Origin of the sequence: Enterobacter chengduensis (assembly GCF_001984825.2) — a bacterium.
GTDB classification, from domain to species: domain Bacteria; phylum Pseudomonadota; class Gammaproteobacteria; order Enterobacterales; family Enterobacteriaceae; genus Enterobacter; species Enterobacter chengduensis.
Window position 1 is genome coordinate 802621 of record NZ_CP043318.1, and the last position, 115343, is coordinate 917963.

97 protein-coding genes, 2 pseudogenes and 1 riboswitch (2 of these 100 only partly in view) are annotated in these 115343 nt (G+C 56.6%); of the genes and pseudogenes, 58 read left to right on the forward strand and 41 right to left on the reverse strand.

Annotated features, from left to right (window positions below; all coding sequences use genetic code 11):
• From thrA to FY206_RS03950, 4 genes are all read left to right on the forward strand, one after another.
• Positions 1-242: the end of a bifunctional aspartate kinase/homoserine dehydrogenase I gene (gene thrA, locus FY206_RS03935; RefSeq protein WP_032644008.1), read on the forward strand. 2221 nt of this gene lie to the left of the window's left edge; only the last 242 of its 2463 coding nucleotides appear in the window; its start codon lies off the left edge, out of view; the stop codon is at positions 240-242.
• A 1-nt stretch (position 243) separates the two neighbouring features.
• Positions 244-1173 carry a homoserine kinase gene (gene thrB / locus FY206_RS03940; RefSeq protein ID WP_032644009.1) on the forward strand — a complete coding sequence of 310 codons (930 nt, stop codon included), beginning with the start codon at positions 244-246 and terminating at the stop codon, positions 1171-1173.
• 3 nt (positions 1174-1176) lie between these two features.
• Positions 1177-2463 carry a threonine synthase gene (thrC, locus tag FY206_RS03945; protein WP_032644010.1) on the forward strand — a complete coding sequence of 429 codons (1287 nt, stop codon included), beginning with the start codon at positions 1177-1179 and terminating at the stop codon, positions 2461-2463.
• A gap of 245 nt (positions 2464-2708) precedes the next feature.
• A complete protein-coding gene (locus FY206_RS03950) occupies positions 2709-3005 on the forward strand; it encodes a DUF2502 domain-containing protein (RefSeq protein WP_032644011.1) in 297 nt (98 codons plus the stop codon).
• Between the two features lie 32 nt (positions 3006-3037).
• Here the strand turns inward: FY206_RS03950 and yaaA are convergent, their stop codons facing one another.
• Both yaaA and FY206_RS03960 read right to left on the reverse strand, forming a co-directional pair.
• Entirely contained in the window at positions 3038-3811 is a 774-nt protein-coding gene (gene yaaA, locus FY206_RS03955; protein WP_032644012.1) for a peroxide stress protein YaaA, read from the reverse strand.
• A gap of 66 nt (positions 3812-3877) precedes the next feature.
• On the reverse strand, positions 3878-5308 hold the full coding sequence (locus FY206_RS03960) for an alanine/glycine:cation symporter family protein (RefSeq protein WP_077064151.1): 1431 nt from the start codon (positions 5306-5308) through the stop codon (positions 3878-3880).
• 262 nt (positions 5309-5570) lie between these two features.
• On the opposite strand from FY206_RS03960, the gene tal reads away from it, so the two are divergent.
• The 3 genes from tal to FY206_RS03975 all read left to right on the forward strand — a co-directional run bounded on the left by tal (position 5571) and on the right by FY206_RS03975 (position 8667).
• A complete protein-coding gene (gene tal, locus FY206_RS03965; RefSeq protein ID WP_032644014.1) occupies positions 5571-6524 on the forward strand; it encodes a transaldolase in 954 nt (317 codons plus the stop codon).
• Positions 6525-6634: 110 nt separating this feature from the next.
• Positions 6635-7222 carry a molybdopterin adenylyltransferase gene (gene mog / locus FY206_RS03970; protein WP_032644015.1) on the forward strand — a complete coding sequence of 196 codons (588 nt, stop codon included), beginning with the start codon at positions 6635-6637 and terminating at the stop codon, positions 7220-7222.
• A gap of 122 nt (positions 7223-7344) precedes the next feature.
• Positions 7345-8667, forward strand: a complete 1323-nt coding sequence (locus FY206_RS03975; protein ID WP_032644016.1) for an MFS transporter — start codon at positions 7345-7347, stop codon at positions 8665-8667.
• Here FY206_RS03975 and satP read toward each other — a convergent pair.
• Positions 8644-9210, reverse strand: coding sequence for an acetate uptake transporter (gene satP, locus FY206_RS03980; RefSeq protein WP_032644017.1), 567 nt, complete (start codon positions 9208-9210; stop codon positions 8644-8646). The genes FY206_RS03975 and satP overlap by 24 nt on opposite strands.
• Positions 9211-9506: 296 nt before the next feature.
• On the opposite strand from satP, the gene dnaK reads away from it, so the two are divergent.
• The 4 genes from dnaK (at position 9507) to nhaR (ending at position 14959) form a co-directional block, all read left to right on the forward strand.
• On the forward strand, positions 9507-11420 hold the full coding sequence (gene dnaK / locus FY206_RS03985; protein ID WP_023310346.1) for a molecular chaperone DnaK: 1914 nt from the start codon (positions 9507-9509) through the stop codon (positions 11418-11420).
• A gap of 87 nt (positions 11421-11507) precedes the next feature.
• On the forward strand, positions 11508-12653 hold the full coding sequence (gene dnaJ, locus FY206_RS03990) for a molecular chaperone DnaJ (protein ID WP_023310347.1): 1146 nt from the start codon (positions 11508-11510) through the stop codon (positions 12651-12653).
• A 172-nt stretch (positions 12654-12825) separates the two neighbouring features.
• Positions 12826-14001 (forward strand): Na+/H+ antiporter NhaA, encoded by a 1176-nt coding sequence (gene nhaA, locus FY206_RS03995; protein ID WP_032644019.1) that lies wholly within the window; start codon positions 12826-12828, stop codon positions 13999-14001.
• A 58-nt stretch (positions 14002-14059) separates the two neighbouring features.
• Complete coding sequence (gene nhaR / locus FY206_RS04000) at positions 14060-14959, forward strand: transcriptional activator NhaR (protein ID WP_032644020.1); 900 nt, start codon at positions 14060-14062, stop codon at positions 14957-14959.
• A gap of 57 nt (positions 14960-15016) precedes the next feature.
• Here the strand turns inward: nhaR and rpsT are convergent, their stop codons facing one another.
• Positions 15017-15280, reverse strand: a complete 264-nt coding sequence (gene rpsT, locus FY206_RS04005) for a 30S ribosomal protein S20 (protein ID WP_003856458.1) — start codon at positions 15278-15280, stop codon at positions 15017-15019.
• Positions 15281-15381: 101 nt separating this feature from the next.
• On the opposite strand from rpsT, the pseudogene FY206_RS25515 reads away from it, so the two are divergent.
• The 7 genes and pseudogenes from FY206_RS25515 (at position 15382) to dapB (ending at position 22444) form a co-directional block, all read left to right on the forward strand.
• Positions 15382-15600, forward strand: a pseudogene (locus tag FY206_RS25515) (DUF2575 domain-containing protein).
• A 7-nt stretch (positions 15601-15607) separates the two neighbouring features.
• The gene (gene ribF / locus FY206_RS04015) at positions 15608-16534 is read left to right on the forward strand and encodes a bifunctional riboflavin kinase/FAD synthetase (RefSeq protein WP_032644021.1); all 927 of its coding nucleotides are present in this window, start codon (positions 15608-15610) and stop codon (positions 16532-16534) included.
• A 45-nt stretch (positions 16535-16579) separates the two neighbouring features.
• Entirely contained in the window at positions 16580-19396 is a 2817-nt protein-coding gene (gene ileS / locus FY206_RS04020; RefSeq protein WP_032644022.1) for an isoleucine--tRNA ligase, read from the forward strand.
• A complete protein-coding gene (gene lspA / locus FY206_RS04025) occupies positions 19396-19896 on the forward strand; it encodes a signal peptidase II (protein ID WP_032644023.1) in 501 nt (166 codons plus the stop codon). Before ileS ends, lspA begins: the two co-directional genes overlap by 1 nt.
• 118 nt (positions 19897-20014) lie before the next feature.
• Positions 20015-20464 (forward strand): FKBP-type peptidyl-prolyl cis-trans isomerase, encoded by a 450-nt coding sequence (gene fkpB, locus FY206_RS04030; protein WP_003856450.1) that lies wholly within the window; start codon positions 20015-20017, stop codon positions 20462-20464.
• Between the two features lies 1 nt (position 20465).
• Entirely contained in the window at positions 20466-21416 is a 951-nt protein-coding gene (gene ispH, locus FY206_RS04035) for a 4-hydroxy-3-methylbut-2-enyl diphosphate reductase (protein ID WP_032644024.1), read from the forward strand.
• 206 nt (positions 21417-21622) lie between these two features.
• On the forward strand, positions 21623-22444 hold the full coding sequence (dapB, locus tag FY206_RS04040; protein WP_032644025.1) for a 4-hydroxy-tetrahydrodipicolinate reductase: 822 nt from the start codon (positions 21623-21625) through the stop codon (positions 22442-22444).
• Between the two features lie 114 nt (positions 22445-22558).
• Here the strand turns inward: dapB and FY206_RS25260 are convergent, their stop codons facing one another.
• The gene (locus tag FY206_RS25260; RefSeq protein WP_154231974.1) at positions 22559-22717 is read right to left on the reverse strand and encodes a hypothetical protein; all 159 of its coding nucleotides are present in this window, start codon (positions 22715-22717) and stop codon (positions 22559-22561) included.
• A 181-nt stretch (positions 22718-22898) separates the two neighbouring features.
• Between FY206_RS25260 and carA the strand changes: the two genes are divergently transcribed.
• From carA to FY206_RS04055, 3 genes are all read left to right on the forward strand, one after another.
• On the forward strand, positions 22899-24047 hold the full coding sequence (gene carA, locus FY206_RS04045; RefSeq protein ID WP_032644026.1) for a glutamine-hydrolyzing carbamoyl-phosphate synthase small subunit: 1149 nt from the start codon (positions 22899-22901) through the stop codon (positions 24045-24047).
• An 18-nt stretch (positions 24048-24065) separates the two neighbouring features.
• Positions 24066-27290: a carbamoyl-phosphate synthase large subunit gene (carB, locus tag FY206_RS04050; protein ID WP_077064152.1), complete on the forward strand. Its 3225-nt coding sequence runs from the start codon at positions 24066-24068 to the stop codon at positions 27288-27290.
• Positions 27291-27429: 139 nt separating this feature from the next.
• Entirely contained in the window at positions 27430-27663 is a 234-nt protein-coding gene (locus FY206_RS04055; RefSeq protein ID WP_003856439.1) for a YgdI/YgdR family lipoprotein, read from the forward strand.
• 48 nt (positions 27664-27711) lie between these two features.
• Here the strand turns inward: FY206_RS04055 and FY206_RS04060 are convergent, their stop codons facing one another.
• Positions 27712-30606 carry an autotransporter family protein gene (locus tag FY206_RS04060; protein WP_080500332.1) on the reverse strand — a complete coding sequence of 965 codons (2895 nt, stop codon included), beginning with the start codon at positions 30604-30606 and terminating at the stop codon, positions 27712-27714.
• Positions 30607-30971: 365 nt separating this feature from the next.
• Here FY206_RS04060 and kefF point away from each other — a divergent pair, with 365 nt between their 5' ends.
• The 3 genes from kefF (at position 30972) to folA (ending at position 33954) form a co-directional block, all read left to right on the forward strand.
• Positions 30972-31502, forward strand: a complete 531-nt coding sequence (kefF, locus tag FY206_RS04065; protein WP_032644028.1) for a glutathione-regulated potassium-efflux system oxidoreductase KefF — start codon at positions 30972-30974, stop codon at positions 31500-31502.
• Positions 31495-33360, forward strand: a complete 1866-nt coding sequence (gene kefC, locus FY206_RS04070; protein ID WP_032644029.1) for a glutathione-regulated potassium-efflux system protein KefC — start codon at positions 31495-31497, stop codon at positions 33358-33360. Before kefF ends, kefC begins: the two co-directional genes overlap by 8 nt.
• 114 nt (positions 33361-33474) lie before the next feature.
• Complete coding sequence (gene folA, locus FY206_RS04075) at positions 33475-33954, forward strand: type 3 dihydrofolate reductase (protein ID WP_008502023.1); 480 nt, start codon at positions 33475-33477, stop codon at positions 33952-33954.
• A gap of 70 nt (positions 33955-34024) precedes the next feature.
• Here folA and apaH read toward each other — a convergent pair whose 3' ends face one another.
• Genes apaH through lptD form a run of 6 tightly spaced genes read right to left on the reverse strand, consistent with a single transcriptional unit; the run spans position 34025 to position 40754 of the window.
• Positions 34025-34873 carry a bis(5'-nucleosyl)-tetraphosphatase (symmetrical) ApaH gene (gene apaH / locus FY206_RS04080; RefSeq protein ID WP_032644030.1) on the reverse strand — a complete coding sequence of 283 codons (849 nt, stop codon included), beginning with the start codon at positions 34871-34873 and terminating at the stop codon, positions 34025-34027.
• 4 nt (positions 34874-34877) lie between these two features.
• A complete protein-coding gene (gene apaG, locus FY206_RS04085) occupies positions 34878-35255 on the reverse strand; it encodes a Co2+/Mg2+ efflux protein ApaG (protein ID WP_032644031.1) in 378 nt (125 codons plus the stop codon).
• Positions 35256-35258: 3 nt separating this feature from the next.
• The gene (rsmA, locus tag FY206_RS04090; RefSeq protein ID WP_032644032.1) at positions 35259-36080 is read right to left on the reverse strand and encodes a 16S rRNA (adenine(1518)-N(6)/adenine(1519)-N(6))-dimethyltransferase RsmA; all 822 of its coding nucleotides are present in this window, start codon (positions 36078-36080) and stop codon (positions 35259-35261) included.
• Positions 36077-37063 carry a 4-hydroxythreonine-4-phosphate dehydrogenase PdxA gene (gene pdxA, locus FY206_RS04095; protein WP_032644033.1) on the reverse strand — a complete coding sequence of 329 codons (987 nt, stop codon included), beginning with the start codon at positions 37061-37063 and terminating at the stop codon, positions 36077-36079. Before pdxA ends, rsmA begins: the two co-directional genes overlap by 4 nt.
• The gene (gene surA, locus FY206_RS04100; protein WP_032644034.1) at positions 37063-38349 is read right to left on the reverse strand and encodes a peptidylprolyl isomerase SurA; all 1287 of its coding nucleotides are present in this window, start codon (positions 38347-38349) and stop codon (positions 37063-37065) included. Before surA ends, pdxA begins: the two co-directional genes overlap by 1 nt.
• Before the next feature lie 53 nt (positions 38350-38402).
• Positions 38403-40754 carry an LPS assembly protein LptD gene (gene lptD / locus FY206_RS04105; RefSeq protein WP_032644035.1) on the reverse strand — a complete coding sequence of 784 codons (2352 nt, stop codon included), beginning with the start codon at positions 40752-40754 and terminating at the stop codon, positions 38403-38405.
• Between the two features lie 239 nt (positions 40755-40993).
• Between lptD and djlA the strand changes: the two genes are divergently transcribed.
• The gene (gene djlA, locus FY206_RS04110) at positions 40994-41809 is read left to right on the forward strand and encodes a co-chaperone DjlA (protein ID WP_032644036.1); all 816 of its coding nucleotides are present in this window, start codon (positions 40994-40996) and stop codon (positions 41807-41809) included.
• Positions 41810-41852: 43 nt separating this feature from the next.
• On the opposite strand, the gene FY206_RS04115 is transcribed toward djlA, so the two are convergent.
• From FY206_RS04115 to polB, 4 genes are all read right to left on the reverse strand, one after another.
• A complete protein-coding gene (locus FY206_RS04115; RefSeq protein ID WP_032644037.1) occupies positions 41853-45323 on the reverse strand; it encodes an autotransporter outer membrane beta-barrel domain-containing protein in 3471 nt (1156 codons plus the stop codon).
• 308 nt (positions 45324-45631) lie between these two features.
• Positions 45632-46291 carry a bifunctional tRNA pseudouridine(32) synthase/23S rRNA pseudouridine(746) synthase RluA gene (rluA, locus tag FY206_RS04120; RefSeq protein WP_032644038.1) on the reverse strand — a complete coding sequence of 220 codons (660 nt, stop codon included), beginning with the start codon at positions 46289-46291 and terminating at the stop codon, positions 45632-45634.
• 12 nt (positions 46292-46303) lie between these two features.
• A complete protein-coding gene (rapA, locus tag FY206_RS04125) occupies positions 46304-49210 on the reverse strand; it encodes an RNA polymerase-associated protein RapA (RefSeq protein ID WP_032644039.1) in 2907 nt (968 codons plus the stop codon).
• Between the two features lie 128 nt (positions 49211-49338).
• On the reverse strand, positions 49339-51696 hold the full coding sequence (gene polB, locus FY206_RS04130; protein WP_032644040.1) for a DNA polymerase II: 2358 nt from the start codon (positions 51694-51696) through the stop codon (positions 49339-49341).
• A 253-nt stretch (positions 51697-51949) separates the two neighbouring features.
• Here polB and FY206_RS04135 point away from each other — a divergent pair, with 253 nt between their 5' ends.
• The gene (locus FY206_RS04135; protein ID WP_032644041.1) at positions 51950-53092 is read left to right on the forward strand and encodes an IS481 family transposase; all 1143 of its coding nucleotides are present in this window, start codon (positions 51950-51952) and stop codon (positions 53090-53092) included.
• 82 nt (positions 53093-53174) lie between these two features.
• On the opposite strand, the gene araD is transcribed toward FY206_RS04135, so the two are convergent.
• From araD to araB, 3 genes are all read right to left on the reverse strand, one after another.
• Positions 53175-53870: an L-ribulose-5-phosphate 4-epimerase gene (gene araD, locus FY206_RS04140; RefSeq protein WP_032644042.1), complete on the reverse strand. Its 696-nt coding sequence runs from the start codon at positions 53868-53870 to the stop codon at positions 53175-53177.
• A gap of 87 nt (positions 53871-53957) precedes the next feature.
• Complete coding sequence (gene araA / locus FY206_RS04145; protein WP_023310371.1) at positions 53958-55460, reverse strand: L-arabinose isomerase; 1503 nt, start codon at positions 55458-55460, stop codon at positions 53958-53960.
• Between the two features lie 10 nt (positions 55461-55470).
• On the reverse strand, positions 55471-57180 hold the full coding sequence (araB, locus tag FY206_RS04150) for a ribulokinase (protein WP_032644043.1): 1710 nt from the start codon (positions 57178-57180) through the stop codon (positions 55471-55473).
• Between the two features lie 337 nt (positions 57181-57517).
• On the opposite strand from araB, the gene araC reads away from it, so the two are divergent.
• Complete coding sequence (gene araC, locus FY206_RS04155) at positions 57518-58363, forward strand: arabinose operon transcriptional regulator AraC (protein WP_014882516.1); 846 nt, start codon at positions 57518-57520, stop codon at positions 58361-58363.
• Between the two features lie 128 nt (positions 58364-58491).
• The gene (locus FY206_RS04160; protein WP_032644044.1) at positions 58492-59259 is read left to right on the forward strand and encodes a DedA family protein; all 768 of its coding nucleotides are present in this window, start codon (positions 58492-58494) and stop codon (positions 59257-59259) included.
• Between the two features lie 137 nt (positions 59260-59396).
• Here FY206_RS04160 and thiQ read toward each other — a convergent pair whose 3' ends face one another.
• The 4 genes from thiQ to sgrR form a co-directional block, all read right to left on the reverse strand.
• Entirely contained in the window at positions 59397-60098 is a 702-nt protein-coding gene (thiQ, locus tag FY206_RS04165; protein WP_032644045.1) for a thiamine ABC transporter ATP-binding protein ThiQ, read from the reverse strand.
• Positions 60082-61692 (reverse strand): thiamine/thiamine pyrophosphate ABC transporter permease ThiP, encoded by a 1611-nt coding sequence (thiP, locus tag FY206_RS04170; RefSeq protein WP_032644046.1) that lies wholly within the window; start codon positions 61690-61692, stop codon positions 60082-60084. Before thiP ends, thiQ begins: the two co-directional genes overlap by 17 nt.
• Entirely contained in the window at positions 61668-62651 is a 984-nt protein-coding gene (gene thiB, locus FY206_RS04175; protein WP_032644047.1) for a thiamine ABC transporter substrate binding subunit, read from the reverse strand. The genes thiP and thiB overlap by 25 nt, the downstream gene beginning before the upstream one ends.
• A 31-nt stretch (positions 62652-62682) precedes the next feature.
• A riboswitch (TPP riboswitch) is annotated at positions 62683-62783 on the reverse strand.
• Between the two features lie 36 nt (positions 62784-62819).
• Positions 62820-64475, reverse strand: coding sequence for an HTH-type transcriptional regulator SgrR (gene sgrR / locus FY206_RS04180; RefSeq protein WP_032644048.1), 1656 nt, complete (start codon positions 64473-64475; stop codon positions 62820-62822).
• A gap of 88 nt (positions 64476-64563) precedes the next feature.
• Here sgrR and sgrT point away from each other — a divergent pair, with 88 nt between their 5' ends.
• Both sgrT and FY206_RS04190 read left to right on the forward strand, forming a co-directional pair.
• On the forward strand, positions 64564-64716 hold the full coding sequence (gene sgrT, locus FY206_RS04185) for a glucose uptake inhibitor SgrT (protein WP_032644049.1): 153 nt from the start codon (positions 64564-64566) through the stop codon (positions 64714-64716).
• A gap of 120 nt (positions 64717-64836) precedes the next feature.
• Entirely contained in the window at positions 64837-66015 is a 1179-nt protein-coding gene (locus FY206_RS04190) for a sugar efflux transporter (RefSeq protein WP_032644050.1), read from the forward strand.
• Positions 66016-66062: 47 nt separating this feature from the next.
• On the opposite strand, the gene FY206_RS04195 is transcribed toward FY206_RS04190, so the two are convergent.
• The 7 genes from FY206_RS04195 to leuL form a co-directional block, all read right to left on the reverse strand.
• Entirely contained in the window at positions 66063-66644 is a 582-nt protein-coding gene (locus FY206_RS04195; protein WP_032644051.1) for a cytochrome b/b6 domain-containing protein, read from the reverse strand.
• A gap of 106 nt (positions 66645-66750) precedes the next feature.
• Positions 66751-67641 carry a cation diffusion facilitator family transporter gene (locus FY206_RS04200; RefSeq protein ID WP_032644052.1) on the reverse strand — a complete coding sequence of 297 codons (891 nt, stop codon included), beginning with the start codon at positions 67639-67641 and terminating at the stop codon, positions 66751-66753.
• A 161-nt stretch (positions 67642-67802) separates the two neighbouring features.
• Positions 67803-68408: a 3-isopropylmalate dehydratase small subunit gene (gene leuD / locus FY206_RS04205; RefSeq protein WP_032644053.1), complete on the reverse strand. Its 606-nt coding sequence runs from the start codon at positions 68406-68408 to the stop codon at positions 67803-67805.
• Between the two features lie 10 nt (positions 68409-68418).
• Positions 68419-69819, reverse strand: a complete 1401-nt coding sequence (leuC, locus tag FY206_RS04210; protein WP_032644054.1) for a 3-isopropylmalate dehydratase large subunit — start codon at positions 69817-69819, stop codon at positions 68419-68421.
• A 2-nt stretch (positions 69820-69821) separates the two neighbouring features.
• Positions 69822-70913, reverse strand: coding sequence for a 3-isopropylmalate dehydrogenase (leuB, locus tag FY206_RS04215; RefSeq protein WP_032644055.1), 1092 nt, complete (start codon positions 70911-70913; stop codon positions 69822-69824).
• Positions 70913-72484, reverse strand: a complete 1572-nt coding sequence (gene leuA, locus FY206_RS04220) for a 2-isopropylmalate synthase (protein WP_032644056.1) — start codon at positions 72482-72484, stop codon at positions 70913-70915. The genes leuB and leuA overlap by 1 nt, the downstream gene beginning before the upstream one ends.
• Positions 72485-72575: 91 nt before the next feature.
• A complete protein-coding gene (leuL, locus tag FY206_RS25795; RefSeq protein ID WP_071530973.1) occupies positions 72576-72662 on the reverse strand; it encodes a leu operon leader peptide in 87 nt (28 codons plus the stop codon).
• 588 nt (positions 72663-73250) lie between these two features.
• On the opposite strand from leuL, the gene leuO reads away from it, so the two are divergent.
• The 23 genes from leuO (at position 73251) to mutT (ending at position 100443) form a co-directional block, all read left to right on the forward strand.
• Positions 73251-74213: a transcriptional regulator LeuO gene (gene leuO / locus FY206_RS04230; RefSeq protein ID WP_279238172.1), complete on the forward strand. Its 963-nt coding sequence runs from the start codon at positions 73251-73253 to the stop codon at positions 74211-74213.
• A 380-nt stretch (positions 74214-74593) separates the two neighbouring features.
• Positions 74594-76318, forward strand: coding sequence for an acetolactate synthase 3 large subunit (gene ilvI / locus FY206_RS04235; RefSeq protein WP_032644058.1), 1725 nt, complete (start codon positions 74594-74596; stop codon positions 76316-76318).
• Position 76319: 1 nt separating this feature from the next.
• Positions 76320-76811 carry an acetolactate synthase small subunit gene (ilvN, locus tag FY206_RS04240; RefSeq protein WP_023334498.1) on the forward strand — a complete coding sequence of 164 codons (492 nt, stop codon included), beginning with the start codon at positions 76320-76322 and terminating at the stop codon, positions 76809-76811.
• A 179-nt stretch (positions 76812-76990) separates the two neighbouring features.
• Positions 76991-77998 (forward strand): catabolite repressor/activator, encoded by a 1008-nt coding sequence (cra, locus tag FY206_RS04245; protein ID WP_032644059.1) that lies wholly within the window; start codon positions 76991-76993, stop codon positions 77996-77998.
• A gap of 599 nt (positions 77999-78597) precedes the next feature.
• The gene (mraZ, locus tag FY206_RS04250; protein WP_032642561.1) at positions 78598-79056 is read left to right on the forward strand and encodes a division/cell wall cluster transcriptional repressor MraZ; all 459 of its coding nucleotides are present in this window, start codon (positions 78598-78600) and stop codon (positions 79054-79056) included.
• A 2-nt stretch (positions 79057-79058) separates the two neighbouring features.
• The gene (gene rsmH / locus FY206_RS04255; RefSeq protein WP_021240527.1) at positions 79059-80000 is read left to right on the forward strand and encodes a 16S rRNA (cytosine(1402)-N(4))-methyltransferase RsmH; all 942 of its coding nucleotides are present in this window, start codon (positions 79059-79061) and stop codon (positions 79998-80000) included.
• Positions 79997-80362: a cell division protein FtsL gene (ftsL, locus tag FY206_RS04260; protein ID WP_008501989.1), complete on the forward strand. Its 366-nt coding sequence runs from the start codon at positions 79997-79999 to the stop codon at positions 80360-80362. The genes rsmH and ftsL overlap by 4 nt, the downstream gene beginning before the upstream one ends.
• Positions 80363-80377: 15 nt before the next feature.
• A complete protein-coding gene (locus FY206_RS04265) occupies positions 80378-82144 on the forward strand; it encodes a peptidoglycan glycosyltransferase FtsI (RefSeq protein ID WP_032644060.1) in 1767 nt (588 codons plus the stop codon).
• The gene (gene murE / locus FY206_RS04270) at positions 82131-83618 is read left to right on the forward strand and encodes a UDP-N-acetylmuramoyl-L-alanyl-D-glutamate--2,6-diaminopimelate ligase (protein ID WP_032644061.1); all 1488 of its coding nucleotides are present in this window, start codon (positions 82131-82133) and stop codon (positions 83616-83618) included. The genes FY206_RS04265 and murE overlap by 14 nt, the downstream gene beginning before the upstream one ends.
• The gene (murF, locus tag FY206_RS04275) at positions 83615-84973 is read left to right on the forward strand and encodes a UDP-N-acetylmuramoyl-tripeptide--D-alanyl-D-alanine ligase (RefSeq protein ID WP_032644062.1); all 1359 of its coding nucleotides are present in this window, start codon (positions 83615-83617) and stop codon (positions 84971-84973) included. The genes murE and murF overlap by 4 nt, the downstream gene beginning before the upstream one ends.
• Positions 84967-86049, forward strand: a complete 1083-nt coding sequence (mraY, locus tag FY206_RS04280; protein ID WP_008501985.1) for a phospho-N-acetylmuramoyl-pentapeptide-transferase — start codon at positions 84967-84969, stop codon at positions 86047-86049. Before murF ends, mraY begins: the two co-directional genes overlap by 7 nt.
• Positions 86050-86051: 2 nt before the next feature.
• Positions 86052-87368 carry a UDP-N-acetylmuramoyl-L-alanine--D-glutamate ligase gene (gene murD / locus FY206_RS04285; protein ID WP_032644063.1) on the forward strand — a complete coding sequence of 439 codons (1317 nt, stop codon included), beginning with the start codon at positions 86052-86054 and terminating at the stop codon, positions 87366-87368.
• Positions 87368-88612, forward strand: coding sequence for a cell division protein FtsW (gene ftsW, locus FY206_RS04290; RefSeq protein ID WP_032644064.1), 1245 nt, complete (start codon positions 87368-87370; stop codon positions 88610-88612). The genes murD and ftsW overlap by 1 nt, the downstream gene beginning before the upstream one ends.
• On the forward strand, positions 88609-89673 hold the full coding sequence (gene murG / locus FY206_RS04295; protein ID WP_032644065.1) for an undecaprenyldiphospho-muramoylpentapeptide beta-N-acetylglucosaminyltransferase: 1065 nt from the start codon (positions 88609-88611) through the stop codon (positions 89671-89673). The genes ftsW and murG overlap by 4 nt, the downstream gene beginning before the upstream one ends.
• Before the next feature lie 56 nt (positions 89674-89729).
• Positions 89730-91205: a UDP-N-acetylmuramate--L-alanine ligase gene (gene murC, locus FY206_RS04300; protein WP_032644066.1), complete on the forward strand. Its 1476-nt coding sequence runs from the start codon at positions 89730-89732 to the stop codon at positions 91203-91205.
• Positions 91198-92118, forward strand: a complete 921-nt coding sequence (locus FY206_RS04305) for a D-alanine--D-alanine ligase (RefSeq protein ID WP_077064279.1) — start codon at positions 91198-91200, stop codon at positions 92116-92118. Before murC ends, FY206_RS04305 begins: the two co-directional genes overlap by 8 nt.
• A 1-nt stretch (position 92119) precedes the next feature.
• Complete coding sequence (gene ftsQ / locus FY206_RS04310) at positions 92120-92962, forward strand: cell division protein FtsQ (RefSeq protein WP_032644068.1); 843 nt, start codon at positions 92120-92122, stop codon at positions 92960-92962.
• Positions 92959-94215 (forward strand): cell division protein FtsA, encoded by a 1257-nt coding sequence (gene ftsA, locus FY206_RS04315; protein ID WP_023334508.1) that lies wholly within the window; start codon positions 92959-92961, stop codon positions 94213-94215. The genes ftsQ and ftsA overlap by 4 nt, the downstream gene beginning before the upstream one ends.
• Positions 94216-94278: 63 nt before the next feature.
• On the forward strand, positions 94279-95430 hold the full coding sequence (gene ftsZ, locus FY206_RS04320; RefSeq protein ID WP_008501978.1) for a cell division protein FtsZ: 1152 nt from the start codon (positions 94279-94281) through the stop codon (positions 95428-95430).
• 101 nt (positions 95431-95531) lie between these two features.
• Complete coding sequence (lpxC, locus tag FY206_RS04325; RefSeq protein WP_010426966.1) at positions 95532-96449, forward strand: UDP-3-O-acyl-N-acetylglucosamine deacetylase; 918 nt, start codon at positions 95532-95534, stop codon at positions 96447-96449.
• A 276-nt stretch (positions 96450-96725) separates the two neighbouring features.
• The gene (gene secM, locus FY206_RS04330; RefSeq protein WP_032644171.1) at positions 96726-97229 is read left to right on the forward strand and encodes a secA translation cis-regulator SecM; all 504 of its coding nucleotides are present in this window, start codon (positions 96726-96728) and stop codon (positions 97227-97229) included.
• Between the two features lie 58 nt (positions 97230-97287).
• Complete coding sequence (gene secA / locus FY206_RS04335) at positions 97288-99993, forward strand: preprotein translocase subunit SecA (RefSeq protein WP_077064278.1); 2706 nt, start codon at positions 97288-97290, stop codon at positions 99991-99993.
• A 57-nt stretch (positions 99994-100050) separates the two neighbouring features.
• A complete protein-coding gene (mutT, locus tag FY206_RS04340; RefSeq protein ID WP_032644070.1) occupies positions 100051-100443 on the forward strand; it encodes an 8-oxo-dGTP diphosphatase MutT in 393 nt (130 codons plus the stop codon).
• Between the two features lie 33 nt (positions 100444-100476).
• On the opposite strand, the gene yacG is transcribed toward mutT, so the two are convergent.
• The 3 genes from yacG to coaE are packed head-to-tail and all read right to left on the reverse strand — an operon-like array spanning position 100477 to position 102044.
• Entirely contained in the window at positions 100477-100671 is a 195-nt protein-coding gene (yacG, locus tag FY206_RS04345; RefSeq protein WP_032644071.1) for a DNA gyrase inhibitor YacG, read from the reverse strand.
• 9 nt (positions 100672-100680) lie between these two features.
• Positions 100681-101424, reverse strand: a complete 744-nt coding sequence (gene zapD, locus FY206_RS04350; protein WP_032644072.1) for a cell division protein ZapD — start codon at positions 101422-101424, stop codon at positions 100681-100683.
• Entirely contained in the window at positions 101424-102044 is a 621-nt protein-coding gene (gene coaE / locus FY206_RS04355; protein ID WP_032644073.1) for a dephospho-CoA kinase, read from the reverse strand. The genes zapD and coaE overlap by 1 nt, the downstream gene beginning before the upstream one ends.
• Before the next feature lie 228 nt (positions 102045-102272).
• Here coaE and FY206_RS04360 point away from each other — a divergent pair, with 228 nt between their 5' ends.
• A complete protein-coding gene (locus tag FY206_RS04360; protein WP_032644074.1) occupies positions 102273-103316 on the forward strand; it encodes a GMP reductase in 1044 nt (347 codons plus the stop codon).
• Positions 103317-103358: 42 nt separating this feature from the next.
• On the opposite strand, the gene hofC is transcribed toward FY206_RS04360, so the two are convergent.
• From hofC to nadC, 4 genes and pseudogenes are all read right to left on the reverse strand, one after another.
• The gene (hofC, locus tag FY206_RS04365; RefSeq protein WP_032644075.1) at positions 103359-104543 is read right to left on the reverse strand and encodes a protein transport protein HofC; all 1185 of its coding nucleotides are present in this window, start codon (positions 104541-104543) and stop codon (positions 103359-103361) included.
• Positions 104533-105914 (reverse strand): annotated as a pseudogene (gene gspE, locus FY206_RS04370) (type II secretion system protein GspE). The gene hofC and the pseudogene gspE overlap by 11 nt, the downstream one beginning before the upstream one ends.
• A 10-nt stretch (positions 105915-105924) precedes the next feature.
• Positions 105925-106362, reverse strand: a complete 438-nt coding sequence (gene ppdD / locus FY206_RS04375; RefSeq protein WP_032644076.1) for a prepilin peptidase-dependent pilin — start codon at positions 106360-106362, stop codon at positions 105925-105927.
• Between the two features lie 174 nt (positions 106363-106536).
• On the reverse strand, positions 106537-107430 hold the full coding sequence (gene nadC, locus FY206_RS04380; protein WP_032644077.1) for a carboxylating nicotinate-nucleotide diphosphorylase: 894 nt from the start codon (positions 107428-107430) through the stop codon (positions 106537-106539).
• Positions 107431-107517: 87 nt separating this feature from the next.
• Here nadC and ampD point away from each other — a divergent pair, with 87 nt between their 5' ends.
• Together ampD and ampE are read left to right on the forward strand one after the other, a co-directional pair.
• Positions 107518-108069, forward strand: coding sequence for a 1,6-anhydro-N-acetylmuramyl-L-alanine amidase AmpD (ampD, locus tag FY206_RS04385; protein WP_032644078.1), 552 nt, complete (start codon positions 107518-107520; stop codon positions 108067-108069).
• 9 nt (positions 108070-108078) lie between these two features.
• The gene (gene ampE / locus FY206_RS04390) at positions 108079-108933 is read left to right on the forward strand and encodes a beta-lactamase regulator AmpE (protein WP_032644079.1); all 855 of its coding nucleotides are present in this window, start codon (positions 108079-108081) and stop codon (positions 108931-108933) included.
• 18 nt (positions 108934-108951) lie between these two features.
• Here the strand turns inward: ampE and FY206_RS04395 are convergent, their stop codons facing one another.
• The 4 genes from FY206_RS04395 to FY206_RS04410 form a co-directional block, all read right to left on the reverse strand.
• Positions 108952-109902 carry a glycoside hydrolase family 43 protein gene (locus tag FY206_RS04395; protein WP_032644080.1) on the reverse strand — a complete coding sequence of 317 codons (951 nt, stop codon included), beginning with the start codon at positions 109900-109902 and terminating at the stop codon, positions 108952-108954.
• 10 nt (positions 109903-109912) lie between these two features.
• Positions 109913-111310, reverse strand: a complete 1398-nt coding sequence (locus FY206_RS04400) for a glycoside-pentoside-hexuronide (GPH):cation symporter (protein ID WP_077064277.1) — start codon at positions 111308-111310, stop codon at positions 109913-109915.
• Positions 111311-111474: 164 nt separating this feature from the next.
• Positions 111475-112845, reverse strand: a complete 1371-nt coding sequence (gene aroP, locus FY206_RS04405) for an aromatic amino acid transporter AroP (protein ID WP_032644082.1) — start codon at positions 112843-112845, stop codon at positions 111475-111477.
• 46 nt (positions 112846-112891) lie between these two features.
• Positions 112892-113119, reverse strand: a complete 228-nt coding sequence (locus FY206_RS04410) for a hypothetical protein (RefSeq protein ID WP_080283038.1) — start codon at positions 113117-113119, stop codon at positions 112892-112894.
• 263 nt (positions 113120-113382) lie between these two features.
• On the opposite strand from FY206_RS04410, the gene pdhR reads away from it, so the two are divergent.
• A complete protein-coding gene (pdhR, locus tag FY206_RS04415) occupies positions 113383-114147 on the forward strand; it encodes a pyruvate dehydrogenase complex transcriptional repressor PdhR (protein WP_014882565.1) in 765 nt (254 codons plus the stop codon).
• A gap of 123 nt (positions 114148-114270) precedes the next feature.
• On the forward strand, positions 114271-115343 hold the 5' portion of the coding sequence (gene aceE / locus FY206_RS04420) for a pyruvate dehydrogenase (acetyl-transferring), homodimeric type (protein WP_032644083.1). 1591 nt of this gene lie beyond the right edge of the window; 1073 of the gene's 2664 nt are visible here — the first part of the coding sequence; the start codon lies at positions 114271-114273; its stop codon lies beyond the right edge, outside the window.

Here is a 115343-nt window from a genome sequence, read left to right on the forward strand (position 1 = left end):
AGGTATTGCGCTATGTTGGCAACATTGAAGAAGATGGCGTGTGCCGGGTGAAGATTGCTGAAGTGGACGGCAACGACCCGCTGTACAAAGTCAAAAACGGCGAAAACGCCCTCGCGTTTTACAGCCACTATTATCAGCCACTGCCGCTGGTGCTTCGCGGCTATGGCGCAGGGAACGATGTTACGGCGGCGGGTGTGTTTGCCGATCTGCTGCGTACCCTGTCATGGAAGTTAGGAGTTTAACATGGTCAAAGTTTATGCCCCGGCTTCCAGCGCGAATATGAGCGTCGGATTTGACGTGCTGGGCGCGGCGGTGACGCCGGTGGATGGTTCGCTGCTGGGCGATACGGTGACGGTGGAAGCGGCAGACAGCTTCAGCCTGAATAACGTGGGCCGGTTCGCCAGCAAGCTGCCGACGGAGCCGCGCGAGAATATCGTCTATCAGTGCTGGGAACGCTTCTGTCAGGAGATCGGTAAAAACGTGCCGGTTGCTATGACGCTGGAAAAAAGTATGCCGATTGGCTCGGGCCTGGGCTCCAGCGCCTGTTCCGTGGTCGCCGCGCTGGTGGCGATGAACGAGCACTGCGGCAAGCCGCTGAACAATAACCGGCTGCTGGGGTTAATGGGCGAGCTGGAAGGGCGCATTTCAGGCAGCATTCACTATGACAACGTGGCGCCGTGCTTCCTCGGCGGTATGCAGCTGATGATCGAAGAAAATGGCATCATCAGCCAGCAGGTGCCAGGGTTTGATGAGTGGCTGTGGGTGCTGGCCTATCCGGGCATTAAGGTGTCTACCGCGGAAGCGCGTGCGATCCTGCCCGCGCAGTATCGTCGTCAGGACTGTATCGCCCACGGGCGTCATCTGGCGGGCTTTATCCACGCCTGCTACACCCGTCAGCCGCAGCTGGCGGCCAAACTGATGAAGGACGTCATTGCCGAGCCGTACCGCACGAAGCTGCTGCCTGGCTTTAACGAGGCGCGGCAGGCATCAATGGATATCGGCGCGCAGGCGTGCGGCATTTCCGGCTCTGGCCCGACGCTGTTCGCCCTTTGCGACAAGCCTGAAACCGCGCAGCGCGTGGCGGACTGGCTCTCTAAACACTACCTGCAAAATCAGGAAGGCTTTGTTCATATTTGCCGTCTGGACACGGCTGGCGCACGAGTACTGGGATAATTAATGAAACTCTACAACCTTAAAGATCATAACGAGCAGGTCAGCTTCGCGCAGGCGGTGACTCAGGGACTGGGCAAAAATCAGGGGCTGTTTTTCCCGCACGACCTGCCGGAATTCCAGCTGACCGAGATTGATGAGCTGCTGAAGCAGGACTTTGTCACGCGAAGCACCAAAATTCTCTCCGCGTTTATCGGTGATGAAATCCCGCAGGAGCTGCTGGAAGAGCGCGTGCGCGCGGCGTTTGCGTTCCCGGCGCCGGTTCAGCAGGTTGAGCCTGACGTTGGCTGCCTGGAGCTGTTCCACGGCCCGACCCTGGCGTTTAAAGACTTCGGCGGCCGCTTTATGGCGCAGATGCTGACCCACATCAGCGGTGATAAACCGGTGACCATCCTGACCGCGACCTCCGGGGATACCGGCGCGGCGGTGGCACACGCGTTCTACGGCCTGAAAAACGTCCGCGTGGTGATCCTCTATCCGAAAGGCAAAATCAGCCCGCTGCAGGAGAAACTGTTCTGCACCCTCGGCGGCAACATTGAAACCGTGGCAATTGACGGCGATTTCGATGCCTGCCAGGCGCTGGTCAAGCAGGCCTTCGACGACGAAGAGCTGAAGGTGGCCCTGGGGCTGAACTCCGCCAACTCCATCAACATCAGCCGTCTGCTGGCGCAGATCTGCTACTACTTCGAAGCGGTGGCGCAGCTGCCGCAGGACGCGCGCAACCAGCTGGTGATCTCCGTGCCGAGCGGTAACTTCGGCGATCTGACGGCGGGCCTGCTGGCGAAGTCCCTGGGGCTGCCGGTGAAGCGCTTTATCGCCGCCACCAACGCCAACGACACCGTGCCGCGCTTCCTCAAAGACGGGAAGTGGGCGCCGAACGCCACGCAGGCGACGCTCTCCAACGCGATGGACGTGTCCCAGCCAAACAACTGGCCGCGCGTGGAAGAGCTGTTCCGCCGTAAGATCTGGCGTCTGGGTGACCTGGGCTACGCTGCGGTGACGGATGAGACCACCAAAGCGACGATGCGCGAGCTGAAGGCGGTGGGGTATACCTCTGAGCCTCACGCGGCGATTGCCTACCGCGCGCTGCGCGACCAGCTTAACCCGGGTGAATATGGCCTGTTCCTCGGCACCGCGCATCCGGCGAAGTTCAAGGAGAGCGTGGAAGCGATCCTCGGCGAAACGCTGCCGCTGCCGAAAGAGCTGGCCGAGCGTGCCGACCTGCCGCTGCTGTCTCATGAGCTGCCGGCAGACTTTGCCGCGCTGCGTAAGCTGATGATGACCCGCGCGTGATGTTTTGTCGGGTGGCGGCTACGCCTTACCCGACCTACAACGGCTCAGAACGTAGGCCGGGTAAGCGAAGCGCCACCCGGCTTTTTTGTGAAGAAATTAAGGAGAAAAATAGCAGGGAAAAAGCAGAAATTCCCAATAAATGCGGTCACTTAGCGTTTAGGATTGCAGAGAATAACATCCCCCGTACCCCTCGCGTAATCTCCTTACATCGGCCCACGTTGGGCAACGTTAATAAGGAGTCACCGATGTCTACACTGAAACCTGTGCTGATTGCGCTTTCACTGATGCTGGTCGCTCCCATGGCGGTTCAGGCATCTGAAATCACCCTCGTCCCTGCGGTCAAACTGCAGATTGGCGACCGGGACAATAGCGGGCACTACTGGGACGGCGGTCGCTGGCGCGACCATGACTGGTGGAAGGCGCATTATGACTGGCGCGATAACCACTGGCGTCCACACGATGAGCATCGCGATCGTGACCACCATCATGACGATCGTCACCATGACGATCCTCGTCCGGGCCCGGACTGGAAACATCACTAATGCAAAACCCCGCCAGCAGGCGGGGTTTGTTTTTACTGCTCGTGGCGCTTAAACACCAGCTCACCTTTCCCTGACGACGCTTCGTCAAAGAAATAGCCTTCGCTGTTAAATCCGGTCAGCTGCTCCGGCTTCGTCAGGCGGTTCTGGATGATGTAGCGGCTCATCAGGCCGCGCGCTTTCTTGGCGTAGAAGCTGATCACCTTGAACTTACCGTTCTTCTCGTCGAGGAACACCGGCTTGACGATCTCCGCATCCAGCTTTTTCGGCTTCACCGACCTGTAGTATTCATCGGACGCCAGGTTAATCACCACGTTATCGCCCTGGGCGCGCAGCGCCGCGTTGAGCTTGTCGGTGATAATATCGCCCCAGAAATGGTACAGGTCTTTGCCTTTGGTATTCTCCAGGCGAATGCCCATCTCCAGACGGTACGGCTGCATCAGATCCAGCGGGCGCAGTACGCCGTACAGACCCGACAGCATGCGCAGATGCTGCTGGGCAAAATCGAAATCGGCTTCGCTAAAATCTTCCGCCTGCAGGCCGGTGTAGACATCGCCTTTAAACGCCAGAATCGCCTGGCGAGCGTTAGACGGGGTGAAATCCGGATGCCATTCGTGGAATCGGGTCGCGTTAAGATCGGCCAGCTTGTCGCTGATGCTCATCAGCGAGGCGATTTGCGGCGCGGAGAGCCTGCGCGCTTCGCGGATCAGCTGTTGCGAGTGGTCCAGCAGTTCAGGCTGGGTATAGCGCTCGGTGGCGAGCGGGCTCTGGTAGTCGAGCGTTTTTGCAGGTGAAATCAGAATCAGCATATCCAGTCCTTGCAGGAAATTTAGAGCGACTTTAGCAAAAAATCGCCCTGGATTGATCGATAGCTGTTATTGCCGGGGCAAATCATCCCACGTGCCGGGGGCAAGCTGCGCGTTAATATCGGGATAGCGGGCGGGATTAAAGACCGGCGGAACGCCGAGCTTCCGCTGACGAAGATAGTCTCTGGCAATCAGGTTAACCACGGGGGAGAGCAGCAGGATCGTCGTAAGGTTAGTGATCGCCATCAGCGCCATAATGATATCGGCCAGCTGCCAGACCAGCGGCATACTGAGCAAGGAACCGGCTATTACCATCAGTATGACCCCCAGGCGCAGCGTCCCGATGGCGGCGCGTGAGTCGAGCTTCAGGAAAAAAAGGTTATTTTCAGCGTAGAGGTAGTTCACCACAATCGAACTGAAGGCAAACAAGGTCAGGATGAGCGAGACAAATCCTGCTCCCCAGCCGCCCGTCAGGTTCACCAGCGCCTGCTGTAGAAGCTGTATCCCGGCGGTTCCTGACGCATGCGGCACGGGGCCAGCCAGCAGCAAAATCATGGCGCTGGCGGAACAGATGATGATGGTATCGGTAAAGACGCCAATCATCTGCACAATGCCCTGTGCGGCCGGGTGCGGCGGCCAGGAAGCGGCGGCGGCGGCCGCGTTAGGGGTTGACCCCATACCGGCTTCATTGGAGAACATGCCGCGCTGGAAACCCGCCATCAGCGCCTGGCTGAAGGTGTAGCCCAGCGCCCCGGAGGCCGCCTCGCGCCAGCCAAAGGCGCTTTTGACGATGGTTGCCATTACGCCCGGCATCAGGTCGATATGCAGTGCGGCGACGAACAGGCTCGCGACAACCCAGAGCAGCGCCATAATGGGAACCAGCCACTGCATCAGGCGGGCGACGCCCCTGAGACCGGCAGAAATGGTGAGCAGAACGACGAGAGCTAAAACGAGACCGGCGAGCCATTCCGGGCAGGAAAAGGCATAGCGCAGGGCATGGGCGACAGAGTTCGCCTGGACGGTATTAAAAATAAGGCCGTACGCGAGCAGTAAAAAAAGCGAGAACAGGACGCCCATCCAGCGCATCCCCAGACCACGCGCCATGTACCAGGCCGGGCCGCCGCGAAACTGTCCGCTTTTATCCTTCTCTTTGTAGAGTTGCGCGAGCGAACTTTCGGCAAAGGAGGTGGCCATTCCAAGTAGCGCCGTTACCCACATCCAGAAGACCGCGCCTGGCCCGCCCGCGCTGATGGCGAGGGCAACGCCCGCCAGATTGCCGCTGCCGAGGCGTGCCGCCAGGCTGGTGCAAAGGGCCTGGAATGACGTTAATCCGCCCGGCTGGGGCGTAACGCTGTTTTTCAGACTTCTGCCAAACTTGCGGATATAGCGAAACTGGATAAACCCGCTGCGTAGCGTAAACCAGATACCTGCTCCCAGAAGCAGGTAGATCATTATCGAACCCCAGAGGACTTCGTTAATAAAGAAAAAGAAATCAGGCATTAACGTCCCTCTTGTTGATGCCAACGTGAATATGTAAGCGCTACCACTGATTGAGCATGCTGTTGCTTAGCAGCCTGTTAATATTACGAGTTTATCATACTCTGCCTAAGCGCACTGTCTGCGGTTGCGCTACCCCTCCGTCGTGTTATCATCAGGGCAGACCGGTTACATCCCCCTAACAAGTAAACCTGTCATTTTTCCGCTGCAGGCATGCTGTCGGTAGCGTGAATTATCCAGGGCACGTTAAAAGAGAAACACTATCATGACGGATAAATTGACCTCCCTTCGTCAGTTCACCACTGTCGTAGCTGACACCGGAGATATCGCGGCAATGAAGCTGTACCAGCCGCAGGATGCCACAACCAACCCTTCTCTGATCCTTAACGCCGCACAGATCCCTGAGTATCGCAAACTGATTGACGACGCAGTGACCTGGGCGAAAGCGCAGAGCAACGACCGCGCGCAGCAGATTGTGGATGCCACCGACAAGCTGGCCGTGAACATCGGTCTGGAAATCCTGAAGCTGGTTCCTGGCCGTATTTCTACCGAAGTGGATGCGCGTCTCTCCTACGACACCGAAGCGTCTATCGCGAAAGCGAAACGTCTGATCAAAATGTACAACGACGCGGGCATCAGCAACGACCGTATCCTGATCAAGCTGGCCTCCACCTGGCAGGGTATTCGCGCGGCCGAGCAGCTGGAAAAAGACGGTATCAACTGTAACCTGACCCTGCTGTTCTCCTTCGCGCAGGCGCGTGCATGTGCAGAAGCGGGCGTATACCTGATTTCTCCGTTCGTGGGCCGTATTCTGGACTGGTACAAAGCCAACACCGATAAGAAAGAGTACGCACCGGCTGAAGATCCAGGCGTGGTTTCTGTGACTGAAATCTACGAATACTACAAACAGCACGGCTATGAGACCGTGGTGATGGGCGCAAGCTTCCGTAACGTCGGTGAAATCATCGAGCTGGCTGGCTGTGACCGCCTGACCATCGCGCCTGCGCTGCTGAAAGAGCTGGCAGAGAGCGAAGGGACTATCGAGCGTAAGCTGTCCTACACCGGTGAAGTGAAAGCGCGCCCAGAGCGCATCACGGAATCCGAGTTCCTGTGGCAGCATAACCAGGATCCAATGGCAGTAGACAAACTGGCGGACGGTATCCGCAAGTTTGCTGTTGACCAGGGCAAACTGGAAAAAATGATCGGCGACCTGCTGTAATCATTCCGCGTGACCGGGCGTCCGGTCACGCGACTGCTTTCCCACCCTGTCTGAATCCCCTCTCTGCGTGTATCATTCCCTTTAATCAGTACTCTTTGAATGGAATGAATATGAATACCTTACGCATCGGCCTAGTGTCGATTTCTGACCGCGCCTCCAGCGGCGTTTACCAGGATAAAGGCATCCCCGCTCTGGAAGAGTGGCTTAGCAGCGCGCTGACCTCCCCGTTTGAGATCCAGACGCGCCTGATCCCTGACGAACAGCCGATCATCGAGCAGACGCTTTGCGAGCTGGTGGATGAGATGAGCTGCCACCTTGTGCTGACGACGGGCGGAACCGGCCCCGCGCGCCGCGACGTGACGCCGGACGCGACGCTGGCTATCGCCGACCGCGAAATGCCGGGCTTCGGTGAACAGATGCGCCAAATCAGTCTACACTTTGTCCCGACGGCGATTCTTTCCCGCCAGGTGGGGGTGATCCGCAAGCAGGCGTTGATTCTCAACCTGCCGGGCCAGCCGAAGTCGATCAAAGAGACCCTGGAAGGCCTGAAGGGGGAGGATGGCAGCGTCATCGTTCACGGCATCTTTGCAAGCGTACCGTATTGTATACAGCTGCTTGACGGTCCTTATGTCGAAACCGATGAGAACGTGGTAGCAGCTTTTCGTCCTAAAAACGCTCGTCGCGAAACAATCTCCTGAAATTAATCAATATGTGACATTAGCTGAAGCGGCGATAGCGTGGTAACGCTTTTACGGTATAGTAATTTTTTCTTTACGATTACTGTAAAAATAAATCCACAATAAACGCATAATGGTTCGCTATGTCACATAACACCCGACCTCTGAATCGTCAGGACTACAAAACCCTTACGCTCGCGGCCCTGGGCGGCGCGCTGGAGTTTTACGACTTTATCATCTTCGTCTTCTTCGCCGCCGTGGTGGGGGAGCTCTTCTTCCCGGCGGATATCCCGGAGTGGCTGCGTCAGGTGCAAACCTTCGGCATTTTTGCTGCCGGGTATCTGGCGCGTCCGCTGGGCGGCATCATCATGGCCCACTTTGGCGATCTGGTCGGGCGTAAGAAGATGTTTACCCTCAGTATCCTGCTGATGGCCGTGCCGACGCTGGCCATTGGTCTGCTGCCCACCTATGCCTCAATGGGCATTCTCGCGCCGCTGCTGCTGTTGCTGATGCGCGTCCTGCAGGGGGCGGCGATTGGCGGTGAAGTGCCGGGCGCGTGGGTGTTTGTCGCGGAGCATGTTCCGGCGCGCCGCATTGGTATCGCCTGCGGAACCTTAACCGCGGGGCTGACCGTCGGGATCCTGCTCGGTTCGGTGGTCGCAACGATTGTGAACACCAGCATGACGCAGCAGGCCGTACACGACTGGGGCTGGCGGATCCCGTTCCTGCTGGGCGGGGCGTTTGGTCTGGTCGCGATGTACCTGCGCCGCTGGCTGCAGGAGACGCCGATTTTCCTTGAGATGCAGCAGCGCAAGGCGCTGGCGCAGGAGCTGCCGGTGAAGGCGGTGGTGGTGCGCCATAAAAAAGCGGTGGTGGTGTCGATGCTGCTCACCTGGCTACTCTCGGCGGGCATCGTGGTGGTGATATTGATGTCCCCGGTATGGCTGCAAAAGCAGTACGGTTTCGCCCCTGCCGTGACGCTACAGGCGAACAGCATTGCGACAATCATGCTCTGCTTTGGCTGTCTGGCCGCCGGGCTGGCGGCGGATCGTTTCGGTGCCAGCGTCACCTTTATTGTCGGCAGCCTGCTGCTGGCCGCATCAAGCTGGGCGTTTTACCATCTTGCAGGCAGCCATCCTGAACAGCTGTTCCTGCTGTACGGCACGGTGGGGCTGTGCGTGGGCGTAGTGGGTGCTGTGCCTTACGTCATGGTGCGAGCTTTCCCGCCCGAGGTACGCTTCACCGGGATCTCATTTTCCTACAACGTGTCGTATGCCATTTTCGGTGGGCTGACGCCGATTGCGGTGACGGTGCTGATGGGCGTGTCTCCCATGGCGCCGGCCTGGTACGTGCTGGCGCTCTCGCTGTTGGGGCTGGGATTAGGAGTTTGGTTGGGGCAGATGCGGGGATGTCGTGCCCGCGAGGCGGACACGACAGAGGGATCAGTGTTTTTCACCAATCGGTAAAACGGTGCGCTCAAACTGCTCGTTCAGCACTTCACCCATTGCGAGGTAGATAGCGCTCGCGCCGCACACCAGACCAATCCAGCCTGCTACGTGAACGATGCCTTCGTTATCCACAAGGTGACCGATCGCCAGGAGGGCGAACAGTACGGTCAGGCTCAGGAAAACGAACTGCAGCATGCGGTTACCTTTCAGGGTGCCGAAGAACATGAACAGGGTGAAGACGCCCCACAGGCCCAGGTAAACGCCCAGGAAGTGGGCGTTTGCCGCGTCTGCCATGCCCATTTTAGGCAGCAGCAGAATGGCAACCAGGGTCAGCCAGAAAGAACCGTAAGAGGTGAAGGCGGTTAAGCCGAAGGTGTTGCCTTTCTTATATTCCAGCAGGCCCGCGAAGATTTGCGCGATACCGCCGTAAAAAATGCCCATCGCCAGGATGATGCCATCCATCGGGAACATCCCGATATTGTGCAGGTTCAGCAGGATAGTGGTCATGCCAAAACCCATCAGGCCCAGCGGAGCCGGATTAGCCAACTTAGTGTTGCCCATAAGTCCTCAAAAAAATCATCATTAATATGGTGAAATGGTTAAACCCGCGTCAGTTCTCCCTGACGGGGCGCGGCATCATAATGGGCGCAATTGATGGCGTCTATGATCTCATCAGGGTGAAATTAAAATTTTTTTTATGCTTCCCCCTTGATGGATGCCGCCGCGACCCCATCTTGTAGTCAACCGCAGTGTGTGGACCTGAAAAAAATCAAATCTGGGCAGTTGAAAAAGCACGTTCTGCCCTTATTACAGGTACACAACCACATGTTGACTGAATTTTTAGTGGAGACGTTTAGATGGGTAAAATTATTGGTATCGACCTGGGTACGACCAACTCTTGTGTAGCGATTATGGATGGCACTACTGCACGCGTGCTGGAGAACGCCGAGGGCGATCGCACCACGCCTTCTATCATTGCTTATACCCAGGATGGTGAAACTCTGGTTGGTCAGCCGGCTAAACGTCAGGCAGTGACAAACCCGCAAAACACCCTGTTTGCGATTAAACGCCTGATCGGTCGCCGCTTCCAGGACGAAGAAGTTCAGCGTGACGTTTCTATCATGCCTTACAAAATCATCGCGGCAGATAACGGCGATGCATGGCTTGATGTGAAAGGCACCAAAACTGCACCACCGCAGATCTCTGCTGAAGTGCTGAAAAAAATGAAGAAAACCGCTGAAGATTACCTGGGTGAGCCGGTAACTGAGGCTGTTATCACCGTTCCTGCATACTTCAACGATGCTCAGCGTCAGGCAACCAAAGATGCTGGCCGTATTGCAGGTCTGGAAGTGAAACGTATCATCAACGAACCAACCGCAGCTGCGCTGGCTTACGGTCTGGATAAAGAAGTCGGCAACCGTACTATCGCGGTTTACGACCTCGGTGGTGGTACCTTCGATATCTCTATTATCGAAATCGACGAAGTTGACGGCGAAAAAACCTTCGAAGTTCTGGCAACCAACGGTGATACCCACCTGGGTGGTGAAGACTTCGATACCCGTCTGATCAACTACCTCGTTGACGAGTTCAAGAAAGATCAGGGCATTGACCTGCGTAACGACCCGCTGGCCATGCAGCGCCTGAAAGAAGCCGCTGAGAAAGCGAAGATCGAGCTGTCTTCCGCTCAGCAGACCGACGTGAACCTGCCGTACATCACCGCAGACGCGACCGGTCCTAAACACATGAACATCAAAGTGACCCGTGCGAAACTGGAAAGCCTGGTCGAAGACCTGGTGAACCGTTCTATCGAGCCGCTGAAAGTTGCTCTGCAGGACGCTGGCCTGTCCGTATCCGATATCCAGGACGTTATCCTGGTCGGTGGTCAGACCCGTATGCCAATGGTTCAGAAGAAAGTGGCTGAGTTCTTTGGTAAAGAGCCACGTAAAGACGTTAACCCGGACGAAGCGGTGGCAATCGGTGCTGCGGTTCAGGGTGGCGTACTGACCGGTGAAGTGAAAGACGTACTGCTGCTGGACGTTACCCCGCTGTCTCTGGGTATCGAAACCATGGGCGGTGTGATGACTGCGCTCATCAACAAAAACACCACCATCCCAACGAAGCACAGCCAGGTGTTCTCTACCGCTGAAGACAACCAGTCTGCGGTAACCATCCATGTGATTCAGGGTGAGCGTAAGCGTGCGGCGGATAACAAATCTCTGGGTCAGTTCAACCTGGACGGTATTAACCCGGCACCGCGCGGCATGCCGCAGATCGAAGTCACCTTCGACATCGATGCTGACGGTATCCTGCACGTGTCTGCGAAAGATAAAAACAGCGGTAAAGAGCAGAAGATCACCATCAAGGCATCTTCTGGCCTGAACGAAGCGGAAATCGAAAAAATGGTTCGCGATGCCGAAGCTAACGCGGAATCCGACCGTAAGTTCGAAGAGCTGGTTCAGACCCGTAACCAGGGCGACCATCTGCTGCACAGCACCCGTAAGCAGGTTGAAGAAGCCGGCGATAAGCTGCCAGCGGAAGACAAAACTGCAATCGAAGCTGCACTGAGCGCGCTGGAATCCTCACTGAAAGGTGAAGATAAAGCGGACATCGAAGCGAAGATGCAGGAGCTGGCACAGGCTTCCCAGAAGCTGATGGAAATCGCTCAGCAGCAGCACGCTCAGCAGCAGGCGGGCGCTGACGCTTCGGCGAACAACGCGAAAGACGACGACGTTGTCGACGCTGAGTTCGAAGAAGTTAAAGATAAAAAATAATCGCCCTGATGCAGGGTAATTAATCGGCACGGGCGTAGGAGAACTCTCCACGCCCGTGCTCGCATGTTAAGGGGCTTAAAAAAACCAATGGCAAAGCAAGACTATTACGAGATTTTAGGCGTTCCGAAAACTGCGGAAGAGCGTGAAATCAAAAAGGCGTATAAGCGCCTGGCCATGAAATTCCACCCGGACCGTAATCAGGGTGACAAAGAGGCTGAAGCCAAATTTAAAGAGATCAAAGAAGCCTACGAAGTCCTGACCGATGCACAAAAGCGTGCGGCCTATGACCAGTACGGTCACGCGGCCTTTGAACAGGGCGGCATGGGCGGCGGTGGATTCGGTGGCGGCGGCTTCGGCGGCGGCGCTGACTTCAGCGATATCTTTGGCGATGTATTTGGCGACATCTTCGGCGGCGGCCGTGGCCGTCAGCGCGCGGCGCGCGGCGCGGACCTGCGCTACAACATGGAGCTGACGCTGGAAGAGGCCGTTCGCGGCGTCACCAAAGAGATCCGTATCCCGACGCTGGAAGAGTGTGACGTTTGCCACGGCAGCGGCGCGAAAGCGGGTACGCAGCCTCAGACCTGTCCAACCTGCCACGGTTCGGGCCAGGTACAGATGCGTCAGGGCTTCTTTGCGGTACAGCAGGCCTGTCCACACTGTCACGGACGCGGTACGCTGATTAAAGATCCGTGCACCAAATGCCACGGCCACGGTCGCGTTGAGAAAACCAAGACTCTGTCCGTTAAAATCCCGGCAGGCGTCGATACGGGCGACCGCATCCGTCTGGCGGGTGAGGGCGAAGCAGGGGAGCACGGCGCACCGGCTGGCGACCTGTACGTTCAGGTGCAGGTGAAACAGCACGCTATCTTCGAGCGCGAAGGGAACAACCTGTACTGTGAAGTGCCGATCAACTTCGCGATGGCGGCACTGGGCGGCGAAATCGAAGTCCCGACGCTGGACGGTCGCGTGAACCTGAAAGTGCCAGGCGAAACCCAGACCGGCAAGCTGTTCCGCATGCGCGGGAAAGGCGTTAAATCCGTTCGCGGCGGTGCGCAGGGCGACCTGCTGTGCCGCGTCGTGGTTGAAACCCCGGTTGGCCTGAACGACAAGCAGAAGCAGCTGCTGAAAGAGCTGCAGGAGAGCTTTGGCGGCCCGACGGGTGAGAAAAACAGCCCGCGCTCCAAAAGCTTCTTCGATGGCGTCAAAAAATTCTTCGATGATTTGACCCGTTAATCTGTTCGCAGGTTTTTATTCGCCAAGGCCCGGAAGCAATTCCGGGCCTTTTCTATTTATGGGTATTGCTCGGTAAAACTGAATCTATACTCAATATTAATCTGTTTTTGCCGAGTTATATGGCTTGGTATTATGGTTTTATCGAGGTATTGTTGTAACAGAGAGAATCAAAGTGAAATTACTACACCGTTTTTTTAGCAGTGAGGCGTCCGGCGGCGCGATCCTGATTATTGCCGCTGCGGCCGCGATGGTGCTGGCTAACCTTGGCAGTACGCAGGGGATCTACCATGCATTTCTGGAAACGCCCGTTGAGCTGAAGGTCGGGGCGCTTGAAATTAACAAGAACATGCTGCTGTGGATCAACGATGCGCTGATGGCGGTGTTCTTCCTGCTCGTCGGGCTTGAGGTTAAGCGCGAGCTGGTGCTGGGCTCGCTTGCCAGCCGCCAGCGCGCGGCGTTTCCGGTGATTGCCGCGCTTGGGGGCATGGTGGTGCCGGCGCTGCTCTTCCTGGCGTTCACCTGGCAGGATCCGATCGCCCGTCACGGCTGGGCGATCCCGGCGGCGACGGATATCGCCTTTGCGCTCGGGGTGTTGGCACTACTGGGAAGCCGCGTGCCGGTGGCCCTGAAAATCTTCCTGATGGCGCTGGCGATCATCGATGACCTGGGCGCCATTGTGATTATCGCGCTGTTCTACACCAGCGATCTGTCGATCCTGTCCCTGAGCGTGGCCGCCGGGGCGATTGCGGTGCTGGTGCTGCTGAACATCTTCAACGTTCGCCGCATCGGTATCTATATCCTGGTGGGGATGGTGCTGTGGACGGCGGTGCTGAAATCGGGCGTCCACGCAACGCTCGCCGGCGTGATCGTCGGCTTCTTCGTGCCGCTTAAGCCGCAGGACGGCAAGTCGCCCGCTAAACAGCTGGAGCATGTGCTGCACCCGTGGGTCGCCTTTATGATCCTGCCGCTGTTTGCGTTTGCCAACGCGGGCGTTTCCCTCGGCGGCGTGACGCTGGACGGGCTGACGTCCGTGCTGCCGCTGGGCATTATCGCCGGGCTGTTTATCGGCAAGCCGCTGGGGATTAGCCTCTTCTGCTGGCTGGCAACGAAGCTGAAGCTGGCGTCATTGCCGCACGGCACCACCTTTAAGCAGATTATGGCCGTCGGCGTGCTGTGCGGTATTGGGTTTACGATGTCGATCTTTATCTCGACGCTGGCGTTTGGCGCACATGCACCTGAGCTTATCGTCTGGGCTAAACTCGGCATTCTCATTGGCTCAGTGCTGGCTGCGGTAATCGGCTACACCTTGTTGAAGACGAAACTGTCCGGACAGGCCGTCCAGGCATAACGGAACTCCGGGAGGAGGCGCTCCTCCTCCCGATACAGACTCAGGGAGAGAAGACGCGATGTCTCATTTGAATTACAACCATCTGTACTACTTCTGGCACGTCTATAAACAGGGCTCGGTGGTGGGGGCGGCAGAGGCGCTTTACCTGACGCCGCAAACCATTACCGGCCAAATCAAGGCGCTGGAAGAACGCCTGCAGGGCAAGCTCTTCAAGCGTAAGGGGCGTGGGATTGAACCAACCGAACTCGGGGAACTGGTTTTTCGCTACGCGGACAAGATGTTCACGCTGAGTCAGGAGATGCTCGACATCGTCAACTACCGCAAAGAGTCTAACCTGCTCTTTGACGTCGGCGTGGCGGATGCGCTGTCGAAACGGCTGGTCAGCGGCGTGCTGGATGCGGCGGTAGTGGAAGATGAACAAATCCACCTGCGCTGCTTTGAATCTACCCATGAGATGCTGCTGGAACAGCTAAGCCAGCACAAGCTGGACATGATTATCTCGGACTGCCCCATCGATTCCACCCAGCAGGAAGGGCTGTTCTCGGTGAAGATTGGCGAATGCGGGGTCAGCTTCTGGTGTATTAACCCGCCGCCTGAGAAGCCGTTCCCTGCGTGCCTTGAAGAGCGCCGTCTGCTGGTGCCGGGAAGACGCTCCATGCTCGGACGCAAGCTGCTGAACTGGTTTAACTCCCAGGGGCTAAAGGTAGAAATCCTCGGTGAGTTCGACGATGCGGCGCTGATGAAAGCCTTTGGCGAAGCGCATAATGCGATCTTCGTTGCGCCGACGCTGTACGCGCACGATCTCTATTCGGACGACAGGATTACGGAGATAGGCCGAGTGGATAACGTGATGGAGGAGTACCACGCCATATTTGCCGAACGGATGATTCAGCACCCGGCGGTGCAGCGAATCTGTAACCGTGACTACTCGGCGCTGTTTACGCCACCGGCAATCTGAAGGCATAAAAAAACCCGCGTTAAGCGGGTTCTTTAAACAAGCAACAACAAATAGCGATTAAGCCAGTTTGTTGATCTGCGCGGTCAGGTTTGCTTTATGACGCGCTGCTTTGTTTTTGTGGATCAGACCTTTAGCAGCCTGACGATCCACGATTGGTTGCATTTCGTTAAATGCGTTCTGCGCTGCAGCTTTGTCGCCTGCTTCGATTGCTGCGTATACTTTCTTGATGAAAGTACGCATCATAGAGCGACGGCTTGCGTTGTGCTTACGAGCCTTTTCAGACTGAACGGCACGTTTCTTAGCTGATTTGATATTAGCCAAGTCCAACTCCCAAATATGTTCTATGTGGACAATTCAAAGGCCGAGGAATATGCCCTCTTTGCCTTCTTTTGTCAATGGATTTGTGCAAATAAGCGCCGTTAATGAGCGACGCTACGTTACGTAGTGATGGCGCAGGATTCTACCAGCTTGTCTTTCGTGAATACAGCCTTTCGGCATAAAAATCGCAGTTCACGAGCAGATTTTTTCGCTGCGAAAGGTCAGCCTGATGAAATCATTACGGCTTTCTCTTTTGCGCGAACAATCGCCGGTTAACCTTAACCGCTGTACAAGGTATACTTTGGCGATTTTCACTGTTTTGAGCCAGACATGAAGCTGATACGCGGCATACATAATCTCAGCAGCGCACCGCACGGGTGCGTGCTGACCATTGGTAATTTCGACGGCGTGCATCGTGGTCATCAGGCGCTGTTGCAGGGATTGCGTAAAGAAGGGGAGGCTCGTGGTCTGCCCGTTGTAGTGATGATTTTCGAACCGCAGCCGCTGGAGCTGTTCGCGGGCGATAAATCTCCCGCCCGTCTTACACGCCTGCGCGAGAAATTGCGCTATCTGGCAGAGTCCGGGGTGGACTATGTATTGTGCGTACGGTTCGATCGTCGCTTTGCCGCGCTGACAGCACAAAATTTCGTCAGCGACCTGCTGGTTAAGCGTCTTGGCGTGCAGTTTCTTGCCGTGGGCGATGATTTCCGCTTTGGCGCTGGTCGTCAGGGCGATTTCTTGCTATTACAGAAGGCTGGTCTGGAGTACGGATTTGACGTCACCAGCGCGATGACCTTCTGCGAAGGCGGCGTGCGCGTCAGCAGCACGGCGGTTCGTCGGGCACTGGCCGATGACGAACTGGATACGGCGGAAACCCTGCTGGGGCATCCGTTCACTATCTCTGGCCGCGTGGTCCATGGCGATGCGCTGGGCCGCACGATAGGCTTCCCGACGGCGAATATACCGCTGCGCCGTCAGGTTTCCCCGGTTAAAGGGGTTTATGCGGTGGAAGTGGCTGGACTGGGCGATAAACCGTTTTACGGCGTCGCCAACATTGGCACGCGTCCGACCGTCGCCGGTGTGCGTCAACAGTTAGAAGTGCACCTGCTGGACGTTGTAATGGACCTGTATGGTCGCCATATAGATGTGATACTGCGTAAAAAAATACGCAACGAGCAGCGATTTGGTTCGCTGGATGAACTGAAAGCGCAAATTGCGCGAGATGAATTGACGGCCCGCGAGTTTTTTGGGCTTTGAACCCGGCTTAACTGCCTACGTGATAAATACGGAACCGAGAATCTGATGAGTGACTATAAATCAACCCTGAATTTGCCGGAAACAGGGTTCCCGATGCGCGGCGATCTCGCCAAGCGCGAACCGGGAATGCTGGCGCGTTGGACCGATGATGACCTGTACGGCATCATTCGTGCAGCCAAAAAAGGCAAAAAAACCTTCATTCTGCATGATGGCCCTCCATATGCGAATGGCAGCATTCATATTGGTCACTCGGTTAACAAGATTCTGAAAGACATTATCGTGAAGTCCAAAGGCCTCACGGGATATGACTCGCCTTACGTTCCGGGCTGGGACTGCCACGGTCTGCCTATCGAGCTGAAAGTGGAGCAAGAGTTCGGCAAGCCGGGTGAAAAGTTCACCGCCGCTGAGTTCCGTGCGAAGTGCCGCGAATACGCCGCGACGCAGGTTGACGGTCAGCGCGCTGACTTCATTCGTCTGGGCGTGCTGGGCGACTGGTCGCACCCGTACCTGACCATGGACTTCAAAACCGAAGCCAACATCATCCGTGCGCTGGGTAAAATCATCGGTAACGGCCACCTGCATAAAGGCGCGAAGCCAGTGCACTGGTGCGTGGACTGCCGCTCTGCGCTGGCGGAAGCGGAAGTCGAGTATTACGACAAAACCTCTCCTTCTATCGACGTGGCCTTCCACGCGGTGGATCAGGATGCGGTGAAAGCCAAGTTTGGCGTGTCGTCCGTTAATGGCCCAATCTCGCTGGTGATCTGGACCACTACGCCGTGGACCCTGCCAGCTAACCGCGCGATCTCCCTGTCCGGTGAGTTTGAATATGCGCTGGTGCAGGTTGACGGTCAGGCGCTGATTCTGGCAAAAGATCTGGTTGAAAGCGTGCTGAAGCGCGCGCATATCGCCGACTACACCGTGCTGGGCACCGTGAAAGGTGACGCGCTGGAGCTGATGCGCTTCAAGCACCCGTTCCTGGACTTCGACGTTCCGGCGATCCTGGGCGACCACGTGACGCTGGAAGCGGGTACCGGTGCGGTACATACCGCCGGTGGCCACGGTCCTGACGACTACAACATCAGCCTGAAGTACGGTCTGGAAATCGCTAACCCGGTTGGTCCGGACGGCTCGTATCTGCCCGGCACCTACCCGGCGCTGGACGGCATCAACGTCTTCAAAGCGAACGACATCATCGTCGACATGCTGCGCACCAGCGGCGCGCTGCTGCACGTTGAAAAAATGCAGCACAGCTATCCGTGCTGCTGGCGTCATAAGACCCCAATCATTTTCCGTGCGACCCCGCAGTGGTTCGTCAGCATGGATCAGAAAGGCCTGCGCGAGCAGTCTCTGAAAGAGATCAAAGGCGTGCAGTGGATCCCGGACTGGGGCCAGGCGCGTATCGAATCCATGGTGGCTAACCGTCCTGACTGGTGTATCTCCCGTCAGCGTACCTGGGGCGTGCCAATGTCTCTGTTCGTGCATAAAGAGACGCAGGAGCTGCACCCGAACACCCTGGAACTGATGGAAGAAGTGGCGAAGCGCGTCGAAGTTGACGGCATTCAGGCGTGGTGGGATCTCGACGCCCGCGACATTCTGGGCGCTGACGCAGACAGCTACGAGAAAGTCCCTGATACCCTGGACGTGTGGTTCGACTCCGGGTCTACCCACTCCTCCGTGGTTGACGTGCGTCCGGAGTTTGCCGGTCACGCTGCCGATATGTATCTGGAAGGGTCTGACCAACACCGCGGCTGGTTCATGTCATCGCTGATGATCTCCACCGCCATGAAGGGTAAAGCGCCTTACCGTCAGGTTCTGACTCACGGCTTCACCGTGGATGGTCAGGGTCGTAAGATGTCCAAATCTATCGGTAACACCGTTTCTCCGCAGGACGTGATGAACAAGCTGGGCGCAGACATTCTGCGTCTGTGGGTGGCATCCACCGACTATACCGGCGAAATGGCGGTGTCTGACGAGATCCTGAAGCGCGCTGCCGACAGCTATCGTCGTATCCGTAACACCGCGCGCTTCCTGCTGGCGAACCTGAACGGGTTCGATCCGGCAAAAGACATGGTGAAACCGGAAGAGATGGTCGTTCTGGATCGCTGGGCGGTAGGCTGCGCGAAAGCGGCGCAGGACGATATCCTGAAAGCCTATGAGTCTTACGACTTCCACGAAGTGGTGCAGCGCCTGATGCGCTTCTGCTCCATCGAGATGGGCTCGTTCTACCTCGACATCATCAAAGACCGCCAGTACACCGCGAAGGCGGACAGCGTGGCGCGTCGCAGCTGCCAGACCGCGCTGTTCCACATCGCAGAAGCGCTGGTACGCTGGATGGCGCCGATCATGTCCTTCACCGCGGATGAGATCTGGGGCTACCTGCCGGGCGACCGCGAGAAGTATGTCTTCACGGGCGAGTGGTACGAGGGTCTGTTCGATCTCTCCAGCACCGAAGCGATGAACGATGCCTTCTGGGACGAGCTGCTGAAAGTGCGTGGCGAAGTGAACAAGGTTATCGAGCAGGCGCGTGCAGACAAGAAGGTCGGTGGCTCTCTGGAAGCGGCAGTGACCCTTTACGCCGAACCTGAGCTGGCGGCGAAGCTGACGGCGCTGGGCGATGAATTACGATTTGTCCTGTTGACCTCCGGTGCGAAAGTTGCGGATTATGCCGAGGCCTCTGCTGATGCTCAGCAGAGCGAACTGCTCAAAGGACTGAAAGTCGCGCTGAGCAAAGCCGACGGTGAGAAATGCCCGCGCTGCTGGCATTTCACGACCGACGTCGGCCAGGTGGCGGAACACGCAGACATCTGCGGACGCTGTGTAAGCAACGTCGCCGGTGACGGCGAAAAACGTAAGTTTGCCTGATGAGTAAAACTCTCTGTTCAACAGGACTGCGCTGGCTGTGGCTGGTTGTGGTGGTGCTGATTATCGATCTGGGCAGCAAGTTCCTGATCCTCCAGAATTTCGCTCTGGGGGAGACGGTTCCGCTGTTCCCGTCGCTTAACCTGCACTATGCGCGTAACTACGGCGCAGCGTTTAGTTTCCTTGCCGACAGCGGTGGCTGGCAGCGCTGGTTCTTCGCGGGTATCGCCATCGGTATCTGCGTGATCCTGGCCGTGCTGATGTACCGCTCGAAGGCCACGCAAAAGCTAAATAACATCGCCTACGCGCTGATCATTGGCGGTGCGCTGGGCAACCTGTTTGACCGCCTGTGGCACGGCTTTGTGGTCGATATGATCGACTTTTACGTCGGCGACTGGCACTTCGCGACCTTTAACCTCGCCGATAGCGCCATTTGCATCGGTGCGGCGTTAATCGTGCTGGAAGGCTTCTTGCCTAAACCGGCCGCGAAAGAGCAGGCGTAAGCATGAATGCCGGGTGGCGCTGCGCTTACCCGGCCTACAAAATTTGTGGCCTCCTGTATGCCCGGTAAGCAAAGCGCCACCGGGCAAACAGGCACCCCAAAACAAGCGAGCAATTTGCATGTCTAAATCCGTACAGAGCAACAGCGCGGTTCTCGTTCACTTCACGCTGAAGCTGGATGATGGCTCCACGGCTGAATCCACCCGCAATAACGGTAAACCGGCCCTGTTTCGTCTTGGCGATACCTCCCTGTCTGAAGGTCTTGAGCAGCAGCTTCTGGGTCTGAAAGAGGGTGAGAAAAAAGCCTTTTCGCTGGAGCCGGATGCCGCGTTTGGCGTGCCAAGCCCGGACCTGATCCAGTATTTCTCGCGCCGTGAATTCATGGACGCGGGTGAGCCGGAAATCGGGGCGATTATGCTCTTTACCGCTATGGACGGCAGCGAAATGCCTGGCGTGATCCGCGAAATTAACGGTGACTCCATTACCGTTGATTTCAACCATCCGCTTGCCGGGCGTACCGTTCATTTTGATGTTGAAGTGCTGGAAATCGATCCGGCACTGGAGGCCTGAAATGCAGATCCTGTTGGCTAACCCGCGCGGCTTCTGCGCCGGTGTAGACCGCGCTATCAGCATTGTTGAAAACGCGCTGGAGATCTACGGCGCGCCGATTTACGTGCGTCACGAAGTGGTGCACAACCGCTACGTGGTTGACAGCCTGCGCGAGCGCGGCGCTATCTTTATTGAGCAGATTAGCGAAGTGCCGGACGGTGCGATCCTGATCTTCTCCGCGCACGGCGTCTCGCAGGCGGTGCGTAACGAAGCGAAAAGCCGCGATCTGACCGTATTCGATGCCACCTGTCCGCTGGTGACTAAGGTGCATATGGAAGTGGCGCGCGCCAGCCGCCGTGGTGAAGAGTCGATTCTGATTGGTCACGCGGGTCACCCGGAAGTCGAAGGTACGATGGGCCAGTACAGCAACCCGGAAGGAGGCATGTACCTGGTGGAGTCGCCGGAAGATGTCCTGACGCTGAACGTCAAAAACGAAGCCCGTCTGTCGTTTATGACCCAGACAACGCTCTCCGTCGACGATACCTCTGACGTGATTGACGCCCTGCGTCAGCGCTTCCCGAAGATCGTCGGGCCGCGTAAAGACGATATCTGCTACGCCACCACCAACCGTCAGGAAGCGGTGCGCGCGCTGGCTGAACGGGCGGATGTGGTGCTGGTGGTCGGCTCTAAGAACTCCTCCAACTCCAACCGTCTGGCCGAACTGGCGCAGCGCATGGGTAAAGCGGCGTTTCTGATCGACGACGCGACGGATATTCAGGAAGCGTGGGTGAAAAGTGCGGCCTGCGTCGGCGTAACGGCCGGAGCTTCCGCGCCGGATATTCTGGTACAGAACGTCATTTCCCGTCTGCAGGAGCTGGGCGGTGGCGAAGCGGTGCCGCTGGAAGGACGCGAAGAGAACATCGTCTTTGAAGTGCCGAAAGAGCTGCGCATCGACGCCCGCGAAGTGGAATAACCCCTTATCTGATGAAAGGCCAGCATCTCATGTGCTGGCCTTTTTTTTTGCCCCGAACTTTATCGTGACGACAAAATCATGTCTTTTACTGATATTTAAGTCGGTTTCACGTTAAATTCTAATTATCGGTGTTTTCAGTTGGCAGCCTTTGCGAAGGCTGGTTAATCTGAAAACGATTTACATCATTTTAACGTAAGAGAATAACTATGCATGATGCACAGATCCGTGTCGCCATTGCGGGCGCGGGTGGACGTATGGGCCGTCAGCTGATTCAGGCGGCACTTCAGATGGATGGCGTGGCGCTTGGCGCGGCGCTGGAGCGTGAAGGCTCGTCGCTTCTGGGCACCGATGCCGGTGAGCTGGCGGGCGCAGGCCACACGGGCGTTACCGTACAAAGCAGCCTGGAGGCGGTTAAGGATGACTTCGATGTCTTCATCGATTTTACCCGCCCGGAAGGAACGCTCGCGCATCTGGCGTTATGTCGCCAGCACGGCAAGGGGATGGTGATCGGCACCACAGGTTTTGACGAAGCGGGTAAGCAGGCCATCCAGGATGCATCGAAAGAGATTGCGATTGTCTTCGCGGCAAACTTTAGCGTAGGCGTTAACGTCATGCTGAAGCTGCTGGAGAAGGCTGCGAAGGTGATGGGCAACTACACCGACATTGAGATTGTTGAAGCGCACCACCGTTACAAAGTCGATGCGCCATCAGGCACGGCGCTGGCGATGGGCGAAGCGATTGCTCATGCACTCGATAAAGACTTAAAGGACTGCGCGGTCTACACCCGCGAAGGTCACACCGGCGAACGCGTCCCGGGCACCATCGGTTTCGCAACCGTACGTGCGGGTGACATCGTCGGCGAACACACCGCGATGTTCGCCGATATTGGCGAACGCGTTGAAATTACGCATAAAGCGTCCAGCCGAATGACGTTTGCTAACGGTGCCGTACGTTCCGCTCTGTGGCTAAAAGAGAAGAAAAACGGTCTTTTTGATATGCGAGATGTGCTCGATCTCAACAATTTGTAAGCATTATTACCCATCGTGATGTGGTTATTGCAGTCGTAATTGTTTGATTGCATAGGGTAATATTTTATTGCCCTTTTATTTTATCTGTTTTATTAATTTTTTGATTTAAATGCATTAAAAGTAGATGTATTCCTCTTGATTTGCGTTGCTGAAATGTAAATTTTGACCATTTGGTCCACTTTTAGATACCGTGCCGCCTCTTTTTTTATTAAACCCGACGCGCAAGCGTTTTCCGCAGTGATTTACCTGATCTTTTTGTCGCTTAAGCTGCATTCCGCTCTCCAGGCCTGCAAAAGACTAAACAAAATATCCGTTTTAAGTTGACTTTTACCCACCAAATCTCCAGAATGCCGCCGTTTGCCAAAAATCCGCTGGCAACACATTTGCATTGATTCATGACATGGTTATGAATTAATATGCAAATAAAGTGAGTGAATATTCTCTGGAGGGTGTTTTGATTAAGTCAGCGCTATTGGTTCTGGAAGACGGAACCCAGTTTATCGGTCGGGCCATAGGGGCAACGGGTTCGGCGGTTGGGGAAGTCGTTTTCAATACTTCAATGACCGGTTATCAAGAAATCCTCACTGATCCTTCCTATTCTCGCCAAATCGTTACTCTTACTTATCCTCATATCGGCAATGTCGGCACCAATGCGGCTGACGAAGAGTCCTCTCAGGTACATGCGCAAGGCCTGGTCATTCGCGACCTGCCGCTGATTGCCAGCAACTTCCGCAGCACCGAAGACCTCTCTTCCTACCTGAAGCGCCATAACATCGTGGCGATTGCCGATATCGATACCCGTAAGTTAACGCGTCTGCTGCGCGAGAAGGGTGCACAAAACGGCTGCATCATCGCGGGTGATAACCTCGATGCGGCCCTGGCGCTGGAAAAAGCGAAAGCCTTCCCGGGCCTGAACGGCATGGACCTGGCGAAAGAAGTGACAACCGCTGAAGCCTACAGCTGGACGCAGGGTAGCTGGACGCTGGAAGGCGACCTGCCGGAAGCGAAACCAGAGAGCGAGCTGCCGTTCCACGTGGTGGCCTACGATTTTGGCGCCAAGCGCAACATCCTGCGCATGCTGGTTGACCGCGGCTGCCGCCTGACGATTGTGCCGGCGCAAACGTCCGCCGAAGACGTGCTGAAGATGAATCCGGACGGTATTTTCCTGTCCAACGGTCCTGGCGACCCGGCGCCGTGCGATTACGCCATCGCCGCCATCAAGTCCTTCCTGGAAACCGACATTCCGGTATTCGGCATCTGCCTCGGCCATCAGCTGCTGGCGCTGGCGAGCGGTGCAAACACCGTCAAGATGAAGTTCGGCCACCACGGTGGCAACCACCCGGTGAAAGACATTGATAACAACACGGTGATGATCACCGCGCAGAACCACGGCTTTGCCGTCGATGAAGCGTCAATGCCGGCTAACCTGCGCGTGACGCACAAATCGCTGTTCGATGGCACCCTGCAGGGTATCCACCGTACCGATAAGCCAGCGTTCAGCTTCCAGGGCCACCCGGAAGCCAGCCCGGGCCCGCACGACGCCGCGCCGCTGTTCGATCACTTCATCGAACTTATCGAGCAATACCGTAAGACCGCTAAATAATCAGGAGCCGAGAAGACAATGCCAAAACGTACAGACATAAAAAGCATCCTGATCCTTGGCGCTGGCCCGATCGTCATCGGCCAGGCCTGCGAATTCGACTACTCCGGCGCCCAGGCCTGTAAAGCCCTGCGTGAAGAGGGTTACCGCGTTATCCTGGTCAACTCTAACCCGGCAACTATCATGACCGACCCGGAAATGGCTGATGCGACCTACATCGAGCCGATTCACTGGGAAGTGGTACGCAAAATCATCGAGAAAGAGCGTCCGGACGCGGTGCTGCCGACCATGGGCGGCCAGACGGCGCTCAACTGCGCGCTGGAGCTGGAGCGTCAGGGCGTGCTGGAAGAGTTCGGCGTGACCATGATTGGCGCGACCGCCGACGCGATTGATAAAGCAGAAGACCGTCGCCGCTTCGACGTGGCGATGAAGAAAATCGGCCTCGACACCGCGCGCTCCGGCATCGCACACAACATGGAAGAGGCACTTGCCGTTGCGGCTGAAGTGGGCTATCCGTGCATCATCCGTCCATCGTTCACCATGGGCGGCACCGGCGGCGGTATCGCCTACAACCGCGAAGAGTTCGAAGAGATTTGCGAACGCGGTCTGGATCTTTCTCCAACCAAAGAGTTGCTGATTGATGAGTCGCTGATTGGCTGGAAAGAGTATGAGATGGAGGTGGTGCGTGATAAAAACGACAACTGCATCATCGTCTGCTCCATCGAAAACTTCGATGCGATGGGTATCCACACCGGCGACTCCATCACCGTTGCGCCAGCCCAGACTCTGACCGACAAAGAGTACCAAATCATGCGTAACGCCTCGATGGCGGTACTGCGTGAAATCGGCGTGGAAACCGGCGGCTCAAACGTGCAGTTCTCGGTGAACCCGAAAACCGGCCGTTTGATTGTTATCGAAATGAACCCGCGCGTGTCCCGTTCCTCCGCGCTGGCCTCGAAAGCGACCGGCTTCCCGATTGCCAAAGTGGCGGCCAAGCTGGCAGTGGGTTATACCCTCGACGAGCTGATGAACGACATTACCGGTGGCCGCACGCCAGCCTCCTTCGAGCCGTCCATTGACTACGTTGTGACCAAAATTCCACGCTTTAACTTCGAGAAGTTCGCGGGCGCGAACGACCGTCTGACCACCCAGATGAAATCGGTCGGCGAAGTGATGGCGATTGGCCGCACGCAGCAGGAATCCCTGCAGAAAGCGCTGCGCGGCCTCGAAGTGGGCGCCACCGGCTTTGACCCGAAAGTGAGCCTGGACGACCCGGAAGCGCTGACCAAAATCCGCCGCGAGCTGAAAGACGCGGGCGCAGAGCGTATCTGGTACATCGCCGATGCCTTCCGTGCGGGCCTGTCCGTCGACGGCGTGTTCAACCTGACCAACATTGACCGCTGGTTCCTGGTGCAGATTGAAGAGCTGGTGCGTCTGGAAGAGAAAGTGGCTGAGCTGGGCATCAACGGCCTGGACGCTGACTTCCTGCGTATGCTCAAGCGTAAAGGCTTCGCCGATGCGCGTCTGGCCAAGCTGGCGGGCGTGCGCGAAGCGGAGATCCGCAAGCTGCGCGATCAGTATGACCTGCACCCGGTCTACAAGCGCGTGGACACCTGTGCGGCAGAATTTGCGACCGACACCGCATACATGTACTCCACTTATGAAGACGAGTGCGAAGCGAACCCGTCCATCGACCGCGACAAGATCATGGTGCTGGGCGGCGGTCCAAACCGTATCGGCCAGGGCATCGAGTTCGACTACTGCTGCGTACACGCCTCGCTGGCGCTGCGTGAAGACGGTTACGAGACCATCATGGTCAACTGTAACCCGGAGACCGTCTCAACCGATTACGACACCTCTGACCGTCTCTACTTCGAGCCGGTGACCCTGGAAGACGTGCTGGAAATCGTGCGCATCGAGAAGCCAAAAGGCGTTATCGTGCAGTACGGCGGCCAGACTCCGCTGAAGCTGGCGCGCGCGCTGGAAGCGGCAGGCGTACCGGTTATCGGCACCAGTCCCGACGCGATTGACCGCGCCGAAGACCGCGAGCGTTTCCAGCAGGCGGTTGACCGTCTGAAGCTGAAACAGCCGGCGAACGCCACGGTGACGGCTATTGAACAGGCCGTTGAGAAAGCGAAAGAGATTGGCTACCCGCTGGTGGTGCGTCCTTCCTACGTCCTGGGCGGCCGCGCGATGGAAATCGTGTATGACGAAGCCGACCTGCGTCGCTACTTCCAGACGGCGGTGAGCGTGTCCAACGATGCGCCGGTGCTGCTCGACCGTTTCCTCGACGACGCGGTGGAAGTGGACGTTGACGCCATCTGCGACGGCGAAATGGTGCTGATTGGCGGCATCATGGAGCACATCGAGCAGGCGGGCGTGCACTCCGGCGACTCCGCCTGTTCTCTGCCAGCGTACACGCTGAGCCAGGAGATTCAGGACGTGATGCGCCAGCAGGTGCAGAAGCTGGCCTTCGAGCTGCAGGTTCGCGGCCTGATGAACGTCCAGTTCGCGGTGAAAGACAACGAAGTCTACCTGATTGAAGTCAACCCGCGTGCGGCACGTACCGTACCGTTCGTCTCTAAAGCCACCGGCGTACCGCTGGCGAAAGTGGCGGCGCGCGTGATGGCGGGCCAGACGCTGGCGCAGCAGGGCGTGACCAAAGAGATCATTCCGCCGTACTATTCGGTGAAAGAGGTGGTGCTGCCGTTCAACAAATTCCCGGGCGTTGACCCGCTGTTAGGGCCAGAAATGCGCTCTACCGGGGAAGTGATGGGCGTGGGCCGCACCTTCGCCGAAGCGTTCGCGAAGGCGCAACTGGGCAGTAGCTCCACCATGAGAAAATCAGGCCGTGCGCTGCTCTCCGTTCGTGAAGGCGACAAAGAGCGCGTGGTTGACCTGGCCGCCAAGCTGCTGAAACAGGGCTTCGAGCTGGACGCGACCCACGGTACCGCGATTGTGCTGGGTGAAGCCGGTATCAACCCGCGTCTGGTGAACAAGGTGCATGAAGGTCGTCCGCACATTCAGGACCGTATCAAGAATTGCGAATATACCTACATCATAAACACTACCGCAGGCCGCCAGGCGATTGAAGACTCCAAGCTGATTCGCCGCAGCGCGCTGCAGTATAAAGTGCACTACGACACCACCCTGAACGGCGGTTTCGCAACGGCCATGGCGCTGAACGCGGATGCCACCGAGAAGGTGATTTCAGTGCAGGAAATGCACGCGCAGATTAGCAAGTAAGTTTAAATGCCCGGTGCCGTTCGGTTGCCGGGCATTCTCTCCATCTTCAGAACCTTCTGGTTTTTCATCCGCTTTCAGTCAGTTAGCCTAAAATGGTTAGGTCGATAACGAAATTCAACTGAGAGCAGGGGAAAACACCATGCAAAATAAATTACTGATCGCTTCCGTTCTGGCTGCTACCGCAATGTTTACCGTGGCGGGCTGTTCGTCTAATCAGGCCGTAAAAACCACCGATGGCAAAACCATCGTCACCGACGGGAAACCGCAGGTGGATGACGATACCGGGCTGGTGTCGTACAAAAACGCCGAAACCGGTCAAACCGAGCAGATCAACCGTGACCAGGTGAAATCCATGGGCGAGCTGGATAACTAATAAAAAAAGCCGTGGCGTTTGCCACGGCTTTTGCTCTTTCAGGAACGGTTACCAGCGGTGGTTCAGCAGGATATGGCCGCCATAGGCAGCATAGCTGTTTTCGCCCCACTCGCCGCTGGCGCGCAGGGAGATCGTCGTGGTTTCATTCAGGTTGCCGGTAACGCCCAACTCTAACTGTCCACGATCTTCCGGCGTATCGTTGCTGACGGTCTCGCCGTTAAACGCCAGATCGTTTTGACCCGCACCCTTCAGCCAGTTCACGGCAACGTGCGGCTGCCAGGCTTTCACGTCTTTCTGCTGGAAGTAGCTTGATTTGACGCCCAGACGACCAAACAAACCGTCGTTGTCCAGCGTTGTCACCCGCACGCCGTCGCGATCGGTGTGGTTTTCCTGATCCAGATAGCTGTAGATGATCTGTGCCTGCGGTTCGATCTTCCAGGTGCGCTCTTTCTCTGAGTCAATCACCCACGCATGACCCACTTCAACAGATGCGGCAAAACCGGTGCTGTCGTAGTCTTCATCGTTGCGATTGCTGGTCACTTTATTGTTGTACCAGCTGTATGCGGCCCAGGTATCAACATAGCTGCCCAGACGCAGCTTCTGATCTTCCTGCCAGGTTGCATACAGGCCGACGTTAAAGCCATCCACTTTGCCCTGCGCGTTGCGGACGTTGTGTTTTGCATCAGAGTGGGTCTTCGCCTGACCTGCCCCGAACATGCCACCCGCACGCAGAATACCGTTGTCCATCGGCTTGCTCATGAAGTCGCTGCCGACCTGAAGGACGGTGGTGGTGGTGTCATAGCTGACTCTGTCGCCGCCAGCATTGTTTTCATGGTAGCGACCTTTGACGTACATCCAGGTATTGAGGTCTTCTTCATTACGGAAGGTGATCTGATCGCGGTCGTCACGCTTGTGGAGGAACATGCTCTGCGCGGCAAGGTAGTTGCCTAAGTAAGCGCCGACCTCAGGAGCCATGACCTCAGGACCGCTGTTGCTGCCATTGTCGCCGTTGTCGGTGTTACCGCCGTTGTCGGTGTTGCCGCCGTTGTCGGTGTTACCGCCGTTGTCGGTGTTGCCGCCATTGTCGGTGTTGCCGCCATTGTCGGTGTTATCGCCGTCGTCGGTATTATCGCCATCATCGGTATTATCAGAAGGTTCATCAGAAGGCGTAGCCTTTGATTCCAGGTACCAGTTGCCGTTGTTGTGCTGATAGAGATTATATTCCCACGCACCGGCAACCACCGGTTTGGCAAGGGTCAACTGGGCTTCGGAGCTGCCGCCAACGCTGACAATTTCCATGCCGTTAACGGTTTGCGCACCCAGACCGCCAATGTTGCTAACGCTAACGCTGGACTGACCAAAGCTGCTGCCGGTAATGGTGAGATGATCGGTTGGCGAGTTATCTTCACCCAGGGTGCTGCTCATCACGATCTGACTGCCCGCAGAGCCGGTATAGTCGCCGTTAATGGTGAAATTGTTGCCTACGCTGTTATTGGCTGCACTGAGTAAAAGATTGCCACTGTTGGTGACGTTGCCATTGACCGTATCGATACCTGAAACGCTCAGCGTATCGTTACCCTGAATCGCATTCCATGCAGCCAGCGTACCACCCGTGAGGATGTTGATATTGTTGTTTACTTCGCCAGCAGTGGCAAACTGAGCGCCATCGTTAATTGTGATGGTTGCGTTGCTTCCCTTGGCACCCAGGACTGAACCTGAAGCCACCAGAGTCGTGCCGCTATGCAGAACGGTATCACCCGTGTAGGTGTTCTTGCCTTTTAGCGTCAGGGTGTTGGAATCCACTTTTTCAACATTGCCACTACCGGTAATGCCGGTAGCGAACGCGGTATTACTGCCCTGATTAAAAATAAGGGTGCCATTGTTGGTCAGGCCCCCGCTCAGCGTTGCGGTTTTCGTGCCATCGCCAAGCTGGAGAGACGCATCTTTGGCAACGAGGGTAGTACCGGCATTCGCGACGGTACCAGAAAGGACTAAATCACCGCTGTTGACCTGAAGCGAATTGCCGGAACCAATAATGTCGATATCACCTGAGAGCGCCCAGCTTTCCCCGTCCATATTCAAAGAAGCAAAGCCATCGTCTTCCGTTAAGCCAACAAAATTGCTGTCTTCTATGCCGGTACCTGCCAGAGTGATTGTATTTCCTGTAGAGACGCTAGAAATTACATCGCCAGTCAGTGAAGAACCCGTGTTAAGCACCAGCGTATTATTTTTGCTGCTGGCAAACATGATTGCCGTGCTGCCACCGCCAATCGAACCGGTGTTGGTGATATCGACTTTCGCCGTATCCATTACCTTAATACCGTTCTGCGCGCCCTGTACGGTTCCGGTATTGGTGATTTTGGTGTTACCATCGCTCAGGTTAATACCATCATTCTCTGTGCCGGTAAGCGTGCCTTCGTTATTTACCGCAACGCCGACGCGTGAATTCAGGCCTGTTTTACCTTTAATAACCCCGGTGGCGCCATTAGTAATATTTACCGCTGAAGATTCTTGACTGACATAAATGCCATTGTCGAAGGCGGTAATATTTCCGTTGTTGATAATATCCCCTTGCATTGACGCGATGTTAACGGCCGTAGAGTCGGTAGAGGAGATGGTCGCGCCTTCCTCATTATTCAGGGTCACGCGTTGCGCGGAGGTATTAATATCCAGGCCTTTACCTGTGCCAGAAATGTTTCCATTGTTAGTCACTGTGGTGACGCTGAATCCTGAAACAGAAACTGCGCTCTCACTTCCCGAGGACGAGATGGTGACATCTTTATTAATGGTATACTGGGTGTCGGTGGAAAATTCTTGTGGGACAGAGGTGGATTCATCAATGGTTCCAGCGAAGGCTACAACTGGTGTGAATATAAGTAAGGCAGGAAATATCTTTCCAAGTGTTCTTGTGGTTTTGTTTAATATGAATTTTTTGTTGCGCATGTACACATCCATTTGAGAAGAAGTGACGCTAATTAATGATATGGAATAACCCTTTGGGCTTTTTGCAAGAATGGGCTCAAGACTAAGAGCATAAAATTATTATTTTTTCAAGGCGTTATGTATAGGTTGATTTATTAAAAAATGATTTTAGTCTTTCTTAATTGATCTTTAATTAATATATTTCGATCTTAATCATTCATTTAATATATTGTCTGCAAACCGTCGTTTTAACGCCTGCTATACCCCTCCGGGACAATGATTGCCAATTGTTGCGTTTTACCTTTGCAAGGCTTTTCGGCCCTTTCACCGGACGGGTTAACTGTCTACACTCACTGCTACAAGAAGAGAAGAAGACAGGCCATTTGATGATACTCATAATTTACGCGCACCCTTATCCGCAGCACTCGCACGCGAATAAGCGGATGCTTGAGCAGGTAAGGACGCTTGATAACGTAGAGATACGCTCCCTCTATCAACTTTATCCCGATTTTAATATTGATATCGCCGCCGAACAGGAGGCGCTTTCCCGTGCCGATCTGATTGTCTGGCAGCATCCCATGCAGTGGTACAGCACGCCCGCGCTGCTGAAGCTGTGGATTGATAAAGTCTTCTCCCACGGCTGGGCGTATGGCCACAACGGCAATGCGCTAAAAGGGAAAAGCCTGTTGTGGGCGGTCACCACCGGTGGAGGCGAAAGCCACTTTGATATCGGTTCTTTCCCGGGCTTTGACGTCCTGGCACAGCCGTTGCAGGCGACCGCGCTCTATTGTGGGCTGAACTGGCTCCCGCCTTTTGCCATGCACTGCACGTTTGTTTGCGACGATGAAACGCTGCAGGCGCAGGCTCGGCATTATAAACAACGCTTACTTGAGTGGCAGGAGGCGCACCATGGATAGCCATACGCTGATACAGGCGCTGATTTACCTCGGCGCGGCGGCGCTGATTGTGCCCGTGGCGGTGCGTCTGGGGCTGGGCTCCGTTCTCGGCTACCTGATTGCGGGGTGCGTGATTGGGCCGTGGGGCTTCCGGCTGGTCACCGATGCCGAGGCGATTCTCCATTTCGCTGAAATCGGCGTGGTGCTGATGCTCTTTGTGATTGGTCTGGAGCTCGACCCGCAGCGGTTATGGAAGCTTCGCGCCTCGGTATTTGGCGGTGGGGCGCTGCAGATGGTGGCCTGCGGCCTGCTGCTGGGCGGGTTCTGCATCCTGTTGGGTATGGACTGGAAGGTGGCAGAGCTCATCGGCATGACGCTGGCGCTCTCCTCAACGGCTATTGCCATGCAGGCGATGAACGAGCGAAATCTGACGGTATCCCAGATGGGGCGCAGCGCGTTCTCGGTGCTGCTGTTCCAGGACATTGCCGCTATTCCGCTGGTGGCGATGATCCCGCTGCTGGCGGCCAGCGGTTCCTCCACCACGCTGGGCGCTTTCGCGCTGTCGGCACTGAAAGTGGCGGGCGCGCTGGCGCTGGTGGTGGTGCTTGGCCGCTACGTGACCCGCCCGCTGCTGCGGTTTGTTGCCCGCTCTGGCCTGCGCGAAGTGTTCAGCGCCGTGGCGCTGTTCCTGGTGTTTGGCTTCGGCCTGCTGCTGGAGGAAGCCGGGCTGTCGATGGCGATGGGGGCATTCCTTGCAGGCGTTCTGCTGGCGAGCTCTGAATACCGTCACGCGCTGGAAAGCGATATCGAGCCGTTCAAAGGCCTGCTGCTGGGGCTGTTTTTCATCGGCGTGGGGATGTCCGTCGACTTCGGCACGCTGGTGACGCATCCGCTGCGGATTGTCATCCTGCTCGTCGGCTTCCTGGTCATTAAAATGGCGATGCTGTGGCTGATTGCGCGCCCGCTGAAGGTGCCGAACAGGCAGCGAAGCTGGTTTGCGGTTCTGCTGGGGCAGGGAAGCGAATTTGCGTTCGTGGTCTTTGGCGCGGCGCAAATGGCAAACGTCCTCGATCCCGAGTGGGCGAAAGCGCTGACGCTGGCGGTCGCGCTGTCGATGGCGGCGACGCCCGTCCTGCTGGTGGTGCTGACGCGTCTGGAAAAATCGGGCAGCGAGCAGGAGCGCGAAGCCGATGAGATTGACGAAGAGCAGCCGCGCGTGATCATTGCCGGATTTGGCCGCTACGGGCAGATCGTAGGCCGTCTGCTGCTGTCCAGCGGGGTGAAGATGGTCATCCTCGATCACGATCCCGACCATGTTGATACCCTGCGTAAATTCGATATGAAGGTGTTTTACGGCGATGCGACCCGCGTCGACCTGCTGGAATCCGCCGGGGCGGCGAAAGCCGAGGTGCTGATCAACGCCATTGACGATCCGGAGACCAGCCTGCAGATGGTGGAAATGGCGAAAGAGCATTTCCCGGATCTGACCATCATCTCCCGCGCGCGCGATGTGGATCACTATATCCGCCTCAGGCAGGCGGGCGTCGAATCCCCCGAGCGTGAAACCTTCGAAGGCGCGCTGAAGTCTGGCCGCATGGCGCTGGAAAACCTGGGGCTGGGCGCGTACGAAGCGCGCGAACGGGCAGACCTGTTCCGCCGCTTTAATACCGAGATGGTGGAAGAGATGGCGGCGATGGCGGGCAGTACGGCCACCGAGCGTGCGGCGGTGTTTAAACGCACCAGCGCGATGCTGACGGAGATCATCAATGAGGATCGCAATCACCTGTCGCTGATCCAGCGGCACGGCTGGCAGGGCACGGAAGAGGGCAAGCATACCGGGGATCCTTCTGACGAGCCGGAGAGTAAACCTTCCGCGTGAAGCGGAGTTGCCAGCAATATTAAAAAATTTCTGTATCTTTACTCTGCCGCCAGTCGACGAAAGATTAAGCTTTCCGTATAGTGGCGGCAATTTTTTGCATCCGGGAAATTTTCAATGATCAGTCTGATTGCAGCGCTGGCGGTAGACCGCGTTATCGGTATGGAAAATGCCATGCCGTGGAACCTGCCTGCCGATCTCGCATGGTTTAAACGTACAACGTTAAACAAGCCGGTAGTGATGGGCCGCCTGACCTGGGAGTCGATTGGTCGTCCATTGCCGGGCCGTAAGAATATCGTTATCAGTAGCCAGCCGGGCACTGACGATCGCGTCGAATGGGTGAAATCGGTAGACGAGGCGATTGCTGCATGCGGCAATGCTGAAGAGATCATGGTGATTGGCGGTGGGCGCGTGTACGAGCAGTTCCTGCCAAAAGCGCAGAAGCTGTATCTGACCCACATTGATGCCGAAGTGGAAGGGGATACCCATTTCCCGGACTACGATCCGGACGAGTGGGAATCGGTATTCAGCGAATTCCACGACGCGGATGCGCAGAACTCTCACAGCTACTGCTTCGAGATTCTGGAACGTCGTTAAGTGATATACCCCTCTCCCCAGAGGGGCGAGGGGACCGTTCGGTGCGGTCTTTTGGGGGGAGGGGCAACAGTCAGGAGGCAACGGCCTCGTTTTCTCCTGAGTCAAGCTGTCGGTTGGACGGCTGCACAAAGTACGCTTTATCTTCCCAGCGTAAGCAGGTTAACTCTCCGCCCCAGCAGCATCCGGTATCCAGACCGTAAATCCCTTCCGGTGTTCCTTTTCCTTCCAGTGCCGCCCAGTGGCCAAATACCACGCTGTACTCGCTGGTCACCGGCCCCGGAATGGCAAACCACGGTTTCAGCGGAGCGGGCGCGCTTTCCGGCGTCTCTTTGGAATACATGTCCAGCTGTCCGTTCGGGAAGCAGAAACGCATGCGGGTGAAGGCGTTGGTGATAAAGCGCAGACGGGCAAGACCGCTAAGCTCCTCGCTCCAGTGGTTTGGCATATCGCCGTACATGGCATCAAGGAAGAAAGGATACGAGTCGCTCGCCAGCACCGCCTCAACGTCACGCGCGCAGGTTTTCGCCGTCTCAAGATCCCATTGTGGGGTGATCCCGGCATGCGCCATGACCAGCTTTTTCTCTTCGTCGACCTGCAGCAGGGGCTGACGGCGCAGCCAGTTAAGCAGATCGTCCGCGTCCGGCGCATCAAGCAGCGGGGTGAGGCGATCTTTGGGTTTGTTGCGGCTGATCCCGGCGAACACCGCCAGCAGATGCAGATCGTGATTGCCCAGCACCATGCGCACGCTGTCGCCCAGCGATTTGACGAAACGCAACACGTCAAGAGAGCCGGGGCCACGCGCGACTAAATCGCCCGTCAGCCAGAGCGTGTCTTGTTCTGGCGTAAAGTCGACCTGTTTTAACAATGCGATCAGTTCATCGTAGCAGCCGTGAACGTCGCCAATCAGATATGTAGACATTAGATTAATGAATGAGTGTGGTTACGGCGAGACGGAACACGGGAATGGCAACGCGGAAGCCATTGCCATCGACGTCGACCATTTCATAATGGCCTTGCATGGTACCCATCGGCGTTTCAATTACCGCACCGCTGGTGTACTGGTACTCTTCGCCAGGGGCGATGTGGGGCTGTTCACCGACCACACCTTCGCCCTGAACTTCGATTTCGCGACCATTGCCGTTGGTGATAAGCCAGTAGCGCCCGCGCAGCTGCACGGGCGTCCGCCCCAGATTGCGAATGGTCACGGTGTAAGCGAAGACAAAGCGTTCTTCGTCCGGAGAGGACTGTGATTCAACATAGACGCTTTGTACATGGACACAGACGCGGGGCGAATCAATCATGGCTTAACTCTCCTTCGACGGCGCATTATCGCTGATGTAATTAGCCAGCTTGCAGTACTGCTCTACGGAAATGTTCTCCGCACGCATTGCCGGGTCGATCCCAAGTTCAGCTAATACCTCAACGGTAAATGAATTGCTCAGGCTGTTACGGATCGTTTTACGGCGCTGGTTAAAGGCCTCTGTGGTAATGCGGCTGAGCACGCGCAGATCTTTAACCGGATACGGTTTCGTTTTGTGCGGCACAAGGCGCACAACCGCTGAATCCACTTTCGGTGGTGGTGTGAACGCTGACGGCGGTACTTCGAGTACCGGGATCACGTTGCAGTAATATTGCGCCATCACGCTTAAACGACCATACGCTTTACTGTTCGGGCCTGCAACCAGACGGTTAACAACCTCTTTTTGCAACATGAAGTGCATGTCGGCAATGGCATCAGTATAGCTAAACAGGTGGAACATGAGCGGCGTGGAGATGTTGTACGGCAGGTTGCCGAATACGCGCAGCGGCTGACCCATTTTTTCCGACAGTTCGCCAAAGTTCATGGTCATGGCGTCCTGCTGATAGATAGTCAGCTTCGGCCCGAGGAACGGGTGCGTTTGCAGGCGTGCGGCCAGATCGCGGTCCAGTTCGATGACGGTCAGCTGGTCGAGGCGTTCGCCGACCGGCTCGGTCAGCGCGGCAAGGCCCGGGCCGATTTCGACCATCGCCTGACCTTTTTGCGGATTAATAGCCGAGACAATGCTTTCGATCACGAACTGATCGTTAAGGAAGTTTTGCCCGAAACGTTTACGGGCTAAGTGGCCCTGATGGACTCGATTAGTCATTGAGTATTAACAATCATTTTGATGGCGAGATTAAGCGCCGTAATAAAACTGCCGACATCCGCTTTCCCCTGGCCTGCCAGATCCAGCGCAGTACCGTGGTCAACGGACGTTCGAATAAAGGGTAAACCGAGGGTGATATTCACGCCGCGGCCAAAGCCCTGGTATTTTAGCACGGGCAGGCCCTGATCGTGGTACATCGCGAGCACGGCGTCGGCATTATCCAGGTATTTCGGCTGGAAAAGGGTATCCGCAGGCAGCGGCCCGCTGAGATTCATCCCCTTCGCCCGCATTTCGTTGAGTACCGGAATGATCGTGTCGATCTCTTCGGTGCCCATGTGCCCGCCTTCCCCGGCGTGTGGATTGAGGCCACATACCAGCACGTGCGGCTGCGGGATGCCAAATTTTGTCTGCAGGTCGTGGTGCAAAATCCCGATGATCTCGCGCAGGAGTTCAGGGGTGATCGCATCAGGAATGGCTTTGATCGGCAGATGGGTGGTCACCAGCGCAACGCGCATCGCCTCTGTTGCCAGCATCATCACCACTTTCGGGCTACGCGAACGCTCTTCGAAAAATTCCGTATGCCCGGTAAACGGTATGCCTGCTTCGTTGATAACGCCTTTGTGAACCGGGCCGGTGATCAGGGCGGCAAATTCGCCCTTCAGGCAGCCGTCGCAGGCGCGCGCAAGGGTTTCAACGACATAGTGACCGTTTTCCGTGCTGAGCTGGCCCGGAATAACCGGCGTACGAAGGGGAACGGAGAGAAGGGTGAGCGTACCGGCTTGCTGCGGTGCAGGCTGTTGACCTTCAACGTAGGGGATGAGCGTTAAAGGCAGACCGAGCAATGCTGCCCGGTCCTGTAACAGTGTTGCATCGGCACAGACAACCAGCTCTACCGGCCAGCTGCGCTGGGCGAGCTGGACAACGAGGTCAGGCCCAATCCCGGCGGGTTCGCCGGGCGTGATAACAACACGATGCTGTTTCATTAGTTGCTCAGAATTTTCACGTAGGCACTGGCGCGTTGTTCCTGCATCCAGGTAGCTGCTTCTTCAGAGAACTTACGGTTGAACAGCATGCGGTAGGCTCTGTCTTTCTGTGCCGCATCCGTTTTATCCACGTTACGGGTGTCCATCAGCTCGATCAGATGCCAGCCAAATGAAGAGTGAACCGGCGCGCTGATCTGGCCTTTGTTCAGCTTCATCAACGCGTCGCGGAAGGCAGGATCGTAGATATCCGCAGCTGCCCAGCCCAGATCGCCGCCCTGGTTAGCAGAGCCGGGATCCTGAGAGAACTCTTTTGCTGCTTTATCAAATGAGGTTTTACTGCTCTTAATGTCCGCTGCAATCTGTTCCAGCTTCGCACGCGCCTGATCGTCAGTCATGATCGGTGACGGTTTCAGAAGAATGTGGCGAGCATGAACTTCGGTGACGGAAATATTTTGGCTCTGGCCGCGCAGATCGTTCACTTTCAGAATGTGGAAGCCCACGCCTGAACGAATAGGACCAACGATATCTCCTTTCTTCGCCGTGCTCAGCGCCTGGGCAAAGATGGATGGCAGCTCCTGAATACGTCCCCAGCCCATCTGGCCGCCTTTCAGCGCCTGTTGGTCTGCGGAGTAAGTGATGGCCAGCTTGCCAAAGTCGCCGCCGTTACGCGCCTGTTCGACAATCGAACGCGCCTGGCTTTCTGCTTCCGCGGCCTGATCGGACGTTGGGTTCTCTGGCAGTGGGATCAGAATGTGGCTCAGGTTCAGCTCTGTGCTCGCATCGTTCTGGTTACCCACCTGTTTTGCCAGCGCGTCCACTTCCTGAGGCAGGATGGTGACGCGGCGACGCACTTCGTTGTTACGCACTTCCGAAATCAGCATCTCTTTACGGATCTGGTTACGGTAGGTGGCGTAGCTGATGCCGTCATAGGCCAGACGGCTGCGCATCTGATCTAAAGACATATTGTTCTGCTTCGCGATGTTAGCGATCGCCTGATCGAGCTGCTCGTCAGTGACCTTCACGCCCATTTTTTGCCCCATCTGCAGAACGATCTGATCCATGATCAGACGCTCCAGGATCTGGTGGCGCAGCGTGGCGTCATCAGGAAGCTGTTGACCGGCTTCGCCCGAATTGAGCTTCACCGATTTCATCAGACCGTCAACGTCACTTTCAAGCACGACGCCGTTGTTAACCACAGCAGCGACTTTATCAACAACCTGGGGGGCCGCGAAGCTGGTATTCGCAACCATAGCGACACCGAGCAGCAGCGTTTTCCAGTTCTTCATACTTTTTCCATTTCAATTAACCGCAAAGCGGATTACGTTGCAAATCAAGCACATTACAAGGCGCTACTGTACGGCAGAATATTCGAGCGCAGCATTTTCTGCGTACCCAGACCGTAGTTGGAACTCAGGCCGCGTAACTCGAAGTTAAAGCCAATCACGTTATCGTATTTGCTCTGATTGTTTTCAGTGTTCCAGCCGTTAAGCTTACGTTCGTAACCGACACGCAGCGCGTAACAGCAGGAGTTATATTGCAGACCTACCATCTGGTCAGCAGGTTTATTGACGTTAGTATCGAAGTAGTACGCACCTACGATTGACCAACGGTCGGCGATTGGCCAACTCGCTGCGCCACCCACCTGTGAGATACCGTCTTTATACTGCTCTGCAGTACCGTAGTTCGGTAACGTCGCCTGAATATATTCCGGGCTGGCATAACGATAGGTCAACTGCACCATACGATCTTCATCCCGGCGATACTCAATAGCTGCCGTACTGTTGGCGATATTGTCGAGACGGGTGTCATATTGCACGCCGCCGCGCAGGCCCCAACGATCGGTCATACGCCAGTAGGTGTCGCCAGCCCAAATCAGCGAGCCCGTCTTGTTATCTTTCTCCCACTTAATATTGTCATCGCCCGTGCGAGACTCGGTGAAGTAGTAGATTTGACCAACAGAAACGTTAAAACGTTCAACGGCGGCATCATCATATACGCGCGTTGTGACACCGGTCGTTAACTGGTTAGCGGAGGCGATGCGGTCAAGGCCGCCGTAGGTACGGTCACGGAACAGGCCGCTGTAGTCAGATTGCAGTAAAGAGGAGTCATAGTTGTTGATGTTGCTCTGGTCGCGATAAGGCACGTACAGGTACTGCATACGTGGCTCCAGCGTCTGAGTATAACCATCTGCCAACAAGGCCATATCACGCTCAAAGATCAGCTTGCCGTCCATTTTGAACTGCGGAAGCGTGCGGTTTACGGATTCTTCCAGGTGAGCATTGTTAGTTGCGTTGTAATTATCGATATTTTTTTGCTGATAGTGCGTCGCCATCAGCTTGGCTTCGGTATCCAGGCTTGCCCAATCGTTGGACCACGGCAGATTGATCGTCGGCTCAAGGTGAACACGCGTGGCTTCAGGCATGTCCGAATCCGTGTTAACGAAATGCACGGCCTGAGCGTACACATGGGTGTCAAATGGACCCACATCATTCTGATACCAATTAACATCCAGCTGGGGCTCAGCGCCGTAGGTAGGCGTGGCCTGGTCAGAAAATACCTGGAACTGCTTGGTCGAGACGGTTGCGTCAAAGTTCTGCACCGCATAGCCTACGCTGAATTTCTGCGTGGCATAGCCATCCGTACTTGAGCCGTATTTCGAAGAGAAGTCGTTAAAATAAGACGAATCGCTAACTTTGGTGTAGTCAACATTAAAGCGCCACACCTGATCCATCACCCCGGCATGCTGCCAGTAGTATAACCAGCGGTGCTTATCGCCCTCGGTCGGATGCTCGTCCTGGAAGACTTTATCCGACGGCAGATAATCCAGCTCCATCAGACCTGCACCAGCCTGAGTCAGATAGCGGAACTCGTTCTCCCACATGACGTTGCCGCGCTTGTGGATATAGTGCGGCGTGATCGTCGCATCCATGTTGGGCGCGATGTTCCAGTAATACGGCAGGTAGAACTCAAAGTAGTTCGTGGTGCTGTATTTGGCATTGGGGATCAGGAAGCCCGAGCGGCGTTTGTCACCTACGGGAAGCTGCAGATAAGGGCTGTAGAATACCGGTACCGGGCCCAGCTTAAAGCGCGCGTTCCAGATCTCCGCGACCTGTTCTTCACGGTCATGGATAACTTCGCTCCCGACCACGCTCCAGGTATTTGAACCCGGCAGACATGACGTGAACGTACCGTTTTCCAGGATCGTATAGCGGTTTTCGCCGCGCTGTTTCATCAGGTCTGCGTCACCGCGCCCCTGGCGACCCACCATCTGGTAATCACCTTCCCAGACGTTAGTATCTTTCGTATTCAGGTTTGACCAGGCTTTCGGACCTTTCAGGATGACCTGATTGTCGTCATAGTGCACATTACCCAGCGCATCCACCGTGCGTACCGGCTCGGCCGCGCCTTCCGGCTGCTTCTGGTGCAACTGCACTTCATCTGCCTGCAGGCGGCTATTGCCCTGGTTAATATCCACATTGCCCGTAAACGTGGCATTGTCAGGGTAGGTCCCTTTAGAACTGTCGGCAGTAATGGTTACCGGCAAGCTATTTGTATCGCCACTCACCAGTGGGCGATTATAGCTTGGGACGCCAAGCATACATTGCGAGGCGAGATCGGCCGCCAGCCCCTGTTGACTGTACAGGGCGGTGCCAATCATTGTGGCCAGGAGGGTGGGGATACGTTTTTTCATACGTTGTATTTTATTGTTCCGTCATCAGTGGCTACGGCTTACAAACGCTCAGAGACTATCTTACTCATCTGCGCAGTACCAGCGTTAATCCTGCCCGTTTGCGTGCCAGAGTGTTAGGCTCGCTATCGAATGACGAGTATGATAAAGCAAATTATAGGCGATGTCCTTCAATTGACCGTGACTTGAACACAGTGATGATGACGTTGCGTCGGCCAGGAATATGACTATCCGGGGAGTATATGCAGTATTGGGGTAAAATAATCGGCGTTGCGTTCGCCATCATCATGGGTGCCGGGTTCTGGGGAGTTGTGCTTGGGCTTATTATCGGCCATATGTTTGACAAAGCGCGCAGCCGCAAAATGGCCTGGTTTGCCAACCAGCGCGAGCGTCAGTCACTCTTTTTCTCGACCACCTTTGAGGTCATGGGGCACTTAACCAAATCCAAAGGGCGCGTCACCGAAGCCGATATTCAGATTGCCAGCGTCTTTATGGATCGCATGAATCTGCACGGTGACTCCCGTCTGGCAGCGCAGAATGCGTTTCGCATAGGTAAAGCGGATAACTATCCGCTTCGCGAAAAAATGCGTCAGTTCCGCAGCATCTGCTTTGGACGTTTTGATTTAATTCGGATGTTTCTGGAAATTCAAATCCAGGCGGCGTTTGCTGACGGTTCACTTCACCCTAACGAACGTGACGTGCTTTACGTCATTGCGGAAGAGCTGGGCATCTCCCGTATCCAGTTCGATCAGTTCCTGCGCATGATGCAGGGTGGGGCACAGTTTGGCGGCGGGTATCACCAGCAGTCGTCCGGCGGTGCCTGGCAGCAGGCGCAGCGGGGCCCGACGCTGGAAGATGCCTGCAACGTGCTTGGGGTAAAGCCCACTGACGATCAGACCACCATCAAGCGCGCCTATCGTAAGCTGATGAGCGAGCACCATCCGGACAAGCTGGTGGCGAAAGGTTTACCGCCGGAAATGATGGAAATGGCGAAGCAAAAAGCGCAGGAAATCCAGAAGGCGTACGAGCTGATCAAAGAGAAGAAAGGTTTCAAATAAGCAGGGCCGCGTAAGCGGCCCTCTTTTTTACGTTTCCTGCGAATTACCAGCTGTAGCGAACGTTCAGACTGCCGTTCAGGTCGCTGTAATCATTGCTGCCTTTCTGACCCGCAGCCTGAGCGGTGATGCTCCACTGTTTGTTCACGTTTGCCTGGATACCCACTTTCAGCTCAGCGCGGTCTGACGGCAGGTCCTGCTTCACTTCGGTGTCCCCGAAAGTGACGGCGCCTTCATCGGATGAGTGCAGCCAGTTTACCTCGGCAAACGGCTGGATAACGGCATCCGGCGCTTTTTGCAGCTTGCTGTCCACGCGCAGGCCCATTCGGGTTGTCAGCGTGTCACCGTTCTGGCCATCAATCTGCGTGCCGCTCTTATCCTTCACGCTGTCTGCACGATAGTTTTGCCAGATAGCCTGTACCTGTGGCGTCAGGCTCAGCGTGCTGTTTTGCAAGGCAATATCATAACGGTAACCCGCTTCCAGCGAGACGGCGTGCGCAGTTGAATCGTAGTCGGTGGTGCCAACATCGCCATTTTTCACGCTGTTGTTGTACATCCCATACTGATACCAGCTGTCAACGTAGGTGCCAGCGTGCTGCTGGGCATCTTCAAACCAGGTGGCATAAACGCCTACGTTGTAGCCGTCCATGTCGCCGCTTGCGCTAAGACGGCTGCCATCCGCCCCTTCATTGCCGGTGCTGTCGGTGCTGCTGTTGATATAGCTGCCCATGACGCCCACCGTCAGGCTCTGTTCACCGTTGCTCCAGGCAGCAAGATCGCTACCCAACTGGAGCTGGCTATAGTTACCGTCAATGTCTACATTACCGCCAGCCGCGGTAGACTGGTTGTTACCCGCTTTAAAGCGCGCCCACAGGGAGCCGTTATCGGAACGAAGCTGGCTGCCTTCACGGTCAAACAGCGTCTGCTGCTGCAGGCTCAGCGCCATAGACTGGTTGCCAAGGTACGCACCGATGTCTGCACGGTACTGTGGCGTATTGTTGCCGCCGCTGGTGATTGAACGCAGGAACCAGTCGCCCTGATCTTCATAAAGGCGATATTCGAAGGCGTTTACCTGCACCTGGTTGCCCTGGGTGAAGGTGCCGTTTGACTCGCCGTCGACGTCAATGACCTTAATGCCATTTTCCGTTAATGCACCTTCGCCACCGATGTTGTTGATGTATACGGTGGTGTCGCCGGAGGTATCACCCGCGATCTTGACCAGGTCCGTTGGAGAGTCGTCGCCGCCCAGTTTGGTATTAATGGTGATCGCGCCGTTGTCGCTGATGTAATCGCCGTTGATAACCAGCGTATTACCGGTGGTTTTCTCATCGCTGGTGATATCGCCGCTAATGATGTTGCCGCCGTTGGTCATGTCGCCGTTAATCGTCAGCGTGTCATCGAACTTCACGGTACCATCGTTGATCACGTTCGCGTTTGCGGTGCCGTTGTCGCCGCCGAAGGTCGCGCCCTCTGCCACGTAAATGGTCTGATCGCTGCCGTCTACGCCAATGGCGCCATCTTCACCAATCCACAGCGTACCGTCGTTGATGTGGGTATCGCCGCTGTAGGTGTTATCCGCATCGAGGATCAGCGTACCTTCGCCTTCTTTAACCAGCGACTCGCCGTCCCAGCCGGTTGCCGCGTTGGCAGGCTGGTCATCCAGTACGGTATCAATAGTGAAGCTGTCGTCAGCATCGTCAATGGTGAACGTACCGTGGGCTGGCGCATCAGCGTTATCCTCACCGGCGAACCAGCTCAGGGAGGCAGAGACGTCATAAAGGGTGTTGTCCGCGGCATTCACATGCCCAGAAAGCGCGAGGAAATCCGCTGAGTGCATCCCGGCGATGGTGATGTCGCTGAAGTCGCCCGCAATGGCGTTTTCGGCATCAACGACCGTGACCGCATTTTGGTTTGCCAGATCCTCAACACCTTCAAACCCGGTAATGTTCAACGTGCCGCCGAGCGTCGCCTGCTGCGCGGTAATTGGCGCTGCGGTGGAGGCCGTGCTCAGCCAGACGTCGGTGACGCTATCGTTGTTCAGGGTCAGGTTACCGACGTTCAGGGTACCGACGTTGCCGTTTGCATCCCCCAGCGTGACTCGCCCGCTGCTGGTCAGGTTGCCGACGGATGAGTTTCCGGTCAGCACCCACTGGCTGGTATTATCCAGCGACATGCTGACGTTATCGGTATTCGCGTTGATCACACCGGTAAGGGTGCTGTTTTCCGCGTTAAACGTGACGGCATCCGTCGTGGTGTTGACGGTGAGCAGATTATCAGGGGTCGCGGTATTAAAATTTTTCACCGTGATGTTTGCTGCGCCAGAATCAACCAGGAATGCACTGCCGTCAGCATTGGATGTGGCTATACTGCCGCCATCAACCGTGAGTTCGTTGGTATACGCCTTTTTACCTTTAACCAGGTAGTATCCCGCGTCAGCACCTTCCACCTTGCTGTTGGTTATCGTCGCATGACCGCCGTTTTCCAGCGCAACGCCGTAAGATTTATCGCTGGTCACCGTCAGGTCGGTCGCATTCAGGGTTGCCTGATCCGCTGCACGTAGGCCATAGGAATTTTCACCTGAAGTGTGAACCGTGCCGCCATTGAGCGTCAGCGATGATTTGGCGTTATAGCTGGTTGAAGCACCATGCGAACCCTCCCCGCTGGTGGAAAGGTCAATATTATCGACGCGCATTTCCTCCTGGTTATAGATGCCATAGGTGCCATTCCCCGTTGTGGTTATTGTCACGTTGTTCAGATTCATCGAACCACCGGACGCGCTATAAATTCCGTAAGCTGCATCGCCTTTGGTGGTTATTGATACATCCGAACCGTTTACAGCCGTCTCACCGCCGATGGCTGCGATCCCCGCGCTGAAGGGGCCCGCGGCATTAATTTGGGTGTTATTGATCGTCAGAGCCGCGCCGTCGTCAGCGACCATAATGCCATACTTCCCGGCGCTGATTTCGGCGTTGCGCACGTCGACCGATGCACTCGTTGACGAACCCGTTTGTACCGCGATTGCGGTGCTGTTATTACCTGTGGTGGTGTATGTTCCACCGTCAAGCGTGGCTTTAGCATCCAGCACATCTATTGCGGTTACCTGGCTGTTATTGTCCGTACTGTTAACGTTGACCGTTGTACCCGCATCGTCCAGAATTAATTCCGCCCCATTACGAACAACTATTGCAGATGATGTCGCATCATCGACAGTATCGTAGTTGACGGTTACAGGGCCGGCATCATCCACAACGGTGCCCTTACCATTGGCACTGATGACTGATTGCTGACTTTTTTCGATTGTGTTGGAATAGGTTCCAGAGATTGTACTTTTTTGTCCTTCAGGCGCTTCAAACTCCCTGTCTTCCGCATACCCCGCAGAGCTTGCCAGAATCAGCGCGGCAACCAGCCCGCCTGCGCGCACCTGAGATTTGATTCTGCTGTCGCCGCGGGCAAACTCCGAGGCAACAACGTACATATTACGTGCGCTGTTCCAGACAATATTATACTGCTTGTTCATATCTTCATTCCTTTGTTGAAAAATCCAGTTCCAATGTTGAGCGGAGGGGAAACGTGTTTATTTACCGAAAGAGGAAATAAGGGTGTTTTTACCGACAGCTTATAAGCTGATTCTTATATTATGCAGTGCAGAAAAGCATGACTAATTTAAAAAAGTTAATTGGATTTTTAGTTTTATTTAAATTATTTGAATTGGTTATGTATTGCGGGGTTTTAAGCAGGGTTTTACGGTAAAATATATTTTTTAATTATGTTTTAAAAGGGAGAATGAACACTCTGTAAATAAAGAGTGTTCATAATGTAACAATATTAGAAATCAGCGGTTGCCCTGAAGGTCATCGTCGTGCCGTAGGCCGGGTGAGTAACCGTTAAGCTTTCAGCATGCAGCTGCAGGCGCGGCGCCAGCGCCAGGGCTTCCGGCGGCGCGTAAAACCGATCGCCCAGAATCGGATGTCCTAAGGCAAGCATATGCACGCGCAGCTGGTGTGAACGCCCGGTAATCGGCTTAAGCAGGACGCGCGCGGTGTTATCCGGCGCGTACTCCAGCACTTCATACTCGGTCTGCGCGGCCTTGCCGGTTTCATAACACACCTTCTGCTTTGGCCGGTTCGGCCAGTCGCAGATCAGCGGTAAATCTACCAGCCCTTCCGCCTGCGCGGGGTGACCCCATACGCGGGCGACGTACTGCTTTTTCGGCTCGCGCTCGCGGAACTGGCGTTTTAACTCGCGCTCTGCCGCTTTATTCAGCGCTACCACAATCACCCCGCTGGTGGCCATATCCAGGCGATGGACGGACTCCGCCTGCGGATAATCGCGCTGAATGCGCGTCATCACGCTGTCTTTATGCTCGTCCAGACGCCCCGGCACGGACAGCAGGCCGCTCGGCTTGTTGACGACCATAATGTGGTCATCCTGATACAGAATGACCAGCCAGGGATCCTGCGGCGGATTGTAAGGCTCCATCACCATCTTGCGCTCCGTTTACTGATGCGTCACAACGATAAGACGCAGGGCATCCAGACGCCAGCTTGCCTGATTCAGGCTTTCCAGCACCTGCTGACGGTTGCTTTCAATCGCCGTCAGCTCGTCGTCACGGATGTTCGGGTTGACGGCTTTTAGCGCTTCCAGACGGGACAGCTCGGCAGACAGTTTCTCGTCCGCTTCACTGCGCGCGGCGTCAATCAGCGCTCTGGCCGCTTTCTCAATCTGGGTTTCGCCCAGCTGCAGAATGGCGTGCACGTCCTGCTGTACCGCGTTCACCAGCTTGCTGCCCGTATGGCGGTTTACCGCGCTCAGCTGTCGGTTGAAGCTTTCAAATTCAACTTGCCCCGCGAGGTTAGTGCCGTTTTTATCCAGCAGCAGACGCACCGGCGTTGGCGGCAGGAAGCGGGTAAGCTGCAGCTGTTTCGGCGCCTGCGCTTCCACCACGTAAATCAGCTCCACCAGCAGCGTGCCCACCGGCAGCGCCTTGTTTTTCAACAGGGAAATGGTGCTGCTGCCGGTATCGCCGGAGAGGATCAGATCCAGGCCGTTGCGGATCAGCGGGTGTTCCCAGGTGATGAACTGCGCATCTTCGCGGGACAGCGCCACGTCACGCTCGAAGGTGATGGTGCAGCCATCTTCCGGCAGGCCCGGGAAATCCGGCACCAGCATGTGATCGGACGGGGTCAGAACAATCAGGTTCTCGCCGCGGTCGTCCTGGTTAATCCCGACGATGTCGAACAGGTTCATGGAGAAGCTAATCAGGCTGGTGTCATCGTCCTGCTCTTCAATGCTCTCGGCCAGCGCCTGGGCTTTTTCACCGCCGTTGGAGTGAATTTCCAGCAGGCGGTCGCGGCCCTGCTCCAGCTGCGCTTTCAGCGCGTCGTGCTTCTCGCGGCAGGATTTGATCAGCTCATCAAACCCTTCCACGTTTTCCGGCGCGGCCAGGTAGCCGATCAGATCCCCATGCACCTGGTCGTAAATGGTGCGGCCCGTCGGGCAGGTATGTTCAAACGCGTCCAGACCTTCGTGGAACCAGCGCACCAGCACGGACTGGGCGGTTTTTTCCAGATACGGCACGTGGATCTGAATATCATGCGCCTGGCCGATACGGTCCAGACGACCGATACGCTGCTCCAGCAGATCCGGGTTAAACGGCAGGTCAAACATCACCAGGTTGCTGGCGAACTGGAAGTTACGGCCTTCAGAGCCGATTTCCGAGCACAGCAGCACCTGTGCGCCGCTGTCCTCTTCCGCGAACCACGCCGCGGCGCGGTCGCGTTCGACGATGGACATGCCTTCGTGGAACACGGCGGCGCGAATACCTTCACGCTCGCGCAGAACCTGCTCCAGCTGCAGCGCGGTGGCCGCTTTGGCGCAGATCACCAGCACCTTCTGGGAGCGGTGTGCGGTCAGGTAGCCCATCAGCCACTCCACGCGCGGGTCGAAGTTCCACCACGTACCGGTATCGCCTTCAAACTCCTGGTAGATTTGTTCCGGATAGAGCATGTCGCGGGCGCGCTCTTCCTGGGTTTTGCGCGCGCCCATAATGCCGGAAACCTTGATTGCCGTCTGATACTGCGTCGGCAGCGGCAGCTTGATGGTGTGCAGCTCGCGTTTCGGGAAACCTTTCACGCCGTTGCGGGTGTTGCGGAACAGCACGCGGCTGGTGCCGTGGCGGTCCATCAGCATCTCGATCAGCTCTTTACGCGCGGATCCCGCGTTGTCGCTGTCGCTGTTTGCGGCCTGTAACAGCGGCTCGATATCCTGCTCGCCGATCAGCTCGCTCAGGGTGTTGAGTTCGTCATTAGAAAGACGCTTGCCCGCCAGCAGCATGGCGACGGCATCCGCGACCGGACGGTAGTTATTCTGTTCTTCCACAAACTGCGCGAAGTCGTGGAAACGGTTTGGATCGAGCAGGCGCAGGCGGGCGAAGTGGCTTTCGAGGCCCAGCTGCTCCGGCGTTGCGGTCAGCAGCAGGACGCCCGGGACGTGCTCGGCAAGCTGCTCGATCGCCAGGTATTCGCGGCTTGGCGCGTCTTCGCTCCAGACCAGGTGGTGCGCTTCGTCAACGACCATAATGTCCCACTCGGCATCGCACAGGTGCTCAAGACGCTGCTTGCTGCGGCGCACGAAGTCCAGGGAACAAATGACCAGCTGTTCGGTTTCAAACGGGTTGTCGGCGTCGTGCTGCGCTTCGGCATAGCGTTCGTCGTCAAACAGGGAGAAGCGCAGGTTGAAGCGGCGGAGCATCTCGACCAGCCACTGGTGCTGCAGGGTTTCTGGCACCACAATCAGCACGCGCTCGGCGGCGCCGGAAAGCAGCTGTTGATGCAGGATCATGCCCGCTTCGATGGTTTTACCCAGGCCGACCTCATCGGCCAGCAGCACGCGCGGCGCGTGGCGGCGGCCCACGTCATGGGCGATGTTCAGCTGGTGGGGGATCAGGCTGGTGCGCTGGCCGCGCAGGCCGCTCCACGGCATGCGGTACTGTTCACTCTGGAACTTGCGCGCGCGATAGCGCAGCGAGAAACGATCCATACGGTCGATTTGCCCGGCAAACAGGCGGTCCTGCGGCTTGCTGAACACCAGCTTGCTGTCGAGCAGCACTTCACGCAGGATGACATTGGCCTCGTCGGTGTCCAGACGGGTGCCGATATAGGCGAGCAGTCCATTCTCTTCTTTTACGTCTTCAATCTTGAGCTGCCAGCCGTCATGGCTGGTCACGGTGTCACCCGGATTAAACATCACGCGGGTTACAGGGGAGTCATTGCGAGCGTACAGGCGGTTTTCACCGGTGGCAGGGAAGAGGAGGGTAACCATGCGCGTATCGATTGCTACGACGGTTCCTAATCCAAGTTCGCTTTCTGTATCGCTGATCCAGCGTTGACCAAGTGTAAAAGGCATAGTTGTTCGGCTCTAATCTTTAATTGCAGGCAATAGTTCGACCCCCGTCAAAAAAGACGGTCATCGAAAAATGGGTCCGGGAATGGAAAGGGCGCTATGGTACTGGATGGCAGCCATTTCGTCACGCGTCAAAATAGGCCAAGTTGCCCTGTCACTAGTGTAGCAAAGTCGTCGTCAATGAAGGGCAAAATTCCGTCGGCGACCGGCTGAAGCTGACGCGTCAGATAGTGTTCGTAATCGAGCGGTGAATGCTGATAATCCACGGGTTCCGGGCCGTTAGTTGTCCAGACGTATTTGATGGTTCCCCGGTTCTGGTACTGCGGCGCGCGGCCGCGCTTCACGTTCTCTTCATCCGCCAGGCGCGCGGCGCGCACGTGCGGAGGAACGTTGCGCTGATACTCCGCCAGCGGGCGGCGCAGGCGCTTGCGGTAGACCAGCTGGTTATCGAGTTCGCCCGCCATCAGGCTGGCTATCGTCTCGCGCACGTAGTCCTGATAGGGCTCATTGCGGAACACCCGCAGGTAAAGCGTTTGCTGGAACTGCTGCGCCAGGGGCGTCCAGTCGGTGCGAACCGTCTCCAGCCCTTTAAAGACCATCCGCTGCGCGTCGCCTTCCTGAATCAGCCCGGCGTAGCGCTTCTTGCTGCCCTGATCGGTACCGCGAATGGTGGGCATTAAAAAGCGGGCAAAATGGGTTTCAAATTCCAGCTCCAGGGCGCTGGTTAACCGCTCTTTTTGCAAATGTGTCTGCCACCAGTCATTCACGAAGGCGACCAGCGTTTTGCCGATTTGCGCGGCGTCGTCTTCTGAATGCGCCCCCTTAAGCCAGACAAAAGTGGAGTCCGTGTCGCCGTAGATGACGTCATAGCCCCGGGATTCAATCAGCGCTTTGGTCTGGCGCATAATCTCGTGCCCGCGCATGGTGATCGAGGAGGCGAGGCGCGGGTCAAAGAAGCGGCAGGCGCTGGTGCCCAACACCCCATAAAACGCATTCATGATGATTTTCAGCGCCTGCGAGAGCGGCTTGTTGCCGTGGCGCTTGGCCTCGTCGCGGCCGTTCCAGATGTTGCCCACAATGTCAGGCAGGCAGTGTTTTTTCCGCGAGAAGCGTGCGCCGAGAAAGCCTTCGGTGCTGTGCTCATCATCCGGCTCAGCCATGCCCTCAACCAGCCCGACGGGATCGATCAGGAAGGTGCGGATAATCGACGGGTACAGGCTTTTGTAATCCAGCACCAGAACCGAGTCGTATAACCCCGGTTGCGAATCCATGACGTAGCCGCCGGGGCTCGCCTGCGGCGGCACGTCCCCGAGGTTGGGGGCGACGTAGCCTGCCCGGTGCATTCGCGGAAAATAGAGGTGGCTAAAGGCCGCCACGGAGCCGCCGTGCCTGTCAACCGCGAGGCCGTTCACCGTCGCGCGCTCCAGCAGGAACGGCATAATCTCGGTTTTGTGGAATATCTGCGTGACCAGCTCGCAGTCTTTCAGGTTATAGATGGCGAGCGCGGGCTTATCCTGGTTAAAGCGCCGGTCGATCTCGTCCATTCTGTCCCAGGGATTGTCGATGGATTTGCCTTCGCCAAGCAGCTCCTGCGCGACCGCTTCGAGGGAGAATGACGAGAAGTTCCAGAAGGCGGATTTCAGCGCCTCGATGCCGTCGATAATCAGGCGGCCATTGGCCTGGGCGAAGAAGACGCCGTTCTTGAAGCCGTGTTCGCGCCATTCCAGCTCGCTGTTTCCGCGCCCGAGCATCAGTGGAATGCGGTAGCGCTCGGCGTGCTTTTGCAGCACGCGCAGGTCGAACTGCACCACGTTCCAGCCAATCAGGACGTCGGGATCGTAATCGGCAAACCACTGGTTAAGCTTCTCCAGCAGCTGCGGGCGGCTGTTGACGTACTCAAGCCGGAAATCCAGCGCGGAGGCATCGCCGTTCGGCGGCCCGAGCATGTAGACAACCCGATCGCCGCAGCCTTCCAGGCCAATGCAGTACAGCTCGCCGTGGCGAGTGGTTTCAATATCCAGGGAGACCCACTTCAGCGGTGGACGATAGTGCGGATTCGGCTTCAGGCGCGCGTTAACGAGGCTGCCGTTATGCGCGCTGCCGTCGACCCAGACCGGCGCGGTGATAAACCGCTCCATCAGGAAGCGTTCCGGTGGGCGGATATCGGCTTCGTAGAGCGTTACGCCCACCTCGCGCAGCAGTTTTTCATAGCGCATCAGCTGACGATGGGCGCGGCAGTAGAGGCCGTAAACCGGCTGGCGGTGGAAATCTTTCAGCTCAAGGGGCGTTATGCGCCAGCCGTTTTCGCCGCGCAGCAGCTGTTTGACTTTTTCGACGTGCGCTTCAGGGATAAACGCCACGGACTCCTGCGGCGGCAGCGTCACGTGCAGCGGGCCGCTGTCCGTCGCCAGCCAGAACGCAACCTCGGTGCCCTGAGGCGTATCCCGCCAGTGTCGGGTCAGTAAAAAGCCTTCTTGCGCCTGCGTCACGCCGTTATCCCATAAAACAAAACCAGGCCTGATTATAGCCTGGTTGATGTGGGTTTGCTGGGGTTTTATACAGTTATTGCGCGTAGTTTCCTCTCACCCCGGCCCTCTCCCCAAAGGGGCTAGGGGGAAATACGGCTCTGTTCGATCCCCTCTCCCCTCTGGGGTGTACAGTCCGGGGACATAGTGAACACTTGTTCGGGGACATGGTAGACACTTACAACTAAGGCATAAGAACCCGCTTATGGAGTCGCTTATGCCCTGGGATGCGAGAGATACCATGTCATTACGTACCGAGTTTGTTTTGTTCGCCTCGCAGGACGGGGCGAACATCCGTTCCCTCTGCCGTCGCTTCGGCATTTCACCTGCTACCGGCTACAAGTGGCTTCAGCGCTGGGCTGTCGAGGGCGAACCCGGCCTGCAGGACCGCCCCCGCACGCCGCATCATTCCCCCAACCGCTCGTCTGACGACGTCACCGCCCTGCTGCGCATGGCCCATGACCGTCATGAACGCTGGGGCGCCCGCAAGATTAAGCGCTGGCTGGAAGACCAGGGCCACCGTATGCCTGCCTTCAGCACTGTCCATAACCTGATGGCCCGTCACGGCCTGCTGCCCGGCACGGCTCCGGGTATTCCGGCCACCGGACGGTTCGAACATGACGCCCCGAACCGGCTCTGGCAGATGGATTTTAAGGGGCACTTCCCCTTTGGCGGCGGCCGTTGCCATCCGCTCACCCTGCTCGACGACCACTCCCGTTTTTCCCTGTGCCTCACACACTGTACCGATGAACGGCGTGAGACCGTGCAGCAACAGCTGGTCAGCGTCTTTGAACGCTACGGCCTGCCGGACCGGATGACGATGGATAACGGCTCACCGTGGGGCGACACAACCGGCACCTGGACGGCGCTGGAGCTGTGGCTGATGCGCCACGGTATCCGGGTGGGCCATTCCCGGCCTTATCATCCGCAGACGCAGGGCAAGCTGGAGCGTTTTCACCGCAGCCTGAAGGCGGAAGTGCTGCAGGGGAAATGGTTCGCGGACAGCGGCGAGCTGCAGCGTGCCTTTGACCACTGGCGGACGGTCTATAACCTTGAACGCCCGCACGAGGCGCTGGATATGGCGGTCCCGGCCTCACGCTATCAGCCGTCTGGGCGGCAGTACAGCGGCAGCGTGACGCCCCCGGAATACGATGAAGGTGTGCTGGTCAGGAAAGTGGATATCAGCGGGAAGCTGAGCTTACAGGGAGCCAGTCTGAATGCAGGAAAGGCGTTCAGGGGAGAACGGGTGGGGCTGAAGGAGACGCAGGAGGATGGCTGCTATGAAGTGTGGTGGTACAGCACGAAAGTGGGGGTGATCGACCTGAAGAAAAAGTCGATCACCATGGGTAAAGGATGTTAAAAAGTGTTCACCATGTCCCCGAACACCTGTCTACCATGTCCCCGGACCGTACATGGGGAGAGGGTTAGGGTAAGGATTACTGCTACTGCCCGTAATACGCCTTTGCCCCATGCTTGCGCAGGTAGTGCTTATCCAGCAGGGTTTGCTGCATGTCCGGCAGCTGCGGCGCCAGCTGGCGACAGAAGATCCCCATATAGGCAACCTCTTCCAGCACGATGGCGTTATGTACCGCGTCTTCCGCGTTTTTACCCCAGGCAAACGGCCCGTGGGAGTGCACCAGCACGCCGGGCATTTGCGCCGCGTCGATACCCTGTTTCTCAAAGGTTTCGACAATCACGTTACCGGTTTCCCACTCGTACTCGCCGTTGATTTCGGCGTCGGTCATCAGGCGCGTGCAGGGAATGGTGCCGTAGAAGTAATCCGCGTGGGTGGTACCCGTGGCCGGGATGGACTGGCCCGCCTGCGCCCAGATGGTCGCATGGCGCGAATGGGTATGCACAATGCCGCCGATGGTCGGAAATGACTGATACAGCAGACGGTGGGTAGGCGTGTCGGACGACGGCTTTTTGTTCCCTTCCACCACTTCACCCGTCGCGATGCTGACCACCACCATATCGTCCGCCGTCATCACCGCGTAATCCAAGCCGGAAGGCTTGATCACGAACACGCCTTTTTCGCGGTCAACGGCACTGACGTTGCCCCAGGTCAGTGTGACGAGGTTGTGTTTCGGCAGGGCCAGATTGGCGTCAAGCACCTGCTGCTTCAAAACTTCGAGCATTACGTTCTCCTTGCCGGGTGGCGCTTCGCTTACCCGGCCTACGGTTTTGTAGGCCCGGTAAACGCAGTGCCACCGGGCATTCAGGGCTTAGCGTTTTGAACCGTAATAGACTTCGTTCCAGCGCAGCGCGTCTTTGAACGCAGGCAGGCGGGTGTCGTTATCAATCACGGTCAGTTCGATATCGTGCAGCTCGGCGAACTGACGCATGTCGTTCAGATCCAGCGCGTGGCTGAAGACGGTATGGTGTGCGCCACCGGCCAGGATCCAGGCTTCTGACGCGGTTGGCAGGTCAGGCTGTGCTTTCCACAGGGCGTTGGCGACCGGCAGTTTCGGCAGGGAGTGCGGCGTTTCAACCGCATCGACGCAGTTCACCAGCAGGCGGAAACGATCGCCCAGATCGATCAGGCTGGCGTTGATGGCCGGGCCCGTGCGGGTGTTGAAGATCAGACGCGCCGGATCGGCTTTACCGCCGATGCCGAGATACTGCACGTCAAGGATCGGTTTCTCTTCCACGGCGATCGTCGGGCACACTTCCAGCATGTGCGAGCCGAGCACCAGGTCATTGCCGTTTTCGAAGTGGTAGGTGTAGTCCTCCATAAAGGAGGTGCCGCCCTGCAGACCGGTCGACATCACCTTCATGATGCGAAGCAGAGCGGCAGTTTTCCAGTCGCCTTCGCCCGCAAAGCCGTAGCCCTGCTGCATCAGACGTTGTACCGCCAGACCCGGCAGCTGTTTCAGACCGTGGAGGTCTTCAAAGGTGGTGGTAAAGGCGTGGAAGCCGCCCTGTTCCAGGAAGCGCTTCATGCCCAGCTCAATGCGCGCCGCGTCCAGCACGTTCTGGCGCTTGTCGCCGTTGATTTGTGCCGCAGGCGTCAGGCGGTAGCTGCTTTCGTACTCGTCCACCAGCGCGCTCACGTCGCCATCGCTGATTTCATTGACCACCTGCACCAGGTCGCCCACCGCCCAGGTATTGACGGAGAAGCCGAACTTGATCTGCGCGGCCACTTTGTCGCCGTCGGTGACCGCCACTTCACGCATGTTGTCGCCAAAACGCACCACTTTCAGGTGGCGAGTATCCTGTTTCGATACCGCCTGACGCATCCACGAGCCGATACGCTGTTGCGCTTTACCATCCTGCCAGTGGCCGGTGACCACCGCGTGCTGCTGACGCATGCGCGCGCCGATAAAGCCGAACTCGCGGCCGCCGTGCGCGGTCTGGTTCAGGTTCATAAAGTCCATGTCGATGCTGTCCCACGGCAGGGAGGCGTTGAACTGGGTATGGAACTGCAGCAGCGGTTTGTTGAGGATAGACAGGCCGTTGATCCACATTTTGGCCGGTGAGAAGGTGTGCAGCCACACCACCAGACCGGCGCATTTGTCGTCGTAGTTGGCGTCGCGGCAGATGTGGGTGATCTCGTCCGGCGTCGTCCCCAGCGGTTTCAGCACCAGCTTGCACGGCAGCTTGGCCTCCGCGTTCAGCGCGTTAACGACGTGCTCCGCGTGCTTCGTCACCTGCTGCAGCGCTTCCGGTCCGTACAGATGCTGGCTGCCAATCACAAACCACACTTCATAGTTATTAAAAATGGTCATCATCGTGTCCTTAATGGGTCAGGGTTGCCGTAGTGTCCGCGGTGCTTTTGGCCGGGGCGGCGACAGGGAGATAGTGAAGTTCGGCGCTTTTTGCCCACTGCTGGTAGCGCTGATAAAGCTGTTCAAAGCGTTGCGCCTGCTGGGCGCGCGGCTGGAGCGTGTTTTCGACGGCGCTCGCCATATGCTGCTGCGCGGCCGGAATGTCGGCATGGACGCCTGCGGCCACGGCGGCGAAAATCGCCGCGCCCAGGGCGCAGCACTGATCGGAGGCCACAATCTGCAGCGGACGGTTCAGCACGTCGCAGCAGGCCTGCATGATGACCGGGTTTTTACGGGCGATGCCCCCCAGCGCCATCACGTTATTCACGTCGATGCCCTGCTCGGTGAAGCACTCCATAATGGCGCGCGCGCCGAAGGCCGTGGCGGCAATCAGGCCACCGAACAGCGCCGGTGCGTCGGTCGCGAGGTTGAGATCGGTAATGACCCCTTTCAGGCGCTGGTTGGCAAACGGCGTGCGGCGGCCGTTGAACCAGTCAAGCACCACCGGCAGGTGATCGAGAGACGGATTTTTTGCCCAGGCTTCCGTGAGCTGCGGCAGAAGCTGCTTTTTGCTCTCGGCGATCTGGGTTTTCAGTTCAGGATGCGCGGCCGCCAGCTGGTCCAGCGGCCAGCCCAGCACGCGACCAAACCAGGCGTAGATATCGCCGAACGCGGACTGGCCGGCTTCCAGACCGATGAAGTCCGGCACCACGCTGCCGTCAACCTGGCCGCAGATGCCTTTCACCGCGCGGTCGCCGACGGTGGCTTTATCGGCCGTCAGGATGTCGCAGGTTGACGTCCCGATGACTTTGACCAGCGTGTTGGGCTGTGCGCCCGCGCCGACGGCGCCCATGTGGCAGTCAAAGGCACCGCCGGAGATGGCCACGTTCTGCGGCAGGCCGAGGCGTTTTGCCCACTCTTCGCAGAGCGTGCCCACCGGAATATCGGCGGTGAAGGTGTCGGTAAACAGCGGATAGGTCAGGCTCTTGTTGATAATCGGGTCGAGCTCATCGAAGAACGCGGACGGAGGCAGGCCGCCCCAGCTTTCATGCCACAGGGATTTATGCCCGGCGCTGCAGCGTCCGCGGCGAATATCCTGCGGACGGGTGGTGCCGGAGAGCAGGGCGGGAACCCAGTCGCACAGCTCAATCCACGATGCCGCAGCCTGCGCGACGAAGGCGTCGGCACGGGTGACGTGAAGGATCTTGGCCCAGAACCACTCGCTGGAGTAGATTCCGCCGATGTAGCGCGAGTAGTCGGTTTTGCCCGGCTGATGGCACAGGCGGGTGATGGCCTCGGCCTCTTCCACGGCGGTATGGTCTTTCCACAGCACGAACATGGCGTTCGGGTTGTCGGCAAACTCCGGGCGCAGCGCCAGCACGCGGCCTTCGGCATCCACCGGGGCAGGCGTGGAGCCGGTGCTGTCGACGCCAATCCCGACAATCTCCGCCCGCTGGGCGTCAGTCAGTTCAGCCAGGACGGTTTTGATCGCCGCTTCCATCGACTCAATATAGTCACGCGGGTGGTGGCGGAACTGGTTGTTTGGCGCATCGCAGTAGCGCCCCTCTTGCCAGCGCGGGTACCACTCAACGCTGGTTGCTATCTCCCGGCCAGTCGTACAGTCCACTGCCAGCGCGCGAACCGAGTCGCTGCCAAAATCGAGGCCAATCGCAATTGCCATGGTGTTGCTCCATCGAAAAAACAGGTATGGAAGAACATTAGAGACTGGGGGCAAAAGTCGTCAGGCAGGATCCGCTAATCTTATGGACTAAATTGCTGTTACAACGGAAAGTGTGACGCCGTGCAAATATTCAATGTGGACATTTCTGCCGCACTTATAGACACTTTTGTTACTGCTTATCTGCCTGCTCTGGCGGAGAAATCAGGAGGAAAGGCTGAAACATGGCGGACGTAAAAGCGGCGTGATGCTTTTTGGATCGTTTCGCGGGCCATTTTTAAGCTGCTTTTAGCGATATGGACAATTGGTTTCCTTCAGGACCCTTGGGAGAACTGCATATATGGCCGAAACGCAAAACGATCCCCTGCTGCCGGGATACTCGTTTAACGCGCACCTTGTGGCGGGACTGACCCCTATCGAGGCTGAGGGATACCTCGATTTTTACGTCGACCGACCGCTCGGCATGAAAGGGTATATCCTCAACCTGACCGTGCGCGGCGAGGGAATTATCAAGAATGGCGACCAGCAGTTCGTCTGCCGCCCCGGCGATATCCTGCTGTTCCCGCCGGGGGAGATCCATCACTATGGCCGTCATCCGGATGCCAAAGAGTGGTATCACCAGTGGGTCTATTTCCGTCCGCGCGCCTACTGGCAGGAGTGGCTTACGTGGCCTGCTATTTTTGCGCACACCGGTTTTTATCGCCCGGATGAGGTACATCTGGCACAGTTCCGTGAGCTGTTCGCGCAGATAATTGACGCGGGGCAGGCCGGTGGTCGCTACGCTGAGCTGCTGGCAATCAACCTGCTTGAACAGCTGCTGCTGCGACGGATGGAGGCCATTAACGAGTCGCTTAACCCGCCGCTGGATAACCGCGTGCGCGACGCCTGTCAGTACATCAGCGACCACCTGGCCGACAGCCAGTTTGATATTGCCAGCGTTGCCCAGCACGTGTGCCTGTCGCCGTCGCGGCTGTCGCATCTGTTTCGCCAGCAGCTGGGCGTCAGCGTGTTGAGCTGGCGCGAGGATCAGCGCATCAGCCAGGCGAAGCTGCTGCTCAGCACCACCCGAATGCCGATTGCCACCGTGGGGCGCAACGTGGGCTTTGAGGATCAGCTCTATTTTTCTCGCGTCTTTAAAAAATGCACCGGCGCCAGCCCGAGTGAATTCCGCGCGGGATGTGAATAAACGGTAAAAAAAGATAAACAAACAGGTGAACCTGGAAAGCAACCTGTAAACTATTCAGACAATTGTTGCCTTGACGCGGTGCGGGGCGCTAAGCAGAATCGCTGATTCGTTTTCTGACCGGAATAGTTATGCAGGCATTGCTGGAACACTTTATTACCCAGTCCGTTATGTACTCGCTCATCGCCGTGGCGCTGGTGGCGTTTCTGGAATCGCTGGCGCTCGTAGGGTTAATCCTGCCCGGCACCGTGATGATGGCGGGTCTTGGCGCGCTGATTGGCAGCGGCGAGGTCAATTTCTGGCAGGCGTGGCTGGCCGGGATTATCGGCTGCCTGCTGGGCGACTGGCTCTCCTTCTGGCTGGGCTGGCGTTTTAAGAAGCCGCTGCACCGCTGGTCGTTCATGAAAAAGAACAAAGCCTTGCTGGATAAGACCGAGCATGCGCTGCATCAGCACAGCATGTTTACCATCCTCGTCGGCCGCTTTGTCGGGCCAACGCGTCCGCTGGTGCCCATGGTTGCCGGAATGCTGGATCTGCCCGTTGCAAAGTTTGTGGTGCCGAACATTATCGGCTGCGTGTTCTGGCCGCCGTTCTACTTCCTGCCGGGGATCTTGGCCGGCGCGGCTATCGATATTCCTGACGGCATGCAAAGCGGTGAGTTTAAGTGGCTGCTGCTGGGCACCGCGCTGCTGCTGTGGCTGGCCGCGTGGCTGTGCTGGCGGCTGTGGCGCAGCGCGAAAGCCAGTGTCGATCGCCTGACGCGCTATCTCCCGCGCACTCGCCTGCTCTGGCTGGCCCCGCTGACGCTGGGCGTTGCGGTGATGGCGCTGGTCGCACTAATTCGCCATCCTCTGATGCCGGTGTACGGTGAAATCCTGTTGAAGGTGGTGAGCCGTTAATATGTTTTCCCTCTCCCTATGGGAGGGGGCCAGGGTGAGGGCATCAGACCGCACAAGGTAAAAGCAAAACGGCAACCAGAGTTGCCGTTTTTAATGTTTGTACCCTCTCCCTGTGGGAGAGGGCTAGGGTGAGGGCATCAGACGGCACGAATGCCCAACAGTGAAGACGCCCCCGCTTTACCACTCAGAAGTTCTTCCGTCATCCCATCCCACGCGATTCGCCCTTCGGCAATGACCACCGATCTTGGGGCAATCCGCGCGGCATCTTCGATACTGTGCGATACCATCAGCATCGTCAGCTGCTGGCGCTGGCAGACGTCCTGCACCAGCGCCAGCATCTCCTGGCGCAGCGCCGGGTCGAGCGCCGAGAACGGCTCATCCAGCAGCAGTATCGGCTGCTCGCGCACCAGACAACGCGCCAGCGCCACGCGCTGACGCTGGCCGCCGGAAAGCTCGACCGGCAGCCTGTCGATAAACCCGGCGATCCCCATCTGCGCGGCAATCTCCTCCAGCTTATGGCGCTGGGCGCCGTTCAGCCTGAGCCCCGGATGCATCCCCAGGGCGATGTTTTGCCGCACCGTCAGGTGGGTAAACAGATTGTTTTCCTGAAACAGCATGGAGACAGGACGTTTTGCAGGCGGCGTATGGGTATGATCCCGATTATCGATGGCGATCGAGCCGCTGGCCGGCTGCAGAAAACCCGCAACCAGATTAAGCAGGGTGCTTTTTCCCGCGCCGCTTGGGCCAAGCACCGCAACCCTCTCTCCCTGACGCACGGAGAGCGTGAAGCGCATCGGCAGATGCTGATAAAGCCAGGTTACATCAGTCAGTTTTAACATCACGCCCCGGAAGTTTTTCGATAACGGTAAATAAGGCAAAGCACTGCAGCAGGAGCAACAGCGCTGTCACCGCGCCGTCCTGACTGCGATAAGAGCCGATTTGCTGATAGAGCCAGTAGGGCAGCGTGCGGAAATCGTCGTTGCCGAACAGCGCCACGACCCCAAAATCTCCAATGGAGAGCACGCAGGCAAACGCCAGCGCCTGCGCCAGCGGACGTTTAAGCGCGCGCAGTTCGACCACCTTCAGCCGCTGCCAGCCCTGCATGCCCAGCGACTGACACAGCAAACCGTAGCGGCTGTTGACGTCGCGCATCGGGTTTTCCAGCACCTTGAGCGCGTAAGGGATGGCCATTAAGGCGTTGGTAAAGATGACGATGCCGTCGGCGCGTTCCGGCAGGCCGACGGTGCTGTTGAACAGCAGGAAGAAGCCAGTCGCCAGCACGATCCCCGGCATCGCCAGTATCAGCATGCCCGTCAGTTCCATTATCTGTCCGGCCTTTTGCGCCCGGCGAGCGTAGAGCTCACGGCTGCTCCACAGCAGCATCATGGTCAGGATGACGCACAATAATCCGGCTGCCAGCGCGATGCGCAGCGAGGTCCAGGTGGCTTGCCAGAGAACGGGCTGTTGCAGGACCGACATAAGATTGAGGTTCAGCCCGTCAGCGATAACGGCCATCAGCGGCGGCAGCAGAAGCAGAAGCGCCAGCGCGATCAGGACAAAATCGGAGACGCGGCTGTGCAGGCTGTCCTGCGGGTCGCGCCAGCCGGTTATTTGATTGCTGCCGGGGGGAATGGCTCTGCTCAGCCGCTGGCTCAGAAGCACCAGCGCAAGGCAGCACGCCATTTGCACCATCGCCAGCAGCGCGGCGCGGCCCGGATCGTAGTCGTAACTCAGCGCCTGGTAAATCGCCAGCTCGATGGTGGTGGCCTGCGGCCCGCCGCCGAGTGACAGCACGGTGGCAAAGCTGGCAAAGCAGAGCATAAAGATTAACGCCGCCACGGACGGGATCTGTCGGCGCAGCCACGGCCATTCAACAAAGCGGAAGAACGACACGCCGCGCATGCCGAGCTGGGCGGCAATCTGGCGCTGCTCGCCGGGAATGTTTTCCAGCGCCTGCAAAAAGAGGCGCGTCGCCATCGGCATATTGAAAAAGACGTGCGCCAGCAGAATGCCCTGCAGTCCGTAAGGAGAGAAGGTCCACTCCAGACCAAGCTGGCCGAACAGCGACGCCAGCCAGCCCTGGCGACCGTAAACGCTCAGAATACCAAATACGGCCACCAGCACCGGCAGGATAAGCGTCATGGCACACAGGCGCAGCAGCGCCTGCCTGCCGGGGAAGCGCCGCCGGTACAGCGCGCGTGCAAGAAAAATGGCCGGGATGACTGACAGCAGGGCTGAAAGAAACGCCTGCCAGAAGGAGAAACGGATCACGTGCCAGAGGTAGCTGTCGTGCCAGAGGGCGAGCAGGTCGCTCTCTGGCGCGTTAAACCACAGGGCAAGAAAAGCCCCCAGACTGACCACTACCATTACAACGGCGGCGAGCAGCCCGGGAAGTAGCCAGCCGGGAATCAGCGGCTGACGGCGCGTTGCCATTCACTTACCCATGCTGCTCGCTGCGCGGCGACCTGCTGCGGCGTAAACTCCAGCGAGGTTTGTGGTTTGGTTAACTGCTCGAAACCGGCCGGCAGCGCCACGTTCGTGACCGGATACATCCAGTTACCCGCAGGAATGGCGTTCTGGAACGCCGGTGAAACCATAAACTTCAGGAACTTCTCGGCCAGCTCCGGCTGTTTGCTGGCAGCGGTACGCGCGCCCACCTCTACCTGCATGTAGTGCCCTTCGGCAAAATTCGCGGCGGCGTAGTTATCTTTCTTCTCGGCGATAATGTGGTAGGCCGGAGAGGTGGTGTAGCTCAGCACCAGGTCGCTTTCGCCTTTCAGGAACAGGCCGTAGGCTTCGCTCCAGCCTTTGGTCACGGTCACGGTTTTGGCGGCCAGCTTCTGCCACGCCTGCGGCGCTTTATCCCCATAAACCTTTTGCATCCAAAGCAGCAGTCCCAGGCCTGGCGTGCTGGTACGCGGATCTTCATAAATCACGCGCCATTTCTGGTCGCTCTCCACCAGCTCCTTCAGGCTCTTTGGCGGATTTTTCAGCTTGTTTTTATCGTAGACAAACGCAAAGTAGCCGTAGTCGAACGGCACAAAGGTGTCATTTTTCCAGCCGCCCGGCACGTTAACGGCCTCTGCCGCGACGCCGCTTTTGGCAAACAGTTTGGTTTGCGAGGCGGCCTCCAGCAGGTTGTTATCGAGCCCGAGCACCACGTCGGCCTTGCTGTTTTTTCCTTCCATGCGCAGACGGTTGAGCAACGACACGCCATCTTCCAGCGCCACGAACTTCAGCTCGCAGCTGCAGTCGGCCTCAAAGGCTTTTTTGACCACCGGGCCAGGGCCCCAGTCGGCAGAGAAAGAGTCGTAGGTGTAGACCGTCAGAACGGGCTTCGCGAAAGCAGGCAGCGCAAACAGCGCCAGCAGGGGGAGAACTTTTTTTAACACTTTGCACCTCAAGGTTGAGTGGCAAAGGATTTTGAGCAACAGCCTCAAATCCCTTCGCCGGCGTTATCCGGATCAGGTTCGACGGGTATTATCTCAGCGCACATCTGTGATGCAGCACCCCGTTGAGAACGGCGCTATTGTAATGATTTGGTGAATATTACGAAAGCGTTATGGCTCCGGCGGCGCAAACCAGGCGGATTTAAAATCAAACCAGCCCAGGGTGTTCATCCGCAGGCCGCGCATACTGCGCTGGCCCTGGATCATCAGCCAGTGGTGAATCAACGGGACGATCGCCTGTTCCTCCAGCAGCGCCTTGCACCATGCGGCAAGGTTCATGTCGCCAGCGCGCCACCGTTCGGCGTCCTGCTGCCAGTCGCGCGTGATGCAGTGCTGGATCAGCGGGACCTCATACAGGTGCGAAAAGAGCGAGAAATCGAGCGGCAGGGTGAAGTTGGCGCTGTTTAACCAGATATCGCTGACGATCTCCCCCCGGTGCCATTCGTCATAGTCCACTTCTTTGACCTCCAGCGTGACCCCTTCTGCGGCCAGCAGTCGGGTCATGATCCCGGCGATAAAACGATGCTCCACGTGCTCGCGGTAGTAGGTGAGGGTGATGGACTCCAGCCCGGCAGGCTTGCCGCAGTGCGCCGGGCGGGCGTGGTGCCAGCGCGGAAGCAGGCCGTACGCCGGGAACCAGTATGTCTGGTACTGCTCTTCCGCATGGTAGATCAGATTGGAGGGGGACAACACGTGGCTGACCCACTGACGAACGGCCTGGTTTGCCCCGCGGTGGGTGCGGCTATCAAACAGCAGATAGTAACATCCCTCCTCCAGACGGCTTTCCACCGCCTTTTCTCCCGCAGTGGGGCCTTCCAGCGTCAGCCCGCAGCTTAGGTCTTCATTGAGATCCGGCAATACCCAGACGTTCACCTCGTCGATCAGCGCCCGATAGCCAAAGTAGTCATCGAAGGCGCGGATTTTTAGCTGGTTGCTGTTATTGCGGGACACGGAGTAGGGCCCGGTGCCAATCGGCAGACTGGCAAAGTTGTTCAGCGATTCCCACTCGGCAGGCATGATCATCGACGGCACATAGCCCAGCAGCCAGGGAAGCCACTTGTCCTGCTGCGACAGCTCAATATCCAGCGTCCATGCCGTGGGGGAGTGGATACGGGAAATGTGCGAGTAGAGCGGTAGCCGACGGGCGCGCTCCAGAGAGGCGATGACGTCGTGTATTTCCAGCTCGCGGCCGTGGTGAAAGTGGATGCCGGGGCGCAGGAAGAACCGCCAGTGAAGCGGAGAAAGCTGCTGCCAGTGGTGCGCGATATCCGCTTCCAGTTCCCCGTTTTCCTCATTTATACGCGTCAGGCCGTTAAAGATTTGCCTGGCCATGTGGGTTTCCGAGCGGCGTAACGCCGTGCCGGGCAGCAGATTTTTCATGGGGCGATAGTAGAGCACCCGCAGGATGTGTCGGCCCTGACGAAAGCTGCGCCCGAGATGCGAAACCAGCATCTGACGCACGGCGGCCTTGTCGCCCACCAGCTGGACCAGCTGATCGATGCGGTCCTGCTCGAGCAGGTCTTCCGCGCGCTGCTGCTGCAACGCCAGCCCGGTGTAGAGAAAGGTCAGGCGCGAGCGTTTGCCGCGTCCCGCTTCCGCTTCCCAGCTTAACCAGCCCTGCTGCTGCATGGTGTTGAGCAGCGTGCGCATATGGCGGCGGGAACAGCTAAGCAGGTCGGCCAGCTCGTTGAGCGTGGTCTCCTGCGATTGCCCCTCGCAGCACTGCCAGAGGCGGATAAACTGTTGTTGCAGACGACCGGAAGGCATAAAAGGGGAACTCCTGACAAAAAACCAGCAATTTATTAATCCCTATATTAGGCCAATAATTCTTCTCGATGAAGCGAGGAGGTAAATTATGAAGAGGTCTACCGCACGTCAGTTTTATCAGCAGTACTTTTCAGCGACAAAGGGATCGTCCTGGCTGGCCCGTCAGTGTGCAGAACAGCGGCTGAAAACGTTAGAAGAATTGATGCAGTGGGACGTTACAACGCCGACCTCTTCCCGCTAACTCGCCTCGATCATGTGTGACTGAGTATTGGTGCTTATCACCCGCCAGCAAAATGTTTTTGCTGGCTTTTTTCGTTTATTCTTTCACCCGATTACGATTCGCTTTCACAAGGACTTGCGCATGCTCTGGTTGATGACGATGGGGCGACGCCTGAACGGCGTGTACGCCGCTTTTATGCTGGTGGCCTTTATGATGGGCGTGGCGGGGGCGCTGCAGGCGCCGACGCTGAGCCTGTTTCTCAGCCGCGAGGTGGGGGCACAGCCGTTCTGGGTCGGGCTGTTCTATACCGTCAACGCCATTGCCGGGATCCTGGTCAGCCTCGCGCTGGCGAAACGATCGGATAGCCAGGGCGATCGCCGTAAGCTGATCCTCTTTTGCTGCGCGATGGCCGTGGGTAACGCGCTGCTCTTTGCGTTCAACCGTCATTATCTGACGCTGATTACCTGCGGCGTGCTGCTGGCGTCGCTGGCGAATACCGCTATGCCACAGCTTTTCGCGCTGGCGAGGGAATATGCGGATAGCTCGGCTCGGGAAGTGGTGATGTTCAGCTCGGTGATGCGTGCCCAGCTCTCGCTGGCGTGGGTTATTGGTCCACCGCTGGCCTTCATGCTGGCGTTAAACTACGGCTTTACCGCGATGTTCTCTATCGCCGCGGCCATTTTTGCCATTAGCCTGGTGCTGATTGCCTTTGCGTTACCGTCCGTGGCGCGGGTGGAGCAGACGACGGATAAACCGATAACGCAAGCGAGCGGCTGGCAGGACAAAAACGTCCGCATGCTGTTTATCGCCTCCACGCTGATGTGGACCTGCAACACCATGTACATCATCGATATGCCGCTGTGGATCAGCAGCGATCTCGGTCTGCCGGACAGGCTCGCGGGGATCTTAATGGGGACCGCTGCCGGGCTGGAAATTCCGGCCATGATTCTGGCGGGATACTACGTTAAACGCTTTGGAAAGCGTCGGATGATGATCGTCGCCGTAGCGGCCGGGGTGCTGTTCTACGCGGGGCTGATCCTTTTCCATTCGCGTGAAGCGTTGCTGGCGCTGCAGCTGTTTAACGCCGTGTTTATTGGGATTGTTGCCGGGATCGGCATGCTCTGGTTTCAGGATCTTATGCCCGGCCGTGCAGGCTCGGCGACCACGCTTTTTACCAACAGCATTTCAACCGGGGTGATTCTGGCGGGAGTGATTCAGGGGGCGCTGGCGCAAAGCTACGGGCACGGCGCGGTCTACTGGATGATTGCGGCGCTCTCCGTGGTGACGCTCCTGCTGACCTGCCGCGTTAAAGACGTGTGACCGGGTAAATGAAGCGGAGCCCGGGTGCGCCGGGCTCTGCGAACCTTTTATTCGGAATACTGATATTTACGCTGCGCGCGTAGCGTCAGATACATATGAACAAGGCCCATGAAGCCGTGTGCCCAGAAATAGGTCTCAATAAAGACCGTCAGGAATTTATGCAAACCCAGGACGGATTCCGTGACGGGCGACACCGGACCGAGCGTGGCGTTCAGCACGAACCAGGCTGCCCCGCAGAGCGCCACGCCCAGCAGCGCCAGCACGCCAAGACCCTGCACCGTGGCCGCCATCCCGCCTGCATGCGCGTCGGGAAGCTGGCGCTGCGTCAGGGTACGAATATCGTCAACGATTCCGCGAAAATCCAGCGCCAGCCAGGCGAAGTAATACTTAAATCCGCGCTGGGTTAACATCCATGCCATCATGGCAATGCCGCAAAAAATTAAACCAAATCCGGAGATAACGTGGATCCAGGTAACAATTCCGTTCAGCCCGGATTCGTGGAGGGCTTCACTTTCGGTAAAATTTGAATTAATTATTTGCGCTAATACCAGCACGGCAACAACAATGTGCAGCACGCGAAGAAAAGGCGTTTCTTTATGGGGAAGCGTATCACGCAATGTTGGGCTCATCGCTTTTTACCTCAATAATGAGAGAGCTGATGCGATGCAGTGTGACGCAAATTAATTAACGAAACCTTAACTAGCGGGTGCGTCACACTCTATTTACGCGTTCCGGTTACTGGGCGGGGTCAATATGCGTCATGACGTTCAGCACATTAAAGTTTTGCATCACCTTGTTTCTGGCATTGACGGCAATCTGATGCCCTTCTTTTACGCTTAATTCGCCGTTCACTTCCAGATGAACATCGACGAGCGCTAAATCGCCCATCTTGCGTGTTTTTAAGTCATGGAGTCCGGTGACGCCTTCGGTTGAGAGCAGGCACGTTTTGATATCGTTTTCCAGCTCGGGTTCCAGCGAACGGTCCATCAGATCGTGCAGGGCATCAGCAGAGAATTTGTAACCCATATGGGCGATGAATATGCCGACAATCAGAGCCGCAACCAGGTCCATTGCGTGAAAACCCAGTAAATTTCCGGCAATACCAACAGCGACAACCACGGACGACGCGGCGTCAGAGCGGGCATGCCAGGCGTTGGCAATCAGCAGCGAGGACTGAATGCGTTTTCCCGTGGCGAACATGTATCTGAATAAACTTTCCTTCACCACCAGCGCCAGTATCGCCACCCACAAAGCGGCCCCTTTCACCAGCTGATGGGTCTCCGGGTGAAGCAGTTTATTGCCTGCGGACCACAGCATCCCAACGCCAACGAGCAGCAGAATAGCGCCAATAATGAGCTTCGCACCGTTTTCGAAACGCAGATGACCGTAATGGTGATCGAAATCAGAGGCTTTATGACTTTTTTTATTCGCAATCAGAACGACAAAATCAGAGGATAAATCGGAAAGAGAATGAATCCCATCAGCAATTAACCCTTGCGAGCCGGAAAATAATCCTGCAAGTATCTGAAAGCCGGTGAGTAAAATATTAATTATCACGCTCACTAATGTGCATTTATGTATTTCCCGCGAACGGAGGTGAGACTCATTGCCATTTTTCTTTTCCATGATGATTTCCGCTACAAGCTGATTGAGCGAGTATTCTGCGCAGGGAATATTAAATTGACATTAAATATAACGTCTTTATCCGCTTAATGTTGGAAGCAATGACAGTATGGGAGGGGACGAGCGTAAAGTGCGGCCTGCAGAGTGCACTGCAGGCCGGAGCGTTATTTCATAAATGCAGGTTGTTTTTGTTCGTAAGAGACAATCGCCGCGTCGTGCTGGAGAGTTAAGCCAATGCTGTCCAGACCGTTCAGCATGCAGTGACGGCGGAACGCGTCAATGCTGAAGCTGTAGGTCTTGTCCCCGGCTTTCACCACTTCCGCTTCCAGATCCACTTCAAACGCCATGCCCGGGTTCGCCTTAACCAGCGCAAACAGCTCATCGACCTGCTCATCGCTCAGCGTCACCGGCAGCAGCTGGTTGTTGAAGCTGTTGCCGTAAAAGATATCCGCAAAGCTTGGGGCGATGACCACTTTGAAGCCGTAGTCGGTGAGCGCCCACGGCGCGTGCTCGCGGGATGAACCGCAGCCAAAGTTTTCCCGCGCCAGCAGGATGGAGGCGCCTTTATATTCCGGGAAGTTCAGAACGAATTCGGGATTAGGCACTTCGCCTTTATCGTCCAGGAAACGCCAGTCGTTAAACAGGTGCGCGCCAAAACCGGTACGCGTCACCTTCTGCAAAAACTGCTTAGGAATGATCGCGTCCGTATCAACGTTAGCAGCGTCCAGCGGGACAACACGGCCCGTATGTTGGGTAAATTTCTCTGCCATGATTGTCTCCTTATTTCAGGCTGCGAATGTCGGCGAAATGGCCGGTAACGGCCGCAGCGGCGGCCATTGCCGGGCTGACCAGATGGGTACGCCCACCGCGGCCCTGACGGCCTTCAAAGTTACGGTTGCTGGTAGAGGCGCAGCGCTCACCCGGGTTCAGGCGATCGTTATTCATGGCCAGACACATAGAGCAGCCGGGCAGGCGCCACTCGAAGCCCGCGTCGATAAAGATCTTATCCAGACCTTCGGCTTCCGCCTGGGCTTTCACCGGGCCGGAGCCTGGAACCACCAGCGCCTGCACGCCGGGCGCCACCTTGCGGCCTTTGGCAATCTCTGCCGCCGCACGCAAATCTTCGATACGGGAGTTGGTGCAGGAACCGATAAAGACTTTATCAATGGCGACATCGGTCAACGGCACGCCGGGCTTCAGCCCCATGTAGGCCAGCGCTTTTTCCGCACTGGCGCGCTCGACCGGATCGGTAAAGGATGCCGGGTCAGGGATATTGTCGTTAACGGAAATCACCTGGCCCGGATTGGTGCCCCAGGTCACCTGAGGCGCAATCTCTTCTGCCTGCAGGGTGACAACGGTGTCAAAGGTCGCTCCGTCGTCCGTTTTCAGGGTTTTCCAGTACGCGACCGCGTCGTCAAAATCCTGGCCTTTCGGCGCGTGCAGACGGCCCTTCACATAGTTGAAGGTTGTTTCATCTGGCGCGACCAGACCGGCTTTGGCGCCCATCTCAATCGCCATGTTGCACAGGGTCATGCGACCCTCCATGCTCAGCGCCTGAATGGCGTCTCCGCAGAACTCAACAACATGACCGGTGCCGCCTGCGCTGCCGGTTTTACCGATGATGGCCAGCACGATGTCTTTTGCGGTAATACCCGGCGCGGCTTTACCCTTCACCTCAATCTTCATGGTTTTAGCGCGGCCCTGCTTCAGGGTCTGCGTCGCCAGCACGTGTTCCACTTCAGACGTGCCGATCCCGAACGCCAGGGCGCCAAACGCGCCGTGGGTTGCGGTATGGGAGTCGCCGCAGACGATGGTCATGCCCGGCAGGGTAATTCCCTGCTCTGGCCCCATCACGTGAACGATGCCCTGATACGGGTGGTTCAGGTCGTACAGCTCTACGCCAAACTCGTTGCAGTTCTTAATCAGCTCCTGCATCTGAATACGCGCCATCTCACCCGAGGCGTTAATGTCTTTGGTCTGGGTTGAAACGTTGTGATCCATCGTCGCGAAGGTTTTACCCGGCTGACGTACCGGACGCTTGTGCGCGCGCAGGCCGTCAAACGCCTGAGGAGAGGTCACTTCGTGTACCAGATGACGGTCAATGTACAGCAGCGGGGTTTCGTTTGGCGCCTCGTGGACAACGTGCGCGTCAAACAACTTTTCATATAAGGTTTTGGCCATGATTACACCCCTTCAGCGACATAGCGGGCAATGATGTCGCCCATTTCATCAGTACTGACAGCCGCCGTGCCGCGTGCTAAATCACCGGTACGGACGCCTTCTTCTAACGCGCGGTTAATGGCGTTTTCAATTGCGGTTGCTGCATCACCTGCATCCAGGCTGTAGCGCAGCAGCAGGGCCAGGGAGAGGATCTGCGCAATCGGGTTAGCGATGTTTTTACCTGCGATATCCGGGGCGGAACCGCCCGCGGGCTCATACAGGCCAAAGCCTTCTTCGTTCAGGCTCGCGGAGGGCAGCATGCCCATGGAGCCGGTGATCATCGCGCACTCGTCTGACAAAATGTCGCCGAACAGGTTGGAGCACAGCAGCACGTCAAACTGGGACGGATCCTTAATCAGCTGCATGGTTGCGTTGTCGATGTACATGTGCGACAGCGCGACGTCCGGGTACTGCTTAGCCACTTCGCTGACGATCTCGCGCCACAAAATGGACGACTGCAGCACGTTCGCTTTATCAATAGAAGTCACTTTATGACGGCGCTTGCGCGCAGACTCAAACGCGATATGGGCGATTCGTTCGATTTCGAAACGGTGATACACCTCGGTATCAAACGCTTTTTCATGCTGACCGCTGCCTTCGCGGCCCTTTGGCTGACCGAAATAGATCCCCCCGGTCAGTTCACGCACGCACAGAATGTCGAAACCGTTGGCGGCGATATCCGCGCGCAGCGGGCAGAACTCTTCCAGACCCTGGTACAGCTTCGCCGGACGCAGGTTGCTGAACAGCTTAAAATGCTTGCGCAGCGGCAGCAGCGCGCCGCGCTCTGGCTGCTCTGCCGGCGGCAGGTGCTCCCATTTTGGGCCGCCGACGGAGCCAAACAGCACGGCGTCGGCATGTTCGCAGCCTTCCACGGTCGCTTTTGGCAGCGGCGTACCGTGGTTATCAATCGCAATACCGCCCACATCGTAGTGGCTGGTGGTGATTTTCATCGCAAAACGCGAGCGAACGGCTTCCAGTACTTTCAGCGCCTGTGCCATCACTTCCGGGCCAATACCGTCGCCCGGCAACACAGCAATATGGTAATTCTTCGACATTACACGGTTTCCTTGTTGTTCTCTTTATTCTGAGCTTTGCGTTGCAACTCTTTTTCGACTTCGGCGGCGCGCCAGATGTTGTTCAGAACGTGCACCATCGCTTTTGCGGAGGATTCGACGATATCGGTCGCCAGGCCCACGCCGTGGAAACGACGACCGTTATAATTGACGACGATATCCACCTGACCCAGCGCATCTTTACCGTGGCCTTTGGCCGTCAGGTCATATTTCACCAGCTCAACGTCGTACTCGGTGACGCGGTTAATGGCCTGATAGATGGCATCGACGGGGCCGTTGCCGTTGGCTGCCTCTGCTTTAATGTCATCGCCGCAGGCCAGCTTGACCGAGGCGGTAGCGATGTCGCTGGAGCCGGACTGTACGTTGAAATAATCCAGACGGAAGTGCTCTGGCTCTTCCTGCTGCTTGTTAATAAAGGCCAGCGCTTCCAGGTCGTAGTCGAAGACCTGACCTTTTTTATCGGCCAGCTTCAGGAACGCGTCGTACAGCTGATCCATGTTGTAATCGCTGTCCTTATAACCCATCTCCTCCATGCGGTGCTTCACCGCCGCGCGGCCGGAGCGGGAGGTCAGGTTCAGCTGCACCTGATTCAGACCGATAGATTCCGGAGTCATGATTTCGTAGTTTTCGCGGTTCTTCAGCACGCCATCCTGGTGAATGCCGGAGGAGTGCGCGAAGGCGCCGGTGCCGACAATCGCTTTGTTAGCCGGAATGGGCATGTTGCAAATCTGGCTGACGGTCTGGCTGGTGCGCCAGATTTCGTTGTGATTGATGCGGGTGTGCACGTCCATAATGTCTTTGCGCACCTTAATCGCCATGATCACTTCTTCCAGCGAGCAGTTGCCCGCGCGTTCGCCGATACCGTTCATCGCGCCTTCCACCTGACGCGCGCCGGCGTGGACGGCGGCGATGGCATTGCCCACGGCCAGGCCCAAATCATCGTGGGTGTGGACGGAGATAATCGCCTTATCAATATTCGGTACGCGGTCATACAGGCCGGTGATAATGTTGGAGAACTCAAACGGCATGGTGTAGCCGACGGTGTCCGGGATGTTGATGGTTTTCGCGCCCGCGTTGATGGCGGCTTCTACCACGCGCGCCAGATCGTCGATTGGCGTACGGCCTGCATCTTCACAGGAGAATTCAACGTCATCGGTATAGTTGCGCGCACGCTTAACCATGTAGACCGCGCGCTCAATCACCTCATCCAGCGTGCTGCGCAGCTTGGTGGCGATGTGCATAGGCGAGGTGGCAATAAAGGTGTGGATACGGAACGCTTCGGCGACTTTCAGCGACTCGGCAGCAACGTCGATATCTTTCTCTACGCAGCGCGCCAGGGCACACACGCGGCTGTTTTTAATGGTGCGCGCGATAGTCTGGACGGATTCGAAATCACCCGGGGACGAGACCGGGAAACCGACTTCCATCACGTCGACACCCATACGTTCGAGAGCCAGCGCGATCTGCAGTTTCTCTTTTACACTCAGGCTTGCCTGCAATGCCTGTTCACCGTCACGTAAAGTAGTATCGAAAATAATGACTTGCTGGCTCATGGGTTAGGTCCTTGTCAGTCTTAGGGCGCCTTGCTACGAGCATAAAAAAACCCGCGCAGTGGCGCGGGTTTTTAGTCTTACTGGTGACGATTCAACGCTGAATTTCGCCCGCCAGTCTACCGCGCACAGTGGATGCGTTTAGTAGTAGTAGACCGGTGAAACGAATGGTGCGAATCATGAATCGTGCTCCGTTAAATTCAATATGCTTTTAGTGGTACTGGATACGGCCATTCATGTCAACCCCTGAGGATGAAAACGGGCCCGACAGACGGAATCGGCAGGGGATTTACTTTAGCTAATTGTGCTGGTTTTGGCTTTCCAGAACCGACGAATTGTCTAATTTTGGACTTAAGAAAAGAGTTGCAGAACGAATAAATATAATTGTTTAAAAATGCGTGAAATGTCTATAAAAGGACGCATTGTGTTTAAACGGTTTTGATATCATTGAGTTATAATTGCAGTGAATCTATTCCAGAATGCTGGAAAGCGAAGGGAGATAACAGGCTGTTAACTCACAGCAGGTCAATAGCGATAACAGTTTAATAATACTTAAGTCATCATTAACCTGCTGGCAATTGTATATTCGTCTGGTTTATGGTTTCATTTAAATCCTAAAGTCAAACATATCATTTGCGCTCATTAGATTTCGTTAATATAGAGTCTTTATATATTCCGAATTTTAAGTGATTCTCTTTCGCTGATCGTATTTGCATGATAAATCATATTTTCCGAGATTATTACCTTACGGTGGCAAAGGGAGTGTAGCGTGACAGTGGAGTCAGAAGTGCCAGAAAATAATATTAAACAACCTCAAGCTACTGATGGGATTAAACCGCAGTTACGCACGGTGGATCTTAATCTTCTGACGGTATTTGATGCTGTCATGCAGGAGCAAAATATCACCCGCGCAGCCCAGGCGTTGGGGATGTCACAACCTGCCGTGAGTAATGCCGTTGCCAGACTTAAAGTCATGTTTAACGACGAATTATTTGTTCGCTACGGAAGAGGGATCCAGCCTACGGCGCGTGCATTCCAGCTGTTCGGCTCTATCCGTCAGGCGCTGCAGTTGGTGCAAAATGAGCTGCCTGGATCGGGCTTTGAACCCTTAAGCAGCGAACGCGTATTCCATCTTTGTGTCTGTAGCCCCTTAGATAATTATTTAACGTCGGTGATTTATAATAAAGTTGAAGAGATCGCACCCAATATCAATCTGGTTTTTAAATCATCCCTGAATCAAAACACGGAACATCAGTTACGCTATCAGGAGATCGAATTCGTTCTCGGATATGAAGAGTTCCGTCGTCCAGAATTTTCCTGCGTGCCGCTGTTTAAAGATGAAATGGTTCTGGTCGCCAGTAAAAAGCATCCGCGCCTCAATTCTCCGCTGCGCGAAAGCGATGTTTATAACGAGCAGCACGCCGTTGTTGCACTCGACAGATATGCTTCCTTTAGCCTGCCGTGGTATGACACTGCGGATAAACAGGCGAGCGTAGCCTATCAGGGTATGGCCATGGTGAGCGTATTAAACGTGGTCTCCCAGACTCAGCTGGTAGCGATTGCGCCGCGCTGGCTGGCAGAAGAGTTTTCTGACCCTTTAAATCTGCAAATTTTGCCTCTGCCGCTCAAGCTAAATAGCCGTACCTGTTATCTTTCCTGGCACGAGGCGGCGGGCCGGGATAAAGGGCATCAGTGGATGGAGGAGCTGCTGGTGAGCATCTGCCGCCGGTAAACGCATCAGGATAAATTGCATTGGTTCATGCGATTTATCCTGAGTTCTTTTGCATAATTGCTATTTTGTTCTGCGATGTTTTTTTTCGGGCTGCTCTCCGGCGCGTAAAAATAGATGATTTCCTGCATTGTCGCGCTTTTCAGCGATGATTTATCACCCCATCCTCTCTTCCCAGAAGAAATAACCATATCTTCTGTTAACGGCTGCTTTTTCTGCTTTACGCACCGTTTATCTCCCCGGGTTTGCTAATTGCCTGCCTCATAACGAGCGGTTAAGGTAAAGAACACTCTGCAAAATATAAGATTGGTTTAGCCCAATCGTAAGACGGTGCGGAAATGAATTCGGCAGTCCGTCTATAACAAAATGCCTGGAGGCAAAGCATGGAGATGTTGTCTGGCGCGGAAATGGTCGTTCGGTCGCTGATCGATCAGGGCGTAAAGCAAGTGTTCGGCTACCCTGGCGGTGCGGTCCTCGATATTTATGATGCGCTGCATACGGTAGGGGGCATTGACCATGTTCTGGTGCGTCACGAGCAGGCGGCGGTACACATGGCTGACGGCCTGGCGCGTGCGACGGGTGAAGTGGGCGTAGTGTTAGTGACCTCCGGCCCCGGTGCTACAAACGCCATTACCGGCATTGCGACAGCGTATATGGACTCCATCCCGCTGGTGATCCTCTCCGGGCAGGTGGCAACCTCACTCATCGGCTACGATGCGTTCCAGGAGTGCGACATGGTCGGGATTTCGCGTCCCGTTGTGAAGCACAGCTTTCTGGTTAAGCAAACCGAAGACATTCCCGGCGTGCTGAAAAAAGCCTTCTGGCTGGCGGCAAGTGGACGCCCTGGACCGGTGGTGGTCGATCTGCCGAAAGATATCCTGAACCCGGCAAACAGGCTGCCCTACGTCTGGCCGGACTCGGTCAGCATGCGTTCTTACAACCCTACAACGCAGGGCCACAAAGGCCAGATCAAGCGGGCGCTGCAGACGCTGCTGGCCGCTAAAAAACCGGTGGTCTATGTCGGCGGTGGGGCAATCAATTCTGCGTGTGAGCCACAGCTTCGTGAGCTGATCGAAAAGCTTAACCTGCCTGTTGCGTCGTCACTGATGGGGCTCGGGGCGTTCCCCGCCACCCACCGTCAGGCGCTGGGCATGCTGGGTATGCACGGTACCTATGAAGCCAATATGACGATGCACCATTCCGATGTCATTTTTGCCGTCGGCGTGCGCTTTGACGATCGCACCACCAACAACCTGGCGAAGTATTGCCCTAACGCCACCGTGCTGCACATTGATATCGATCCTACGTCGATTTCAAAGACGGTGTCTGCCGATGTACCGATCGTCGGAGATGCCCGTCAGGTTCTGGAGCAAATGCTGGATCTGCTGACCCACGAAAGCACGTCTCAACCACTGGATGAGATCCGCGACTGGTGGCAGCAAATTGAACAGTGGCGCGCGCGTCAGTGCCTGAAATATGACGCGCAAAGTGAAAACATTAAGCCGCAGGCGGTCATTGAAGCGGTGTGGCGCCTGACGAAAGGTGAGGCGTATGTGACTTCAGACGTAGGCCAACACCAGATGTTTGCCGCCCTGTATTACCCATTTGATAAACCGCGACACTGGATCAACTCCGGAGGTTTAGGCACCATGGGCTTTGGCCTGCCCGCCGCGCTGGGCGTGAAGCTGGCGTTGCCGAATGAAACCGTCGTCTGCGTGACCGGTGATGGCAGCATTCAGATGAACATTCAGGAGCTGTCTACCGCGCTGCAATATGAACTGCCGGTGCTGGTGCTGAACCTGAATAATGGGTATCTCGGCATGGTGAAGCAGTGGCAGGATATGATCTACTCAGGCCGTCATTCCCAGTCCTACATGAAATCGCTGCCGGACTTTGTTCGTCTTGCTGAAGCTTACGGCCACGTAGGCATGCGGGTGGCCGATCCGGCTGAGCTGGAAGCGAAGCTCGCTCAGGCGCTTGAGCACGTTAAAAACAACCGCCTCGTCTTTATGGATGTGATTGTTGATGGGACCGAGCACGTTTATCCGATGCATATTCGTGGTGGTGGTATGGATGAAATGTGGTTAAGCAAAACGGAGAGAACCTGATATGCGCCGGATATTATCTGTTTTACTGGAAAACGAGTCTGGCGCACTGTCGCGCGTCATTGGCCTTTTTGCGCAGCGCGGCTATAACATTGAAAGCCTGACCGTTGCCCCGACGGAAGACCCGACGCTGTCGCGCATGACGATCCAAACCGTCGGCGATGCCAAAGTGCTTGAGCAGATTGAGAAGCAGCTGCATAAGCTGGTCGACGTGCTGCGCGTGAGCGAGCTGGGGCAGGGTGCTTACGTTGAGCGTGAAGTTATGCTGGTAAAAATTCAGGCCAGCGGCTACGGGCGTGATGAAGTCAAACGCAATGCGGACATTTTCCGCGGACAGATCATTGACGTCACGCCTTCTCTTTATACGGTTCAGCTGGCCGGGACAAGCGACAAGCTGGATGCTTTCCTCGCGTCCGTGCGGGATGTCGCAAAAATTGTTGAGGTCGCGAGATCGGGTGTTGTGGGCCTGTCACGCGGCGAGAAAATCATGCGTTAGTTGTCAAAAAGGTTCGCCTCTTTCTGCCCGGTCACCAAAGCCGGGCTTTTTTTTGCGTAATCAGCCGATAACGCAGATAAAAGCGGTTGCCGCGAAGGCTTTTCTGCGTTTAGATGTTAAAAGATTTAACCATAACCTTGACAGGGCCATGGACTCTTTTCTTTTTTTAAGGGGCAATTGTGAAACTGGATGAAATCGCCCGGCTAGCCGGCGTGTCACGAACAACGGCCAGCTATGTGATTAACGGTAAAGCAAAGCAGTACCGTGTCAGCGATAAGACCGTTGAAAAAGTTATGGCGGTGGTTCGTGAACATAACTACCATCCGAATGCTGTCGCTGCCGGCCTGCGCGCCGGGCGTACCCGCTCTATTGGTCTGGTGATCCCGGATCTGGAAAATACCAGCTATACCCGTATCGCCAACTATCTTGAACGTCAGGCGCGCCAGCGCGGCTATCAATTGCTGATCGCCTGCTCGGAAGACCAGCCCGACAACGAGATGCGCTGCATTGAGCATCTGCTTCAGCGTCAGGTGGATGCTATCATCGTGTCGACCTCCCTACCGCCCGAGCATCCTTTCTACCAGCGCTGGGCGAACGACGCGTTCCCTATCGTTGCGCTCGATCGCGCGCTCGATCGCGAGCATTTCACCAGCGTCGTGGGTGCGGATCAGGATGATGCAGAAATGCTGGCCGCAGAGCTGAGAACATTCCCCGCTGAAACGGTGCTGTATCTTGGCGCGCTGCCCGAGCTTTCCGTGAGCTTCCTGCGCGAGCAGGGATTCAGAACCGCCTGGAAAGACGATCCGCGCGAGGTTCACTACCTTTATGCCAATAGCTACGAGCGTGAAGCGGCCGCGCAGCTGTTCGAGAAATGGCTGGAGACGCATCCGATGCCTCAGGCGCTGTTCACCACCTCGTTTGCGCTCCTGCAGGGCGTCATGGATGTGACCTTGCGCCGTGAAGGTAAACTGCCGTCCGACCTGGCGATTGCCACGTTTGGGGATAACGAACTGCTCGATTTCCTCCAGTGCCCGGTGCTGGCGGTTGCCCAGCGTCACCGCGATGTGGCTGAACGCGTGCTTGAGATCGTGCTGGCAAGCCTGGATGAGCCGCGCAAACCGAAGCCGGGCCTGACGCGTATCAAACGTAATCTCTACCATCGCGGAATTTTAAGCCGCCAAAAATGAAACGACTGGGGCGGCGAAATCTGCCCCATTTTGTTGCGATATTTCGTGTAGATAATTCCCGGAGAGAAATTAGGATAATTCTTGCAGGATCGTAATCACCCATTTTCTTAATTCATTCTGGCTTTTAAATTGCCCATTTAAAGAACGTCTGGGTAATTTTAAGCGGCACTATTTGTATTATTTTGTTACAAACCCTCTTCGGGCGATGAATATTCAGACGTTTTTCCTCCGCCTTTGCCAGCTTACGCGCTAACCGCCGCGCTTACCGGGCGCCTGGGTGAATCTGGCGCTGTTATCCCCCGGGAATCTGTCATAAAATGCTGCCCGCGTCGCAAACTGACACTTTATATTTATCTGCGATGATATTGAGTGAGCCTTAACGCTAGTGTGCATATTCGGTTTTTTTCTTACAAATATTCATAACGTTAATTTTGCCTCGCCAGTTGTGCAGTTATTAACCAGGACTGTTTATCTCTGTAAATAGAGGGCTTTCGAGTCCTTATAGGGAGAGTCCTGGCTTGACAAGCTTTTCCCTCGCTCCGTAAACTCCTTTAGGTGGGAATTTGTGGGTTAAAGTGGTGAGGAGGGGTGTGACTGGCATGTTCCGTGGAGCTACGTTAGTCAATCTCGACAGTAAAGGGCGTTTATCGGTACCAACCCGATACCGCGACCGGCTGATTGAGAACGCTGCGGGTCAAATGGTTTGCACCATTGACATTAACTCCCCCTGCCTGCTGCTTTACCCCTTGCCCGAATGGGAAATTATTGAGCAAAAGCTGTCGCGACTGTCGAGCATGAACCCGCAGGAACGCCGCGTGCAGCGGCTGTTATTGGGACATGCCAGTGAATGTCAGATGGATAACGCAGGGCGATTACTGATTGCCCCTGTGTTACGGCAACATGCCGGTCTGACCAAAGAAGTGATGCTGGTCGGGCAGTTCAACAAGTTTGAGCTGTGGGATGAAACGACCTGGTATCAACAGGTCAAGGAAGATATCGACGCTGAGCAGTCTGATTCCGCGACATTATCGGAACGGCTGCAGGACTTGTCTCTATAAATATGATGGAAAATTATAAACATAAAACGGTGTTACTGGACGAGGCCGTGAACGGTCTGAACATTCGTCCGGATGGCATCTACATTGATGGCACGTTTGGTCGCGGTGGTCACTCGCGTTTGATTCTCTCCCAGCTTGGAGAGGAAGGGCGTCTGCTGGCAATCGATCGCGATCCGCAGGCTATTGCCGTTGCGCAGACCATCAATGACCCACGCTTTTCCATCGTGCATGGACCTTTCTCTGCGCTCGCGGATTACGTTGCCGAGCGCGGCCTGACGGGCAAGATCGACGGGATTCTTCTCGATCTTGGCGTCTCTTCACCCCAACTTGATGATGCTGAGCGCGGTTTCTCCTTTATGCGTGACGGTCCACTGGACATGCGCATGGATCCGACGCGCGGTCAGTCTGCCGCGGAGTGGTTACAGACCGCTGACGAAGCCGATATTGCATGGGTCATCAAAACGTTTGGCGAAGAGCGCTTTGGCAAACGTATTGCGCGCGCCATCGTTGAGCGCAATCGTATTGAGCCAATGACCCGCACCAAAGAGTTGGCCGAGGTGATCGCGGCGGCGACGCCGGTGAAGGATAAGCACAAACATCCCGCGACCCGTACCTTCCAGGCGGTTCGCATCTGGGTAAACAGTGAACTGGAGGAAATAGAGCTGGCGCTAAAAAGCTCGCTCGACGTGCTGGCCCCGGGTGGGCGGTTATCCATCATCAGCTTCCATTCGCTGGAAGACCGTATTGTGAAACGCTTTATGCGTGAACAAAGCCGCGGTCCACAGGTGCCAGCGGGGCTGCCGATGACGGAAGAACAACTCAGGAAGCTGGGTGGCCGTCAGTTGCGAGCATTAGGCAAGTTGATGCCGGGCGAAGAAGAAGTGGCAGAGAATCCACGCGCCCGTAGTTCAGTGCTGCGTGTTGCAGAGAGGACGAACGCATGATCGGCAGAGTGACAGAGACCCTAAGCAAAGTTAAGGATTCGTTAGGAAGCAACGAGCGCCATGCCTTGCCTGGCGTGATCGGCGACGATCTTTTGCGGTTTGGGAAACTGCCACTCTGTCTGTTCATTTGCATCATTGTCACGGCAGTGACGGTGGTGACCACCGCTCACCACACACGTTTATTGACTGCGCAACGCGAGCAGATGGTACTGGAACGCGATGCGCTGGATATTGAATGGCGAAATCTGATCCTTGAAGAAAACGCGCTCGGCGATCACAGCCGGGTTGAACGGATCGCAACGGAGAAGCTGCAGCTGCAGCATGTTGATCCTTCACAGGAAAATATCGTAGTACAAAAATAAGGGAAAACGCGACGCATGAAAGCAGCGGCAAAAACGCTAAAACCAAAACGTCAGGAAGAACAGGCCAACTTTATCAGTTGGCGTTTTGCGTTGCTTTGCGGCTGCATTTTACTCGCTCTGGGTTTTCTGCTGGGACGCGTAGCCTGGCTACAAATCGTCGCCCCTGACATGCTGGTGCGCCAGGGCGACATGCGCTCTCTGCGCGTCCAGGAAGTATCGACATCCCGCGGGATGATCACCGACCGCTCTGGCCGTCCGCTGGCGGTGAGCGTGCCGGTGAAGGCGATCTGGGCCGATCCGAAAGAGTTGCATGATGCCGGCGGGATCACGCTGGATAACCGCTGGAAGGCGCTTGCGGATGCGCTGAAGATGCCGCTGGACCAGCTGGCGTCACGCGTCAATACAAACCCGAAAGGGCGTTTTATCTATCTGGCGCGTCAGGTGAACCCTGACATGGCGGACTACATCAAAAAATTGAAGCTGCCGGGTATCCATCTGCGTGAGGAATCCCGTCGTTACTATCCATCCGGCGAAGTGACTGCTCACCTCATTGGCTTTACCAACGTCGATAGCCAGGGGATTGAAGGCGTCGAAAAAAGCTTTGATAAATGGCTTACCGGCCAGCCGGGCGAACGTATCGTGCGTAAAGACCGCTACGGTCGCGTGATCGAGGATATCTCTTCAACGGACAGCCAGGCAGCGCACAACCTTGCGTTAAGCATTGATGAACGTCTGCAGGCGCTGGTTTACCGCGAGCTGAACAACGCCGTGGCGTTTAACAAGGCGGAGTCGGGCAGCGCCGTGCTGGTGGATGTCAACACGGGTGAGGTGCTGGCGATGGCCAATAGCCCGTCCTACAACCCGAACAACCTGACCGGCACGCAGAAGGATGTAATGCGTAACCGTACCATCACCGACGTCTTCGAGCCGGGCTCGACCGTTAAGCCGATGGTGGTCATGACTGCACTTCAGCGCGGTATCGTGAATGAAAACACCGTACTGAATACCATTCCTTATCGAATTAACGGTCACGAAATCAAAGACGTGGCACGTTATAGCGAATTGACCCTGACCGGGGTGTTGCAGAAGTCGAGTAACGTCGGTGTTTCTAAGCTGGCGTTAGCGATGCCGTCCTCAGCGTTAGTAGAGACTTACTCACGTTTTGGGCTTGGAAAGGCGACCAATTTGGGGTTGGTCGGAGAACGCAGTGGCTTATATCCTCAAAAACAACGGTGGTCTGACATAGAGAGGGCCACCTTCTCTTTCGGCTACGGGCTAATGGTAACCCCGTTACAGCTAGCGCGAGTCTACGCAACGATCGGCAGCTATGGCGTTTATCGTCCGCTGTCGATTACCAAAGTTGATCCACCGGTTCCCGGAGAGCGTATCTTCCCGGAATCCACCGTTCGTACCGTTGTGCACATGATGGAAAGCGTGGCGCTGCCCGGCGGCGGCGGCGTGAAGGCGGCTATCAAAGGCTACCGCATTGCCATTAAAACCGGTACGGCGAAAAAAGTGGGGCCAGACGGCCGCTACATCAACAAATACATTGCCTATACCGCAGGCGTAGCGCCTGCAAGCAATCCGCGTTTTGCGCTGGTGGTCGTGATCAACGATCCACAGGCGGGTAAATACTACGGCGGCGCCGTCTCCGCGCCTGTGTTCGGGGCCATCATGGGCGGCGTGTTACGCACCATGAACATTGAACCGGATGCGCTTGCGACGGGCGAAAAAAGTGAATTTGTAATTAATCAAGGCGAGGGTACAGGTGGCAGATCGTAATTTGCGCGACCTTCTCGCTCCGTGGGTGCCAAACGCACCGGAGCGAGCACTGCGAGAGATGGTACTGGACAGCCGCGTAGCGGCTTCTGGCGATCTTTTTGTGGCGGTGGTCGGTCATCAGGCGGACGGGCGTCGTTATATCCCGCAGGCGATTGCGCAAGGTGTGGCTGCCATTATTGCTGAGGCTAAAGATGAGGCAACCGACGGTGAGATCCGTGAAATGCACGGCGTGCCGGTTATCTATCTCAGCCAGTTGAACGAGCGTCTTTCCGCGCTGGCGGGACGTTTTTATCACGAACCTTCCGACCAGCTGCGTCTGGTTGGCGTAACGGGCACCAACGGAAAAACCACCACCACGCAGCTGATGGCGCAGTGGGCCCAGCTGCTGGGTGAAACCGGTGCGGTGATGGGAACCGTGGGCAACGGCCTGCTGGGCAAAGTGAGCCCGACGGAAAACACCACCGGTTCGGCGGTTGACGTCCAGCACGTGCTTGCCGGTCTGGCAGGGCAGGGCGCAACCTTTGCCGCAATGGAAGTTTCTTCACACGGTCTGGTACAGCACCGCGTCGCGGCGCTGAAATTTGCGGCATCCGTGTTTACCAACCTGAGCCGCGATCATCTTGATTATCATGGTGATATGGAGCATTACGAAGCCGCGAAATGGCTGCTCTATTCCACTCACCACTGTGGTCAGGCGATCATCAACGCCGACGATGAAGTCGGACGCCGCTGGCTGGCGAAGCTGCCGGATGCGGTTGCCGTGTCGATGGAAGACCATATCAATCCTAACTGCCACGGCCGCTGGCTGAAGGCGGTTGAGGTGAACTATCACGACAGCGGGGCGACCATTCGCTTTGCCTCTTCCTGGGGTGAAGGTGAAATTGAAAGCCGCCTGATGGGGGCGTTTAACGTCAGCAACCTGCTGCTGGCGCTGGCGACGCTGCTGGCGCTGGGTTATCCGATGGCGGAACTGCTGAAAACCTCAGCGCGTCTGCAGCCGGTTTGCGGCCGTATGGAAGTGTTCAGCGCGCCGGGCAAGCCGACCGTCGTGGTTGATTATGCCCACACGCCGGACGCGCTGGAAAAAGCGCTGGAAGCGGCGCGCCTGCACTGTACCGGTAAGCTCTGGTGCGTGTTTGGCTGCGGCGGCGATCGCGACAAAGGCAAGCGCCCGCTGATGGGCGCGATTGCAGAGCAGTTTGCGGATATTCCGGTTGTTACCGATGACAACCCGCGTACGGAAGAGCCGCGCGCCATCATCAATGACATTCTGGCGGGCATGCTGGACGCGGGCCGCGCGCGCGTCGTGGAAGGCCGTGCGGAAGCCGTGACCAACGCCATCATGCAGGCCAAAGAAAACGATGTGGTTCTGCTGGCGGGCAAAGGCCATGAAGATTATCAGATCGTTGGCAATCGCCGTCTGGACTACTCGGATCGCGTAACGGCAGCACGCCTGCTGGGAGTCGTCGCATGATTAGCCTTTCGTTAAGCCAGGCCGCTGCGCTGCTGCACGGCGACCTGCATGGGCAAGACCTGACCATTGATGCCGTGACGACGGACACCCGTAAAGTCACGGCAGGCTGTCTGTTCGTGGCGCTGAAGGGCGAACGTTTTGACGCGCATGATTTTGCCGAACAGGCCAAAGAAAACGGCGCGGGTGCGCTTCTGGTCAGCCGCAAGCTTGATGTCGATCTGCCGCAGGTTGTGGTGAAAGATACGCGTCTCGCGTTTGGCGAGCTGGCTGCCTGGGTTCGTCAGCAGGTGCCTGCGCGCGTCGTCGCGCTCACCGGCTCATCGGGCAAAACCTCGGTGAAAGAGATGACGGCGGCGATCCTCAGCCAGTGCGGCAACACGCTTTATACCGCGGGCAACCTCAATAACGACATCGGCGTGCCGATGACGTTACTGCGCCTGACCAAAGAGCATGACTATGCGGTGATCGAGCTAGGAGCAAACCATCAGGGTGAAATCGCCTGGACCGTGAGCCTGACGCGCCCGGAGGCGGCGCTGGTGAATAACCTCGCGGCGGCGCATCTGGAGGGCTTTGGTTCGCTGGAAGGCGTAGCGAAAGCCAAAGGCGAGATTTATACCGGCCTGCCGGATAACGGTATTGCCATTCTGAACGCCGATAACAACGACTGGCTGAACTGGCAGAGCATCATTGGGTCGCGTAAAACCTGGCGCTTCTCGCCGAATGCGGCCAACAGTGACTTTACCGCGACCAATATCCATGTGACGTCGCACGGCACGGAGTTTACCCTCACGACCCCAACGGGTGGTGTGGACGTGCTGCTGCCGCTGCCGGGTCGTCATAACATCGCCAATGCGCTTGCGGCGGCGGCGTTGTCGACGGCGGTCGGCGCGCCGCATGAGGCGATCAAAGCCGGGCTGGCGAACCTGAAAGCCGTACCGGGGCGTCTGTTCCCGATTCCGCTTTCGGAAAACAAGCTGCTGCTGGATGACTCCTACAACGCGAACGTTGGCTCAATGACGGCGGCGGTGCAGGTGCTATCGGAAATGCCGGGCTATCGCATCATGGTGGTTGGCGACATGGCAGAGCTGGGCGACGAAAGCGAAGCCTGTCATACCCAGGTTGGTGAAGCGGCGAAAGCGGCGGGGCTGGACCATGTCCTGAGCGCAGGAAAACTGAGCCAGGCAATAAGCCAGGCCAGCGGCGTTGGCGAGCATTTTGCCGATAAAGCGGCGTTGATTGAACGCCTCAAAGCATTGATGACAGAAAAACAAATTGTGACTGTGTTAGTGAAAGGTTCACGTAGTGCCGCCATGGAAGAGGTTGTGCACGCATTACAGGAGAACGGGACATGTTAGTTTGGCTGGCCGAACATTTGGTCAAATATTATTCAGGCTTTAACGTCTTTTCGTATCTGACGTTTCGCGCCATCGTCAGCCTGCTGACTGCGCTGTTCATCTCGCTGTGGATGGGCCCGCGCATGATTGCCCGTCTGCAAAAACTCTCTTTCGGCCAGGTGGTGCGTAACGACGGTCCGGAATCGCACTTCAGCAAGCGCGGCACGCCGACCATGGGCGGGATTATGATCCTGACTGCGATCGTCGTCTCCGTGCTGCTGTGGGCGTATCCGTCTAACCCATACGTCTGGTGCGTGCTTACCGTGCTGGTGGGCTATGGGATCATTGGTTTTGTGGATGATTACCGCAAAGTCGTTCGCAAAGATACGAAGGGCCTGATTGCCCGCTGGAAGTACTTCTGGATGTCGGTGATTGCGCTGGGCGTGGCCTTTGCGCTCTATCTGGCCGGTAAAGACACGCCGGCAACCGAGCTGGTCGTGCCGTTCTTTAAGGACGTGATGCCGCAGCTGGGGCTGTTCTACATCCTGCTGGCCTACTTTGTGATTGTCGGCACCGGCAACGCCGTTAACCTGACCGACGGTCTGGATGGCCTCGCCATTATGCCTACCGTCTTCGTGGCGGCCGGTTTTGCGCTGGTGGCCTGGGCGACCGGTAACATGAACTTTGCGAACTACCTGCACATCCCTTATCTGCGACACGCGGGTGAGCTGGTGATCGTCTGTACGGCGATTGTCGGCGCGGGGCTGGGCTTCCTGTGGTTCAACACCTATCCGGCTCAGGTCTTTATGGGTGACGTCGGTTCTCTGGCTTTGGGCGGTGCGCTCGGCATTATCGCCGTACTGCTGCGTCAGGAGTTCCTGCTGGTGATCATGGGTGGGGTGTTTGTGGTTGAAACCCTGTCGGTGATTTTGCAGGTCGGTTCCTTCAAGCTGCGCGGTCAGCGCATCTTCCGTATGGCGCCGATTCACCACCACTATGAACTGAAAGGCTGGCCGGAGCCGCGCGTGATTGTGCGCTTCTGGATTATTTCGCTGATGCTGGTGCTGATTGGCCTGGCAACGCTGAAGGTACGTTAATCATGGCAGATTACCAGGGCAAAAAAGTCGTTATCATCGGGTTGGGCCTCACGGGCCTCTCCTGCGTGGACTTTTTCCTCGCGCGCGGCGTGACGCCGCGGGTGATGGATACGCGTGTCTCTCCGCCGGGTCTGGACAAGCTGCCGGAACAGGTTGAACGCCACCTTGGTGGTCTGAATGATGACTGGCTGCTGGCAGCCGATCTGATTGTCGCAAGCCCTGGTATGGCGCTGGCGCACCCTTCGCTGAGCGCTGCCGCGGATGCGGGCGTTGAGATTGTCGGCGATATCGAGCTGTTCTGCCGCGAAGCGCAGGCCCCCGTTATCGCCATTACCGGTTCTAACGGAAAGAGCACCGTCACCACCCTGGTGGGTGAAATGGCGAAAGCGGCAGGCATGAACGTCGGCGTCGGCGGTAACATCGGCTTGCCTGCTCTGATGCTGCTGGACAAAGGCTGCGAACTCTATGTTCTGGAACTTTCCAGCTTCCAGCTGGAAACGACCTCCAGCCTGCACGCCGCCGCTGCGACGATCCTTAACGTGACGGAGGATCATATGGACAGGTATCCATTTGGTCTGCAGCAGTACCGCGCCGCCAAGCTGCGCGTGTATGAAAATGCCAAAGTCTGCGTGGTGAACGCCGATGACGCGCTGACCATGCCGGTACGCGGCGCGGACGACCGCTGCGTCAGCTTCGGCATCACCATGGGTGATTATCATCTGAACCGCCAGCTGGGTGAAACCTGGCTGCGGGTGAAAGGTGAGAAAGTGCTGAACGTGAAAGAGATGAAGCTCTCTGGTCAGCATAACTATACCAATGCGCTGGCGGCGCTGGCGCTGGCGGATGCCGTCGGGCTGCCGCGTTCCTCCAGCCTGAAGGCGTTAACCACGTTTTCCGGCCTGGCGCACCGCTTCCAGCTGGCGCTGGAGCACAACGGCGTGCGCTGGATCAACGACTCTAAGGCGACCAACGTGGGCAGCACGGAGGCCGCGCTGAACGGCCTGCACGTTGACGGTACCCTGCATCTGCTGCTGGGCGGCGACGGTAAATCCGCTGATTTCTCGTCCCTCAAGCCGTATCTTTCCGGGGATAATATCCGTCTGTACTGCTTCGGCCGCGACGGCAGCGAGCTGGCTGAACTGCGCCCTGAGGTTGCCGAGCAAACCGACACCATGGAACAGGCGATGCGGCTTATCGCGCCTCGCGTGAAGCCGGGCGACATGGTGCTGCTCTCTCCGGCCTGTGCCAGCCTCGATCAATTCAAGAATTTCGAACAGCGTGGTGATGTCTTTACCCGTCTGGCGAAGGAGTTAGGCTGATGCGTTTATCTCTCCCTCGCCTGAAAATGCCGCGTCTGCCAGGATTTGGAATTCTGGTGTGGCTGTTTGCGGCACTGAAAGGCTGGGTGATGGCTTCGCGGGAAAAAGACTCCGATAGCCTGATTATGTACGACCGCACCCTGTTCTGGCTTACGCTGGGGCTGGCGGCGATCGGCTTTATCATGGTGACCTCGGCCTCGATGCCCGTTGGACAGCGTCTGGCTAACGATCCCTTCCTGTTTGCCAAGCGTGACGGGCTGTACATCATCCTGGCGTTCTGTCTGGCGCTGGTGACCCTGCGTCTGCCGATGGCATTCTGGCAGCGGCACAGTACGGCGATGCTGATTGCGTCAATCATCATGTTGCTGATCGTGCTGGTGGTGGGAAGCTCCGTTAACGGGGCATCGCGCTGGATTGCCTTTGGCCCGCTGCGCATTCAGCCTGCGGAATTCACCAAGCTCTCCCTGTTCTGCTACCTGGCGAACTACCTGGTGCGTAAGGTAGATGAGGTGCGTAACAACCTTCGCGGCTTCTTAAAACCGATGGGCGTGATTCTGGTGCTTGCGGTATTGCTGCTGGCGCAGCCTGACCTCGGTACCGTGGTGGTGCTGTTTGTCACGACGCTGGCGATGCTGTTCCTGGCAGGGGCCAAGCTGTGGCAGTTCATCGCCATTATCGGGATGGGAATTTCAGCGGTTGTGCTGCTGATCCTCGCCGAGCCTTACCGTATCCGCCGCGTGACCTCGTTCTGGAACCCGTGGGAAGATCCGTTCGGCAGCGGTTATCAGCTGACGCAGTCGCTGATGGCCTTTGGTCGCGGTGAACTCTGGGGACAGGGGCTGGGTAACTCGGTACAGAAACTGGAGTATTTACCGGAAGCGCACACTGACTTCATCTTCTCCATTATTGGGGAAGAACTGGGTTATATCGGTGTGGTATTAGCGCTATTAATGGTATTCTTCGTCGCTTTCCGCGCCATGTCGATTGGCCGGAAAGCGCTGGAGATCGATCACCGCTTCTCAGGCTTCCTGGCCTGCTCAATTGGTATCTGGTTTAGCTTCCAGGCATTGGTTAACGTCGGGGCCGCAGCGGGCATGCTGCCGACCAAAGGTCTGACGTTGCCGTTGATCAGTTATGGTGGTTCCAGTTTGTTGATCATGTCGACGGCCATCATGCTGTTGTTGCGCATAGATTATGAGACGCGTCTGGAAAAAGCCCAGGCGTTTACACGAGGTTCACGATGAATCAACCAAAGCGGTTAATGGTGATGGCAGGCGGTACCGGCGGACACGTGTTCCCGGGGCTGGCGGTTGCGCACCATTTAATGGATCAGGGCTGGCAGGTACGCTGGCTGGGAACCGCAGACCGCATGGAGGCCGATCTGGTACCGAAGCACGGTATCGAGATCGACTTTATTCGTATTTCCGGCCTTCGGGGCAAAGGCCTCAAGGCAATGCTGCTGGCGCCGGTGCGCATTTTTAACGCCTGGCGTCAGGCGCGCACCATCATGAAGCGCTTTAAGCCCGATGTGGTGCTGGGCATGGGCGGCTATGTCTCTGGTCCCGGCGGGCTGGCGGCGTGGTCGTTAGGTATTCCCGTCGTGCTGCATGAGCAGAACGGTATTGCCGGTCTGACCAACAAATGGCTGGCGAAAATCGCCACCAAAGTTATGCAGGCATTTCCCGGCGCGTTCCCGAAAGCGGACGTGGTGGGTAACCCGGTGCGCGTGGACGTGCTGGCGCTGCCGCTGCCGGACGCTCGCCTGACGGGCCGTGAAGGGCCGGTGCATGTCCTGGTCGTGGGCGGCTCTCAGGGCGCACGCATTTTAAACCAGACGATGCCGCAGGTAGCAGCAAAGCTCGCAGATGCCGTAACCATCTGGCACCAGAGCGGAAAAGGCGCTCAGCAGACCGTTGAGCAGGCCTACGCCGAGGCGGGGCAACCGCAGCATAAAGTCACAGAGTTTATCGACGACATGGCGGCAGCGTATGCCTGGGCCGATGTCGTGGTTTGTCGCTCTGGCGCGCTGACGGTGAGCGAGATTGCTGCCGCCGGTTTGCCAGCGCTGTTTGTGCCGTTCCAGCACAAAGACAGACAGCAGTACTGGAATGCGCTGCCGCTTGAGAAAGCGGGTGCGGCGAAGATATTTGAGCAGCCACAGTTTACCGCCGACGCGGTCGCCACCACCCTGGCGGGCTGGAACAGAGGCGTATTGCTTGAGATGGCGCAACGCGCGCGCGCGGCGGCCATCCCTGATGCGACGGAACGGGTGGCAAAAGAAGTGAGCCTGGCAGCCCAGGCTTAACCCTCGCAGCGCGTGAAGCGCGGCACGAATTTTTAGTAGTCGATGGCGTTTAGAGAATGAATACACAACAACTGGCAAAACTGCGTTCAATCGTGCCCGAGATGCGTCGCGTCCGGCACATTCACTTTGTTGGCATCGGTGGTGCCGGCATGGGCGGTATTGCCGAAGTGTTAGCTAACGAAGGCTATCAGATCAGCGGATCTGACCTGGCGCCAAACCCTGTTACGCAGCAGCTGGCGTCGCTTGGGGCGACCATCTATTTTAACCATCGTCCGGAAAACGTGCGCGATGCGAGCGTGGTGGTGGTCTCAAGCGCCATCTCCTCCGACAACCCGGAAATCGTTGCCGCGCACGACGCGCGCATTCCGGTGATCCGCCGTGCAGAAATGCTGGCGGAACTGATGCGTTTCCGTCACGGCATCGCGATTGCCGGGACCCACGGTAAAACCACGACCACGGCGATGGTCTCCAGTATTTATGCGGAAGCGGGCCTCGACCCGACGTTCGTCAACGGCGGTCTGGTGAAAGCCGCAGGCGTACACGCTCGTCTCGGCCACAGCCGTTATCTGATTGCGGAAGCGGATGAGAGCGACGCGTCGTTCCTGCACCTGCAGCCGATGGTGGCGATTGTCACCAACATCGAAGCTGACCATATGGATACCTACCAGGGTGACTTCGAGAATTTAAAGCAGACCTTTATCAACTTCCTGCACAACCTGCCGTTCTACGGGCGCGCGGTGATGTGCGTAGACGATCCGGTGATCCGCGAGCTGCTGCCGCGCGTGGGGCGTCAAATTACCACCTACGGCTTCAGTGAAGACGCTGACGTTCGCGTCGAAGGGTACAAACAGATCGGCGCGCAGGGGCACTTCACGCTGGCGCGTAAGGACAAAGAGCTGCTGCACGTGACGCTGAATGCGCCAGGGCGCCATAACGCCCTCAATGCCGCCGCGGCAGTGGCCGTCGCGACGGAAGAAGGCATTGATGATGACGCGATCCTGCGCGCGCTGGAAAGCTTCCAGGGCACCGGCCGTCGCTTCGATTTCCTCGGTGAATTCCCGCTGGAGGCCGTCAACGGTAAAGCCGGCACCGCGATGCTGGTGGACGACTACGGTCACCATCCAACCGAGGTGGATGCGACCATCAAAGCCGCACGCGCGGGCTGGCCTGAAAAAAATCTGGTCATGATCTTCCAGCCCCACCGCTACACGCGTACCCGCGATCTGTATGACGATTTCGCCAGCGTACTGTCGCAGGTGGATACATTGCTGATGCTGGACGTTTATGCAGCGGGCGAAACTCCGATTCCTGGGGCTGACAGCCGTTCTTTGTGTCGCACAATCCGCGGACGCGGTAAAGTTGACCCTATTTTGGTTTCTGACCCGGCACAGGTGGCGGATATTCTGGCACCGGTCCTGACAGGTAACGATTTGATTCTGATCCAGGGCGCGGGAAATATCGGCAAAATCGCCCGTACCTTAGCTGAAATCAAACTGAAGCCGCAAAACCAGGAGGATGAGCATCATGGCTGATAAGATTGCTGTCCTGTCCGGCGGCACCTCCGCCGAGCGCGAGGTTTCTCTGAACTCCGGCGCGGCCGTGCTGGCGGGCCTGCGTGAAGGTGGCGTCAATGCGCACCTGGTCGATCCAAAAGAGGTCGACGTGACGCAATTAAAGGCCATGGGCTTCGATAAAGTCTTTATCGCTTTACATGGTCGCGGCGGTGAAGACGGCACCCTGCAAGGGCTTCTGGATCTGATCGGCCTGCCGTACACCGGCAGCGGCGTGATGGCTTCCGCTATCTCTATGGATAAACTGCGCAGCAAGCTGCTGTGGCAGGGCGCAGGGCTACTTGTCGCACCCTGGGTGGCACTGACGCGTCGCGAATTTGAATTGGGCCTGCCGGATAGCGTTAATGCACGCATTGCTGATCTGGGCTTACCGGTTATTGTAAAGCCAAGCCGGGAAGGCTCCAGCGTGGGAATGTCCAAAGTCGACAAATCTGACGATTTAGCGTCCGCTTTAGCGCTGGCATTTCAACATGATGATGAAGTTCTGGTAGAAAAATGGCTTAGCGGGCCGGAATTTACCGTCGCGATGCTTGGCGAAGAAATTTTACCGTCAATCCGTATCCAACCCGCTGGAGTCTTCTATGATTATGAGGCGAAGTATCTCTCTGATGAGACGCAATATTTCTGCCCAAGTGGTCTTGAAGCAGAGCGTGAAGCCGATTTACAGTCCCTGGTGCTTAAAGCCTGGCATGTTCTGGGATGCCAGGGTTGGGGACGCATCGACGTGATGCAGGACAGTGACGGGCAATTTTATCTGCTGGAAGCGAATACCTCTCCGGGAATGACCAGCCACAGCCTTGTGCCGATGGCGGCGCGTCAGGCGGGGATGAGCTTCTCGCAGTTAGTCGTACGCATCCTGGACCAGGCGGGCTGATATGTCTCAGGCTGCATTGAACACGCGCAACCGCGATGACGAGGAAGAATACGCCTCTTCACGCCGCAGTAATGGAACGCGTCTTGCAGGCATCATTTTCCTGCTCGGGGTGCTGTGCACCGTGTTTATCAGCGGCTGGATGGTCCTGGGCTGGATGGAGGATGCGCAGCGGTTGCCGCTTTCTAAGCTGGTGGTCACCGGTGAGCGTCACTACACGCGCAACGACGATATTCGTCAGTCAATTCTGGCGCTGGGCTCGCCCGGCACCTTTATGACGCAGGACGTCAATATTATCCAGAGCCAGATTGAACGTCTGCCCTGGATAAAACAGGCGAGCGTAAGAAAGCAATGGCCTGATGAATTGAAGATTCATCTGGTTGAATATGTGCCCATTGCGCGTTGGAATGATCAGCACATGGTTGACGTAGACGGAAATTCCTTCAGCGTCCCGGCCGATCGTGTCAACAAGCAAAATTTACCGATGTTGTATGGCCCTGAAGGCAGCGAAAACGAAGTGTTACAGGGTTTTCGCGACATGGGGCAGGTGCTGGCGAAGGACAGGTTTACGTTAAAAGATGCGGCCATGACGGCGCGTCGCTCCTGGCAGCTGACGTTAACAAACGGCATTAAGCTCAACCTGGGACGCGGCGACACCATGAAGCGTCTGGCGCGTTTTGTCGAACTTTACCCGGTTTTACAGCAGCAGGCACAGACTGACGGCAAACGGATAAGCTACGTTGATTTGCGCTATGACTCAGGCGCAGCAGTCGGTTGGGTACCGGCTCCGGTCGAGGAACCTAATCAGCAACAGAATCAGGCACAGGTACAGGCAGAACAACAATGATCAAGGCGACGGACAGAAAACTGGTAGTTGGACTGGAGATTGGCACCGCGAAGGTTGCCGCTTTAGTAGGGGAAGTTCTGCCCGACGGTATGGTCAATATCATTGGCGTAGGCAGTTGCCCGTCCCGTGGTATGGATAAAGGTGGGGTAAACGATCTTGAATCGGTGGTGAAATGCGTTCAGCGCGCCATCGATCAGGCTGAATTGATGGCAGATTGCCAGATTTCTTCTGTCTATCTTGCCCTTTCTGGTAAGCACATAAGCTGCCAGAACGAAATCGGTATGGTGCCGATTTCCGAAGAAGAAGTGACGCAGGAAGACGTTGAAAACGTCGTGCACACGGCGAAATCCGTGCGTGTCCGCGACGAGCACCGCGTGCTGCACGTCATCCCGCAGGAATACGCGATCGACTATCAGGAAGGGATCAAAAACCCGGTCGGTCTGTCTGGCGTCCGTATGCAGGCAAAAGTGCACCTGATCACATGTCACAACGATATGGCGAAGAACATTGTCAAAGCCGTTGAACGTTGTGGCCTAAAAGTTGACCAACTTATTTTCGCCGGTCTGGCGGCCAGTTATTCCGTGCTGACCGAAGATGAACGTGAACTGGGCGTCTGTGTGGTCGATATTGGTGGTGGTACAATGGATATCGCCGTGTATACCGGCGGTGCGCTGCGCCACACCAAAGTGATCCCGTATGCCGGGAACGTTGTGACCAGCGATATTGCTTACGCTTTTGGTACGCCACCGAGCGATGCAGAAGCGATTAAAGTGCGCCACGGCTGTGCGCTGGGGTCTATCGTTGGCAAAGATGAGAGCGTTGAAGTGCCGAGCGTTGGTGGTCGTCCACCGCGCAGCCTGCAGCGCCAGACGTTGGCAGAGGTGATTGAGCCGCGCTATACCGAGCTGCTCAACCTGGTCAACGAAGAGATTTTACAGTTACAGGAACAGCTTCGTCAGCAGGGCGTTAAGCATCATCTTGCGGCGGGGATTGTATTAACCGGCGGTGCAGCGCAAATTGAAGGTCTTGCGGCCTGTGCTCAGCGCGTGTTCCATACGCAGGTGCGTATTGGCGCGCCGCTGAATATCACCGGTTTAACGGATTATGCTCAGGAGCCGTATTATTCAACGGCTGTGGGCCTGCTCCATTACGGGAAGGAATCTCATCTCAGTGGTGAAGCAGAAGTGGAAAAACGCGTCTCAGTGGGGTCGTGGGTCAAACGACTGAACAACTGGTTGCGAAAAGAGTTTTAATTTTTTTAAGAGACCGGAGAGAATTAGCGGTCTCGGGCGACAGGCACAACGGAGAGAGAAATTATGTTTGAACCTATGGAACTGACCAACGACGCGGTGATTAAAGTCATCGGCGTCGGTGGCGGCGGCGGTAACGCCGTAGAGCATATGGTGCGTGAACGCATTGAAGGTGTTGAGTTCTTTGCAGTTAACACCGATGCGCAGGCACTGCGTAAGACGGCTGTAGGCCAGACTATCCAGATCGGCGGTGGTATCACCAAAGGGCTGGGAGCAGGGGCTAACCCGGAAGTCGGTCGCAATGCGGCTGAAGAAGATCGTGAAGCCCTGCGCGCTGCACTGGAAGGTGCGGACATGGTCTTCATCGCAGCAGGCATGGGTGGCGGTACCGGTACCGGCGCAGCGCCTGTTGTGGCGGAAGTCGCTAAAGATTTAGGTATCCTGACCGTTGCTGTCGTGACCAAGCCTTTCAACTTTGAAGGCAAGAAGCGTATGGCCTTCGCGGAGCAGGGTATCACCGAGCTGTCCAAGCATGTGGACTCGCTGATCACCATCCCGAACGACAAGCTGCTGAAAGTTCTGGGTCGCGGTATCTCCCTGCTGGACGCCTTCGGTGCCGCAAACGACGTGCTGAAAGGCGCGGTTCAGGGTATCGCTGAACTGATTACTCGTCCTGGCCTGATGAACGTTGACTTTGCAGACGTTCGCACCGTGATGTCCGAAATGGGCTACGCGATGATGGGCTCTGGCGTGGCGAGCGGCGAAGACCGTGCAGAAGAAGCGGCTGAAATGGCCATCTCTTCTCCACTGCTGGAAGATATCGATCTGTCTGGTGCGCGCGGCGTGCTGGTCAACATTACCGCTGGCTTTGACCTGCGTCTGGATGAGTTTGAAACCGTGGGTAACACTATCCGTGCGTTCGCCTCTGACAACGCCACCGTGGTAATCGGTACTTCCCTTGACCCTGAAATGAACGACGAGCTGCGTGTGACCGTTGTTGCGACCGGTATCGGTATGGACAAGCGTCCTGAGATCACCCTCGTGACTAATAAACAGACACAGCAACCGGTAATGGATCGTTACCAGCAGCACGGTATGTCTCCTCTGACTCAAGAGCAGAAACCGGCCGCGAAAGTGGTGAACGACCCAACGCCGCAAACGGCGAAAGAGCCAGATTATCTGGATATCCCGGCGTTCCTGCGTAAGCAAGCTGATTAAGAATTGGCTGGAATTAGGGGATTTGCGCTCTTTGTGCTAAACTGGCCCACCGTTAGTGATATACACTCTCGGTTGGATAGTTAATTTGGCGAGATTATACGATGATCAAACAAAGGACACTTAAACGTATCGTTCAGGCGACGGGTGTCGGTTTACATACCGGCAAGAAAGTCACGCTGACGTTACGCCCTGCGCCGGCCAATACCGGGGTCATCTATCGTCGCACCGACTTGAATCCACCGGTAGATTTTCCGGCCGATGCCAAATCTGTGCGTGATACTATGCTCTGTACTTGTCTGGTGAACGAGCATGACGTGCGGATTTCTACCGTAGAGCACCTGAACGCCGCCCTGGCGGGTCTGGGTATCGATAACATTATTGTTGAAGTCGATGCGCCAGAAATCCCGATTATGGATGGCAGTGCTGCTCCGTTCGTTTATCTGTTGCTGGATGCCGGCATCGAAGAACTGAACTGCGCGAAGAAATTTGTTCGCATCAAAGAGACCGTTCGCGTCGAAGATGGCGACAAGTGGGCTGAATTCAAACCGTACAATGGTTTCTCGTTGGACTTTACCATCGACTTTAACCATCCGGCGATTGACTCCAGCACCCAGCGCTACGCGATGAACTTCTCTGCTGATGCGTTTATGCGTCAGATCAGCCGCGCACGTACGTTTGGCTTCATGCGTGATATCGAATATCTGCAGTCCCGCGGCCTGTGCCTGGGCGGCAGCTTCGATTGTGCCATCGTTGTTGACGATTATCGCGTACTGAACGAAGACGGCCTGCGTTTTGAAGATGAATTCGTTCGTCACAAAATGCTGGATGCGATCGGCGACCTGTTTATGTGTGGTCACAACATCATTGGTGCATTTACCGCGTTCAAATCCGGTCATGCGCTGAACAACAAACTGTTGCAGGCCGTCCTGGCAAAACAGGAAGCCTGGGAATATGTGACCTTTGAAGACGAAGCTGAACTGCCGCTGGCCTTCAAAGCACCAAACATGGTTCTGGCGTAACGGTCTGGACCGTTCGTAAAAAATCGACTGGTTAACCTGGTACTCTCTCCGGCCAGGAAGACCAGTCGTTTTTATTTTTACCCTTCTTCGTTTCCCCCAGCGTTATCTCTTGTTTGTCATGCGCAGAAAATGTGTGCGTTAGCTGCATTCTTGACCGTTTTTCCCCGCGGCGGCACCTCATTCCTGCTGATGTATAGTGGCATTAGTGGTAATATCTGGGCGCTAAAAGAATAACTGAACTCAGCCTCAGCAAGGCTGGCTTATTGGGTGGAGCAAGTGAGCGGAATACTGACGCGCTGGCGACAATTTGGCAGACGTTACTTCTGGCCGCATCTCTTATTAGGGATGGTCGCGGCGAGTTTCGGCTTGCCTGCGCTCTGCAGCAGTGCCGAAGCGGCGACGCCCGCAAAAGCCTCTACCACCAAACACGATCTCAACACGCGGGTTAATTTCACTAATCTTGCGTGGCTTGAGGCCAGCCGCCGTCCTAACTTCTCCGTCGATTACTGGCACCAGCACGCTATCCGCACGGTTATCCGCCATCTCTCCTTCGCGATGGCGCCGCAGGCTATGCCTGTTGCGGAAGAGGTGCTGCCGGTGCAGGCTCAGCATCTTGCCCTGCTGGACACGCTCAATGCGCTCCTCACCCAGGACAGCCAGCCGCCGGTTGTGGCGCACCAGACGACGCCACGCACCTTTGTTTCACCTCTTGTATTCTCTATTTCAACCTGGATTAGCCAGGCTCACGGCATTCGCGCCGGGCCGCAACGCCTCAGCTAAATTAACTTTTTCAATACCTTAATTTATCTGCCCACGCTGGGGCGTTTGAGAATTTATTATGCTAATCAAATTATTAACAAAAGTTTTCGGTAGTCGTAACGATCGTACTCTGCGCCGTATGCGCAAAGCTGTTGCCGTCATCAACGGTATGGAACCGGCGATGGAGAAGCTCTCCGATGACGAGCTGAAAGCAAAAACGGCGGAATTCCGTGCCCGTCTGGAAAAAGGCGAAACCTTAGAAAGCCTGATCCCGGAAGCGTTTGCCGTCGTGCGTGAAGCAAGTAAGCGCGTATTCGGCATGCGTCACTTCGACGTTCAGCTGCTGGGTGGTATGGTGCTGAACGAGCGCTGCATCGCGGAAATGCGTACCGGTGAAGGTAAAACCCTGACCGCAACGCTGCCGGCCTACCTGAACGCGCTGACCGGTAAAGGCGTTCACGTCGTTACCGTCAACGACTATCTGGCGCAGCGTGACGCCGAAAACAACCGTCCACTGTTTGAATTCCTCTGTATGACCGTGGGTATCAACATGTCCGGCCTGCCTGCGCCGGCCAAGCGTGAAGCGTACAATGCGGATATCACCTACGGTACAAACAACGAATACGGCTTCGACTACCTGCGCGACAACATGGCGTTTAGCCCGGAAGAGCGCGTACAGCGTAAGCTGCACTATGCGCTGGTGGATGAGGTGGACTCCATCCTGATCGATGAAGCGCGTACCCCGCTGATCATCTCCGGCCCGGCTGAAGACAGCTCCGAGATGTACCGTAAGGTCGACAAAATCATTCCACACCTGCTGCGTCAGGAGAAAGAAGACTCCGACACCTTCCTGGGTGAAGGTCACTTCTCCGTTGATGAAAAAGCGCGCCAGGTGAACCTGACCGAACGCGGTCTGGTGAAAATTGAAGAACTGCTGGTCGCTGAAGGCATTATGGAAGAGGGCGAGTCTCTCTACTCCCCGAGCAACATCATGCTGATGCACCACGTGACCGCCGCGCTGCGTGCGCACGCGCTGTTCACCCGCGACGTCGACTACATCGTTAAAGATGGCGAAGTGATCATCGTCGATGAACACACCGGCCGTACCATGCAGGGACGTCGCTGGTCTGACGGTCTGCACCAGGCTGTGGAAGCCAAAGAAGGTGTGGATATTCAGAATGAAAACCAGACGCTGGCGTCTATCACCTTCCAGAACTACTTCCGTCTGTACGAGAAGCTGGCGGGGATGACCGGTACTGCTGATACCGAAGCGTTTGAATTCAGCTCTATCTATAAGCTCGATACCGTTGTCGTTCCAACCAACCGTCCAATGATCCGTAAGGATATGCCGGATCTGGTCTACATGACCGAAGCGGAAAAAATTCAGGCCATTATTGAAGATATCCGCGACCGTACTGCGAAGGGCCAGCCGGTACTGGTGGGGACCATCTCCATCGAGAAATCCGAAGTGGTTTCCAATGAGCTGACGAAAGCGGGTATCAAACACAACGTTCTGAACGCCAAATTCCACGCCAAAGAAGCGGACATTGTTGCGCAGGCGGGCTATCCGGCTGCCGTGACCATCGCCACCAACATGGCGGGTCGTGGTACCGATATTATGCTGGGCGGTAGCTGGCAGGCTGAAGTGGCGGAGCTGGAAAACCCAACGCCAGAACAGATTGCCCAGATCAAAGCCGACTGGCAGGTGCGTCACGACGCGGTGCTGGCTTCCGGCGGTCTGCACATCATCGGTACCGAGCGTCACGAATCCCGTCGTATCGACAACCAGCTGCGTGGCCGTGCGGGTCGCCAGGGTGATGCCGGTTCATCCCGCTTCTACCTGTCTATGGAAGATGCGCTGATGCGTATTTTTGCCTCCGACCGCGTGTCCGGCATGATGCGTAAGCTGGGGATGAAGCCAGGTGAAGCCATTGAGCACCCGTGGGTGACCAAAGCGATCGCTAACGCACAGCGTAAAGTAGAAAGCCGCAACTTCGATATTCGTAAGCAGCTGCTGGAGTATGACGACGTGGCTAACGATCAGCGTCGTGCGATTTACACCCAGCGTAACGAACTGCTGGACGTGTCCGACGTGAGCGAAACCATCAACAGCATCCGCGAAGATGTGTTTAAAGCGACGATTGATGCGCATATTCCACCGCAGTCTCTGGAAGAAATGTGGGATATCGAAGGCCTGCAGGAACGTCTGAAAAACGACTTTGACCTCGAGCTGCCTATCAAAGAGTGGCTGGACAAAGAGCCTGAGCTGCACGAAGAGACCCTGCGCGAGCGCATCTATGAAACCGCGCTGGACGTTTACAAGCGTAAGGAAGAGGTCGTTGGCGCTGAGATGATGCGTCACTTCGAAAAAGGCGTGATGCTGCAGACGCTGGACTCCCTGTGGAAAGAGCACCTGGCGGCGATGGATTACCTGCGTCAGGGTATCCACCTGCGTGGCTATGCGCAGAAAGATCCGAAGCAGGAGTATAAGCGTGAATCCTTCTCGATGTTTGCCTCTATGCTGGAGTCACTGAAGTATGAAGTGATCAGCACCCTGAGCAAGGTTCAGGTGCGTATGCCGGAAGAAGTGGAGGCGATGGAGCAGCAGCGTCGTGAAGAGGCTGAACGTCTGGCACGAATGCAGCAGCTGAGCCATCAGACCGACGACAGCGAAGCCGCAGCGGCGATCGCCGCGCAGACCGGCGATCGTAAAGTGGGGCGTAACGATCCGTGCCCGTGCGGTTCTGGTAAAAAGTACAAGGCGTGCCACGGCCGTCTGAGCTAAGTTCATAAAAAAGCAAAAAGGCGCAGATTACTGCGCCTTTTTTATGGAAGCGACACTATGAAAATACTGCAAATTGCCGTCGGGATTATTCGCAACCCGCAAAATCAAATCTTTATCACCCAGCGCGCCGCCGACGCCCACATGGCAAACAAATGGGAGTTTCCTGGCGGGAAAATCGAATCAGGTGAAACGCCGGAAGAGGCGCTGGTACGGGAGCTTCAGGAAGAGGTAGGGATCACGCCGCTTGGTGCAACGCTGTTTGACAAGCTTGAGTACCAGTTTCCGGACAGGCACATCACGCTGTGGTTTTGGCTTGTCGAAAACTGGGAGGGGGAGCCCTGGGGAAAAGAGGGGCAGCCGGGTAACTGGGTGGAACTTCAGGCAAGTGATGCCGAAAAATTCCCGCCAGCCAACGAGCCTGTGATCCTGCGATTGGTCGAACAACAGTAGGCCTGCCGTGCGAAGCGCCAGCAGGCTTTCAAGCTATCGTTGCTCTTCGCTCCAGTCGTCGCTGTCCGAGAGATCGCCTTTGCTTGGAATGCGTTTCTCTTCCGCTGCCCATTCGCCCAGGTCGATTAGCTGGCAGCGCTTGCAGCAAAACGGGCGGAAAGGACTCACTTCGCCCCAAACAACGGTTTTGCCGCAGGTTGGGCAGCTTACGGTGGTCACATCAGACATCGGCACTCCTTAACAACAGGCCAGTTCAAAATCGAGACGTTCCGGCACGGTGCCATTTTCACTGTCCAGCGGCATAAAGCGAATCGCAAAGCGGCTCTTATGCCCGGAAATCTGTGGGTAAAGCTGTTCGCCAAGAGCCAGGTTGAGACGCAGAAGATCGGCATCATCACCGTTATCCTGGAAGAAACCATTCAGGCTGGTTTGCTTGCGGAACGGCGCAGAGTTGCGGATCAGATCGAGGATCAGTGCCAGCGTCTGGTGCATGGGCTCCAGGCTGGCGAGCCAGCTGTTTACCTGCGCGTCACGCTGCGCCTGGGGCATATGTAGCCACATATGCAGGGTCGGCAGGTCAAAACTACAGCAACCGCCAGGAATGCTCAGACGCTGTCGCACCAGGCCAATCAGGCGGTCTTCACGCAAAAACTGCCCGACGCGCGGTGCGGCCATCAGGACAGCGCTACTGCTTTTTAACTGCTGGCGGAGCGCGTCGATACGGCTCTGATCTACCCCGGGAACTTCAGTCCATGCCTGCAATTTACGCTGCTGGCGCTCCAGCTCTTTAAGCAGTTCTGTGCGGACATCGCCGCGTTCAATTACATCCAGGAGATCGCCTACGTTGCGGAAGAAGTGCAGCGCCGTAGCGTGATCGTTAACAGGCAGATGTTGTGAAAGCTGTTGAATAAGGAATTCGATGCGCAGCCAGGTACGCATTTTTTCATTGAGCGGATGCTCAAAAAGGATGTGTGTCGACATTATGGTTTTTCCTGTGCAGCGGCCTGCGCGGCAAACGTCAGATACTGCGCGTGCAGGCGGGCAACATCCGATGCAATGGCATCTGGTGCGCCGTTATTATCAATAACATCATCCGCTACGGCAAGGCGCTGAGCGCGCGTGGCCTGAGCGGCAAGAATTTGCTCAGCCTGTTCGCGAGAGACACCGTCGCGCGTCACGGTGCGCTGGATTTGCGTTTCAGGCGAGACATCAATGACCAGCACCCGATCGGCTTTATTCTGCAGCTGGTTCTCTACCAGCAAGGGGACCACCCACAGAACATACGGCGAGCGAGCTGCGGCCATCTGGCGCTGAGTTTCCTGGTGGATAATGGGGTGGAGCAGGGCATTAAGCCAGGCTTTTTCCGCAGAATCGGAAAAAATGCATTCGCGAAGCCGACGGCGATTTAGCGTGCCGTCCGCGTTGAGGATTGCCTGACCAAAATGGTCTTCGATGGTTTTTAGCGCGGGTGTATTAGGCTCTACCACCTGACGGGCAATGATATCGGCATCAATAATCGTAATGCCCAGACGAGAAAATGCGTCCGCAACGGTACTTTTGCCACTACCGATGCCGCCGGTTAATGCGACGATATACCCCATTAAATCAAATCCTGGGAATTATTCATTATTAAAATCAGTTGGTTGAATTTCAAACGTGCGTTAGCCATCGTTTAGCCCTGTTTACCGGCTTTTTACCAGGTAAATTTATAGGATTGTAGCGTAAAAAAAGAGAATTTCGCAGTCTTGCGGAGCAGGTATTAGTGCGTATGATAGCGTCACTGGAGTTGTGCTTTTAACATATTTGCCTCTAACCCCAGGAATCCGCACATGCGTATCGAAGAAGATCTGAAGTTAGGTTTCAAAGACGTTCTTATCCGCCCTAAACGCTCTACACTGAAAAGTCGCTCAGACGTTGAACTCGAACGTCAATTCACCTTTAAGCATTCCGGTCAGACGTGGTCTGGCGTGCCGATCATCGCTGCCAACATGGATACTGTGGGAACCTTTGAGATGGCAACCGCCCTGGCGCAGTTCGACATTCTCACCGCCGTACACAAGCACTACAGCCCGGAAGAGTGGAATGCGTTTGTTGCATCCGCCTCTGCGGATGTCGTGAAGCACGTGATGGTCTCCACCGGCACCTCTGATGCCGATTTCGAGAAGACCAAACAGATCCTGAATGCGAACCCGGCGCTCAGCTTCGTTTGTATTGACGTGGCGAACGGTTACTCCGAGCACTTCGTGCAGTTCGTCAGCAAGGCGCGCGAGGCCTGGCCGACGAAAACCATCATCGCGGGCAACGTGGTGACCGGTGAAATGTGTGAAGAGCTGATCCTTTCCGGTGCAGATATTGTGAAAGTGGGCATTGGCCCGGGCTCCGTGTGCACCACGCGCGTCAAAACCGGCGTTGGGTATCCGCAGCTGTCCGCCGTTATCGAATGTGCCGATGCGGCGCACGGCCTGGGCGGCCAGATCATCAGCGACGGCGGTTGCACCATGCCGGGCGATGTTGCAAAGGCCTTCGGCGGCGGCGCGGACTTCGTGATGCTCGGCGGTATGCTGGCAGGCCACGAAGAGAGCGGTGGTACTGTGGTTGAAGAGAACGGCGAGAAATTTATGCTGTTCTACGGCATGAGCTCTGAATCCGCAATGACCCGTCACGTCGGTGGTGTGGCAAAATACCGTGCGGCAGAAGGCAAAACCGTGAAGCTGCCTCTGCGCGGTCCGGTTGATAACACCGCGCGCGATATCCTCGGTGGCCTGCGCTCCGCCTGCACCTACGTGGGGGCATCCCGCCTGAAAGAGCTGACGAAGCGTACGACGTTTATTCGCGTTCAGGAACAGGAAAACCGCGTATTTAATAGCCTGTAAGGCTTTCGCTGGCGCATGCCCGTGCGCCAGCCCTGTTGAGCGTCATCCCGCACTCATCGCATCCCCCAGATGGAAAATAGGCAGGTACATTGCCACCACCAGCGTGCCGATGATGACCCCCGTCACAATCAGAAGTATGGGTTCCAGAAGTGCCGCCAGGCTATCTGCCCGCTGAAAGGTCTGTTCCGTGTGATGCCGGGCGAGGTTTGCCAGCATGATGTCCAGCGCGCCCGACATTTCGCCGGTTCGTAAAAGCTGAATACAGAGCGGGGTAAAGATGGCCGCTTTCTGAAAGGATGACCAGACCGGGTGTCCTTTCTCAATGTCCTCACGAACGCCTGCGAGTATTCCCCGCCAGTAACGACTTTCCACGGTCTCCTCCGCGCTCTCAAGGCCCTGTAAAAAGGGGATGCCGGCCTGCTGCGTGAGTGACAGGACGGTAAAGATGTGCCCCAGCTTTTGACCTTTTGCCAGTTCGCCCATCACCGGCGTATGCATCAGCATGCGCTGCCAGCGCGGATTCTGCCGCAAAGACCAGGCCGCGGCTGCGGGGACTAACAACGCGGCGAACAATGCGAGGGCATATGACCGCATAAATTCGGCCATCCCCATGACCATCTGCGTCAGCATCGGGAGCGGTGTGTTAAACGTTTTGTAGATCGCAGCAAACTCGGGCAAGACCAGGGTGACCATCGCCAGCACCACGAGCACGGCCAGCGTCAGGACGATCGCCGGGTAGCGCAGCGCCTTTTTCACTTTTGCACTGAGCTGCTGCTGCGCTTTTTGCTGCTCAGCGAGCTGGCGACAGCACGCCTCCAGCTTGCCCGTGAGCTCACCGGTTTTCACCATCGAGACATGCAGTGGGCTAAACACCGCAGGCCATTTTTTTAGCAGTTCAGAAAAGGGGGCTCCCTCGCTGAGCTCATCGGCAATGCTTTGCAGCAGCGCCTGCCACGGCCTTAACGGATGTTGCTCTGCCAGCATCTGCAGGCTGTGGGCTAATGTTAGCCCGGCCTGCAGAAGGGTTGCGAGCTGGCGAAACATCTCGTAGCAGTGATGTGGCCGCCAGCGGTGTCGCTGAGCACATCGGGTCAGGGTCAGAGGATGAAGATCGTTATGCATCAGCCAGATGCAGGCCGCATTGCGGTCTGTGGCCCAGAGTGTCCCGCTTCGGGATTCTCCCTCTTTGGTGAGCGCTCGCCAGCGCCAGAGCAGATTAGACGCCATTTGGCATTCCCAGAACGCGCACCAGCTCTTCGAGCGTGGTTAGCCCTTGTTCGACGGCCATGCAGCCGTGCTCAAAAAGAGAAAGCATTCCCGCCTGCCGGGCGCTTGCCTCTATCACTTCTGTTCCCGCCCCGCTGGCAATCGCCTGCCGCAGGGCGCTGTCGATTGTGAGTACTTCAAAAATGGCCACGCGGCCATAAAAACCGTGATAGCAACGATCGCAGCCGGTCGGCTGCCAGCGCGGAAGCGGTCTGGACCACACGGCGCGCGGTAATTGAGCCTGCTCGCTGGCTTCCCGGCGACAGTGTGGGCACAGACGCCGGACCAGCCGCTGGGCAATGACCATCGACAGCGCGGAAGATATCATCCATCGCGCGACGCCCATCTGTTCCAGGCGAATCAGGGTTTCCGTCGTCGAGTTGGTGTGCAGGGTCGACAACACCAGATGTCCGGTCTGGGCGGCATTGATGGCAATGTCTGCCGTTTCTCCGTCACGGATTTCGCCGACCATAATGATGTCTGGATCCTGACGCAGCAGCGCCCGGAGCACGCTCTGGAAGGTTAAGCCCGCCCGAGGATTAATCTGCGTCTGGTTTAATCCCGCAAGGGGGATCTCAATGGGATCCTCCACGCTGCAGATGTTGACGTCTGGGGTATTTCGCGCCTGCAGCGCGCTGTACAGCGTCACGGTTTTGCCGCTGCCGGTAGGGCCAGTGACCAGAATCAGCCCCTGCGGCTGGTGAAGCACCTCATTAAACCTGGCCAGCTGTTCAGCACTCATGCCAAGCGCTTTTGGCTCAAGGGCCTGCTGAACCTGATGCAGAAGACGCAGCACGATTTTCTCGCCGCCGCTGCAGGGAAGCGTCGCGATCCGAAACGAGACCGGCTCGTTGGCCAGCTCAATCGTAAACTGACCGTCCTGAGGCAAACGACGTTCTGCAATATCCAGGTTACCCAGCACTTTAAGCGCGCGCTGAACAGGCTGGCCAGCGAGGCGGATAGCGGAGGCTGCGGGCAAAGTACGCCGTCGATGCGTAAACGGATCTGGCATGCGTGCTCCATCGGTTCGATGTGAATGTCGGAGGCGCGTTGGTTGATCGCCTGCTGCAGCGTGTGGTTGAGGATATCCACCGCGGAGCGTGCCTGTGAAACGACGGGCAGATGCGCTTGCGACGTTAGCTGCCGGTGTTTTTCCATGCGTTCAGCGCTCCAGCACTCAATATCGATCCGTTTCTGGGTCGCGAAGCGCAGCGCCTCCATGAGTTCAGTCGCGGGGGTGCCCACGACGGCAATGCTCACTTTGTCCCCGTCGCTGGTAAGCAGCAGAGCGTGATGGCGCTGGCAAAGCGCGACGAGCTGGTCGGTATTCATTGTCCGCACCTCAGTTAGTGTCGAAGCGGAAAACGTCTTCGCAGGCCTGCTTCAGGGCGCTGTCAGCACTGGTATTGCAGTCACGCATCCAGCCCGTCATCCCGTTGCCGTCGTTCCACTGTGGCGTCATGACCACCTCAAGCCCGCTAAGACTCTCCTGTCCCGTTAAGGTCACGATCCCTTTCGCCACGCTCATTCCTGAAACGTAGCGTGTGGTCGTGGGGGACGGAATGCCGTTGCTGCCCGCATCGCAGCTCGCCACGCCACCATGGTCCAGCGCGCAAAGCTCAATGGCCGTGCGGTAGGGAACGAAGGTTTGCAGCATATCGGTGAGTGCTGCCTTGCGCAGGTAGTTCTGATAGGCGGGAACGCCGATGGCGCTCAGAATCGCAATAATGCCGATGACCACCATCAGCTCAATAAGTGTGAATCCTTGTTGTCTGTCCATATCCGCTCCTTTTGCAAAGTGGCGCTACTTTGTCAGCGGAAAAAAGCAGAGACGAGGGGCAAAAAAGGGAACGGGAAGGGGGCTTCAGAGAAATTTTTGAGGGTTGCAGCGAAGAACAGCGGATTTGCGAGCGGGGCTGAATTTCCCCTCTCCGGGCGGAGAGGGGAGAAGGCGCTATTTGAAGCGCATTGAGAGGTCGAGGGCGCGAACGTGCTTTGTCAGCGCGCCGACGGAGATGTAATCCACGCCGGTTTCGGCAAACTCACGGATCGTGTCGAATGTGACGTTCCCGGACACTTCAAGCCGGGCCCGGCCGTTTGTCAGTTTTACCGCCTCGCGCATCTGCTCTGTTTCGAAGTTATCGAGCATGATGATATCGGCCCCGGCCTTAATCGCCTGCTCAAGTTCTTCAAGGCTTTCGACTTCCACCTCAACGGGCACGTCCGGATGCAGCCAGAAGGCTTTCTCCACCGCCTGACGCACGGAGCCAGAGGCAATAATGTGGTTCTCTTTAATCAGGAAGGCGTCGGATAAGCCCAGACGATGGTTTGCGCCACCCCCGCAGAGGACCGCATACTTCAGGGCCGTGCGCAGGCCCGGCAGCGTTTTGCGGGTATCCAGCAGCTGGGTACGGGTACCGGCCAGCAGGTCAGCGTAGCGACGCACTTCACTGGCCACGCCAGAAAGCGTCTGTACAAAATTGAGCGCGGTGCGTTCGCCGGTCAGCAGGACGCGGGAAGGGCCGTCCAGCTCAAACAGCGGCTGGTTTGGCGTGACGGTATCGCCGTCCTCCACGTGCCATGTTACCTGCACGTCATCGCCCGCCAGCTGCGTGAACACCTCTTCAACCCAGCGCTTGCCGCAAAAAACGCCCTCTTCGCGGGTGATAATGACCGCGTGCGAGCGCGTCTCTTTCGGCAACAATTGTGCGGTAATATCATTGTCGGCATTCACGTCACCGCCCAGATCTTCTTTCAAAGCATGGGCAACGCTTGCCGGAATATCCATAGTAATACGTTCCAGAAGCGCTTCACGTCGGTGGTCGGGGTTGTAGCGGCGAGGCGGCATGATAAAACTCCAAATTGGTAACGAATCATAATATTGAAACATGCTACTCTGAACCGAGTAACAGCACCATACATAAGGAGTTCCAGCATGTTGTTAGAAAACGGATGGCTGGTGGACGCGCGGCATGTGCCTTCGCCGCACCACGATTGCCGCCCGGAGGATGAAAAGCCCACACTGCTGGTGGTTCATAATATTAGTCTCCCGCCGGGTGAGTTTGGCGGCCCGTGGATCGATGCGTTATTCACGGGAACGATAGATCCCGATGCCCATCCTTTCTTTGCTGAGATTGCCCATCTGCGCGTGTCGGCTCACTGTCTGATTCGTCGCGACGGTGAAGTGATTCAGTATGTTCCCTTTGATAAACGCGCCTGGCATGCCGGGGTGTCGATGTATCACGGGCGCGAACGGTGCAATGATTTTTCTATCGGCATCGAGCTGGAAGGCACGGATACCACGCCTTACACCGATGCGCAGTATCAGCAGCTAGCGGCTCTGACCCGCACGCTTATCCGACGCTACCCGGCCATTGCCGACAATATTACGGGACACAGTGATATTGCCCCGGCGAGAAAAACCGATCCCGGCCCGGCCTTTGACTGGCCCCGCTTTCGCGCCATGCTCACCGCGTCGTCAGAATAAGGAGATACCATGACGTTGTTTACCATGCTGCTGGTTATCATTGCCGAACGCCTGTTCAAGCTCGGCGAGCACTGGCATCTGGATCACCGGCTGGAGGTGTTATTCCGCCGGATTAAGCACTTTTCGATGCTGCGCACGCTGCTGATGATGGCAGGTGTGATGGTGATTACCTTCCTGCTGCTGCGCGCGCTGTACGGACTCTTTTTCAACGTGCCGCTGCTGGTGGTGTGGATCCTGCTTGGGGTGCTGTGCATTGGTGCGGGCAAGGTGCGTTTGCACTATCACGCCTACCTGAAGGCCGCCTCCCGTGACGATGCCCACGCGCGCGGCGCCATGGCGAGCGAGCTGACGATGATCCACGGCGTGCCGCCGGACTGCGACGAACGCGAGTTTCTGCGCGAGCTGCAGAACGCGCTGCTGTGGATTAACTTCCGTTACTACCTGGCGCCGCTGTTCTGGTTTGTGGTGGGCGGCCCGTGGGGGCCGGTGTTGCTGATGGGGTATGCCTTCCTGCGCGCCTGGCAGACCTGGCTTGCCCGCTATCTGACGCCGCATGAGCGTTTGCTCTCCGGCATCGATGCCATCCTGCACGTGCTCGACTGGCTACCGGTGCGTCTGGTGGGCGTGGTGTACGCGCTCATTGGGCACGGTGAAAAAGCGCTGCCCGCATGGTTCGCTTCGCTCGGCGATCGCCATACGTCGCAGTACCAGGTACTCACGCGCCTGGCGCAGTTCTCGCTGGCGCGCGAGCCGCATACCGACAAGATTGAAACGCCAAAAGCGGCGGTTTCAATGGCAAAGAAAACCTCGTTTGTGGTGGTGGTTGTTGTGGCGCTGCTGACCATTTACGGCACGCTGGTGTAGGCCAGCGCGCCGTAAAGATTAAAGCGAATCCGCAGGCGGGATGCCGAAATCAGGCATCCCGTTTTCGTCCCAGCGGACCCGCTTCAGGCGGGTATGACGGTTCGGATCGTACAGCGGATCGCCCTCAATTTCGGTGTAGTTCCGCGCGTGATACACCAGCACATCTTCCCCTTCCGGCGTTTGCGTGAAGCTATTGTGTCCCGGCCCGTACTGGCGGTTTTCGTAACTGGTGGCGAATACCGGACGCGGAGATTTGTGCCAGTTCGCTGGGTTTTGCGGATCGGCTGTCAGGTCAATCCACAGCAGCCCCATGCAGTAGTTCTCGTCGGTGGCGCTCGCGGAATAGCTGATAAACAGCTTATCGCCGTGAAACAGCACCGCCGGGCCTTCGTTAACCCAAAAACCGCGACACTCCCAGTCATGCTCCGGCTTGCTGAGCATCACCGGCTCGCCTTTGAGCGTCCATGGGTTCGCCATTTCGCACAGGTAAAGGTTGGAGTTACCTGAGATATCCGGCGCCTTTTGCGCCCACAGGTACCAGCGCTTGTCCTGATGCACAAAGGTGGTGGCGTCCAGGGCGAAGGTGTCGAACGGCGTTTTTATCTGGCCTTTTTCCACCCACGTGCCGGTGAGCGGATCGCTTTCGGCACATTCAATGGCAAACATGCGGTGCTGGAACATCCCGAGCGCGTCGAGCGCCTGGGTGTGCGTCGCGGCAAAATAGATGTACCACTTCCCGTCGATGTGGTGCAGTTCCGGGGCCCAGATAAGCTGGCTCATGGGGCCGTCGTCGGGTTTACGCCAGACCACCACCTCTTCGGCGCTGCGCAAGCCCTCCAGCGAGTCAGCACGGCGGATAGCCAGCCTGTCGTACTCCGGCACGGAGGCGATAAAGTAGTACTGCCCCGCGTGATGTAAAATGTACGGGTCGGCGCGTTGTTCAATAAACGGGTTTGGCCAGGTTTGCATGCAACTTTCCTTATTTTGTCTCTGCGGCTTTGAGTTCCTGATAAGCGTTCAGCTCGCGGTAGTTGGCGCGGCGCTTCTCCAGATCGGACTGGATCATCTTCATGGTTTCGCGGTCCACCTTCAGCAGACGCACCACGCCCGCGGTAATTAAGTATCCAACGCCGGGAATGACGGTGAAGAGCAGCACGATCCCGTTAATGGCCTCCGCGCTTTGCGCTTTTGCGCCCGCGTCGTAGCCGTACCAGGAGAGCAGGAAGCCGACCATCGCCCCGGCAATCGCCAGCCCCAGCTTGAGGAAGAAGATGTTGCCGGAGAAGCTGATCCCGGTGATGCGTTTTCCGGTTTTCCACTCGCCGTAGTCGTCCACGTCGGCCATCAGCGACCAGTGCAGCGGAGACGGGATCTGGTGCAGAACGTTCAGCAGGACGTAGAGCACCACGATGGTGACGGTGGCTTTCGGGTCGAAGAAATAAAAGGCGGTTGAGAAAATCGCCAGCACGATATTGGTCCAGAAGAAGACCTTCAGCTTACACCAGCGGTCGGTTAGCACTTTTGCCAGCACGCTGCCAAACATCATGCCGATGACCCCCAAGCTGATAAACAGGGTGGCGAAGTGTGTGCTCTGGCCCATTACCCAGGTGACGTAATACATGGTGGCCGCCATGCGGATAAAGCCCGGACAGACGTTGCACAGCGTTAGCAGCAGAATGCGCACCCACTGATCGTTTTTCCACACGTCTTTTAGATCGTTTTTCAGCTCGTCGTGGGTCTGCACCGCCGGGCGCACGCGTTCGCGCACGGTGGCGAAGCAGAACAGGAACATACAGGTCCCAATCAGCGCCAGCACGGTCATTGCCATCTGGTAGCCTCTGGCTTTGTTCTCCCCGCCAAACCAGTCGGCCATCGGCAGCAGCGTTAATGAGAGCAGCAGCGTGGCGATGCCGACCAGCACGAAGCGATACGACTGGCAGGCGACGCGCTCTTTCGGGTCGTTGGTGATCACCCCGCCCAGCGAGCAGTAGGGAATATTAATCGCCGTGTAGGTCAGCGACAGCAGGAAGTAGGTGACAAACGCATAGATAACTTTGCTGTTATAGCTCCACTCCGGCGTGGTGAACATCAGGATGCTAAACAGCGCATAGGGGAAGGCGATCCACAGCAGCCATGGACGAAACCGACCATATTTGCTGCGGGTGCGGTCGGCAATCGCGCCCATGATCGGGTCCGTTACGGCGTCAATCACGCGGACAGACAGCAGCAGCACGCCGACCAGCGCAGGGGCAAGGCCAAAAATATCCGTATAAAAATAGTTAACAAACAGCATGATGGCGCCAAAGATGATGTTGCAACCTGCATCGCCCATCCCATAGCCGATCTTTTCTTTCACTGACAGTTTAGCGTTATCCATAGCCTGCTCTCCGGGTTTCGGTATGGAGAGAATTATTTGCTGGCAAAGGGATATATGCGTTGCAGTATCGGGGCGGTGATATGGATAAAAACGCTGTAGGAATGAAAGTGTGAGGGAGGTAACAACGCGCGGCACCCGCGAAAGCAGGCGCCGCGCAGAGAGGCTTAGTGGGCCTTCATGGCCTTACGGCTTTTTTGACTGAAGAGATAGCCCACGCCCAGGATCGCAATCCAGACCGGGATCAGGTAGACGGAAATCGCCATACCCGGCGTGATCAGCATGATCACCAGCACCGCCGCCATAAACAGCAGGCAGATCCAGTTGCCCAGCGGATAAAGCAGGGCAGGGAAGCGGGTGGTGACGCCCTGCTGCTGTTTTGCGCGGCGGAACTTGATGTGCGCCAGGCTGATCATCGCCCAGTTGATGACCAGGGCAGAGACCACCAGCGCCATCAGCAGGCCAAACGCCGACTCGGGAGCCATATAGTTAATCAGCACGCACAGGGCGGTCACGACCGCCGAAACGAGAATAGTATTGACCGGCACGCCGCGCTTATCGACGTTGAGCAACGCTTTTGGCGCGTTGCCCTGCTGGGCCAGGCCGAACAGCATGCGGCTGTTGCAGTAAACGCAGCTGTTATAAACGGAGAGCGCCGCGGTCAGCACCACGATGTTCAGGGCGTTAGCCACAAAGGTGTCGCCCAGCTCGTGGAAGATCAGGACAAACGGGCTGGTGTCAGCGGTCACGCGCGTCCACGGCAGCAGGGAGAGCAGGACGGCCAGCGAGCCCACATAGAAGATCAGGATGCGGTAGATAACCTGGTTCGTGGCCTTTGGAATGCTCTGCTCCGGGTTGTCGGCTTCTGCGGCGGTGATACCCACCAGCTCCAGACCGCCGAAGGAGAACATGATAATGGCCATCATCATCACCAGGCCCGTCATGCCGTGCGGCAGGAAGCCGCCCTGTTCCCAGAGGTTGCGCACGGTGGCCTGCGGGCCGCCGTTGCCGCTGAACAGCAGCCAGCCGCCGAAGATAATCATCGCCACCACGGCAATAACCTTGATGATGGCAAACCAGAACTCCATCTCGCCGAACACTTTTACGTTGGTCAGGTTAATGGCGTTGATAATGACGAAGAAGGCTGCAGCAGAAGCCCAGGTTGGGATCTCGGGATACCAGAACTGAATATACTTCCCGACGGCGGTCAGTTCGGCCATGGCAACCAGAACGTACAGCACCCAGTAGTTCCAGCCCGAGGCGAAGCCGGCAAAGCTGCCCCAGTACTTATAGGCAAAGTGGCTAAAGGAGCCCGCGACCGGCTCTTCCACTACCATTTCGCCCAGCTGGCGCATGATCAGAAAAGCAATGAAACCCGCAATCGCGTAACCCAAAATAATGCCCGGACCGGCAGACTGGATAACGGATGCGCTGCCCAGAAACAGGCCGGTACCAATCGCACCGCCCAGTGCGATGAGCTGTATATGGCGGTTTTTAAGCCCGCGCTTTAGCTGATCGCCGTGCTGTTGAGCTTCCATTTGAAACCTCGTGTGTGGTTGTTATGTTCACGCTGAGCGTGTGTAATTATGAAAATCCATATTCTGTATTTATTTCTTTACGGTAAACGAGACCGAAAAAAGCGGAGATGACTTCCGTAAGCGCAAGAATAGTGGTAAGCGCCTGCGAATGCACCTGCTTTATGAAGGGGTGATGACGACTTGAATAAAAAGAAAGCATTTGTAAATCGGCCCGCTCGTTGTTCCTCACCCAACCTATAGAATAGAAATGCGCCGTAAGTGGGCGAATTTTCATTATTTGCCCTGTTGAATCGCTTCAGATTGCAAAAACCCTCGTTTCATTATGGTTAAAACTCCCTCTTTGTGAGTAATCAACTCATTTGTGCAAAGTTACATTTCTGAAACGTTATTTCTGTAAGGTTGTTAAAATGTGCAGGGTTTACTGATTTCAATCAAAACCAATATGGACAGAAGGTGAATACTTTGTTACTTTAGCGATACGAAATAGAAATTGGTAAGACCAATTGACTCCGGGCAAAAAGGCGTAAGACAGGGAATATGGCCTACAGCAAAATTCGCCAACCAAAACTATCTGATGTGATTGAGCAGCAGCTGGAGTTTTTAATCCTCGAAGGGACTCTGCGCCCGGGTGAGAAACTTCCGCCAGAACGCGAGCTGGCAAAACAGTTCGACGTTTCACGTCCCTCTCTGCGTGAGGCGATTCAACGTCTCGAAGCAAAGGGCTTGCTGCTTCGTCGCCAGGGCGGCGGAACCTTTGTGCAAAACAGCCTGTGGCAGAGCTTCAGCGATCCGCTGGTAGAACTTCTCTCTGACCACCCAGAATCCCAGTTTGACCTGCTTGAGACCCGTCACGCGCTTGAAGGTATTGCGGCCTATTACGCCGCCCTTCGCAGCACTGATGAAGATCGCGTGCGCATACGCGAACTGCATCAGGCCATTGAACGGGCACAGCAGTCCGGCGATTTAGACGCCGAGTCCAGCGCCGTCGTCCAGTATCAAATCGCCGTCACCGAAGCAGCCCACAACGTGGTGCTCCTCCATCTGCTACGCTGCATGGAGCCGATGCTGGCCCAGAACGTTCGTCAGAATTTTGAATTGTTGTATGCCCGTCGGGAGATGCTCCCACTGGTAAGCAACCATCGCACCCGAATATTCGAGGCGATAATGGCCGGGGAACCGGAGCAGGCGCGCGAAGCGTCGCACCGTCACCTGGCTTTCATTGAGGAAATCTTGCTGGACCGCAGCCGTGAACAATCGCGTCGCGAACGTTCATTACGCCGCATACAGCAACGAAAGGATTAAGCGCCAGGTACTTTTAGAGCGCGGCAACTAAACGCAGAACCTGTCTTATTGTGTTTTCTGACGAAAATACAATGGGACAGGTTCCAGACAAATCAACGTATTAGATAGATAAGGAATACCCCCATGTCAGAACGTCTCCAAAATGACGTGGATCCGATCGAAACTCGCGACTGGCTACAGGCGATCGAATCGGTCATCCGTGAAGAAGGTGTTGAGCGCGCTCAGTATCTGATTGATCAGCTGCTTTCTGAAGCCCGCAAAGGCGGCGTGAAGGTAGCTTCAGGTGCAGGGGCTAGCAACTACGTAAACACGATTGCCGTCGAAGACGAACCGGAATACCCGGGCAATCTGGATCTGGAACGTCGTATCCGTTCAGCTATCCGCTGGAACGCCATCATGACCGTTCTGCGCGCGTCCAAGAAAGACCTGGAGCTGGGTGGCCACATGGCGTCCTTCCAGTCTTCTGCGACCGTTTACGAAGTGTGCTTCAACCACTTCTTCCGTGCAGCGAACGAGAAAGACGGCGGCGATCTGGTATACTTCCAGGGCCACATCTCTCCGGGCATCTATGCACGCGCATTCCTGGAAGGTCGTCTGACTGAAGAGCAGATGAACAACTTCCGTCAGGAAGTTCACGGTAAAGGTCTGTCTTCTTACCCGCACCCTAAACTGATGCCTGAATTCTGGCAGTTCCCGACCGTATCTATGGGTCTGGGTCCAATCGGTGCGATCTACCAGGCGAAATTCCTGAAGTATCTGGAACACCGTGGTCTGAAAGACACCTCCGAGCAGACCGTTTACGCCTTCCTGGGCGACGGCGAAATGGATGAGCCAGAATCTAAAGGTGCGATCACCATCGCCACCCGTGAGAAGCTGGACAACCTGTGCTTCATCATCAACTGTAACCTGCAGCGTCTGGATGGTCCGGTAACCGGTAACGGCAAGATCATCAACGAACTGGAAGGCATCTTCGCCGGTGCTGGCTGGAACGTAATCAAAGTCATGTGGGGCGGTCGTTGGGATGAGCTGCTGCGTAAAGACACCAGCGGTAAGCTGATCCAGCTGATGAACGAAACCGTTGACGGCGACTACCAGACCTTCAAATCCAAAGACGGTGCCTACGTGCGTGAGCACTTCTTCGGCAAATACCCTGAAACCGCAGCGCTGGTTGCAGACTGGACTGACGAGCAGATCTG

Bases quoted from the DNA above. Each gene is read 5' to 3' on its own strand.
- thrB (WP_032644009.1), top strand. From the start codon at position 244: ATGGTCAAAGTTTATGCCCCGGCTTCCAGCGCGAATATGAGCGTCGGA.
- thrC (WP_032644010.1), top strand. From the start codon at position 1,177: ATGAAACTCTACAACCTTAAAGATCATAACGAGCAGGTCAGCTTCGCG.
- FY206_RS03950 (WP_032644011.1), top strand. From the start codon at position 2,709: ATGTCTACACTGAAACCTGTGCTGATTGCGCTTTCACTGATGCTGGTC.
- yaaA (WP_032644012.1), bottom strand. From the start codon at position 3,811: ATGCTGATTCTGATTTCACCTGCAAAAACGCTCGACTACCAGAGCCCG.
- FY206_RS03960 (WP_077064151.1), bottom strand. From the start codon at position 5,308: ATGCCTGATTTCTTTTTCTTTATTAACGAAGTCCTCTGGGGTTCGATA.
- tal (WP_032644014.1), top strand. From the start codon at position 5,571: ATGACGGATAAATTGACCTCCCTTCGTCAGTTCACCACTGTCGTAGCT.
- mog (WP_032644015.1), top strand. From the start codon at position 6,635: ATGAATACCTTACGCATCGGCCTAGTGTCGATTTCTGACCGCGCCTCC.
- FY206_RS03975 (WP_032644016.1), top strand. From the start codon at position 7,345: ATGTCACATAACACCCGACCTCTGAATCGTCAGGACTACAAAACCCTT.
- satP (WP_032644017.1), bottom strand. From the start codon at position 9,210: ATGGGCAACACTAAGTTGGCTAATCCGGCTCCGCTGGGCCTGATGGGT.
- dnaK (WP_023310346.1), top strand. From the start codon at position 9,507: ATGGGTAAAATTATTGGTATCGACCTGGGTACGACCAACTCTTGTGTA.
- dnaJ (WP_023310347.1), top strand. From the start codon at position 11,508: ATGGCAAAGCAAGACTATTACGAGATTTTAGGCGTTCCGAAAACTGCG.
- nhaR (WP_032644020.1), top strand. From the start codon at position 14,060: ATGTCTCATTTGAATTACAACCATCTGTACTACTTCTGGCACGTCTAT.
- ribF (WP_032644021.1), top strand. From the start codon at position 15,608: ATGAAGCTGATACGCGGCATACATAATCTCAGCAGCGCACCGCACGGG.
- ileS (WP_032644022.1), top strand. From the start codon at position 16,580: ATGAGTGACTATAAATCAACCCTGAATTTGCCGGAAACAGGGTTCCCG.
- lspA (WP_032644023.1), top strand. From the start codon at position 19,396: ATGAGTAAAACTCTCTGTTCAACAGGACTGCGCTGGCTGTGGCTGGTT.
- fkpB (WP_003856450.1), top strand. From the start codon at position 20,015: ATGTCTAAATCCGTACAGAGCAACAGCGCGGTTCTCGTTCACTTCACG.
- ispH (WP_032644024.1), top strand. From the start codon at position 20,466: ATGCAGATCCTGTTGGCTAACCCGCGCGGCTTCTGCGCCGGTGTAGAC.
- dapB (WP_032644025.1), top strand. From the start codon at position 21,623: ATGCATGATGCACAGATCCGTGTCGCCATTGCGGGCGCGGGTGGACGT.
- FY206_RS25260 (WP_154231974.1), bottom strand. From the start codon at position 22,717: ATGCAGCTTAAGCGACAAAAAGATCAGGTAAATCACTGCGGAAAACGC.
- carB (WP_077064152.1), top strand. From the start codon at position 24,066: ATGCCAAAACGTACAGACATAAAAAGCATCCTGATCCTTGGCGCTGGC.
- FY206_RS04055 (WP_003856439.1), top strand. From the start codon at position 27,430: ATGCAAAATAAATTACTGATCGCTTCCGTTCTGGCTGCTACCGCAATG.
- FY206_RS04060 (WP_080500332.1), bottom strand. From the start codon at position 30,606: ATGCGCAACAAAAAATTCATATTAAACAAAACCACAAGAACACTTGGA.
- kefF (WP_032644028.1), top strand. From the start codon at position 30,972: ATGATACTCATAATTTACGCGCACCCTTATCCGCAGCACTCGCACGCG.
- kefC (WP_032644029.1), top strand. From the start codon at position 31,495: ATGGATAGCCATACGCTGATACAGGCGCTGATTTACCTCGGCGCGGCG.
- folA (WP_008502023.1), top strand. From the start codon at position 33,475: ATGATCAGTCTGATTGCAGCGCTGGCGGTAGACCGCGTTATCGGTATG.
- apaH (WP_032644030.1), bottom strand. From the start codon at position 34,873: ATGTCTACATATCTGATTGGCGACGTTCACGGCTGCTACGATGAACTG.
- apaG (WP_032644031.1), bottom strand. From the start codon at position 35,255: ATGATTGATTCGCCCCGCGTCTGTGTCCATGTACAAAGCGTCTATGTT.
- rsmA (WP_032644032.1), bottom strand. From the start codon at position 36,080: ATGACTAATCGAGTCCATCAGGGCCACTTAGCCCGTAAACGTTTCGGG.
- pdxA (WP_032644033.1), bottom strand. From the start codon at position 37,063: ATGAAACAGCATCGTGTTGTTATCACGCCCGGCGAACCCGCCGGGATT.
- surA (WP_032644034.1), bottom strand. From the start codon at position 38,349: ATGAAGAACTGGAAAACGCTGCTGCTCGGTGTCGCTATGGTTGCGAAT.
- lptD (WP_032644035.1), bottom strand. From the start codon at position 40,754: ATGAAAAAACGTATCCCCACCCTCCTGGCCACAATGATTGGCACCGCC.
- djlA (WP_032644036.1), top strand. From the start codon at position 40,994: ATGCAGTATTGGGGTAAAATAATCGGCGTTGCGTTCGCCATCATCATG.
- FY206_RS04115 (WP_032644037.1), bottom strand. From the start codon at position 45,323: ATGAACAAGCAGTATAATATTGTCTGGAACAGCGCACGTAATATGTAC.
- rluA (WP_032644038.1), bottom strand. From the start codon at position 46,291: ATGGTGATGGAGCCTTACAATCCGCCGCAGGATCCCTGGCTGGTCATT.
- rapA (WP_032644039.1), bottom strand. From the start codon at position 49,210: ATGCCTTTTACACTTGGTCAACGCTGGATCAGCGATACAGAAAGCGAA.
- FY206_RS04135 (WP_032644041.1), top strand. From the start codon at position 51,950: ATGCCCTGGGATGCGAGAGATACCATGTCATTACGTACCGAGTTTGTT.
- araD (WP_032644042.1), bottom strand. From the start codon at position 53,870: ATGCTCGAAGTTTTGAAGCAGCAGGTGCTTGACGCCAATCTGGCCCTG.
- araA (WP_023310371.1), bottom strand. From the start codon at position 55,460: ATGACCATTTTTAATAACTATGAAGTGTGGTTTGTGATTGGCAGCCAG.
- araB (WP_032644043.1), bottom strand. From the start codon at position 57,180: ATGGCAATTGCGATTGGCCTCGATTTTGGCAGCGACTCGGTTCGCGCG.
- araC (WP_014882516.1), top strand. From the start codon at position 57,518: ATGGCCGAAACGCAAAACGATCCCCTGCTGCCGGGATACTCGTTTAAC.
- FY206_RS04160 (WP_032644044.1), top strand. From the start codon at position 58,492: ATGCAGGCATTGCTGGAACACTTTATTACCCAGTCCGTTATGTACTCG.
- thiQ (WP_032644045.1), bottom strand. From the start codon at position 60,098: ATGTTAAAACTGACTGATGTAACCTGGCTTTATCAGCATCTGCCGATG.
- thiP (WP_032644046.1), bottom strand. From the start codon at position 61,692: ATGGCAACGCGCCGTCAGCCGCTGATTCCCGGCTGGCTACTTCCCGGG.
- sgrR (WP_032644048.1), bottom strand. From the start codon at position 64,475: ATGCCTTCCGGTCGTCTGCAACAACAGTTTATCCGCCTCTGGCAGTGC.
- sgrT (WP_032644049.1), top strand. From the start codon at position 64,564: ATGAAGAGGTCTACCGCACGTCAGTTTTATCAGCAGTACTTTTCAGCG.
- FY206_RS04190 (WP_032644050.1), top strand. From the start codon at position 64,837: ATGCTCTGGTTGATGACGATGGGGCGACGCCTGAACGGCGTGTACGCC.
- FY206_RS04195 (WP_032644051.1), bottom strand. From the start codon at position 66,644: ATGAGCCCAACATTGCGTGATACGCTTCCCCATAAAGAAACGCCTTTT.
- FY206_RS04200 (WP_032644052.1), bottom strand. From the start codon at position 67,641: ATGGAAAAGAAAAATGGCAATGAGTCTCACCTCCGTTCGCGGGAAATA.
- leuD (WP_032644053.1), bottom strand. From the start codon at position 68,408: ATGGCAGAGAAATTTACCCAACATACGGGCCGTGTTGTCCCGCTGGAC.
- leuC (WP_032644054.1), bottom strand. From the start codon at position 69,819: ATGGCCAAAACCTTATATGAAAAGTTGTTTGACGCGCACGTTGTCCAC.
- leuB (WP_032644055.1), bottom strand. From the start codon at position 70,913: ATGTCGAAGAATTACCATATTGCTGTGTTGCCGGGCGACGGTATTGGC.
- leuA (WP_032644056.1), bottom strand. From the start codon at position 72,484: ATGAGCCAGCAAGTCATTATTTTCGATACTACTTTACGTGACGGTGAA.
- leuL (WP_071530973.1), bottom strand. From the start codon at position 72,662: ATGATTCGCACCATTCGTTTCACCGGTCTACTACTACTAAACGCATCC.
- ilvI (WP_032644058.1), top strand. From the start codon at position 74,594: ATGGAGATGTTGTCTGGCGCGGAAATGGTCGTTCGGTCGCTGATCGAT.
- ilvN (WP_023334498.1), top strand. From the start codon at position 76,320: ATGCGCCGGATATTATCTGTTTTACTGGAAAACGAGTCTGGCGCACTG.
- mraZ (WP_032642561.1), top strand. From the start codon at position 78,598: ATGTTCCGTGGAGCTACGTTAGTCAATCTCGACAGTAAAGGGCGTTTA.
- rsmH (WP_021240527.1), top strand. From the start codon at position 79,059: ATGATGGAAAATTATAAACATAAAACGGTGTTACTGGACGAGGCCGTG.
- ftsL (WP_008501989.1), top strand. From the start codon at position 79,997: ATGATCGGCAGAGTGACAGAGACCCTAAGCAAAGTTAAGGATTCGTTA.
- FY206_RS04265 (WP_032644060.1), top strand. From the start codon at position 80,378: ATGAAAGCAGCGGCAAAAACGCTAAAACCAAAACGTCAGGAAGAACAG.
- murF (WP_032644062.1), top strand. From the start codon at position 83,615: ATGATTAGCCTTTCGTTAAGCCAGGCCGCTGCGCTGCTGCACGGCGAC.
- mraY (WP_008501985.1), top strand. From the start codon at position 84,967: ATGTTAGTTTGGCTGGCCGAACATTTGGTCAAATATTATTCAGGCTTT.
- murD (WP_032644063.1), top strand. From the start codon at position 86,052: ATGGCAGATTACCAGGGCAAAAAAGTCGTTATCATCGGGTTGGGCCTC.
- ftsW (WP_032644064.1), top strand. From the start codon at position 87,368: ATGCGTTTATCTCTCCCTCGCCTGAAAATGCCGCGTCTGCCAGGATTT.
- murG (WP_032644065.1), top strand. From the start codon at position 88,609: ATGAATCAACCAAAGCGGTTAATGGTGATGGCAGGCGGTACCGGCGGA.
- murC (WP_032644066.1), top strand. From the start codon at position 89,730: ATGAATACACAACAACTGGCAAAACTGCGTTCAATCGTGCCCGAGATG.
- FY206_RS04305 (WP_077064279.1), top strand. From the start codon at position 91,198: ATGGCTGATAAGATTGCTGTCCTGTCCGGCGGCACCTCCGCCGAGCGC.
- ftsQ (WP_032644068.1), top strand. From the start codon at position 92,120: ATGTCTCAGGCTGCATTGAACACGCGCAACCGCGATGACGAGGAAGAA.
- ftsA (WP_023334508.1), top strand. From the start codon at position 92,959: ATGATCAAGGCGACGGACAGAAAACTGGTAGTTGGACTGGAGATTGGC.
- ftsZ (WP_008501978.1), top strand. From the start codon at position 94,279: ATGTTTGAACCTATGGAACTGACCAACGACGCGGTGATTAAAGTCATC.
- lpxC (WP_010426966.1), top strand. From the start codon at position 95,532: ATGATCAAACAAAGGACACTTAAACGTATCGTTCAGGCGACGGGTGTC.
- secA (WP_077064278.1), top strand. From the start codon at position 97,288: ATGCTAATCAAATTATTAACAAAAGTTTTCGGTAGTCGTAACGATCGT.
- mutT (WP_032644070.1), top strand. From the start codon at position 100,051: ATGAAAATACTGCAAATTGCCGTCGGGATTATTCGCAACCCGCAAAAT.
- yacG (WP_032644071.1), bottom strand. From the start codon at position 100,671: ATGTCTGATGTGACCACCGTAAGCTGCCCAACCTGCGGCAAAACCGTT.
- zapD (WP_032644072.1), bottom strand. From the start codon at position 101,424: ATGTCGACACACATCCTTTTTGAGCATCCGCTCAATGAAAAAATGCGT.
- coaE (WP_032644073.1), bottom strand. From the start codon at position 102,044: ATGGGGTATATCGTCGCATTAACCGGCGGCATCGGTAGTGGCAAAAGT.
- FY206_RS04360 (WP_032644074.1), top strand. From the start codon at position 102,273: ATGCGTATCGAAGAAGATCTGAAGTTAGGTTTCAAAGACGTTCTTATC.
- hofC (WP_032644075.1), bottom strand. From the start codon at position 104,543: ATGGCGTCTAATCTGCTCTGGCGCTGGCGAGCGCTCACCAAAGAGGGA.
- ppdD (WP_032644076.1), bottom strand. From the start codon at position 106,362: ATGGACAGACAACAAGGATTCACACTTATTGAGCTGATGGTGGTCATC.
- nadC (WP_032644077.1), bottom strand. From the start codon at position 107,430: ATGCCGCCTCGCCGCTACAACCCCGACCACCGACGTGAAGCGCTTCTG.
- ampD (WP_032644078.1), top strand. From the start codon at position 107,518: ATGTTGTTAGAAAACGGATGGCTGGTGGACGCGCGGCATGTGCCTTCG.
- ampE (WP_032644079.1), top strand. From the start codon at position 108,079: ATGACGTTGTTTACCATGCTGCTGGTTATCATTGCCGAACGCCTGTTC.
- FY206_RS04395 (WP_032644080.1), bottom strand. From the start codon at position 109,902: ATGCAAACCTGGCCAAACCCGTTTATTGAACAACGCGCCGACCCGTAC.
- FY206_RS04400 (WP_077064277.1), bottom strand. From the start codon at position 111,310: ATGGATAACGCTAAACTGTCAGTGAAAGAAAAGATCGGCTATGGGATG.
- aroP (WP_032644082.1), bottom strand. From the start codon at position 112,845: ATGGAAGCTCAACAGCACGGCGATCAGCTAAAGCGCGGGCTTAAAAAC.
- FY206_RS04410 (WP_080283038.1), bottom strand. From the start codon at position 113,119: ATGAAAATTCGCCCACTTACGGCGCATTTCTATTCTATAGGTTGGGTG.
- pdhR (WP_014882565.1), top strand. From the start codon at position 113,383: ATGGCCTACAGCAAAATTCGCCAACCAAAACTATCTGATGTGATTGAG.